General features: G+C 41.5%; 93 protein-coding genes (1 of these 93 running past the window's edge). 48 read left to right on the top strand and 45 right to left on the bottom strand.

Annotated features, from left to right (window positions below):
- Positions 1-138 precede the first annotated feature (138 nt).
- The 5 genes from ACK4HU_RS06975 to ACK4HU_RS06995 form a co-directional block, all read right to left on the bottom strand.
- A complete protein-coding gene (locus ACK4HU_RS06975) occupies positions 139-855 on the bottom strand; it encodes a hypothetical protein (RefSeq protein ID WP_409804743.1) in 717 nt (238 codons plus the stop codon).
- A 146-nt stretch (positions 856-1001) separates the two neighbouring features.
- Positions 1002-1517: a hypothetical protein gene (locus ACK4HU_RS06980; RefSeq protein ID WP_409804746.1), complete on the bottom strand. Its 516-nt coding sequence runs from the start codon at positions 1515-1517 to the stop codon at positions 1002-1004.
- A gap of 169 nt (positions 1518-1686) precedes the next feature.
- Entirely contained in the window at positions 1687-2724 is a 1038-nt protein-coding gene (locus tag ACK4HU_RS06985; protein WP_409804749.1) for a YhcG family protein, read from the bottom strand.
- 188 nt (positions 2725-2912) lie between these two features.
- A complete protein-coding gene (locus ACK4HU_RS06990) occupies positions 2913-4205 on the bottom strand; it encodes a sensor histidine kinase (RefSeq protein WP_409804751.1) in 1293 nt (430 codons plus the stop codon).
- A gap of 49 nt (positions 4206-4254) precedes the next feature.
- Positions 4255-5643: a sigma-54-dependent transcriptional regulator gene (locus ACK4HU_RS06995; RefSeq protein ID WP_409804753.1), complete on the bottom strand. Its 1389-nt coding sequence runs from the start codon at positions 5641-5643 to the stop codon at positions 4255-4257.
- A 464-nt stretch (positions 5644-6107) separates the two neighbouring features.
- On the opposite strand from ACK4HU_RS06995, the gene ACK4HU_RS07000 reads away from it, so the two are divergent.
- Complete coding sequence (locus ACK4HU_RS07000) at positions 6108-7358, top strand: efflux RND transporter periplasmic adaptor subunit (RefSeq protein WP_409804755.1); 1251 nt, start codon at positions 6108-6110, stop codon at positions 7356-7358.
- A gap of 179 nt (positions 7359-7537) precedes the next feature.
- Positions 7538-8236: an ABC transporter ATP-binding protein gene (locus ACK4HU_RS07005; RefSeq protein WP_409804758.1), complete on the top strand. Its 699-nt coding sequence runs from the start codon at positions 7538-7540 to the stop codon at positions 8234-8236.
- A 48-nt stretch (positions 8237-8284) separates the two neighbouring features.
- Here the strand turns inward: ACK4HU_RS07005 and ACK4HU_RS07010 are convergent, their stop codons facing one another.
- The gene (locus tag ACK4HU_RS07010) at positions 8285-8677 is read right to left on the bottom strand and encodes a four helix bundle protein (protein WP_409804760.1); all 393 of its coding nucleotides are present in this window, start codon (positions 8675-8677) and stop codon (positions 8285-8287) included.
- A 131-nt stretch (positions 8678-8808) separates the two neighbouring features.
- On the opposite strand from ACK4HU_RS07010, the gene ACK4HU_RS07015 reads away from it, so the two are divergent.
- The 6 genes from ACK4HU_RS07015 to ACK4HU_RS07040 all read left to right on the top strand — a co-directional run bounded on the left by ACK4HU_RS07015 (position 8809) and on the right by ACK4HU_RS07040 (position 17673).
- The gene (locus ACK4HU_RS07015; RefSeq protein ID WP_409804763.1) at positions 8809-11169 is read left to right on the top strand and encodes an ABC transporter permease; all 2361 of its coding nucleotides are present in this window, start codon (positions 8809-8811) and stop codon (positions 11167-11169) included.
- A gap of 181 nt (positions 11170-11350) precedes the next feature.
- Positions 11351-12226: an ABC transporter permease gene (locus ACK4HU_RS07020; protein WP_409804765.1), complete on the top strand. Its 876-nt coding sequence runs from the start codon at positions 11351-11353 to the stop codon at positions 12224-12226.
- Entirely contained in the window at positions 12196-13287 is a 1092-nt protein-coding gene (locus ACK4HU_RS07025) for an FtsX-like permease family protein (protein WP_409804766.1), read from the top strand. Before ACK4HU_RS07020 ends, ACK4HU_RS07025 begins: the two co-directional genes overlap by 31 nt.
- Positions 13288-13368: 81 nt before the next feature.
- Positions 13369-13752: an ABC transporter permease gene (locus tag ACK4HU_RS07030; RefSeq protein WP_409804768.1), complete on the top strand. Its 384-nt coding sequence runs from the start codon at positions 13369-13371 to the stop codon at positions 13750-13752.
- Positions 13753-14392: 640 nt separating this feature from the next.
- On the top strand, positions 14393-15085 hold the full coding sequence (locus tag ACK4HU_RS07035; RefSeq protein WP_409804771.1) for a head GIN domain-containing protein: 693 nt from the start codon (positions 14393-14395) through the stop codon (positions 15083-15085).
- 161 nt (positions 15086-15246) lie between these two features.
- A complete protein-coding gene (locus ACK4HU_RS07040) occupies positions 15247-17673 on the top strand; it encodes an ABC transporter permease (RefSeq protein WP_409804773.1) in 2427 nt (808 codons plus the stop codon).
- 473 nt (positions 17674-18146) lie between these two features.
- Here the strand turns inward: ACK4HU_RS07040 and ACK4HU_RS07045 are convergent, their stop codons facing one another.
- On the bottom strand, positions 18147-19133 hold the full coding sequence (locus ACK4HU_RS07045) for a bestrophin family protein (RefSeq protein WP_409804775.1): 987 nt from the start codon (positions 19131-19133) through the stop codon (positions 18147-18149).
- A 760-nt stretch (positions 19134-19893) separates the two neighbouring features.
- On the opposite strand from ACK4HU_RS07045, the gene ACK4HU_RS07050 reads away from it, so the two are divergent.
- From ACK4HU_RS07050 to ACK4HU_RS07070, 5 genes are all read left to right on the top strand, one after another.
- Positions 19894-21225: a cytochrome ubiquinol oxidase subunit I gene (locus ACK4HU_RS07050; protein ID WP_409804777.1), complete on the top strand. Its 1332-nt coding sequence runs from the start codon at positions 19894-19896 to the stop codon at positions 21223-21225.
- Between the two features lie 9 nt (positions 21226-21234).
- Positions 21235-22251 (top strand): cytochrome d ubiquinol oxidase subunit II, encoded by a 1017-nt coding sequence (locus tag ACK4HU_RS07055; protein WP_409804779.1) that lies wholly within the window; start codon positions 21235-21237, stop codon positions 22249-22251.
- 145 nt (positions 22252-22396) lie between these two features.
- The gene (locus ACK4HU_RS07060) at positions 22397-23329 is read left to right on the top strand and encodes a hypothetical protein (protein WP_409804781.1); all 933 of its coding nucleotides are present in this window, start codon (positions 22397-22399) and stop codon (positions 23327-23329) included.
- Positions 23330-23563: 234 nt separating this feature from the next.
- Complete coding sequence (locus tag ACK4HU_RS07065) at positions 23564-24658, top strand: inorganic phosphate transporter (RefSeq protein WP_409804783.1); 1095 nt, start codon at positions 23564-23566, stop codon at positions 24656-24658.
- Between the two features lie 204 nt (positions 24659-24862).
- A complete protein-coding gene (locus tag ACK4HU_RS07070; protein ID WP_409804785.1) occupies positions 24863-25543 on the top strand; it encodes an ERCC4 domain-containing protein in 681 nt (226 codons plus the stop codon).
- A gap of 370 nt (positions 25544-25913) precedes the next feature.
- Here the strand turns inward: ACK4HU_RS07070 and ACK4HU_RS07075 are convergent, their stop codons facing one another.
- Positions 25914-27128 carry an ATP-binding protein gene (locus tag ACK4HU_RS07075; protein WP_409804788.1) on the bottom strand — a complete coding sequence of 405 codons (1215 nt, stop codon included), beginning with the start codon at positions 27126-27128 and terminating at the stop codon, positions 25914-25916.
- Between the two features lie 360 nt (positions 27129-27488).
- The gene (locus ACK4HU_RS07080; RefSeq protein ID WP_409804790.1) at positions 27489-28646 is read right to left on the bottom strand and encodes an FG-GAP and VCBS repeat-containing protein; all 1158 of its coding nucleotides are present in this window, start codon (positions 28644-28646) and stop codon (positions 27489-27491) included.
- A 614-nt stretch (positions 28647-29260) separates the two neighbouring features.
- Here ACK4HU_RS07080 and ACK4HU_RS07085 point away from each other — a divergent pair.
- The 7 genes from ACK4HU_RS07085 to ACK4HU_RS07115 all read left to right on the top strand — a co-directional run bounded on the left by ACK4HU_RS07085 (position 29261) and on the right by ACK4HU_RS07115 (position 43143).
- Positions 29261-31630, top strand: coding sequence for an ABC transporter permease (locus ACK4HU_RS07085; RefSeq protein WP_409804793.1), 2370 nt, complete (start codon positions 29261-29263; stop codon positions 31628-31630).
- A 200-nt stretch (positions 31631-31830) separates the two neighbouring features.
- Positions 31831-34272: an ABC transporter permease gene (locus ACK4HU_RS07090; RefSeq protein ID WP_409804795.1), complete on the top strand. Its 2442-nt coding sequence runs from the start codon at positions 31831-31833 to the stop codon at positions 34270-34272.
- A gap of 300 nt (positions 34273-34572) precedes the next feature.
- Positions 34573-37017: an FtsX-like permease family protein gene (locus ACK4HU_RS07095; RefSeq protein ID WP_409804797.1), complete on the top strand. Its 2445-nt coding sequence runs from the start codon at positions 34573-34575 to the stop codon at positions 37015-37017.
- A 160-nt stretch (positions 37018-37177) separates the two neighbouring features.
- Entirely contained in the window at positions 37178-39568 is a 2391-nt protein-coding gene (locus ACK4HU_RS07100) for an ABC transporter permease (protein WP_409804799.1), read from the top strand.
- A gap of 189 nt (positions 39569-39757) precedes the next feature.
- Entirely contained in the window at positions 39758-39970 is a 213-nt protein-coding gene (locus ACK4HU_RS07105; protein WP_409804801.1) for a hypothetical protein, read from the top strand.
- 6 nt (positions 39971-39976) lie between these two features.
- Positions 39977-40390: a putative toxin-antitoxin system toxin component, PIN family gene (locus tag ACK4HU_RS07110; protein ID WP_409804804.1), complete on the top strand. Its 414-nt coding sequence runs from the start codon at positions 39977-39979 to the stop codon at positions 40388-40390.
- 341 nt (positions 40391-40731) lie between these two features.
- Complete coding sequence (locus tag ACK4HU_RS07115) at positions 40732-43143, top strand: FtsX-like permease family protein (RefSeq protein ID WP_409804806.1); 2412 nt, start codon at positions 40732-40734, stop codon at positions 43141-43143.
- 42 nt (positions 43144-43185) lie between these two features.
- Here ACK4HU_RS07115 and ACK4HU_RS07120 read toward each other — a convergent pair whose 3' ends face one another.
- Positions 43186-44076: a Fic family protein gene (locus tag ACK4HU_RS07120; protein ID WP_409804808.1), complete on the bottom strand. Its 891-nt coding sequence runs from the start codon at positions 44074-44076 to the stop codon at positions 43186-43188.
- A 312-nt stretch (positions 44077-44388) separates the two neighbouring features.
- On the opposite strand from ACK4HU_RS07120, the gene ACK4HU_RS07125 reads away from it, so the two are divergent.
- The 3 genes from ACK4HU_RS07125 to ACK4HU_RS07135 all read left to right on the top strand — a co-directional run bounded on the left by ACK4HU_RS07125 (position 44389) and on the right by ACK4HU_RS07135 (position 47753).
- On the top strand, positions 44389-45048 hold the full coding sequence (locus tag ACK4HU_RS07125; RefSeq protein ID WP_409804811.1) for a DUF1080 domain-containing protein: 660 nt from the start codon (positions 44389-44391) through the stop codon (positions 45046-45048).
- Between the two features lie 163 nt (positions 45049-45211).
- Entirely contained in the window at positions 45212-46561 is a 1350-nt protein-coding gene (locus tag ACK4HU_RS07130) for a Gfo/Idh/MocA family protein (protein WP_409804813.1), read from the top strand.
- Between the two features lie 346 nt (positions 46562-46907).
- On the top strand, positions 46908-47753 hold the full coding sequence (locus ACK4HU_RS07135) for a transglutaminase-like domain-containing protein (RefSeq protein WP_409804816.1): 846 nt from the start codon (positions 46908-46910) through the stop codon (positions 47751-47753).
- Here ACK4HU_RS07135 and ACK4HU_RS07140 read toward each other — a convergent pair.
- Together ACK4HU_RS07140 and ACK4HU_RS07145 are read right to left on the bottom strand one after the other, a co-directional pair.
- Positions 47747-48325 (bottom strand): redoxin domain-containing protein, encoded by a 579-nt coding sequence (locus ACK4HU_RS07140; RefSeq protein WP_409804818.1) that lies wholly within the window; start codon positions 48323-48325, stop codon positions 47747-47749. The two genes, ACK4HU_RS07135 and ACK4HU_RS07140, sit on opposite strands and share 7 nt — an antisense overlap.
- Positions 48326-48329: 4 nt before the next feature.
- Positions 48330-48959 carry a 4'-phosphopantetheinyl transferase family protein gene (locus tag ACK4HU_RS07145; protein WP_409804821.1) on the bottom strand — a complete coding sequence of 210 codons (630 nt, stop codon included), beginning with the start codon at positions 48957-48959 and terminating at the stop codon, positions 48330-48332.
- 36 nt (positions 48960-48995) lie between these two features.
- On the opposite strand from ACK4HU_RS07145, the gene ACK4HU_RS07150 reads away from it, so the two are divergent.
- From ACK4HU_RS07150 to ACK4HU_RS07165, 4 genes are read left to right on the top strand one after another with little or no spacing between them, the layout of a single operon-like run.
- Positions 48996-49916 carry a WD40 repeat domain-containing protein gene (locus ACK4HU_RS07150; RefSeq protein ID WP_409804822.1) on the top strand — a complete coding sequence of 307 codons (921 nt, stop codon included), beginning with the start codon at positions 48996-48998 and terminating at the stop codon, positions 49914-49916.
- A complete protein-coding gene (locus tag ACK4HU_RS07155) occupies positions 49913-51031 on the top strand; it encodes a DivIVA domain-containing protein (protein WP_409804825.1) in 1119 nt (372 codons plus the stop codon). Before ACK4HU_RS07150 ends, ACK4HU_RS07155 begins: the two co-directional genes overlap by 4 nt.
- The gene (gene folB / locus ACK4HU_RS07160; protein WP_409804827.1) at positions 51031-51396 is read left to right on the top strand and encodes a dihydroneopterin aldolase; all 366 of its coding nucleotides are present in this window, start codon (positions 51031-51033) and stop codon (positions 51394-51396) included. The genes ACK4HU_RS07155 and folB overlap by 1 nt, the downstream gene beginning before the upstream one ends.
- 9 nt (positions 51397-51405) lie before the next feature.
- Positions 51406-51861 carry a DUF4268 domain-containing protein gene (locus tag ACK4HU_RS07165; protein WP_409804830.1) on the top strand — a complete coding sequence of 152 codons (456 nt, stop codon included), beginning with the start codon at positions 51406-51408 and terminating at the stop codon, positions 51859-51861.
- A gap of 216 nt (positions 51862-52077) precedes the next feature.
- Here the strand turns inward: ACK4HU_RS07165 and ACK4HU_RS07170 are convergent, their stop codons facing one another.
- On the bottom strand, positions 52078-52572 hold the full coding sequence (locus tag ACK4HU_RS07170) for a DUF6265 family protein (protein ID WP_409804832.1): 495 nt from the start codon (positions 52570-52572) through the stop codon (positions 52078-52080).
- A gap of 34 nt (positions 52573-52606) precedes the next feature.
- On the bottom strand, positions 52607-52921 hold the full coding sequence (locus ACK4HU_RS07175) for a HesB/IscA family protein (RefSeq protein ID WP_409804835.1): 315 nt from the start codon (positions 52919-52921) through the stop codon (positions 52607-52609).
- A gap of 112 nt (positions 52922-53033) precedes the next feature.
- Here ACK4HU_RS07175 and ACK4HU_RS07180 point away from each other — a divergent pair, with 112 nt between their 5' ends.
- The 6 genes from ACK4HU_RS07180 to ACK4HU_RS07205 all read left to right on the top strand — a co-directional run bounded on the left by ACK4HU_RS07180 (position 53034) and on the right by ACK4HU_RS07205 (position 57344).
- Positions 53034-53555: a hypothetical protein gene (locus ACK4HU_RS07180; protein WP_409804837.1), complete on the top strand. Its 522-nt coding sequence runs from the start codon at positions 53034-53036 to the stop codon at positions 53553-53555.
- Positions 53556-53564: 9 nt separating this feature from the next.
- Positions 53565-53978: a YkvA family protein gene (locus tag ACK4HU_RS07185; RefSeq protein ID WP_409804840.1), complete on the top strand. Its 414-nt coding sequence runs from the start codon at positions 53565-53567 to the stop codon at positions 53976-53978.
- Between the two features lie 36 nt (positions 53979-54014).
- Positions 54015-54638, top strand: a complete 624-nt coding sequence (locus ACK4HU_RS07190) for a thioredoxin family protein (protein WP_409804842.1) — start codon at positions 54015-54017, stop codon at positions 54636-54638.
- Positions 54635-55354, top strand: a complete 720-nt coding sequence (locus ACK4HU_RS07195; protein ID WP_409804844.1) for an oxidoreductase — start codon at positions 54635-54637, stop codon at positions 55352-55354. The genes ACK4HU_RS07190 and ACK4HU_RS07195 overlap by 4 nt, the downstream gene beginning before the upstream one ends.
- Positions 55351-55803: a D-aminoacyl-tRNA deacylase gene (dtd, locus tag ACK4HU_RS07200; RefSeq protein ID WP_409804846.1), complete on the top strand. Its 453-nt coding sequence runs from the start codon at positions 55351-55353 to the stop codon at positions 55801-55803. Before ACK4HU_RS07195 ends, dtd begins: the two co-directional genes overlap by 4 nt.
- Before the next feature lie 62 nt (positions 55804-55865).
- On the top strand, positions 55866-57344 hold the full coding sequence (locus tag ACK4HU_RS07205; RefSeq protein WP_409804849.1) for a sulfatase: 1479 nt from the start codon (positions 55866-55868) through the stop codon (positions 57342-57344).
- 24 nt (positions 57345-57368) lie between these two features.
- Here ACK4HU_RS07205 and ACK4HU_RS07210 read toward each other — a convergent pair whose 3' ends face one another.
- The 3 genes from ACK4HU_RS07210 to mce all read right to left on the bottom strand — a co-directional run bounded on the left by ACK4HU_RS07210 (position 57369) and on the right by mce (position 59631).
- On the bottom strand, positions 57369-57713 hold the full coding sequence (locus ACK4HU_RS07210) for a type II toxin-antitoxin system HicB family antitoxin (protein ID WP_409804851.1): 345 nt from the start codon (positions 57711-57713) through the stop codon (positions 57369-57371).
- Positions 57714-57880: 167 nt separating this feature from the next.
- Positions 57881-58909, bottom strand: a complete 1029-nt coding sequence (thiL, locus tag ACK4HU_RS07215; protein WP_409804854.1) for a thiamine-phosphate kinase — start codon at positions 58907-58909, stop codon at positions 57881-57883.
- A gap of 323 nt (positions 58910-59232) precedes the next feature.
- On the bottom strand, positions 59233-59631 hold the full coding sequence (mce, locus tag ACK4HU_RS07220) for a methylmalonyl-CoA epimerase (RefSeq protein ID WP_409805054.1): 399 nt from the start codon (positions 59629-59631) through the stop codon (positions 59233-59235).
- Between the two features lie 92 nt (positions 59632-59723).
- Here mce and ACK4HU_RS07225 point away from each other — a divergent pair, with 92 nt between their 5' ends.
- The 3 genes from ACK4HU_RS07225 to ACK4HU_RS07235 all read left to right on the top strand — a co-directional run bounded on the left by ACK4HU_RS07225 (position 59724) and on the right by ACK4HU_RS07235 (position 62199).
- On the top strand, positions 59724-60050 hold the full coding sequence (locus ACK4HU_RS07225; RefSeq protein WP_092734041.1) for a HesB/IscA family protein: 327 nt from the start codon (positions 59724-59726) through the stop codon (positions 60048-60050).
- A 344-nt stretch (positions 60051-60394) separates the two neighbouring features.
- Positions 60395-61489, top strand: a complete 1095-nt coding sequence (gene gcvT / locus ACK4HU_RS07230) for a glycine cleavage system aminomethyltransferase GcvT (protein WP_409804856.1) — start codon at positions 60395-60397, stop codon at positions 61487-61489.
- A gap of 2 nt (positions 61490-61491) precedes the next feature.
- Positions 61492-62199 carry a 2-phosphosulfolactate phosphatase gene (locus ACK4HU_RS07235; protein ID WP_409804858.1) on the top strand — a complete coding sequence of 236 codons (708 nt, stop codon included), beginning with the start codon at positions 61492-61494 and terminating at the stop codon, positions 62197-62199.
- A gap of 837 nt (positions 62200-63036) precedes the next feature.
- Here the strand turns inward: ACK4HU_RS07235 and ACK4HU_RS07240 are convergent.
- On the bottom strand, positions 63037-64128 hold the full coding sequence (locus ACK4HU_RS07240; RefSeq protein ID WP_409804860.1) for a BamA/TamA family outer membrane protein: 1092 nt from the start codon (positions 64126-64128) through the stop codon (positions 63037-63039).
- Between the two features lie 168 nt (positions 64129-64296).
- On the opposite strand from ACK4HU_RS07240, the gene ACK4HU_RS07245 reads away from it, so the two are divergent.
- A complete protein-coding gene (locus tag ACK4HU_RS07245) occupies positions 64297-64533 on the top strand; it encodes a YdcH family protein (protein WP_409804863.1) in 237 nt (78 codons plus the stop codon).
- A 100-nt stretch (positions 64534-64633) separates the two neighbouring features.
- On the opposite strand, the gene ACK4HU_RS07250 is transcribed toward ACK4HU_RS07245, so the two are convergent.
- Both ACK4HU_RS07250 and ACK4HU_RS07255 read right to left on the bottom strand, forming a co-directional pair.
- Positions 64634-65392 (bottom strand): SDR family NAD(P)-dependent oxidoreductase, encoded by a 759-nt coding sequence (locus tag ACK4HU_RS07250; RefSeq protein ID WP_409804865.1) that lies wholly within the window; start codon positions 65390-65392, stop codon positions 64634-64636.
- A 9-nt stretch (positions 65393-65401) separates the two neighbouring features.
- Positions 65402-65740: a nucleotide pyrophosphohydrolase gene (locus tag ACK4HU_RS07255; RefSeq protein ID WP_409804868.1), complete on the bottom strand. Its 339-nt coding sequence runs from the start codon at positions 65738-65740 to the stop codon at positions 65402-65404.
- 40 nt (positions 65741-65780) lie between these two features.
- On the opposite strand from ACK4HU_RS07255, the gene ACK4HU_RS07260 reads away from it, so the two are divergent.
- The gene (locus ACK4HU_RS07260) at positions 65781-66155 is read left to right on the top strand and encodes an iron chaperone (protein ID WP_409804870.1); all 375 of its coding nucleotides are present in this window, start codon (positions 65781-65783) and stop codon (positions 66153-66155) included.
- Here the strand turns inward: ACK4HU_RS07260 and ACK4HU_RS07265 are convergent.
- Positions 66152-67420, bottom strand: coding sequence for an aminotransferase class V-fold PLP-dependent enzyme (locus tag ACK4HU_RS07265; protein ID WP_409804873.1), 1269 nt, complete (start codon positions 67418-67420; stop codon positions 66152-66154). The two genes, ACK4HU_RS07260 and ACK4HU_RS07265, sit on opposite strands and share 4 nt — an antisense overlap.
- Before the next feature lie 130 nt (positions 67421-67550).
- Here ACK4HU_RS07265 and ACK4HU_RS07270 point away from each other — a divergent pair, with 130 nt between their 5' ends.
- On the top strand, positions 67551-69140 hold the full coding sequence (locus ACK4HU_RS07270; protein WP_409804875.1) for a sulfatase: 1590 nt from the start codon (positions 67551-67553) through the stop codon (positions 69138-69140).
- Between the two features lie 4 nt (positions 69141-69144).
- Here ACK4HU_RS07270 and ACK4HU_RS07275 read toward each other — a convergent pair whose 3' ends face one another.
- The 4 genes from ACK4HU_RS07275 to rlmD form a co-directional block, all read right to left on the bottom strand.
- Positions 69145-71172 carry a site-specific recombinase gene (locus tag ACK4HU_RS07275; protein ID WP_409804878.1) on the bottom strand — a complete coding sequence of 676 codons (2028 nt, stop codon included), beginning with the start codon at positions 71170-71172 and terminating at the stop codon, positions 69145-69147.
- 138 nt (positions 71173-71310) lie between these two features.
- Entirely contained in the window at positions 71311-72789 is a 1479-nt protein-coding gene (locus tag ACK4HU_RS07280; protein ID WP_409804880.1) for an ATP-binding cassette domain-containing protein, read from the bottom strand.
- Positions 72790-72952: 163 nt separating this feature from the next.
- Entirely contained in the window at positions 72953-73330 is a 378-nt protein-coding gene (locus tag ACK4HU_RS07285) for a hypothetical protein (protein ID WP_409804883.1), read from the bottom strand.
- Positions 73327-74733 carry a 23S rRNA (uracil(1939)-C(5))-methyltransferase RlmD gene (gene rlmD, locus ACK4HU_RS07290; RefSeq protein WP_409804885.1) on the bottom strand — a complete coding sequence of 469 codons (1407 nt, stop codon included), beginning with the start codon at positions 74731-74733 and terminating at the stop codon, positions 73327-73329. Before rlmD ends, ACK4HU_RS07285 begins: the two co-directional genes overlap by 4 nt.
- A gap of 127 nt (positions 74734-74860) precedes the next feature.
- On the opposite strand from rlmD, the gene tnpA reads away from it, so the two are divergent.
- The 5 genes from tnpA (at position 74861) to ACK4HU_RS07315 (ending at position 82650) form a co-directional block, all read left to right on the top strand.
- On the top strand, positions 74861-75328 hold the full coding sequence (gene tnpA / locus ACK4HU_RS07295; RefSeq protein WP_409804888.1) for an IS200/IS605 family transposase: 468 nt from the start codon (positions 74861-74863) through the stop codon (positions 75326-75328).
- Positions 75329-75736: 408 nt separating this feature from the next.
- Positions 75737-76549, top strand: coding sequence for an SDR family oxidoreductase (locus ACK4HU_RS07300; RefSeq protein WP_409804890.1), 813 nt, complete (start codon positions 75737-75739; stop codon positions 76547-76549).
- On the top strand, positions 76550-80464 hold the full coding sequence (locus ACK4HU_RS07305; RefSeq protein WP_409804892.1) for an AAA domain-containing protein: 3915 nt from the start codon (positions 76550-76552) through the stop codon (positions 80462-80464).
- 552 nt (positions 80465-81016) lie between these two features.
- Positions 81017-81358 (top strand): helix-turn-helix domain-containing protein, encoded by a 342-nt coding sequence (locus ACK4HU_RS07310; RefSeq protein ID WP_409804893.1) that lies wholly within the window; start codon positions 81017-81019, stop codon positions 81356-81358.
- Positions 81352-82650: a type II toxin-antitoxin system HipA family toxin gene (locus ACK4HU_RS07315; protein ID WP_409804895.1), complete on the top strand. Its 1299-nt coding sequence runs from the start codon at positions 81352-81354 to the stop codon at positions 82648-82650. The genes ACK4HU_RS07310 and ACK4HU_RS07315 overlap by 7 nt, the downstream gene beginning before the upstream one ends.
- A gap of 45 nt (positions 82651-82695) precedes the next feature.
- Here the strand turns inward: ACK4HU_RS07315 and ACK4HU_RS07320 are convergent, their stop codons facing one another.
- Together ACK4HU_RS07320 and ACK4HU_RS07325 are read right to left on the bottom strand one after the other, a co-directional pair.
- Complete coding sequence (locus tag ACK4HU_RS07320; RefSeq protein WP_409804898.1) at positions 82696-83817, bottom strand: AAA family ATPase; 1122 nt, start codon at positions 83815-83817, stop codon at positions 82696-82698.
- Between the two features lie 84 nt (positions 83818-83901).
- Complete coding sequence (locus ACK4HU_RS07325; RefSeq protein WP_409804900.1) at positions 83902-84672, bottom strand: YdcF family protein; 771 nt, start codon at positions 84670-84672, stop codon at positions 83902-83904.
- A 171-nt stretch (positions 84673-84843) separates the two neighbouring features.
- Here ACK4HU_RS07325 and ACK4HU_RS07330 point away from each other — a divergent pair, with 171 nt between their 5' ends.
- Positions 84844-87789 carry an FAD-binding and (Fe-S)-binding domain-containing protein gene (locus ACK4HU_RS07330; RefSeq protein WP_409804903.1) on the top strand — a complete coding sequence of 982 codons (2946 nt, stop codon included), beginning with the start codon at positions 84844-84846 and terminating at the stop codon, positions 87787-87789.
- An 83-nt stretch (positions 87790-87872) separates the two neighbouring features.
- Here the strand turns inward: ACK4HU_RS07330 and ACK4HU_RS07335 are convergent, their stop codons facing one another.
- The 5 genes from ACK4HU_RS07335 to ACK4HU_RS07355 all read right to left on the bottom strand — a co-directional run bounded on the left by ACK4HU_RS07335 (position 87873) and on the right by ACK4HU_RS07355 (position 94588).
- Entirely contained in the window at positions 87873-88178 is a 306-nt protein-coding gene (locus tag ACK4HU_RS07335; protein ID WP_409804905.1) for a type II toxin-antitoxin system VapC family toxin, read from the bottom strand.
- Positions 88162-88434, bottom strand: coding sequence for a DUF6364 family protein (locus ACK4HU_RS07340; RefSeq protein ID WP_409804908.1), 273 nt, complete (start codon positions 88432-88434; stop codon positions 88162-88164). The genes ACK4HU_RS07335 and ACK4HU_RS07340 overlap by 17 nt, the downstream gene beginning before the upstream one ends.
- 399 nt (positions 88435-88833) lie before the next feature.
- A complete protein-coding gene (priA, locus tag ACK4HU_RS07345; RefSeq protein ID WP_409804910.1) occupies positions 88834-91353 on the bottom strand; it encodes a primosomal protein N' in 2520 nt (839 codons plus the stop codon).
- A gap of 4 nt (positions 91354-91357) precedes the next feature.
- Positions 91358-93382 (bottom strand): thioredoxin domain-containing protein, encoded by a 2025-nt coding sequence (locus ACK4HU_RS07350; RefSeq protein ID WP_409804913.1) that lies wholly within the window; start codon positions 93380-93382, stop codon positions 91358-91360.
- 234 nt (positions 93383-93616) lie between these two features.
- Positions 93617-94588: a GSCFA domain-containing protein gene (locus tag ACK4HU_RS07355; RefSeq protein WP_409804915.1), complete on the bottom strand. Its 972-nt coding sequence runs from the start codon at positions 94586-94588 to the stop codon at positions 93617-93619.
- Between the two features lie 457 nt (positions 94589-95045).
- Here ACK4HU_RS07355 and ACK4HU_RS07360 point away from each other — a divergent pair, with 457 nt between their 5' ends.
- Together ACK4HU_RS07360 and ACK4HU_RS07365 are read left to right on the top strand one after the other, a co-directional pair.
- A complete protein-coding gene (locus ACK4HU_RS07360) occupies positions 95046-95534 on the top strand; it encodes an RNA polymerase sigma factor (RefSeq protein ID WP_409804918.1) in 489 nt (162 codons plus the stop codon).
- A gap of 12 nt (positions 95535-95546) precedes the next feature.
- Positions 95547-96140, top strand: coding sequence for a hypothetical protein (locus ACK4HU_RS07365; protein WP_409804921.1), 594 nt, complete (start codon positions 95547-95549; stop codon positions 96138-96140).
- A 35-nt stretch (positions 96141-96175) separates the two neighbouring features.
- On the opposite strand, the gene ACK4HU_RS07370 is transcribed toward ACK4HU_RS07365, so the two are convergent.
- From ACK4HU_RS07370 to ACK4HU_RS07395, 6 genes are all read right to left on the bottom strand, one after another.
- Positions 96176-96607, bottom strand: coding sequence for a DUF1801 domain-containing protein (locus ACK4HU_RS07370; RefSeq protein ID WP_409804923.1), 432 nt, complete (start codon positions 96605-96607; stop codon positions 96176-96178).
- Between the two features lie 2 nt (positions 96608-96609).
- Positions 96610-96999, bottom strand: coding sequence for a VOC family protein (locus ACK4HU_RS07375; RefSeq protein WP_409804926.1), 390 nt, complete (start codon positions 96997-96999; stop codon positions 96610-96612).
- 366 nt (positions 97000-97365) lie between these two features.
- Positions 97366-99444, bottom strand: a complete 2079-nt coding sequence (locus ACK4HU_RS07380) for a S9 family peptidase (protein ID WP_409804928.1) — start codon at positions 99442-99444, stop codon at positions 97366-97368.
- The gene (locus ACK4HU_RS07385; RefSeq protein ID WP_409804930.1) at positions 99441-100472 is read right to left on the bottom strand and encodes a YhcG family protein; all 1032 of its coding nucleotides are present in this window, start codon (positions 100470-100472) and stop codon (positions 99441-99443) included. Before ACK4HU_RS07385 ends, ACK4HU_RS07380 begins: the two co-directional genes overlap by 4 nt.
- Positions 100459-101766, bottom strand: coding sequence for a D-alanyl-D-alanine carboxypeptidase (locus ACK4HU_RS07390; RefSeq protein WP_409804933.1), 1308 nt, complete (start codon positions 101764-101766; stop codon positions 100459-100461). Before ACK4HU_RS07390 ends, ACK4HU_RS07385 begins: the two co-directional genes overlap by 14 nt.
- Before the next feature lie 236 nt (positions 101767-102002).
- On the bottom strand, positions 102003-104216 hold the full coding sequence (locus ACK4HU_RS07395; protein WP_409804935.1) for a sodium-translocating pyrophosphatase: 2214 nt from the start codon (positions 104214-104216) through the stop codon (positions 102003-102005).
- A 225-nt stretch (positions 104217-104441) separates the two neighbouring features.
- Here ACK4HU_RS07395 and ACK4HU_RS07400 point away from each other — a divergent pair, with 225 nt between their 5' ends.
- Positions 104442-104726 (top strand): hypothetical protein, encoded by a 285-nt coding sequence (locus ACK4HU_RS07400; RefSeq protein ID WP_409804937.1) that lies wholly within the window; start codon positions 104442-104444, stop codon positions 104724-104726.
- 9 nt (positions 104727-104735) lie between these two features.
- Here ACK4HU_RS07400 and ACK4HU_RS07405 read toward each other — a convergent pair whose 3' ends face one another.
- From ACK4HU_RS07405 to ACK4HU_RS07435, 7 genes are all read right to left on the bottom strand, one after another.
- The gene (locus ACK4HU_RS07405; protein WP_409804939.1) at positions 104736-107381 is read right to left on the bottom strand and encodes a hypothetical protein; all 2646 of its coding nucleotides are present in this window, start codon (positions 107379-107381) and stop codon (positions 104736-104738) included.
- A gap of 58 nt (positions 107382-107439) precedes the next feature.
- On the bottom strand, positions 107440-108270 hold the full coding sequence (locus tag ACK4HU_RS07410; RefSeq protein WP_409804942.1) for a hypothetical protein: 831 nt from the start codon (positions 108268-108270) through the stop codon (positions 107440-107442).
- A 50-nt stretch (positions 108271-108320) separates the two neighbouring features.
- Complete coding sequence (locus ACK4HU_RS07415; RefSeq protein ID WP_409804943.1) at positions 108321-108854, bottom strand: DUF4402 domain-containing protein; 534 nt, start codon at positions 108852-108854, stop codon at positions 108321-108323.
- 167 nt (positions 108855-109021) lie between these two features.
- On the bottom strand, positions 109022-109486 hold the full coding sequence (locus tag ACK4HU_RS07420) for a hypothetical protein (RefSeq protein ID WP_409804945.1): 465 nt from the start codon (positions 109484-109486) through the stop codon (positions 109022-109024).
- Positions 109461-110096: a hypothetical protein gene (locus tag ACK4HU_RS07425; RefSeq protein ID WP_409804947.1), complete on the bottom strand. Its 636-nt coding sequence runs from the start codon at positions 110094-110096 to the stop codon at positions 109461-109463. The genes ACK4HU_RS07420 and ACK4HU_RS07425 overlap by 26 nt, the downstream gene beginning before the upstream one ends.
- A complete protein-coding gene (locus ACK4HU_RS07430) occupies positions 110096-110614 on the bottom strand; it encodes a hypothetical protein (protein WP_409804949.1) in 519 nt (172 codons plus the stop codon). Before ACK4HU_RS07430 ends, ACK4HU_RS07425 begins: the two co-directional genes overlap by 1 nt.
- On the bottom strand, positions 110614-115343 hold the 3' portion of the coding sequence (locus tag ACK4HU_RS07435; protein ID WP_409804952.1) for a T9SS type A sorting domain-containing protein. 4186 nt of this gene lie beyond the right edge of the window; 4730 of the gene's 8916 nt are visible here — the last part of the coding sequence; its start codon lies beyond the right edge, outside the window; its stop codon occupies positions 110614-110616. The genes ACK4HU_RS07430 and ACK4HU_RS07435 overlap by 1 nt, the downstream gene beginning before the upstream one ends.

A 115343-nucleotide genomic window follows, 5' to 3' on the forward strand; every position in this document is an offset into this window, starting at 1 on the left:
CCCCTCCCAATAAAACAAAACTAACGGACACCGAGCGAAGTCGAGGTGAAACTAAATAGAATTTGGCTACTGGCAGATTTGCGTATATCCATATTAATTATTCCTAATAATACAGTCTCAAATCAAAAATTTTGAGCATTACCAAACTAACAGTCCTAGGTGAAGCGAGAGTATTCCGGTTTGGGTTCGATCTGTTTGGTAGGTTATGAAACCCTTATTATCAACCTTAATCGATCTACGCTTGACATAATTTATTCTATCTCCATACTGATACATCAATCTTAGATAAAATGATCCCTGACCAGTTCCTGCTCGGTCATTGAACTTTCGATTATAAAACCCTAATCCGACACCATAACCGAGACTTTCAGAATCTGTTGAGAGAAGTGATTCGAGGTCTTCTTGATTAAGGATGGTGTCGAGCAAAGAATTATCGACTTGAGTGTTGGTATTGAGCGCTTTCATTCCTACAAAGCCATCCAAAAAAGGAACGAACCCTTCCTCTTTTTCAACCAAAAAAACACGAATGATTGGCCCTACATTGTAATAATTAAAAGTAGTTTTCAACTGAGGCAAAAAAGAAGTGGCAGGTGTTTTATCCGTTCCCAAATTCATGTAATTCCCCTCAATCCCTATAAATACGGGACTGTAAACACCACCTTTTTTGGGATTAAGGAGAAAATTCATTCCACCGCCCCAACCTGTACCGCCCAAAGAGTTGTTGACAGTTTCTCGGAATTCCCCCATCGGTAGGCCAATATTTCCGTATATTCCAAATTGAAATTTGTTCGAACTCTGTCCAGAAGCTAAGTTTAGGATTGAGAAAAGAGCGATCAGGAAAATTGAAGTCTTCATATTTCAAATTTCCCCAAAAAAATCTTTTTCAATAATTTTCAGCGAATCTGTTTCCGCAAGATATACCAAAGCAGGATTTTTTTTTCACTGGAAATCAATAAATCAAAACACAGTTTAAGACTTCTTGCTTAATGACTCTCAAAAATCTATTTAATCAAGTTTGAGAAGAATGCTTTCAATTGTTTGGCTTCTTCATCATCCACTTTTTTGTCTTCCAAAACAGAAGCTATTAGTGTGAACATTTCATCAAAAGGAGCGGAGGATTTTAAGTGTTCATTTTTTTCAAGCCATTGGTTGAGTTTGTAGATTTCGTAGGTATTGACATCACCACTTGCGAGAATTCCTTTGAAGATTCCGTTTAGAAAATACAAATTTGGTGCACTGCTTGTGTCAGCACCATTTTCTTCTAAGAATTTGTTAAGAATATCTTTTAATTCTTCTATCTCCTCAGTATTCACTTTTCCATCATCAATGATTGGTTTGATTTGGCTGTGAAGGTTTTGAAATGATTCCAACTCGCAAAGTGGTTCATTTTCCCAACACCAACTTTTCAGGGCTTCGTATTCATTTTTGGTAATTACTCCATCGAGTGAAATGCCGTAAATTAAACCAGCCAGTTGAAAAGCTGCATTCTTAATTTCTTGATTTTTTGGGTTGTCCATTGCTGTTTTTTTTAAGAATTTACAACCATTCTATTAAAAAATGTACTTGGCATACATTATTTTGTTGTTAAATATGATGAGTTGTAGAAAAAAAGGGATGAACTACTTGAAATTAATAGTAAATAGTTTTTCATCGAAAAGTTAATTCGGCTGGATTTCAACTCTTTGATTATCTCTGATTTTCTTCTTTCAGTTCGTTTAATACCAAAGTTTGCAAAGCTTCTTTAGGTAACAATAATTGATACTCGGCTACCCCAATCGGCTTATTAATATCTTGAAGCGCAATTTCCACATCCAAGTGGTCTTTGTCAGCACAGAGAATAATGCCAATGGATGGATTTTCGTTTTCACCTTTCTCTAAGCGATCGAGCAAGGAAAGGTAGAGGTTCATTTTGCCGACATACTCAGCTTTAAAGTTTCCAATTTTTAACTCTATGGCGACAAGTGCGCGCAGCCCTCTGTGAAAAAAAAGTAAATCCACAAAGTATTCTTTGTGGTTGTACTCCAGCCTATACTGGTTCCCGATAAAACTAAAACCTTTACCTAACTCTAAAATAAATGTTCTGATTTTTTCAATCAGCCTATTCTCCAGATCCAATTCTCTGATGGGTTCTGTAATTCCCAAAAAACCTAAATTGTAAGAACTCTTAAACACTTCATTTGCATATCCAGCATGAATCTCAGGTAGGGTATGGTCAAAATTGTTTGTCTTTATTTGTTTTTGAGATTGATTAAAGCTGTTCAATTTGATCGCATTGAGCAACAAATCCCTTGACCAACCTTTGACTAGGGTTTCCTGTGCATAAAATTCTACTTCCTCATTTTGGATTACTTTATTGAGCAGTAATAAATTGTGACCCCAAGGCAAAACTGCGACAGCTTGTCGCAGTTTTGAGTCTGACTGGTAATACCTCTCATAAAAACGTTTCATGTCCCATAAATTCCGTGGAGACAAACCCATATCTGGAAATTCATTTTTCAAATCAATAGACAATTGTTTCACGACACCACTTCCGTAGCCTTCATCAAGATGTTTTTCAAAAAGCAACTTTCCCAGGTTCCAATAAATGGAATTTCGGGTGGTGTTAACCTGTTTTGCAATCGTAGTCCGTGCGATACGGATTTCCTCCAAAGCCTGCTTAAGGATTTCACTGTAGGCTACCTCAGGAATATTCAAAGGGCTCAAATTATCTTTTTCCTTACTCATTGGAATTAAAATTAAAAAAATACAATTATGACTTAGCATAATAAAGAACCAGAAAGGAGAATCGTGTCATAGGTAATGCCGCCCAGAAACCACCCTTATATGGTGTTGTCATCAGTAGCGGGATAGAAAATTATTTAATCCGGATTGGGAAAAATGGAAAGAGCGGTTGGAGCGAATGATGGCTTAACCTACTTAAAACTCATCGTAAATACCGTCTTTTCTCCCGGCACTGAGATTACTGAAAGACTTCCCCGATGTAAATTCATAATCTGCCGTGAAATGGCCAATCCAATACCAGAACCTGTCTTTTTGGTGGTATAGAAGGGAATAAAGATCCGTTCCAAAGCCTCGGGTATGATACCAGCCCCGTGATCTTCTACTTGGATCAAAGTCCCCATATCTCCTTGACCAATTGCTCTAAGGATAATGGATCGATCAGCCTGATTGGTAACCGACTCAGATGCATTTTTAACCAAATTGATCAAAATCATACTGATCTGATCTGAGTCGCAAAGTACCTCAAGTTCACTTGGAATTAATTCGGTGTTGACATCGATTTGATTGGATTTAAGCTCCTCCTTCATCAGTCCTATGACATTTTCGAAAAGCATTTTTACCTCAATCAATTCTTTTTTGGGTTCCGGAATATTCGTGTAATCCCGATAGGCATTTACAAAAGTTACCAGACCTTTGCTGCGGTTGGCGATTGTATCCAAACCTTCCTGAATATCCTGGAAACCGTCTTTTTTGATCAAAAACCCTTCTAGCTGCACGTAGCTGTCCTCATCAAGAATTGTCCTAAGCGATTCGACCAAACTCGAAATAGGTGTGATCGAATTCATGATTTCGTGACGGAGAACTTTAGTCAAGTTTTGCCAGGCTTCCAGCTCGTTAGATTGAAGTTCGGCATTGATGTTTTGTAGGGAAAGCAGTGTCCAACTTTGTCCGCCCATTTTTAGAGATGCCGACTGTACGATAAGATGAAGTCCGTTATTTACTTTGAATGAAATGCGCTGACCAGGCTTCATCTCAGTTACTTCTTTCAAAAGTTTGGGTGAAAGTTTACCCAGATCTTTGATGTCCCTGAATTGTGGTATTTGGAGCAGATGTTTCGCTGCATTGTTGATGATTCCGATTTTACCGAGAGAGTTGAAAGAAATGATTCCGGTATTGATATGCTGAATGATGACCTGAAGGAAAAGCATCTGTTCCTCCTTTTCAGCGCGGGTTTGCTTAAACACCTCCATGACTTCATTAAAAGCCATATTCACTTCGCGAAAGGAGCCACCCATTTTGCTATCTGAAGTGAAGGAAGAGGAAAAGTCAGTAAAGCGAATGGAGTCTAAAAAGCGGGCAAGTTTGTGATTGATCGAGTTGACATAATAGATCATCTCGCCAGTCAAAATGGTGACGATCAATACCAAAATCCCTGGCGCAAGCCATAACTCCTGAGTATAGTAGAGCCAAACAGCTAAAAACATGCAAATCGTAATCAGAATTATTCTGACGCTAATTCCAATCGAAAACCGCTTATAAACCATATTTCTCCAGTCTTCTATAAAGCGAGGACCTTGTTAACCCTAATTCATCGGCAGCGCGAGTGATGTGACCGTTGTGTTTTTGGAGCGCTTTGCGGATTAGGATTCGTTCCACATCCTCTATATTGAGATGTTCCAAACTTACAGATTCTTCTTTTTGATCGGGCTGAGCCATTTTTTGCAAAAACAAATCTTCAGGTTGCAGGACATTGTGGTTACTCATGATCACAGCCCGCTCAATGCTATGCTGAAGTTCACGGATGTTTCCAGGCCAGTGATACTTTGACATGCGTTTGATCAAAGGCTCGGAGGCTTTTCGGATGTCTTTGTTGTATTTTTTTGAATAAAAAGAAATGAAATGATCCGCCAAAACAGGAATATCTTCTATTCGCTCACGAAGAGGAGGGAGTTGAATTTCGATCGTATTGATCCGATAGAGCAAATCCTGACGGAATCCATTGTCATAGACCATGTCATGAATGGGCATATTGGTCGCCGAAATCAACCTAATATTGACATCGACCGGGCGATTGGCACCAACTCGGGTTACTTGGCGATTTTGAAGCACAGCCAAAAGTTTGGACTGGAGTGGCATGGTAAGGTTTCCGATTTCATCCAAGAAAAGCGTCCCTTTGTGCGCCTGTTCAAACCTACCGGCCCGATCTTCTTTAGCATCGGTGAAGGATCCTTTTTTGTGACCAAAAAGCTCTGATTCAAATAGTGTAGCGGTAATCGACCCTAAGTCCACCCCAACGAACGCCTCTCGATTTCTTCTGGAGTGTCTGTGAATCGCCCGAGCGATCAATTCCTTCCCTGTTCCATTTTCCCCTAAAATCAACACATTCGCATCTGTGGCAGCAACCCGTTCGATGGTTTCAAACACCTTTTGCATCGCTGGACTTTGACCGATGATGTCCTTGAATTTATTATCAAGGTCCTGCTGAAGCGTGTTTTTTTGATCTGTCAGTAAATTGACTTCCAGTTTTTTCTGACGGAGGTTGAGTGCAGAATTTAATGTGGCTAGCAATCGTTCATTCTCCCAAGGTTTAAGCACAAAATCGGTAGCTCCCTCTTTGATGGCTTTCACTGCAAGATTTACATCCCCATAAGCAGTGATCAAAACGACTACAGCAGAAGGGTCTAACTCCAAAATACGATCCAGCCAATAGAATCCCTCCTGACCTGAACTCACGTCCTTAGTGAAATTCATGTCAAGTAAAATCACATCATAGTTTTCATTATGTGTCAAAATCGGAAGCAGATCAGGATTTGTCTCGGTGTCGACCTGAGCGAAATGACGCTTGAGAAAAATCTTAGCTGCTTTGAGTAGGTCTTCGTTGTCATCTACGATGAGAATCTTACCAAATCGTTGGTCGTTCATAGGATAAGAGAGTTATATCTTAAAGGGGAAGGTGGAGTTAAAGTCATATTTCAGTGTTATTTAATGCTGTGTCAAGCGTATAATCAGCTGCTCGCGAAAATCTATTCAATGCGGCGAATTGTCTGTGAACACTGCTCACTGATTTCCCGACGCTGAGACTGAATACTGGAAACTGCTTACTGCCTTCCTGTTCCAAAAGTTTGCCGATTTTTTTCCCAGGTTAAATTGAATTGAAAAGTGCCATTTTCGGACGATTTTGGCCGTTTTTGAGATTAATAATTGAAAAAAAAAGTTACGAACAAAAATTCGACTTTGATCCACTTTTGTGCGGTGGCGGACGAAATTGTTCGAGACTCGAAATTTGCATTTTCTGCAAATCTTGATTTTGAGTGCCCAAGGGCTATTTTTTGCATGGCACATCATTTGGCATAAAGGGAGCAAGCCATGTAGGGCATTTTCACACAATGGATAGAAAAATAGAAAAGAAAACCTGGACCCCCCGAAAAATCGCAGCCATACTAGGTGGTGCAGTTTTATTGGGAGGAATTATTTATCAAATTGGATTTGCCGACCACCGCTCCACCATGAAGGTGGACAAAGAAAGGCTTAGCATCGCTACGGTTTCAAAAGGTGAATTCACTGACTACATTCTCGTCTCAGGTCAGATCGAACCGGCGCGAACAGTATTTCTCGATGCAATAGAAGGAGGGATGGTCAATCAGGTCATTCGCGAGTCAGGATCTTTGCTGAAAAAAGGTGACACTATTCTCGTGCTCACTAACTCCAATCTTCAACTCGATGTCATGCAGCGGGAAACGATGCTCTATGAGCAAATCAACAATCTGCGTCAAACACGGCTTTTGCTTGATCAAAATGACTTGAATCAACAAGGACAACTCGCTGAAATCGATTATCAGATCAGTTTGCTGAAGCCTCAATACGAGCGTTTCAAAGAACTTCATGATAAAAAGCTAGTGTCTCAACGAGAATTTGAAGAAGTAAAAGAGCAATACGAATACAATGTAAAGCGCAAAAAGCTCACTTACACTTCGTATCGAAATGATTCCATCGCCCGATCCATTCAATTAAATCAGTTAAGGCTCTCTGAAAGCAGGATGAATGCTTCGCTCAATGGAGTTGGTAATATCCTCGACAATTTGGTCATCACAGCTCCAATTGCCGGACAATTAGCTACCCCTCAGCAGTTGGAAATCGGACAAGCAATCAGCCCAGGTCAACGTTATGGTCAGATTGATATACTTGATGAATTCAAAGTAAGAGTACCGATTGATGAGCTTTACCTTCCGAGAATCGGACAAGGATTAAGAGGGAAGTTTACGCTTAGCGGAAAAGATTACGAACTGGAGATTTCCAAAATCTATCCGACCATCACCAATGGTCGATTTGAAGTAGACATGGTATTCACCGGAGAAAATCCGGCAGGTATCCGACGTGGTCAAAGTGTACGAATCCGATTGGAGCTAGGCCAAAGCGAGCAAAGCTTGTTGCTACCTACAGGCGGATTCTTCAAGGATACTGGTGGAAATTGGGTCTTTGTGCTCAATTCAACCGGAAATGCAGAGAAAAGAAATATCAGATTAGGAAGAAAAAATCCTGAGTTCTATGAAGTGCTTGAAGGACTCGTCGAAGGTGAAAGGGTAATTGTCAGTGGGTATGAGAACTTCGGGAATAATGAGGTGCTGGAGCTTAGGTAATTTCGGACGTGGGATTTCGGATTTCGGATTTTTGAAATCTGAACTTTTATATTCCAAACTATTAAGCTGAAATAATTAATAAATTGAATATCAATTAAATAATAAAAATATATCAACAAAGTGGATCAAGACTTTGGGCTATAAAAATCCGAAATCTGAGATCTGAAATCCGAAATCCAATGGTCAACGTAATCAAAACCGTAAACCTTCGAAAGCTATATGCTACCGAGGAAGTGGAAACTACCGCACTGGATAGTATCCAAATTGAAATCAAAAAAGGCGAATTCGTCGCCATCATGGGCCCTTCGGGATGTGGTAAATCGACACTCCTGAATATCATTGGTCTGCTGGATAATCCGGATGGTGGAGAATATTACTTTCTGGAAAATGAGGTAGCCAAGTTTTCTGAGCGTCAGCGTTCTGCCTTGAGAAAAGGAAATATCGGTTTCGTATTCCAGTCCTTCAACTTGATCGATGAATTGACTGTGTTCGAAAACGTAGAGCTTCCACTACTTTATTTGAAAGTTCCTTCTGAAGAGCGAAAGAAAAAAGTGGAAGAAGTCCTAACCCGCATGAACATCATGCACCGTAGAAATCACTTCCCTCAGCAGCTTTCCGGTGGTCAGCAGCAGCGTGTGGCTATTGCCCGTGCGATTGTGGCCAAGCCATCTGTGATCCTTGCCGATGAACCAACAGGTAACTTGGACTCAACAAATGGTGAAGAAGTAATGCGCCTTTTGGAAGAACTCAACAATGAAGGAACTACCATCGTGATGGTAACGCACTCCCCACACGATGCCAACTATGCACACCGAATCATCAATCTATTCGATGGAAAAGTGGTGACGGAGAATATTCGGGAGCAGTTTCATGTGTAGGTGGAGGTAGGAAGTTTGGAGGCAGGGAAGTTAAGCAAAAGGAGAAATCTAAGTCCTTGGTTTTTTGGGCGATGGAGCTTTTTTAACAGCTAGAGTCGCCCTAAAAGCTCCCATACTATTCATCAGGTTAAATGCTTGAGTGTAGAATGTTGAAAATTCTGATTCCGCGAGATATTTTCTTCTTTTTGCCTTGTGTAGACAAGTAACTACCTCAGCCAAGGATCTTAAAGAGTATCCAATAAACTTGCGAAATTCCTTGTTTGATTGGCCTGTAGATCCCTCGGCGATATTTAATGCTATGGAGTCTGCAGCCCTCCTGATTTGAGATATCAGATTGTACTTTTCATCAATAGGAAAATTCCCTGATACCTCGAAAATCAATTCGCCAAAATCCATCGCAGCGTGCCAAATCCTAAGTTTTTCAAATTTGAAACTTTCCATATTTAAATTGATTTAAGTTGATGTAAGTAACTAAAATACAATTATTTAGGTGAATTGAAAAGAAATCGCCATACTTCCTAACATCCAACTTCCAATCCTCCATACTTCCGTACTTCCTAACTCCCTACCCCATGCTCCGCCACTATTTCCTCCTCGCAATTCGGAATTTTCAGAAGTTTAAGTCCATTTTTGTTATCAACCTTTTGGGGTTGTCCTTGGGTTTGACGACGGTGATTTTGATCTCCATGTGGGTCAAAGATGAGTTGAGCATCAACCGGTATCATGAAAATTCGGATCGGATCTATGTCGTGATGACTAATCATGATAATTCAGGTGGAATAGTGACTATCAGAGAAACTCCTGCAGAAATGGCCGAAGCCATGAAAGCAGAATTGCCTCAAGTGGAATTAGCGGCGGGTGTTTCTCCTTTTATAAAAGGAATGGTCTTCGATTCGGAAACAGAAAAATTTGAGGCCGAAGGATTATTTGTTGATCAAGCCTACTTGGATATGTTTAGCCATAAGTTTATTGTGGGTAATCAATCCAAAGCGCTTACAGGAATCAATTCAGTTGCCTTGTCTGAAACGATGGCTAATGCTCTTTTTGGAGCACCTCAAAATGCCATTGGAAAATCTTTGAAATGGCAGGTGTTCAATTTTGGCTATGAGGTGGAAGTTACTGGAGTGTATGAGGATTTTGGACAATTGGATGTGGAAAAGCCCCAATTTTTACTTGCCTATCCCTTTTTCAAACAAATGCTTGGGGATGGTGCTCATTGGGATAATTACAATACAACGGCATATCTGCTGCTTCGAGATGGAACTGATGAGGCCACATTCAATGCTCAGATTGCCAACTTCATCAAGGATAGAGCAGAAGGATCTAACGTTACGCCTTTTATTCAACTTTATGCGGATACCTACCTTCATGGCACATACGAAAATGGAAAAGTAGTAGGGGGGAGGATTAATTATGTGTGGATTTTTTCAGGCATTGCACTATTCATCTTGATAATTGCTTGCATCAATTTCATGAATCTAACCACCGTCAGATCTATGGCGAGATCTAAAGAAATTGGTGTGAAAAAATCAATGGGAGCCACCCGTATTAGCATTTTTTATCAGTTCATAGTTGAGTCGCTTTTGATCACTTTTTTGGCCTTAGTGATCGCAATTATTACTGTAAACCTCTTGCAACCCATCTTCAATGAAGTTACCTCAAAGCAACTTCAATTAGCTTTTGGGTTAAATGAAATCTTTATTCTGGCGGGGATTTGGGTAGTTACTAGTTTGCTGGCAGGGATTTATCCATCTATCTACCTATCCAGATTTAAGCCTGTCCAGATTATGACTATCAATCTGAAAGGTAGTGTAGGAGAGCTTTTGGCAAGAAAGGGATTGGTTGTTTTTCAGTTTGCAATATCACTGCTTTTGATTGTGGGTGTAGTGGTCATAGGCAAGCAGATGAATTTTATTCAAAATCAAAATTTAGGATATGATCAGTCCCATTTATTGCGAATACCATCCGAAACAATTCCGGAATCCCAATTGAATACTGTTCTACAACAAATCAAAGCTGTACCGGGGGTTGAGAATGCATCGAGCCTCACACATCCGCTCGTAGGGCTTGCAAATTCAACCATTGGACTTACATGGGAAGGTAAGAATACTGAAGAGCAGATCAAGTTTGAGAATATTTCTGTGAACATGAATTTGATTGAGACGATGGATTTTGAATTGGTCGCAGGAAGATCTTTTTCACCTGAATTTGGAGAAGAAAGCAGCAAAATCATTTTGAATGAAGCCGCTATAAAAACAATAGGATTTGAAGATCCTGTTGGTCAGATTATGAATCTTTGGGGCAACGACATGGAAGTGATAGGGGTGGTGAAAGACTTCCATTTCGAGTCGCTGAAAGAAAAAGTAAAACCCGCATTTATAAAATATGACCCAGGTTTTGCCCAAAATATCCTGGTTAGGATCGAAGCAGATAATCAAAAAGAAACCATAACAGGAGTTGAAGAGGTATTTCGGTCTGTTCTTGGACAGAAGCCTCAGGTTACATTCATGGATGAGGCCTATCAAACCCTCTATATCCAAGAGCAGCGAGTTTCAATTCTTTCTGAATATTTCGGTGTGATCGCCATCTTTCTGTCCTGTCTCGGGTTATTTGGCTTGGCAGCTTTCACTGCTGAAAGCCGAAAGAAGGAGATCGGAGTCCGCAAAGTCCTTGGGGCATCCATGACAGGAATTCTTGCACTAATCACGCAAGACTTTGTGAAGTTGGTAGGAGTATCTGTTCTTATCTCCCTGCCTTTGGCCTGGTACTTCGCCAATTCTTGGCTCGAAACCTATGCCATGCAAACTGAACTGAGCTGGTGGGTCTTTGCAGGTTCCGGACTGCTTTTGATCTTTATCGCTGTACTTACTGTGGGTTTTCTAGCCTTCAAAGCTGCTTCTTCCAATCCTGTAAATTCGCTTAGAAGCGAGTAAGAAAAGTATCAAGACATAAGTATCAAGTATTAAGACGCTAGAAACTAGAGACAAGAGACCAGAATCAAGACCCAATAAAACCACTTACAACTTACTAAACACTAATTACAACTTCCAAGCCTCCAACCTCCTAACTTCCCAACCTCCATACCTCCAAACCTCCATACCTCCAAACCTCCCCATGTTCCTAAACTACCTTAGAATTTCATTCCGTAGTCTGCTGAAACGCAGGCTGTTTTCCTTGGTTAATCTCCTGGGCTTGGTTTTGGGTTTGGTGACTTTCCTAGTTCTGTTTGCTTATGTTACGACAGAGTGGAGCTACAATGAGTTTCACACTCGCAAAGATGACTTATATCGAATCGTAGTCACTGAGGGAAATGGCGTATTTGAAACCTATTTGCCACCAGGATATGCTTCAATTATCGAAAATAACTTTGACCAGGTAGAATCTGTCAATCGATTTGCCGAGGGGATTGCAGGAGGTTTGGTTGCTGTTCCTGAAACTGATTTGGCTTTCACGGAGGAGAATATCAATTTCGTGGAGGGAAGTTTTTTCCAGTCTTTTTCTTTTGGAAAAAGTCGAGGATCTGCTGATTTAAAGAATCCCAATTCAGCAGTAATCACTGGACAGATAGCTCAGAAGCTTTTTGGAACGCAGGATCCACTTGGGAAGGTGTTCACATTGAGCAATCAGTTTGCAAAAGCTCAATTGACTGTAACAGGTGTTATCGAGTCCATTCCCGATCGATCAGATCTTCGAGGAGAGGTCTTTGTTTCTATTCATACCTTGGAAAATCCTGAATACCGTCAGGGCAATGACTGGGCAGATCCCAACGGTCTGGAATCTGGATTTGTCAACATGTTTTTGTTGACCAAAAGCGGAGTTTCTTCCAGTGCCCTAGCTGAGCAATTGACATCATTTATCCGCAAAAATCCCGGTTCTGAAAAATCGGAAATTCTTCTTCAACCACTCGAAGATATTCACCTAGGCACCAGTATCAGTGATCCACTACCAAGTTTTCAGAAATGGGATCGGTTCTGGTTTTTTTGGCAATAGCTATTCTGATTTTGGGGATTGCCTATGTGAACTATCTGAATTTGTCCTCAGCCGCCATTCTGACCCGCATCAAGGAAGTAAAAATGCGAAAAGTGTTGGGTGCCCAATCTTGGCAACTTGCGCAACAATTCATGACTGAGACACTGGTTTTACTTTCGGGAGCAGCATTTATTTCTGGACTTTTGATCTATTTGTTTAGCCCTGTTTTGAGCCGGATTTTTGGTCAGCCTATTTGGATTGAATCACTGATTCTGCCCGAAGTGATTTTGTTGGTTTGTGGGATTATGTTGACCTGTGCATTCATTTCTGGAACATACGTGGTTGTGCTTTCCGGTAGTTTTGATAAGAAATCCAAATTGAAATTTAAGCCTGATTCACAAGTGCTACGGAAGTCCCTTGTGGTTTTTCAATTTGTGATTTCGGTGGGGATAATCATTTGCACTTTGGTCATCAAAGACCAACTTTCATTCATGCAAAACCAAAACTTGGGAATGAATGTGAACCAAAAAGTAGCCATCGCAGGGCCAAACGATGCAGGTGAAAACCGAAGATCCAAAATGAATGCATTTAAGGAATCACTCCGTTCCCAGTCCTTCGTGCAGGAGCTTGCAGGTTCCAACAATATTCCTGGAATTGGCTATAATTTCTCCGCAGGAGGAATTACTCCCCTCGTACCAAGACCTGAGGATGAAAACTACAATTACTCGATGTTGATCATCGACGAGCAGTTTTTTCCAGTTTATGACATTGAACTAATTGCGGGGAGAAATTTCAATATGGAGGAAACTATTGCCAGTTGGAACGTAATCAATAAAGTTATTCTGAATGAAAAAGCTGCCCGACAGCTTGGATTTGAGAATCCAGAATCTGCCGCAGTCCTAAGTATACTTTGGGGCAAACCATTTGAAATTGTTGGGGTCGTAAAAGATTATCACCACATGTCTCTAAGGGAAGAGATTAAGCCTATGATTTTCCTTGCTAGTCAGGCAGATGGTTTTTTCATACTCACCATGGAGTCCTCCAATATGAAAGCCAATCTTGCCAGTATTCAGGTAATCTAAAAGGAGATTTTTCCAGGAAATCCATTTAACTATTCTTTTGCTGACGAGGTTTTTGAACGGCAATATCAGCAAGAATCGCAGTTGAGTCTCGCCTTCAGTATTGCAGGGATTTTGGCAATTTTGATTTCTTGCTTGGGACTTTTTGCGCTAGCTGCCTATGAAGTTCAGCAACGAACCAAGGAAATTGGGATACGAAAAGTTTTGGGAGCCAGCAGCGAGAGTCTCATCAAATTGGTAAGTGCAGATTTTCTGATTTTGGTGATGTTGGGTATTGTGATCGCTGTTCCGATATCCTGGTATTTGATGAATAGCTGGCAGGAAGGATTCCCATATCGATCAGGATTATCGCTGAGTACCTTTCTGCTCGCTGGAATTTTGAGTTTGGTGATTGCTCTGCTTACAGTGGGAGTTCAGGCGGTTCGGGCAGCGTGGGCCAATCCTGTGGAGGCGATTAAGACCGAATAAGCAAGACGCTAGACACAAGATATTAGAACCAAGACACAAGAACCAAGATATAAGACACGAGACAGAAAAAATTCAAGTACAACAAAAGCTACTCCCAACCCCCTAACTTCCTAACTTCCACAAAAGAGAAGACTTATTAGAACACTCTCAAAATTTGTTACTCAGGTATATCTAACCATTAAGAAAATTATGGTCATTGAGGGCTATAAATCAATCCTTTGTTTTTGACTTTTAGTAAGTTTCCTCATCCATGAATCGAAAAGAAGCTGGTGTCTCAAATCTTAATTTTCCTAATTCCCTAAATGGTTAAAAAACGATTGAAGTAAGCCTATTTAGGTCACTAAAAATAAAGTATGAGCCTTGGTTGATAAGATCTTTAGTTCTTTTTCAGACGTCTTTTTTTTCCAACTTTCACTTTTTCTTAAGCAACCTTTTTCAAAAAGTCTGCATCCAAGGAATAGAATTCAAAGTGTTGGGAGAATCTATTTAAACCTCATTACGTTCGCTGACGGTCAAAAATGCTTTTACCCGGACAATACAAAAAACTAAAATTCCCCTCTGGAGTGCGTAATCAGGTACTTTAACCTTGGCACAATCTCTGGCATCTAACTGAATTGAAAACTAACACAATCCAAAAACTATGAAAACTTCAAAAATTTCCGCCTTCGTATTTGCCCTGCTTCTAGTTGGCTATTCTGCTTTTGCCCAAAATTCTCAAGTCCGAACTCCCGGTACTTTTACTAAAATTGAAAACAACGGCAGCTGGGATGTGGAAATCAACAAAGGGTCTAAAGACGAGATCAGACTGGAATCCTCCGGGTTTGATTTAAATAAAGTAATTACCGAAGTAAATGGAAGAAAACTTACCATCAAACTTGAAAAAGGAAACTACAAAAATGTAAATATCAAAGTATATGTCACTATCCGAGAACTGGAATCCATCGGAAACGGGGGTTCAGGCGACATGATCCTCAATTCTGACTTTGGCGCAAATTCCTTCACAATTGGACTTGCAGGTTCAGGTGATATAATCACTCAAAACATAAATGCGAGAAAGCTTACTGTTGGTATGAGCGGCTCCGGAAAAGTAATTATCGAAAGTGGCCAAGCAGCTGAAGCAAGTATTGGTCAATCAGGTTCCGGTGATCTTCAAGCGATCAATTTCACAGCTGAGGCAGTTAAAATCGGGAAATCCGGGTCAGTTGATACCTCAATCTCTGTAATTGAATCCTTGACTGTTGGATCTTCAGGTTCCGGAAATGTTTACTACAGAGGAAATCCAGAGAAGAAGAGTATCGGAGTTTCGGGTTCTTCGAAGGTAATCAAGCAGTAAATTGAAGTATCAAGTATCTAGATGTAAGTAGCAAGAAAATTAGAGACAAGAACTAAGAACCTAGAGCCAAGAGCCAAGAACTGAAAATCAAGAACAAGAAAAAGGAAAGATTGATCTTAATTTTTCAATCTTCCAATATTTTAATCTTTCAATTAAAAAACATGTTCAAAAACTACTTCAAAATCGTCTTCCGGAATGCCAAAAAGCATCCGATGTATGTGCTGATCAATTTGATCGGACTTGCGATCGGCATGGCAGTGAGTATTGTGATTTTGCTGTACGTGCAGTTCGAACTGAGCTATGATAAATACCATCCAGATGCAGATCGGATTTACCGAGTTTCTCGCGCTTGGTTCAATCAGGACGGTGAGGAAAGCCTTCACTTGGGTCATTTGGCGCCACCTTTTGGCCCGCTGATTCAGTCCGATTTCCCTGAGGATGTTGCCGTTTCTGCACGATTATTCAATTTTGATGCGCTGATCAAGTCCGGCACCAACGCGATGGTTGAAGAGCGGTTTTTCTTTGCCGATCCGGAGACTTTTGATCTTTTTTCCTGGAAAACAATCGAAGGTGAAGGTCAAAATGCACTGAATGAAGCAGATGGAATCATCATGACCGAAAGTACTGCAAAGCGTTATTTCGGAAATGAATCTGCTGTAGGAAAAGAATTGCGGGCTGAATTAGCAGGGCAGGAATTCACCTTTCAAGTACGTGGAGTGATGGAAGATATGCCGGAAAACTCCCATTTCCATGTTGATTTTCTCGGTTCGGTGATTCCCGTAGTGCAGTTTTACGGCGGTCAGGAAGCATTTATGTCCAACTATGGTTCGAACAATTTTTCCACTTTCATCAAACTTGCAGAAGGCGTAGATGGAAAAGCATTCGAAGCCAAACTTCCGGCGATGATCGACCGACATATGGGCGAGAACCAAGCAGGAATTCCCATGTCTAAAGGTACTAAGCTTAATCTTTGGCCCATTTCAGATGTTCACCTTCATTCCAATTTGGCTTCAGAAATCGAACCTAATGGAAATATTGACTATGTATTTGTCTATCTCGCGGTAGCTTTGTTTATCCTGATAATTGCATGTATCAATTTCATGAACTTGTCAACCGCCAGATCTTCTTTGCGATCAATGGAAGTGGGACTTCGCAAAGTGATGGGCGCTGATAAAGTGATTTTGATCCGTCAGTTTATGGGCGAATCCTTCGTGATGACACTGTTTTCCATGATTTTGGCGATTATTCTGGTTTATCTGTTTTTGCCGACTTTTTCGAATTTCACAGAAAAATCCCTCACCCTAAATTTCTTCCAGAATCCGGAATATCTCTTGGGAATTTTTGGATTGATGGCTTTTGTGGGGCTAATTTCTGGTAGTTATCCTGCCTTGTTTCTATCAGGTTTTATGCCTGCAAAAGTGCTGAAAGGTGCCTTCAAAGCTGGCAAAGGACACGAGAATTTCCGATCTCTTTTAGTAGTTGGGCAATTTGCGATTTCGGTGATCTTGATCGTCGCTGTCTTGGTGGTAGTCAGACAGTTGGATTATATGCAGAACAAAGATTTGGGCTTCCAAAAGGAAGATATCCTTATCCTTCCTACGAGTGCTCAGATCAATGAAAACTATCTGATTCTCAAAGATCGGCTTGAAATTCATCCCGGTATCAAAGAAGTAAGTTTGTCCAGTAGAGTTCCTTCGGGAAGATTGCTGGATTCACAAGGCACAACGGCTGAAGTCAATGGTGAATTGACTCAGCTGAATGTGAGAATTGCAGATATCCATGTTGCACATAATTTCCTTAGCACTTATGGGATACCGCTTGAGGCGGGAAGGGATTTTGATTTTCTCCGTGCAAGTGATTCCACCGAAGCTTTTATCCTAAATGAAGCGGCAATTCGAGCTGTGGGTTGGTCAAATCCAGAGGAAGCCATCGGAAAGCAGTTTCTTTATGGAAATCGAAGAGGTTTTGTCACTGGGGTGATGAAGGATTTCCACTTCGAAAGCCTTCATCAACCGATTGTTCCTATTGTGTTTATGATTTCACAGGATAGAAATAATCAGGTTAGTATCAAGATCGATGCTGCACAACGAGAAGAAGTCTTGACATACTTAGAGGGAGAATGGACCCAACTACGTCCCGATTACCCTTTCGAGCCGCTTTTCGTCGATGAGGGATTCAATCGCCAATATGAAGCCGAAGCAAAAGTAAAAACAGTATTCACCTTCTTCTCGGTCTTGGCGATTTTGATTTCCATTCTTGGGTTGTTAGGCTTGGTCACATTTGCAACAGAACAACGAACTCGGGAAATTGGAATTCGAAAGGTGATGGGAGCAGAGACAGGAAATATTATGGTATTGCTTGGCAAAGATTTCCTGAAGCTTGTGGTTATCGGTTTTCTTATTGCCATACCTGTTTCCTGGTTTGGAATGAGCAGTTGGCTGGAGGATTTTGCTTATAAAACCGGAATCTCTTGGACCATTTTTGGTTGGGCAGGATTGATTGCAGGAATTATCGCTGCAGCAACTGTGGCCTCACAAACGCTCAAAGCCGCTTGGTCAAATCCGGTGAAGAGTATTAAAAGTGAGTAAAAAGTATGAAGTATCAAATATCAAAATTTAGAAACAAGATTTTAGAAACAAGAGGCTAGAGAAATATGGTAGAAATACAATAGAAATAGGCTCCCTGCGGTCGAGAAATAGAGTCAACATCTCAGCGACAAAGGGAAAGGATTTCAGTAGCAAAGTTTTAACTTGAAATAAGGTGGAAATACAATAGAGATAGGCTTCCTTCGGTCGCGAGATATGCTACACGAAATATGAGCTGCTTGATACGCTACGCGAGATACACTCCCTTCAGTTGTGAAATATTTGCGGAGAGCTGAAAGAGAATGAATCTCCAAAACCTTGGCTTCTCTAAAGAGACAAGGCTACCGTCCTCACAAATACCCTCATTATTTCATCCGTCGCAGGCGGACATATTTCAACAATATTTCAATCGTATTTCCAATTTTTAAACCTGACTTCAACGTCGTAAATCGTACATCGTAAATCAAAAATCCAGCTCACATCAAAAACCCATTCTCCACCGGATAGGGCTCTGGAATGTCTTTTTCCTCCAGCATTTCAAGCAGATCAATTTCAATCACACGAGTGATGGAAGAAATTGGCACATCGTTGTATGCTCCTTCGAAAGGATTTTCAGAGTAATCCCCAATCCGATCCACCAAAAAGAAAATCCAAATAATTATCGTAGAAAACGGCACTGTTAGCCAGTAATGAAGCATGGAGGATTGTGTGAAAATATCCAGCAAACCAAATGGAATCAGTGCACAAAAGATGTAATTGATAAACAAACCGGTGGAGGCATATTGCCTAGGAAAAGGGAAATTCTTAATCCGCTCAGACATGCCTTGGCTGTCCATAAGTTTGGAGATCAATTGCTGAAGCCAAACATGCTTGTACTCTGTGATACCTCCACTTTCTTCCAGTTTTTTCAATTCCAAACTTTGAGTCTTCAAGAGATGAAAAGGGATATTGGTGTAGGTTTTTAAGTTATCTATTTGATCAGAGGTAAGGTATTTTTCCAATTCCGGAAAGACCCCCTTCAGTCCTTCTTCTCGATAGTAAGGGGTAAAAACCAAGTTCTCTACTTTCGCCCCATGCTCCCAGGATTTCATCTTTCGCATAGCGTGCTTCAGCGCCAGAACCCAGGCTATATGACGATAGACAAATTCTTTTTTCCACTCAAATGAAACATCTGACTTGGGAAGGCTCAAAACGCCAATCGCAATGGATCTACTGTCGTTGATGATCGCCCCCCAGATTTTCCGGGCTTCCCAAGCGCGATCGTAGGAGCTGTTGTTTTTGAAACCCAAATAAAAAGCTACCGCTATACCGATGACTGAGATGGGTTGCCAGGGAAGAGAAAAAGGAATGTCGGTTATTTCATAGAGAACGATGATAGCTAAAGAATAAAAAAACGCGTTGATTAATGGTTTTTTAGACCAGCGGATCGTGCTCCAGATATGATAGTGCCTGTTGACGTACATGGATGGTGGTTTAGGTTTAACCCGGACTATGCATTAGCAATTCTATTACAGGCTTTAATTGCTTTAAAATCAGACACTGCTTTGCTATTTTCAACTTCACCATAGCGGTGCTATGCTTCAGTCTCCAAATAGCCTGATTTTTTTGCAATTAAACCCTTCATTACGAATCCTAATGAATAGTCCGGGTTTAAAATATCAAAAAGTTATCCTTATAATCCAATTCGAAAACTTGAAATTGTTCTACTTCTTTAGATCAATTCAAAATTTATGAACATACGGAATCCTGCGAGTAAGCTAATTTTCTTTAGTTAAGGGGTCGGAAGCCTGCCTGGCGGTAGGCAGGACCAGAGACCGAAGACCGAAGTATCCAAAACCAATCGTTACTCAGGATTTTTACTGATTATTTTAATCTGCTGGAAAAGTTGCGTTAATGCACATTAAAATATGCTTTCCTCCAATCATTGAAGCTTTCTGAAAACACTCATTTTTATTCAAGAAATTAAACCTGATTTGATGAACTATTCCCACTTCTTAATCGTCAGTCAAAAGAAATCAATATTGAATTCTCGGAATCATTTATTTTAGATTACGATTAGGCGCTTCTTTAGCCAGTAGATGAAAATCAAAAATGGAAAAAGGCCTCAAATCAAAATTATGGCCCTCTTCGGTCTCCCGTCTCCCGTCTTCCAGCAGGATTTCAAGAGATATTTCTTTTAGTAATAGAATAGCATATAATTAAATTTAACTCAGCTGTTATTCAATGGATGATCTTTTTGCTGCCCGCTCCCAAATGGCCCTTTCCATGGGATTTCATATCATTTTTGCATGCATTGGGATGGTAATGCCCTTTTTCATGGCTACCTCTCATTACAAATACCTAAAAACCAAAGACCCACTTTACAAAGAACTGACAAAAGCTTGGAGCAGAGGAGTTGCGATTTTCTTCGTAACAGGAGCTGTTTCTGGTACCATGCTGTCCTTTGAGTTGGGATTGCTTTGGCCGGAGTTTATGCTTCATGCAGGACCAATTTTCGGGATGCCTTTTTCCTTGGAAGGCACCGCATTTTTCATTGAGGCGATCTTCCTGGGCTTCTTCCTTTATGGTTGGGGCAAATTCAATCCTTGGTTTCACTGGTGGACCGGAGTCATTGTTGGCATCAGCGGTTTGGCTTCGGGTATTTTGGTAGTTGCTGCAAATGGATGGATGAACAGTCCGACAGGATTTGATTTTGTCAATGGAGAGTACCTGAATATTGATCCCATCGCAGCTATGTTTAACGATGCATGGCTTACACAAGCGCTGCATATGACTTTGGCGGCATTTGTTTCCACTGGATTTGCGGTGGCTGGAATTCATGCCTATTTATTAATGAAGGGCAAAAACTTGGAATTTCACCGAAAGGCATTCACTATCGCCATTGTTTTCGGTGCGGTGGCTGCTATCCTTCAACCTATTTCCGGAGATATTTCTGCAAAAGATATTGCTGTGAGGCAACCCTCAAAACTCGCTGCGATGGAAGCGCATTTTGAAACTTCCAAGCGAGCTCCATTAATCATCGGAGGAATCCCTAATGTTGAAAAGAAAGAAGTAAACTATGCTATCGAAATCCCCGGAGCCCTAAGTTTCTTGGCACATGGGGATTTCAATGCGGAAGTGATTGGGCTAGACCAAATTCCGGAAGAACATCATCCTCCGGTGATGGTCACGCATTTTGCATTTCAGATTATGGTGGGATTAGGAATGCTGTTGGTTGGTTTGAGTTTGCTTTATTTTTTCTCTTTGTGGAAAAAGAAAAGCTGGCAATTCAAGCGTTGGTTCCTTTGGCTATTTGTCATTGCCACTCCATTGGGATTTATCGCCTTGGAAGCGGGATGGACCGTGACAGAAGTGGGACGTCAGCCATGGATCATCTATGAAATAATGCTTACCAAAGATGCTGTGTCGCCAATTCCTGGAATTGTCTATTCATTAATTGTATTCACGGCGATTTTCATTTCTCTTGCGGCTATTGTGACATTCCTTCTCTATAGGCAAATCAAGGTTTTGCCAAAGACTTTGGAAAAGTACGCTCAGGAATCTATCGAAACTTAATCTCAACCTATGCTGTACGTGGTCATTATTTTTCTTTGTCTAGCGCTTTTGCTCTATGTGATTCTTGGAGGAGCGGATTTTGGCGCTGGGATCGTAGAAATGTTCACACCTGCTTCTTCCCGTGAGCAACTTCGGGATACGACCTACAAAACCATTGGACCGATCTGGGAAGCAAATCACATGTGGCTGATTATTGCCATTGTGATTCTGTTTGTCGGTTTTCCGCCGATTTACACCACACTTTCCGTTCATTTGCACATCCCTCTTGCGCTGATGCTAATTGGAATTATAGGAAGAGGAACTGCTTTTATATTTCGACATTATGATGCCTATGAGGATGAAATGCAGAAAGTTTATAACCTCATTTTCACCTATTCAAGCTTAATTACTCCTTTCTTTTTGGGGCTAATTTTTGGAGCTGCAGTAGGAGGTCAGATTGATACCGAAGCGGCAACTTTTTATGATGGATACATCAAGCCATGGTTGAATTTTTTCAGCATCTCTGTAGGGCTTTTCACTGTAGCGATATGTGGACTGTTAGCTTCAGTCTTTTTGATAGGTGAATCAAAAAATTCTACCATACGATTAATTGTGGTTCGAAAAGCCAAGCAGTTTATAATTGCTTCTGTGTTGACAGGAGGAATAGTATTCCTAGCTTCTATTACGGATGAGGTTCCACTTATAGGTTTGTTGCTGAAGGAAATAATAACCATTGGAATGTTGATCCTGGCTACTCTGGCTATGATTTACCTTTGGATTTCTTTGAAAAATGGAAATCAGGTTTTGGTTAGGCTGCTCAGTGGTTTTGTTGTCAGTGCTATTCTTTTGGCTTTTGGATATCATTATTTTCCTGATTTGGTGATCATCAAATCCGGAGAAAATCTGTCGTTTTATAATTCTTCTGCAACAGGGAAACCAATCGAAACCCTAGCCTGGGCATTGTTGATTGGGAGCGTTTTTATTTTACCCTCACTTTTTTACCTATTGTATAGTTTTCAGAAAAATAAGGTGACAACGCAACATTAAAATGCCCGTCAGCGAACAAAGATGTCCGTGTTGAAAAAAGTGAAAAGGTAGAAATATCTACTCAATCGGCTTTATGACAGGTTTTTAACTGGCATAATTATGGAAACACTAAAATAAGAATACTCCATACTTCAAAAATCTCTCTATGAAAATCTTTAAAAAATCCCTTGCCTTAGCATTCCTTGCAATGCTTATTTTTCAAGTCACCGCCTTTGCTTCAATTGAACTGGCAAATCCATATCTCACCAAAGAATTTACGCTAAATGGTGCGGGAAATCTCAACGTTGAAACATCCGGATCTTCTGTAGCAGTCACAGGGACTAGCGGCAATAAAGTAATCGTCGATATGTATGTGAAGCTCAACGGACGAGAAGTCGGAAAGGAAGATTCAGAAGTGGAAAGAGAATTGGATAATTACAACATCAACATCAACCAATCCGGAAATACTGTTTCAGTGATTGTGAAAAGGAAAAACAACAGTAGCCGAAGTAAATTGAACCTCTCCTTTAAGGTACAGGTACCGAGGGAAATGTCATCCAAATTCCAGTCCAGCGGTGGCTCGATTTCAATTGATGGAATTAATGGAACTCATACTGTCGCTACAAGTGGTGGAAGCATTCAAGTTGTCAACAGCAGCGGACAGGTGAAGACCAGCAGTTCAGGAGGCTCATTCCGAGTGGAAAACTTCAAAGGAAATGTCGATGTGCAGACCAGTGGTGGTTCTATAAAAATCAATAAGCTGGTTGGCGATTTGATGGTAGGTTCGTCGGGTGGAAGTGTGACCCTTGAAGATATCCGTGGAGGTATCAATGCAAGTACAAGCGGCGGATCGATCCGTGCCCAACTTACCAATTTGGAAAAAGGACTAAGCCTAAAAAGCAGTGGAGGAAGTATTACTGCTGTAGTGTCGGCTGGACAAGGACTTAATCTTGACTTGAGCGGCGGAAGAGTGAATACCTCACTCAACAATTTCAGTGGAGAAATGAAGAAAGACCGAATCCTTGGAAAAGTTAACGGCGGTGGAATCCCGGTAACCATGCAGAGCTCTGGTGGAAGTATCAGTTTGGAGTTTAATTGAAGTATCTAGTATCAATACGTTAGTATCAAGATTTGAGAGGCAAGAAACAAGAAGCAAGACCCAAGGCACAAGAAGTTAGATTTGGATTGTAGTTACTAGAGACAACTATGGAACATCCTGACTTCCTGACTTCCAACTTCCAAACTTCCAACTCCCCAACTTCCTATGCCGGGGTTAGTGTCTTTTATGATTCTTCATTAAATCTTTCGAGGTACTAATTCTCGTATTTGCGGAATGATTTGGATAGTCTTGATTTCTGCAGTTGCTTTTTTTAGTTACAGCAACGGGGCAAATGATAATTTTAAAGGATTCGCTACCCTTTATGGAAGTGGGATGTTGTCGTACAAAAGGGCAATCACTTGGGCTACCATCACCACTTTTCTTGGTTCGATAGCGGCCATCATTTTGGCCGTGAGTTTGGTTAGAAGCTTCTCTGGGCGGGGATTGGTCGCTGATGCGCTTGTGAATGATCCGGTTTTTGCTCTTTCTGTGGCTTTGGGCGCAGCTATCACAGTGATAGCAGCAACCAAAGTCGGAATGCCTGTTTCCAGTACGCATGCCATGGTGGGAGCATTGGTTGGGACAGGGATGGTGGTCTCACGAGGAAACGTCGAGTTTTCCAAATTGGCTACGGGGTTTCTTCTTCCTTTGATTTTGACTCCGATTTGTTCTTCCTTTTTGTCTTTTATTTTTGTGCGATTTCAGCTCAAATCTACTCCTACCAATTGCGATTGTATTTGTCTGCCCGAGACAGAATTACTTGTTCAATCGACTCAAAACATCCAAGTTGTAGAAATGCCGACTGTAATTTTTGACAAAATGGAGAATTGCGAGCAAATCCCCCAGCAGGCTACACTACGCTTTGATCGAGCAAAACTGGAAGATTACCTTCACTTATTCAGTGCCGGATTGGTGAGCTTTGCCCGAGGGTTGAATGATACACCCAAGATTGTTGCCCTATTAATTTTGATTCCGTTTTTGAATATTCAAGTTGGGATGATCTTGGTAGCTGTGGTGATGGCGATAGGAGGTTTGATCAATGCCCGGAAAATCGCTGAGACCATGAGTCATAAAATGACAACTATGACCAGTCGTCAGGGGCTTTCTGCAAATTTGATTACCAGCGGGTTGGTAATAGGTGCATCAGTATTTGGCTTACCAGCTTCCACCACACAGGTTTCTGTGGGTTCACTTGCAGGAATGGGTTGGGCCAATGGAACTGCTAATTTTCAGGTCTTTCGTCAGATTCTTTTTGCCTGGGTTTTGACTTTACCTTTGGGAGCAGCACTTGCTATTGCTGCCAATTATTTGATGAGTTGGGTCTTTTAAGCCTGCATTAGGGGGAAGTACTTGGAATCCGTTTCTATGAGTAGGAGTGTGGCTATAGCCTTTACTTAAGATTCATCGTCAAAAACCTCGCAGCATTATGTTTTCTTTCCAATCCTTATATTTCAATTGCCCAAATATTTGGATTGAAGTCGGATGATGTCAATTGATATCTGGTAAATTTGAAGGGGTTATCATTTTTTATATATGTCCAATTTGCTCAAGTCCTCCTATTATTTCCCCTTACAGGTCACTATCGATGACCGTGAACCCGATTCTTTGGAAAAAGAGTTTAGGGACTTGGGAAATATGATTATTCGCCGAAAACGTCTGGCAGTAGAGGACTATCTTTTTGATAATGATTTTTTGGTTGAGCGAAAGTCCATTCCTGATTTTTGTCTTTCAATAAAAGACGGACGATTGTTTAAGCAGGCAGGGAAGCTAATAAATAGCCGTATTCCAGCATGTCTTATTTTGGAAGGAAAGAACAGGGAATTCAAGAAGGCAGATTTTTCTTCAAAAGCAATTCAGGGGATATTGCTTTCCATGTCTTTAGCTTTTAGACTTCCGATCTTACGGACGAAAGACACACATGAATCGGTGCAGGTCATGCTCCAAAGTTTTAAGCAACTTACTCGCGACAAACTGGAGGGGCAGCGCTTTTATCCCAGGTCTTTTTTTTCAAGAGCAAAAAAAGATCCTCTTCTGGCACAGAAAATCCATATTCTAGAAGGTTTTCCCGGAATTGGGGCAGATAAGGCAGCAAGGTTACTGATGAAATTCGGAAATCTTGAGTCGGTGTTTACAGCCCATCCTGATGATTTATTGAATGTCCCTGGATTTGGTAAAGAGACTGTTGATGGAATTTTTGAAATTCTAAAAAAATGAGTGCTTGAATGAAAAAGTCATGCTTTAAATCAATTTATAAATCACATAAGTAGACACTCATGAAGTCAGAAACTCTTTGCCAACGTCAGTGTCACTGACGTTTTCCAAAGGTCTGACTTTGAAAAATTTTCCCGTTGATAATTTCGAGGAGAGATAATGTTGGGTTTTTGACCTATATCTGAAAAAAAATGTTGTGCACGTTCAGGTCAGTGACACTGACCTGGGCGGAGATTACCAATCAGATTTTAGTTTTGCTATGGTGATGAATGAAATTATATCTAAAAAATATGGATAAGTTAATGCAGTGAAAAACAAGAGATGATAAGCAATTTAGTCCATTAAAAAAGAATTTAACAAGTACAAAATTTGTTCAAAGAAACTCCATTTTTAAAAAATCACGCAAAGGCATTTGTTGGATACCCTTGAAGGTATTGAGTGGTTTGATCATGTCCATTGTTATCACGTATTTGGGATAGTTGTCGGCGACAGTCATTAGGTTTCCGAACTCCCTTTGTATGGTTACCTCATCAAAAAGCGCATAACAAACCTGTACATATAAGCGCTCTCCGTTCTTTTCACCGATAAAGTCTATTTCTTTATCTTGAAACTTTCCTACAAATACCCGAAACCCGTTTCGCAGCAATTGCATGTAAACAGCATTCTCCATGAGTTTGCCTATATCGCTTCGGTAATTAAAACTCCGGATACTGTTACATAGGCCTAAGTCTTCGAAGTAATACTTTTCTCCGATTTCAAAAATTTTCAGACCATTGATATCAGCTCTTGCCACCTTATGGATAAAATAGGAATTGGTTAAGGCCTTTAGATAGTTGATAACGGTTTGGGTAGGTATGTTGACCCGTTGGGACTTTAGGTATTTGCTAATATTTTGGGCTGAAAACACGCTTCCGGTATTGTCGGCAAGGTAGGCTACCAAATTTTCCAATAGAGAAACATTCCGTATTCCTTCCCTGCTGACGACATCCCTGAGTAGAATAGAAGAATATACGTTTTTCAGATATTCGAATACAAGTCCTGGATTGAGTCCAATATGATGCTGATATGGCATCCCGCCGACGGTCAGGTACAGTTCGAGATTTTCGATCTTGTCTTCCAATTGATTAAAAGTAAGAAACTCTACGTAACTGAGGCTATGGATTGGAAATTCGATATACCGCCCAGCCATGAGGGTGGCAAGTTCACCAGATAATATGTTGGCATTGCTCCCTGAACAATATATATCACAGGATTGCTCATTCAATAAACTTCTAAGACAGCGTTGAAAATCCATGATTTCCTGCACTTCGTCAATAAATAGATAGTTGGGTTTTCCTTGAATCAATTTCAGTTTTACATAATGGTCAAGGTCGCTATGGTTGATGATTTCTGAGAATTTCTCCAATTCCTTGTCAATGTAGATGACGTTTGCTTCAGGTCGATTTTCTTTAATATGTTTGATAATCATTTTAAGCATATAGCTTTTTCCCACCCGTCTTTGACCCGTTAATATCTTGATGATATGCTTGTCGATAAAAGGTTTAATCCTTCCAAGATATTGATCTCTTCTGATGATTTTTTCTTCCATTATACTTGATGAGTTTACCAAAAATAGTATTTTCTTCAATTATAATTGAAGAAAAAGTGAAACCAGTTCAATATCTTTAGCCAACGTCAGTGTCTCTTCACTGACGTTTTTAAACCAAAGCAAAAACCCTGACTCTGACCTCAGGTTTGATTTTGAAATATTTTCCCGTTGATAATTTACAGGAGAGATTGTGTTGGGTTTTTGATCTATATCAGAAAAAGATTTCGAATCACGTTCAGGTCATTGAAGACACTGATCTGAACGGAAAGAAGCCTTTTGAGAAAGCCTCGGGCGGAATTTTGATGTTCTCCTCCGATCAGCTTCGCCGCAAGTGCACAGGCGTGGCAGTTCTTTCAGCATTTAATTCTTATTCCAATAAATCTTCAAATTCTTGGTCGATCTGCCGGAGGCTATTAGATCCAATTTGCCATCTCCATCCAGATCTGCGGCTTGTAAATCTTCGCAGGCCATTCCGTTTTTGTCAATCCAGATTTCCTCAAACTCTGAAAAGGAGCCATTTTTTGGAATAAAAAGCTTAACTCCAAATTCTCCGGCATCATTTGGCAATCGCCAACCCACAGCGATTTGATCGAAACCCAAACTCAAAAAATCCCCAACTGCGAGTGCGTGCCCGTCTTTGAGTTGAGAATGTAAAACAGTTCTTTTGAGATTTTGAGAATTCAAATCATCGTCGAAACCCTCATAAGCAACCAGTGTTGTGCCGTGCATGGGTTCAATTGTAGCTAAAAAGAGAGTTTGGTTCAAACCGCTTGCAAGTCGGAGTTCACCAACACTTGGATTGCTGGGGAGGTTGATTTTCTCTTTCTTCCAATTTGACTTGGATCTATCCAAAATATTGACTCCTTCTTTTCCGCCCAAAAGAATAACTTGATCTGTTTCAAATCCAACAACATCCAAATTGTGCGTGAGATGCATGCTATCATCGATGGTTTCGATTTTCCAGTCTCCTGACGGGTCAGCTGGATATTCGTAAGCCATCACTTTTACTCCTTCGCCTTCTCCATTTGCATTTCCCCGACCATGTAATGGAACTACGATCAATTGAGCAGAATTCCCAATGATTGCCCAACGCATTCGGTGGGTAGTCGGTTCATGATGAAGTTGCTTAGGAGTCCAAAGCTGAGTTGGGTCTTCAGGTCTATTCAAGTAGAAAACTGCGCCTGACTTTTCTGTATCTGAAGTTTCTCCGGGATTCCATTGAGCTCCTACAGCGACTTCCACCTTTCCGTCTCCATCAATATCTGCGGCAGCTATGCAGACATTGTCAGATTGAGTAAGATTTTTGGCTAGTATAAATTTCTTCCAATCTCCGTTTCTGTACCAGACAAAGGCCTTTTTATCAGCCAAAAGAATATCCGGCTTACCATCCCCGTCCACATCACCAATAGCAACTCCATACCCAATGGCTACTTCGGAGTCTAGGATCTGTTCTTCAAAAACTGGAGCTTTTGCTGTCTGAAAGGCGAAGACTAGAAAAATAATCGGGCTATAAAACATGGCTTTTCGGGAAGGTCCAGTTTAAATTGAAATTATAATGAATATACGGAATCCTGTTAGTAAGTGAATTTTCCTTGGTTAAGGAATTGGAAGACTCCACCACGGCGGACAGGAGGAGACCGAAGACCGAAGCTTTCAAAATCAATCATTACTTAGGATTTTTGCGGCCTTATTTTTAATTACTACCAAAGCTGTTTTTATGCATAAAATCTTTTTTTGGGCCAAAGGGAAGTTTGAGAATATGTACAGGTCTTTTGCCTCTGCAAGTTTATTCTTTCCCTTTTTTGATTGATTTCAATCACAAATCATACTTTCTGAACATAAAGTAATCAGGAGGTTATACTATTTGATAAAAAATTTATCATAAAGTAATACTATCTGTATTGAGTTTTATCATTAAGTCATTTTCTGATTGAGGCCTGACTCATTCTTAATGTTTTTGGCCGCCAATTGTGTCTTCCAAAGTATTTACTCTATTTAGGGTTTTGCCCGTCATCGGACAATTTTGTTCGAAAATTCGACCTAGAATCCAAAAAATCGCTTTATAATGCCTTTCATCTTAGTTCTTCATTGGCACTAAACTCGCAATTTTAAATAAAATCAATTTAACCACTATGCTTCGACACAATCTTCTCCTGATCTTCCGGAATTTCAAAAAGTTTGAAAGTACTTTTTATATCAATCTGATTGGTCTTACCACCGGACTTGCAAGTGCGCTTTTGATTTTTCTATGGGTGAGTGATGAATTGGGTTTTGATCAATTTCATGAGAAGAATGGGCGACTTTTTCAGGTGATGGTAAACAGGCAATCAGGAACAGGAATTCAGACAGAAGATATGACACCTGCATTTCTAGCGGAAGCTTTGGCTGAGGAAATGCCCGAAGTGGAAATGGCTGTTACAACTGCCTCCTTACAGGGATTTGACGACATTAAGCTTTCTATTGCTTATGAAGATGTGACCCTAAAAGAAATGGGAAAGTTTGTAGGTAAGGATTTTTTCAACATGTTTTCTTATGAGTTGATTCAAGGAGATGCTGAGCAGATCTTGGCCGATAAAAACTCCATTGTGCTATCGGAAACAACTGCACTGAAGTTATTTAAATCACTTGAGAATGTTGTTGGAAAAATAGTAACATTAAAAGTTAAAGATGAAGGATATGTGGTATCCGGAGTATTTAAAGATTTGCCAGCAAATTCTTCCTATCAATTTGATTTTTTGATTTCATGGGATGCATATAAAGAGTATCTACAGCCCCACTGGTATGATTGGGATGAGACATTATACCGAACGTATATCTTATTGTCGGAAGGTTCCGATCCTCAACTTTTTAATGAAAAAATCACTGATTTTATTAAAACAAAGTATAAAGACTCTCCGGATCAAATATTCATAAGACCCTATTCATCCGGGTACCTGCATGGGAAATATGAAAACGGCGTTCAGGCAGGTGGTCGCATTGAGTATGTGAAATTGTTTTCAGCAATTGCGATCTTCATTTTGATCATTGCCTCCATTAACTTCATGAACCTCTCCACGGCCAAAGCTTTTAGCCGGGCAAAAGAGGTAGGTATCAAGAAATCTATGGGGGCAGGAAGAAGAATATTGATTCTACAATATTTGACAGAATCATTTTTGCTTACGCTTTTGGCGCTACTTCTGTCAATAGCGTTAGTTCTGACCCTGCTGCCCCAGTTTAATCTACTGACCGGAAAAAGTCTTTCTTTGGTTTTTGACTTAAGAATGTGCCTGGCTATAACAGTAGTTGTGGCTTTTACCGGACTTTTATCCGGAAGCTATCCTGCACTTTATCTTTCGGGATTTAACCCTTCTCTTGTAATGAAAGGGAAATTTCAAACCGGAAAGAATGAGATTTCTGTTCGCAAAGGATTGGTTGTGTTTCAATTTTGCTTATCTGTGATTTTTATAGTATCTGTATTGGTTGTGTACAAACAAATCGATTTGATCCAATCAAAAAATTTAGGATATAACAAAGACAATGTGATTTACTTTGATACAGAAGGTTTTACCGGGGCTGAACAGGATTTAGCGTTTCTTTCAGAAGTGCGTAATATTTCCGGGGTGTCTCATGCTTCAGGTACATCAGATATTATAGTTAATCCCAGTGCTATTATGACCGGAATTAGCTGGCCCGGCAAAAATCCAGAAGAAGTTTATGTATTCAACGGTGTCGGTGTCATGGAAGGCATGATTGAGCTGCTTGGGATTGAAATAAAAGAAGGTCGCTCATTTTCTTACGATTTTCAATCGGACATTGATCAAATAATTATCAATGAAGCTGCTTTGGAAATTATGGGGTTGAAAGATCCGATAGGAGAGGTGATTGATTTTTACGGCGATGCTGAAATAGTAGGTGTCGTTAAAAATTTTCACTTCAAATCACTTTATGAGGAAGTGAAGCCTTTTGTTTTTTTATTAGAGCGTGGTGCTATGCAATTTATGGTGAAACTAAAGGCCGGAAATGAGCAGGAGAACCTGTCAAAGATAGAAGAGTCTTTTAAAAAATTTAATCCTGGATATAACTTCAATTATAAATATCTGGATCAGGATTATCAAGCACTCTATGCTTCCGAACAGCGTATTGCGGTGCTTTCAAGATATTTTGCCGGTATTGCGGTCATTATTTCATGTCTGGGATTATTTGGACTCGCAGCTTTTACCGCCGAAAAAAGGACAAAGGAAATAGGAATTCGCAAGGTGTTAGGTTCCAGTGAATGGAAAATCATCAAGCTTTTGTCTGCTGACTTTGCCAAAATGGTATCTGTTGCCATTGTTATTGCATTACCCTTGAGTTATTATATAACATCGAATTGGCTGGATAATTTCGCCTATAAAATAGACTTGCAATGGTGGTATTTTGTTGGGGCAGGGGCATTGACTATGCTGATTGCCCTGCTGACGGTGAGTTTTCAGTCGATAAAGGCCGCACTGGCAAATCCTGTAAATTCTTTGAAGTCAGAGTAAAAGAAGTTTTTAGGATCGAGTAGATCATAACAAAGAACGACCGAGAGCGAACAAAAATGTTCGGAGAATAGAATTGAAAAATTAAGGAAAGGCCTAAAACAATTGTTTTTTGGCCTTTTTTCATGGCATAAAAGTGGAAATCTTTAATTAGTTCTTTTATTGAATATCGATCAGTTGAACAAAGCCAATCTTCAAACCTTATGTGGAAAAACTACCTAAAAATCGCCTACCGAACCCTGTGGAGAAATAAAGTTTTCAGCGTTATTAATATCGTTGGATTGGCTTGCGCCATGTCGGCCTGTCTACTCATTATACACTATGTGAACTTTGAGCTGAGTTATGATAATTTCCGGAAGTCAAACGTGTATCGAATAGCGGACTATGCTTTTTTGAATGGTGAAATGGTCGGAAAACGGGCCCAGACGCCTCCTGCATTGGCCCCGGCATTTCAAAGGGAGATTCCGGAAGTAATTAAATCCGCCCGATTGGTTCATACAGCCCCACTTATGTCGGATCCCGTCATGCAGGTAGGTGACCGGAGTTTTCATGAAGGCAAAGTTTATTATGCAGATGTGGCATTCCTTGACATGTTCTCTTATAAAATGGTTCAGGGAAATCGGGATCAGGCACTTACCCAACCCAGCAATGTGGTAATTTCTAAGGAAATGTCGGAAAAATATTTTCCCGGACAGGATGGCTTAGGGAAAGAGCTTACCTTTTATATGGGTGACCGGGGGAATACACAGTTAAACATTAGCGGAATTTTTGAAAATATCCCCGATAATTCCCATGTGCATACCGATTTTATCATCTCCTTCAATTCCATTCCATGGAACCTGGATGAAAACTGGGATTGGGGCAATTTCTACAATTATGTAGAATTAGCTCCACAAAGCGATTTGTCAGTGGTAGAAGGGAAATTTTTGGACGTACTGGAAAAATATCTGGGAGAAAGTTTAGCCGAATGGCGCAACTCAGGTTACACCTCCACACTAGAACTACAGCCTATTCAAGATATTCACCTAGACTCCCATCTGGAGGCTGAAGCAGAACCAAACGGCAGTCGAAAGATGGTTTGGTTCCTGACCCTTATCGCTATTTTTATTTTGGTTATCGCATGGATCAATTACGTGAACCTAACCACTGCCAAATCTGTGGAGCAGGCCAAAGAAATCGGTATTAGAAAAGTGGTGGGATCCAGTAAACGTCAACTGATCGCACAATTTATGACAGGCTCTTTTATGGTCAACGGGTTAGCCGTTATTTTGGCTATTGCGCTTTCGCATCTCCTAATGCCTGTTTTCCAATCCCTGACGAAGGTAGCGTTTTCTTCAACTCCCTCCGCTGGAATGATCATTGGCGTAGGAGCACTGTTTTTGACAGGAACTTTATTATCCGGCCTTTACCCGGCGTATGTAATGTCTTCTTTTCAACCTTTGCAAATGATTAAGGGGCACTTTAAAAACCCGAGTCAGGGTGTCCCCATTAGAAAAGTTTTGATTGTATTTCAATTTGCAGCTTCTATTGCCCTCATTGCGGGGACCTTGGGTGTACGGCAGCAGCTTGGATTTATGCAAGAGCAGGATAAGGGACTCGATATGGACCAAACGCTTATCGTAAAAGGCCCAGGAATTAAGGATTCAACCTATCAACAACACTTAGTCTACTTCAAAAATGAAGTGAACAAGCTTCCCCAAGTACAAGAAGTAAGTGTTTCCTCGAATATTCCAGGCAAGGAACTGAGTTGGGCAAGGCAGTTTTACCAGCCTGCACGGCCGGAGAGCGGTAAAGGCATAAATATCATCGCTATTGACGAAGATTTTTTTCAATTATACGGTGTGGATTTTCTTGCCGGCCGTAATTTTTCCCCGGAGGTAACTTCTGATCGTGGTAATCTGATCATAAACGAAACGGCAGCACGCCAGCTGGGTTTTAAAAATGCCGAAGATGCCATCCAAAAGACAATCATTTGGCATGAATCTGACGAAGACACGCATGCCAAAACGATTATCGGAGTGATTAGGAACTTTAATCAGGAATCGCTCCATAAGGAAGTGGGGCCGCTGGTGTTTGCCTTAAAGGAATACCTCAATGCGCCATGGGCGGGCGAATATTATTCTCTGAAAATAAGTACCGGCGACTATACCACAGCTTTGAGCCAAATAAAAACCAAGTGGGAGCAAGCCTTTCCCAATAGCCCCTTTGAATACTTTTTTCTCGACGATTATTTCAATAGTCAATACCTTTCTGAGCAAAAATTCGCAAGGATTTTTAGCCTTTTTGCTGGGCTGGCCATCTTTATCGCATGTATGGGACTCTTCGGTCTTACCTCTTACATGACCTTGCAACGAACCAAAGAGATCGGTATACGCAAAGTGCTGGGAGCGTCTATCTTAAATATCGTAGCCTTACTTTCAAAAGACTTTTTCCTGCTCATCGCTTCAGCCAGTATAATTATAGTTCCGATTATTTACTATATCATGAAAAACTGGCTGCAAAATTATGCCTATCAGATGGAAATTCACTGGTGGCTATTGGGCCTTCCTATCCTATTGGTAGGGCTTTTGGCATTGCTTACTGTTAGTCTTCAAACGATAAAAACGGCATTGGCAAATCCAGTAAAATCTTTGAAGTCTGAATAAAAGAAGTATTTAGAATCCAGGGATCTGAACCAAAAATCGACCGAATGCGAACAAAAATGTTCGGAGAATTTCACTGAAAAACAAATAAGGGCCCAATGAAATCCGATTAGGGCCTTTTTGAATGGCACAAAAGTGGGAAATAAGATGCAGAGATAAGAACCAAGAAGAATTTGTAAGAAGTAATTAGTTAGTCGTGACTAGTAAGTACAATTGCAAAACTGCGACTTCCCACTCACCATTTACAACTCACTATTTACCATTTTCAAACCACCAACTTCCAAACTTCCCAAATCAACCATTATGTTCAAAAACTACTTCAAAATCGCCATAAGGAACTTGACCAAGAACAAACTTCACACAGGAATCAACTTGATTGGTTTGACTTTGGGATTGGGTGTAAGCATCCTGATTTTCTTTTTTGTGCAGTTTGAATTGAGTTTTGATGATTTCCATCAGGAAAGCGAACTGATCTATCGTATTCAGCGCCATGAAATGATCGATGGGGAAATGAGTGATTCCTACTCTGTCCCAATAATTACTGCGCCTACTTTCATAGATGAATTTCCTCAAATCACACATGTCACCCGCGTGATTGGTGGATCTGCCCAAGCCTATTTGGATGAGTCAACTACTCAAAACCAAAGGTACTTGATGGTTGGACCTGATTTCTTGAAAATATTTGATTTTGAGTTGATTCAGGGGGATAAAGAGCAAGTGTTGACTGACAAATTTGGTGCGGTTATCACAGAAGAAGTAGCACAAAAGTACTTTGCAGAGGCCAATCCTATCGGAAAAAGTATCCGAATGCGAATGGGCGATAATTTTGAGGAGTACCAAGTAGTAGGCTTGTTGAAAAACCCACCTGCAAACTCCAGTATTCGGTTTGAAATGCTCTTGAATGATCAAAACATGGATTTTTCGATTGGAAAGGAAATGCAAAATTCATGGTTCAATATATTTGGAGAGACCTATGTGAAAGTAACTCGACCGGATGCCAAATTTGAAATCGAATCCGGGATTGACCCCATGTTGAAGAAGGCTTTAGGTGGAAAATATGTCAAAGGTGATTACTCGTTTTCTCTGCACCCCATCTCCAAAATGCATATTTCGGATAATCCAAAAAATGGGATGATAGAGTCAACAAGGCCCGATTTACTTTGGATCCTAGCTGGAATTGCATTTTTGATTCTACTGATAGCATGTATCAATTTCACCACTATGGCCATCGGTAGATCCACCACGAGAGCCAAGGAAGTGGGTGTACGCAAGACCATGGGGGCGGAATTCAGCCAGTTGGTTTTCCAATTCTTGACTGAGGCTTTCCTGATCACTATCACCGCTGCATTTTTTGGTTTGCTTCTCGCAGAAGTTCTCTTACCAACTTTCAATGATCTCTTTGAAAAGGAACTGAAGTTGGTTTATGGACCTATTCAAATTGGAATTTTGATAAGTTTGATTCTATTGATTACTGCACTAGCAGGAGCATATCCCGCATTTTTCATGTCTAGTCTTCGTCCGATCAAAGTACTAAAAGGAAATCTTTCTGTACGATTTGGTAAGCAAGCCCTAAGAAAGGGACTTGTAGCATTTCAGTTCTTTATATCTTTTTTGTTGATAGCAACTACCTTGATCATGGTGAACCAAATGAATGTCATTCGGGAATTTGATCTTGGATTTGACCAGGAAATGGTGGTCTTGGTGGATGTTCCAGAAGTACCAAGTACGAGTTTTATAAAATCAATTTCTGAAGGGTTTCAGCAGGCAGAGAAGTTTAGACAAGCGCTGACAGGCCGGACAGAAGTAAGTTCCGCAGCACTTACGATTTCCATTTATGGAGATAATGCATTTTGGAACGCTGGATTTCCGCTGGAGGATGGAAAGCAATTCAATTTCCGGGTCAACTTCGTCGGAGGCGATTACATCAAGACTCTAGGGCTCGAAATAGTGGAAGGACGAGATTTTCTTGTTGAGCCGGGAGCTGACAGTAGCGCCGTTCTGATCAATGAGAAATTTACCCAAGCAATGAATTGGACCGATGCCACGGCTCAAATGCTACCCGGGACAGATTTTATACCTCATCAAATTGTGGGTGTGGTGAAAGATTTTCACCATTCTTCGCTCTATCAAGAAATCGAACCTGTGATGCTGGCTAAAAGCCCTATGACGGTATTTAGTGGAATTAATAATCTGAGCATTAGTTCGTCCACAAATCCAAAAGTGATGGTAAAGGGTACAGGGACTGATTTTGAAGCTTTCCGAACCATGTTGGAGCAGGAGTGGGGTAAGGTTTTTCCATCTGAGGCTTTTAGTTTCAGTTTTATGGATGAAGCAGTGGAAGCTCAGTATCGAGCCGATGAACGTCTCGGGAAAATGGTCTTTTTGGCAGCGGGAATTGCGATCCTAATTGCAGCTATGGGCTTGCTGGCAATGGCGGCTTTGAGCATCGCCGGCCGAACCAAAGAAATTGGAATTCGCAAAGTACTTGGCACTTCAAGCTTGAGTATTTCCTGGATGTTCAACAAGGAGTTTCTGATCATTACACTGGCAGGAGTGCTGATTGCTTTGCCTTTAAGCTGGTATCTGATGCAAGATTGGATTGCTCAATTTGCTGTCCGAGAATGGCCTTCTTGGTTGAGTTTCCTTGTTTTGGCACTAGCGGGGATTGGATTTACACTGGCTATCGTCTCGGCTCAAGCATTCCGAGCAACTCAGATGAATCCTGTGAATACGCTGAAAGACGAATGATAGTAGCTAGTATCTAGATTTAAGTATCAAGACTAATATGCATGAGAAAAGAAGAATTACGATTTACGAAATACGATTTACGAGGGCTTAATTAGAGTTTTGGCTCTTGAACAAAGGAAACCTTACAACTTTCCAACCATAATCTTTTAATTTAAAAATCATGCTAAAAAACTACCTGAAAATTGCCTGGAGAAATGTCTTACAAAAAAAGCTTTTTTCGGGGATTAATATTGTAGGCCTGGCCGTGGGGATTCTGACTACACTATTTATTTTTCTGTATGTAGCGGATGAGTTGGGGTATGATAAATTTCACACCAAAGCAGAAAATACCTACAGGATTCGCCATAACTACTTTATGGCGGATCAGGATTATGATTGGCATGAAACAGCTGTGCCTTTGGCCGAAAAAATGCGTGAACAATTTCCCGAAGTGAAGTATCTGACAAGTACGACAGCACCATTTAATTATTCTTTCCGGCATAAGGAAACCATCGTGGATGAGATTAGAACCCTTCATGCTGATGAGGAGTTTTTTAATGTTTTTGATTTTAACCTTTTGGCGGGAAATCCCCAAACAGCACTGTCTGAGCCCCACTCAATTATAATCTCCGAAAATACTGTCCCTCAATTATTTGAGGGTCAAGAGGTATTAGGCCAAACTCTTATTTTGGATAGGGAAGAATATACGGTTACCGGTGTATTGGAAACCCCCGTGGAAAAATCTCATCTGCAGTTTGATGCTATCATTTCCATTCATGGACTGATTAATAACGGATACAGTAAAGAAACTTGGTTGCCTGCTGGTATAGTGAATTATGTGGTTCTAAAAGAAGGTTCTGAAATCGAGTCGGTTAAATTAAAATTTAAACAAATTGAAGAAGAGTTTCTATGGCCCCAGCTGAATAAAAATTTAGGTTCTTCGATTTCTAAACTTAAAAACAATAGAGCTCAATATGGCTATTATCTTGAGCCTATTCTGGACATTCATTTGGTAAGAAATGGAAACTTGAAATACATCCAACTATTTTCAACGACAGGTTTCTTAATCCTTTTCTTGGTCATCATCAATTTTATCAACCTATTTATTTCAAGTTCAAATAGCCGATTAAAAGAAGTAGGTATTCGTAAAACAATGGGTGCAGGAAAAAATGAGCTCGCAAAGCAGTTCTTTTTAGAGGCTACGTTGCTTTGTAGCATTGCTTTTACTTTGGCGCTAGGCGCGGTACCATTAGTGATAGGTCCGTTCAATAGTTTTGTAAGCACAGAGTTAAGCTTAGCTGAATTCGGCAATCCTTATTATAGCTTTGGGCTTTTGGGTTTATTGATAACAATTACAGTTTTTTCATCTGCCTATCCTGCTTTTTACTTAGGTTCTGTCAAAACGATTAAGGCTGTAAAAGGCATTGGTAGTGTCAAACAAGACCATAGTAAAAGCGGTATCCAAAAGCCTTTTATTGTTTTTCAATATGCTGTTAGCATAAGTTTAGTGATATGCTTTATCACCCTTTTCGAGCAATTGGCTTATATGCGGGAGAAGAACCCCGGCTTTGCCAAAGAAAACGTCGTAGTGATGCCGGGGGCTTATTCTTTTGAGGGAAATCGTGAGGTTTTCAAAGAAAAACTCACGGCACTTTCAGCCGTGCAAGCTGCATCATTTTCTTATGCAGTTCCTGGAAGTACCTTCGATGCTTTGAGCCTCTTCAGAAAAGAAGGAGAGGATAAGGATTTTCAATTTTACTGGATGAATGCGGATTATGATTTCCTTGATACATACGATATAGAAATATTAGAAGGAAGGGGGTTTTCTGAAGCCTTTCCAACCGATACTGCTGCGGTGTTATTGAATGAAGTTGCAGCGGCTCAACTAGGGAAAGATGGACTCATTGATAGCTACCTCACAAATCATTTTGGAGAGAAAATCAAAGTGATAGGAGTGATTGGGAATTTTAATTTCGAGCATTTCAAAAATGAGGTTAAACCTCTGGCAATAGCTCTCTCCAGAACTGATTCATACGAACTTTTTGTCTCTGTAAAATTGAATTCAGGCAATCCCCAACAAGCACTTAAGGAAATAGAATCCTATTGGACTGAGTTGAATAGCGGAGCATCTTTCAGGTATTCATTTATAGATGAGCGCTTGAATAGCCTTTATCAAACTGAAGAGCAGGCAGGAAAGATCATAGGTCTGTTTACTGTTTTGGCTGTAATAATCTGCAGCTTAGGGTTGTTCGGATTGATTACTTTTTCTGCAGCTAAGCGCACAAAGGAAGTTGGGATCAGGAAAGTGCTGGGTGCCTCCGTATGGGAAATCAGTTATTTACTTTCCAAGGAATTTATGTTGTTGGTTTTAATTGCCTTTAGCGTAACAGTTCCCATTACTTACATGGCACTGGAAAGCTGGCTTCAGCAGTTTTCAAACAGAATAGAAATAGGAACGGGTACAATTTTAATTTCGGGCATAATCATTTTTCTGATCTCTGGTTTGATTCTGAGCATTCAAATCATTAAAACCGCTTTGATGAATCCGGTGGATAGTTTGAAAAATGAGTGATTTTTTAGAAACATGAAGCAAGAAGTGGAAGGTATGACGTTTTAAATGCCTAAAAACATTGATCCAGTTTTTGGGATTTGAAAGATGGAAGTAGAAGGATTAGCGTATCGTTTTTGAATCCAAGGATCTTTATCTGTCCTTTTCTATAAATTAGCGTTTGAAAAATTTCGAAAATTAAATTGAGTCGTTATGTCAAACCCTCTTAATGAGACCCAATTGGAAATCCTGAAGCTGTTCAGCCACGAACAATCAGAGGAAGATTTGCAAGAAATCAAATCATTGCTTGTGACCTACCTTTCTGAAAAAGTTGTAAGGGAAGCGGACAAAGCTTTTGAAGAAAGGAATTATACCCAGGCAGTTTTTAATAAATGGAAAAAAGAACATTTTCGTAAACAGGGATAACCCATCATGGTGATCGTATTGGATTGCAATATTTTAGTAATGAGTCTTACTTCCAAGTCTCCTTATCACAGAATTTTTCAATCTCTGGTCCTTGGAAAATTCGACTTAGCAATCAACGAAGAAATTTTACTAGAATATGAAGAAATTATCCAATTAAAATATGGAACCCGAACAGCCGCCAGTTTAATCGCTTTGTTGAAAGAACTTCCAAATGTGCGTTTCACAAATACTTATTACAGATGGAATTTAATAGAAGCTGATCCAGAAGATAATAAATATGTTGATTGTGCTATAAATTCTGGGGCGTCTTTTCTTGTTACCGAAGACAAACATTTTTCAATTTTAGCATCCATACCGTTTCCAAAACTTTCTGTTCTGTCCATAAATGGATTTTTGAAAATGGTTGACACAGAAATGTAAAATAGGAGAAATCTAATTTTTCACAACTTCGTCCGTTCACGAACGTTTTTGTCCGCAAATCCACTTCTCGAGTGGAAATAACATGTTTTAAATTGCTGAATAGACAATTTTTCGTTGGCACATAACTAGTAATAAGACGGTAGTAAGGAAAAACTAACTTTGAACCAAATAAACCTTATTCCCTCAAAGATTAGTCGATTCAATTAAAGATGTTAGAAACTAGAAACAAGAACAAGAGCCAAGAGATTTCGAATACCAATAACTGATAACTAATAACCTCCAAACCTCCAACTTCCCAACCTCCAACTTCCCAACTTCCAACTTCCAAACCTCCCAACCCCATGCTCAAAAACTACTTCACAATCGCCTGGAGGAATTTGACTCGAAATAGACTCCGAACTGCCATTCATATCCTTGGTCTTTCGCTGGGGATTTCGATCTGCTTTTTGATCTTCAATGTGGTCTGGCATGCCAATAGTTTTGACCGCTTTCACCCGGATCGAGAACAGATTTTTCGGATAAATACCTTGACAGAATATGAAAGGGGTGAAAGCTATCCCAACTCAGGGACGCCGGGCCCTCTTGGAGAAGTGATTGATGCAGAAGTTTCCGGAATTATTGTAAAAGGAAGGCTCAACACACTTTATCAGACTTTGGTGATAGTTACGGAGGGAAATCGAATAATTGGAAGAACAGATAAAGCCACCTTTGCCGATCCTGGATTTTTTCAAATTTTCCCAAGAAAATGGTTGGCAGGAAATCCTAACTCGGCTCTTCTGGAGCCAAATTCTGTGGTAATTACTGAAAGTAATTTGGAAAGGTATTTTCCGGGAGTTCAAGCTATTGATGCCTTAGGTAAGGAGCTTATCTGGATTGATAGAGACACGATCCGTACGCAAGTGACTGGCATTGTAGAGGACTATACTGAAAACACAGATCTTATTTTCAAGGACTTCATATCCTATTCAACTATTCAAACCGAGGATCAAAAAGAATGGTATGGCCTTCATAGTTGGGGAAATGTGAATTCCAGTTCGCAGCTTTTTATCAAGGCCGAACCTCTGATTGATGTTGAAAAACTAAGTGAGTCACTCTCGGAATTGGCTGAAAAACATTACGATGCAAATGAGTTAAACAAGACAAGTTTCTCAGCGGAGCCCTTGGCAGAAATCCATTTTGGGCAGAATTATGCAGATACTTCAGTCTCTAAAGTTTTCCTCAATGGGCTGATATACATCGGTCTGATTATTTTGGCTTTGGCTACGCTAAATTTTGTGAATCTGGAAACAGCCCAAGCGATAGGTCGGGCCAAGGAAGTTGGAATTAGAAAAACGCTAGGGGGAAGGCGTAAGGAACTGGTCTTTCAATTTTTAACAGAAACTTATCTCCTCGTAATCATTGCAACTGGGGTAGGATTAGTATTGGTAGAATTTCTGCGTACCCTTTTTATTTCGTATTTGCCAGACGGGTTTTCAATGGATTTCTTATCCTTTCAAAATGTCGTTTTCTATCTGATCTTTCCGCTGATTTTAGCCCTTATTTCAGGGATTTATCCGTCGATGGTACTTTCAGGATATGATCCTCAGCGAGCGTTGAAAGGTGAGAAATCGGCGCATCGAGGTTTTTCACTTGGAGTTTTTCTTCGAAAAAATCTGACTATTATCCAGTTTACCTCTTCTATTGCTTTTATCATTTTGGTTTTGGTGCTCAATTATCAAATCAGATTTGTGTCGAGCCAACCTTTGGGTTTTGATAAAAGTGCCATCTTATATTCAGACCTGCCTTTCATGTCCGATCCTGATAAGATGGTTCAGCTTCGGGATCGACTCAATCAAAATTCCATTGTGAAAAGTTCAAGTCTGAGCGGTAGTTTGGTTTCTTCCACAAGCCTTTGGACATCGGATTCTTACATTCCGGTGGATACTACTGAGAAGCAAGTTTATGTGCAAGTGATGAATGTAGATTCAGCTTTTGTTGGTGTGAATGGTATCCCGCTTTTGGCTGGGAAAAGCCAACTATCACAAGCTGATGAAATTTTGGTGAATAGAAATTTTCTGAAAGAGGCAGGTATTTCGGAGCCAATGGAAGCGTTGAATCTCGCGATAAGATTCAGCGGAGGACAAAAGAAGATCATTGGCGTTTTTGATAATTTTCATTCCCGAACACTAAGAGAGGAAATAAGGCCGATGATTATGACGACTAATCAGACCTATTTTCAATCGGTCACGGTCAAGCTGGAATCTGGTCAAAATCTTGCCGCTGCAAAGCAGGAACTTGAGTCCCTTTACAAAAGCATTTACCCTTTTGAAACTGCTGAATTCAAGTTTTTGGATGAGCAAATTGCTCAATTTTATGAAGAAGATCTGCGGATTAGAAATGTGCTGGGAGCGGCCTGTATTCTTGCTATTTTGATTTCAGCAATGGGATTATTTGGACTTTCCTCTTTCACTATTGCCCAGCGTACGAAGGAAATCAGTATCAGAAAAGTCCTTGGAGCGTCTATGACCCAGATTCTGGGGCTGATCTCCAAAGAGTATGTGCTCTTAGTTGGGATTTCTTTTCTATTGGCTATTTTCCCGGCGTATTACTTTCTAAGAGATTGGCTCAATGAATTCACCTACCGAGTGGATATGCCATATATGTTGTACGGTGTTGCCGGTTTAGGTGTGATGGTTCTATGCCTGTTGATTGTTGGACTGCATTCTTATACTGCCGCCCAAACAAATCCTGCTAAAGTGTTGAAGGATGAATAGGTAATAAAGTTTGAAATTAGAAATGAGAAAGCTGAAAGAGCGTCAAAAATCTATTTTGAAGTATCTGAGGATGACTTTATAGTTGTCTTGAGCAGTAAGGCAAGTGTCGGTTAAATATTCATTTATCTTACCCCATTCTTGTAAACCTCTGTAATAAAAAAGTTTGATATCGTCTCCTATAATGAAGGGGACGATATCATTTGCTAAGCATTCCTTGAACATAATCAGCCTTCCAACACGACCATTTCCGTCTTGGAATGGATGGATAAGCTCAAATTCATGGTGAAAACCAAGAATGTCTTCTAAAGTTTTGGTTTCCTTGACATGGTAGTTCTGAAGTAATGTTTTCATTTTGTTTGAAACTTCTTCAGGTGGAGTGGTTTCATTTCCTCCAATTTCATTTGGTAGCTTTTTGTAAGCGCCAACATTAAACCATTCTTTCGCACTGTCTGAAGTTCCTGATTTTAGTAAAAAATGTAATTCCTTAATCAATGATTCTGTCAGTTTCGACTTTGCTTTGTCTATGATAAGGTCAATACAGCGAAAATGGTTGGTCGTTTCTATGATATCGTCCACGTTTATGCTTTCTTGAAAAGCACCAATTGTGTTGGTTTCAAAAATATACCGGGTTTGCTCTTGACTGAGTTGACTCCCTTCGATTCTGTTGGAGTTATAGGTCAGATCGATTTGTGTTCGATGATAGATCCCTCCTTTTAGCTTCATCGCTTTTTGCTCCTTGAGATGATGGAGAAGGAGGTTTTTGCCAATTAAATTCTTTTTTTCCTTACGGGAAATTTGAGCATCCTCTGGAATATTCCATGTCTTTCCTGTTAGAAAGGCCCCCGGTATCATTCCCTGAGCGCAGTAGTTTCGTACAGTCCTTTCGGGGATTCCCCATTTCCCTGCAAACTTAGCAACTGATAAGAACTCCATTATTCCTTTTAATTCTTGCCGATATCGGCAAAAATAGCCAAAAAAAGAAGAGGTTTGTTTTTATTTCTTGCCGATAGATGTTCAAAGTATAGCATCCATCACATTTGCTCATATTAATTTACCTCCTTAACTAATTGAATCATGAACAATTTGCCAGTTCAACAATCTTCAATTCATCGATTAACCAGTTGAACGAATCAACAATACCCAAATCTCCACCCATACAACCCACAAGGATTTTAAAACAAAAAACTGCAAAAAGTCAATTTGTCCAATAGATTTGTATAACACTCATTCTAAACTCAGTAGGAAATGACACTTCAGTTTTGGCAAAAGTTGATTTTACTCTTCCTTGTTTTTTTGCCTTGTTTATATTCCTTTGCGCAGGAGGCTGATCAAGGATTTACCCCGCTTTTCAACGGAAAAAATCTGGATGGTTGGGTAGGTAATAAAACTTCCTATCAAGTCAAAGAAGGAATCATTGTCATTGAACCTAATGGGGGAGGAGGAGGAAATCTTTTCACCGAAAAAGAATACGGAAACTTTATCCTTCGCTTTGAATTTCAACTCACTCCAGGCGCAAACAATGGTCTTGGAATTCATGCTCCCTTGGAAGGCGATGCAGCCTATGTTGGTAAGGAGATCCAAATTTTAGATAGTGAAGCCAGTAAATACGCTAAGCTTGAACCTTACCAATTTCATGGTTCAGTCTACGGAGTGATGCCTGCAAAACGAGGATTTTTAAAGCCAGTTGGAGAATGGAACCAACAGGAAGTAATTGTCCAACATCCAAAAATAAAAGTCATTCTCAACGGCGAAACCATCTTGGAAGGTGATTACGCGGAAGCGAGTAGAAATGGAACTTTGGATGGAAAAGATCATCCGGGACTAAAAAGAAGTAGCGGCCATATAGGTTTTCTTGGCCATGGTGACGTGGTCAGATTTCGAAATATTAACATTAAAGAATTATAGTTATAGCTGGATGCTTCGACTTCGCTCAGCACAAGCGACCGAAGACGGGAGACAGAAGTTGCCCTTTTGCTAGTGTTGGACCAACCAACTATGCACATTCTTATTTGACCAGTTTTAAAAAGGTATAAAAATTTTAAACCCCCAAAATTATCCCAAGATCCTAATGAACAAGAATTTTCAAATTATTGATCGGAGAGACTTTATCAAGAAAAGTAGTCTTGGAGTTTTAGGCCTTACACTAGCTCCGTCACTTTTAGCACAAGCAAAAGCTAATGGTCGACTTAGAACCGCCCATATCGGATTGGGAGGAATGGGAATGGAAGATCTCCGTGCCATTGCCTCTCATGAATTAGTCGATGTAGTGGCACTTTGCGATGTAGACAGCAATGCTCTCAGCAATGCAACTGCTCTCTATCCCGATGCCAAAACCTATGCGGATTATCGACTGCTTCTCCGAGAAATGGAGGGTCAAATCGATGCCGTAATCGTATCCACTCCGGATCATACCCACGCCCCGGCCTCCCTTATGGCCATGGAAATGAACAAACCTGTGTACTGCCAAAAGCCATTGACCCACCATGTGACCGAAGCGCGGGCCATGCGGAAAATGGCTGCTGAAAAGAATCTGGTGACCCAGATGGGGATTCAGGTTCACTCATTCTATGATTACAAACTGGCAACCTTGCTCATTCAGTCAGGAATCATCGGAAAAGTACACACTGTCCGTGCATGGTCTCCCAAAAACTGGGGATTCGATGGCTCAAGCCCTCAAGGAAGTGATCCGATTCCGGTAAATTTGAATTGGAACCTATGGTTAGGAACGGCTAAAAAGCGAAAATATAAGGAGGGCGTTTACCATCCCGGGAATTGGAGAAAGCTGCTCGATTACGGATGCGGAACTTTAGGCGATATGGGCGTCCATATCTTTGACACACCATACAATGCACTTCAACTTGATGTGCCAAGGACGATCGTAAACAATTGCCGCAAGCCTACGGGATTCGGTTTTCCTGAAAACAATGTGGTGACTTACGAATTTCCTTCAACTCCTTTCACTGCTGAAACCCTGAAGTGGGTGTGGTATGATGGACCCGGAGCGCCGGTAAATCATGAAGACCTAAAACTTCCAAACGGAGACCAATTGCCTGACCAAGGAGCAATGTTTATGGGTGAAAAAGGAAGATTGTTATTGCCACATTTCCAGCAGCTTCCCCGCCTGATTGTGGATGGAAAGTATCAGGAATTTGATGTTGAGCCATTCAAACTTGGCGCTCCAGTAAAAGACTATGCAGGCGAAAGCAAAAAGCACTACCATCAATTTGTCGATGCTTGCCTTGGCAAAGATGAATGCAGTACACCATTTGAGTATTCAGCTCGATTGACAGAGACGATCCTGTTGGGTGTTATTGCTGGACGTTTCCCTAATCAAACCCTGAACTGGGACAATGAAAAAGCACTATTTGCCGAGAAAAAAGCCAATAAGTATTTAGGAGGAAAGTATCGGAAGTTTTGATTTGAAGTAGCAAGTAGCAAGATTTTAGTATCAAGAAAAGAGGCGAGAGGCAAGAAGCGAGAATCGAGAAGAAGGAAGCGATTATACAAACAACCCTGAAAGGGTTAAACTTTGAATTACCCCGTGTGAAACGCGGGGAATTGAAGATATTAAATCAGGGACGACAACCCTGAAAGGGTTGAACAATTTCGGTTAATTTGTAAATATTGTGTCAAGTAAAATCAGCACGCGACAGAGATTTTAGATACAAGACTCAAATAGTTAGATATAATAACTGGAGACTTCTTGATGCCCTTTGGTTTTCTTTTACCTTGATTTTAGTAAATTGAATAAGCCTAGAAATTTTATGAGTGAACTGACTCCCGCACAATTAGACGCTTTGGTTTCATTACTTGATGATCCCGATATGGAAGTAAAAAACCACGTCAGGGATAAAATCACGTCATTAGGTGCGGAGATTATTCCTTTTCTGGAACAAAAGTGGGAAAAGAGTTTCAATCCCGAAGTCCAAAAGGAGATCGAAGAACTGGTTCACGATCTTCAATTTTCTCTGGTCAAAAGCAGATTTGCGGAATGGCGAGATACAGAAGATCGGGACTTGCTGACTGGGCTTTGGATTTTGAATACTTATCAATATCCTGATTTGGATTTCGAAAAGCTGAATGCAGATATGCATCAGATTTATTTTGAGGTTTGGACTTCTTTCAAAAGTGATCTTCAGCCATACGATCAGGTTAAGATAATCAACAATGTGCTGTTCAATACCCTAAGATTTTCTGCCAATACCAAGAATTTTCATTCCCCTGCCAATAGCATGTTGGCTTCAGTTTTGGATTCAAAAAAGGGGAATCCCATCAGCCTTTGCGCTATTTATCTATTGGTTGCCAAAAAACTCGGATTGCCTATTTACGGAGTGAATTTGCCTAATCTTTTTGTTTTGACTTATAAGTCCGCCGACATTACTTTTTATATCAATGCCTTTAATAAAGGGTTGACTTTTAGCAGGAAGGATATTTTGAATTATTTGGAGCACCTCAAGATCGAACCAAAAGATTACTTTTTCGAACCTTGTGCCCACTTAGACATTATCCTTCGATCCCTGAGAAATCTCGGTAATGCTTTTGAAAAATTAGGCGAGGCAAATAAAGTCGAAGAGGTCAAAGAAATGATCGCTATTCTTGAAAATCAATAAGTTCGAATATTGCAACCTACTGCTCGAACTTGAGGGGGTGAAGGACTTTCGCCTCTCATAATATGGTTTAAAGCGCGTTCCAAATGCCGCTCACTGACAGCAGATTCAGATTGTGGATTATTGTCGATTGCCCCACGATAAGTGATTTGTAGTCCATTGGGTCCTGGGGTTAGTACGATTACTTCCGGGATTTTAGTGATGCCAAAAACCTTTGTCCAGGCTTGCCCTGCATCGATGAGGTAGGACATATTCATTCCGCTTTGATCTATATACTCTCGAAGCACAGTCTGCTCCGACTCTGAGATTCCAACTTCCGGATTGATCAACAAAAACCCAACTCCTTGATTCTGAAAGGTAGTTTTGAGTGCTTTGATTCGAGACTCATATAATTTAGCAAAGGGGCAATTTAAACTATGAAATATCATAACTAGTGCCTTTCCACTTGTCATGGACCCGAGATTCATTGTTTTGCCCGTGACAGCATCAGTTGCAGTAAGCTCGTTGAGATTTTGCGCTTTAGCGCTCCATATCAATCCTAGACTTAATAGTATTACAAGTGAGGTTTTTACCATTTTTTTACCAAATCGTGTAGGTTAAAATTACATTTTCAAATTTCCTTACATCGACCGTATAATGATGGTCTGCAAAGTCCGTTCCCCTTATTTTTCCTTTGATTTTTTGTGCATCTATTCTAAAAGGTTCCAAGAGAATATTTTCCCGAAAAGAAACCCCTCTTTTTCCTTGGCACTTGAATATGGATTCTTTGGCAGACCAGGCCATAGTATAATGGATGGGGTCTTTTTCCAAGAAATTCAACTCTTCAGGATCAAGAAATCGAAAACCAATTTTCAATATTTTTTCTCTGATTAAATCCATGTCGATTCCTACGGGCAGCTCTCGGTGGAAAATTGCCGCAGCAAATCCCGGCGTGTGAGACAGCGATACGTAGCCTTGCCCATTCATGGCTTGGGATTTTCCATGCTCATCTTTATAAAAGCCCGGATAGGGAACATCTAAAGCCTTCAAGGCATCATATATGGCAAGCCGGGCGATAGCCCATTCTTTCTTTTTGTCAGAATGGGAGATATTGGCTAAAGAAAGTTTTTCGCGGAAACTCAGAAAATCTAAGGTTTGATCCTCATGAGACTCGATAATCTTCACAGCAAGGGCTGATGAGGAATCAATTTTTTCTATTTTTGTTTGCATAGGCCAAAAGGGCGCCGCTGAGTGATTGTCCAATATATGTCAAAAATCCAAGTAAATAAATTACACACACTGACTGGTCACAATGACTGCATCTATGCGCTGACAGAGGGCAGTGATCCGAGATTTTTTTATACCGGAGCCGGAGATGGCATGGTAGTGGAATGGGACCTTGATCTTCCAAAGGATGGAAAGCTGATCGCCAAGTTACCGCATTCAATCTATGCCTTGGCAGTAGATCGCGAGCGAAACCTCCTCATTATCGGACATAACTTTGAAGGGATTCATGTCATCGATCTAAATGAAAACAAAGAAATCTGGAATTTAAAACTGACAGATCAAGCTATTTTCGATATTAAAGTTTTCGGCAATGAGGTTTTGATAGGAACAGGAGATGGGATACTGGTCGTTGTCGACATCGAAGAGCGTAGTGTTAAAAAGCATATTAAACTGAGTTCGAAAAGTATCCGAGTGATGTCTATTGCTCCTGAAAAAAGACAATTGGCTTTAGGTTTGAGTGATCATTCCATAAAAATTTTGGATTTAGCCAACAACTATCAGCCGATTTCCAATTTAGTCGGTCATACCAATTCAGTTTTTGCTTTGAACTATTCCCCCAATGAAAAAATTCTTGTCTCCGCCGGAAGAGATGCGCACATGAAATTCTGGGAATCGAATAATTACACCCTGTCTGAAAATATCGTGGCACATATGTATGCCATTAATTATTTATCTTTCAAAGAAGACGGTAGGTACCTCGTGTCCTGCTCTATGGATAAATCCATCAAAGTGTGGGACGCAGTAAACTATAAACTCATGAAGGTCATCGACAAAGCAAGGAATGCAGGTCATGGTACATCTATAAATAAAGTCCTTTGGAGCACTTATTCAGGTCATGTCATCTCTATTTCTGATGATCGCACCATATCTATTTGGCAAATTGAAGAAGAAAATTTATGAAAATATCCCCTACAGCCATCAGGCAAAAAGCATTTGAGACGGCCTTCAGAGGCTTTGACAAAAAGGAAGTAGCCATGTTTCTCGAAGAGATGAGCGTGACTATGGAGCAGATCAATCAAGAAAATCTGGACCTGCGAAGTAAACTTCAACAAGTCGAATCCGAAGCCAAAAGACTTAAAGATGTGGAAGATTCACTTTTTCGGATGCTGAAGACTGCGGAAGATACGGGGGCCAGTATGATTACTGAAGCGACGGAAGCCAGAGATCAAATTTTATCCGAAACCCATTCAAATGCGGAAGCAACGACCCTACGGGCAAATCAGTATGCCGAAAAGACGATTTCCGAAGCAAAACAATATGCGGAAAAAACTAAAAGTGAGGTAGATAAATACGCTGAAAACGTCACCAAAGAGGCAAACCAAATTTTTCAAAAAGCTCAGAAACAAGCAGAGGACCAAGCAAAAATTATTACTTCTGCTGCGGAAGCAAAAGCTAAGGAAACCATCAAGGAAATCCGAGAAAGCATGCAGAGTCTGGTAAGGAGTTACGATGGTCTACTTGATCAGCGTGAGGCTTTAGTGAAAAGTTTAAAGCGCCTTTCGCAGGATGCTTTGAATCAGATTGATCTTTCGGATGCACACTTTTTCCGGATCGATGGCAAAGCCTATCAGCGTGCAATTGACGAACTGAGCCGATCCAGTCATTTTTCGGTGGCAAATATTGCGGTCCTTGCCACCCAAGCTGAAATGCCTGCCAATGCAGAGCCGGAAGAGCAGTTTGAAGAGGATATGTCTACCGCAACTCTTGACGAAGAAACTATGGAAACTGTCGAGGCCATGCAGCATGAATTGGAGGAGCAAGGAGAAATTCCAGTGGAGGAACCGGTTGATGATGTGATGGAAATGGAGGAAGAACCGATTGAAGAAGACGAGGAGCCAATTGTAGATGAAGCGCTTCCCGTTGTTGAAGATGAAGTGATGGAGGAGGAAATCGAAGAGGAAGAAGCTGCGAAAGCCGAAATACCAGATGATCCGAGACCAACTAATAAAAATGAAGATTCTGAACCTGAGGATTTGAAGAAGTCCTCAGGGTCATTTTTTGATCAATTTGACTGATGGGGAAAGTAGCACTGGAAGGAATTGAATTTCATGCCTATCATGGGGCTTATCCAGAAGAGTCTATTTTGGGAAATAGATTTACACTGGACTTGGAATTGGACACTGATTTTAAAGAAGCAATGTTACATGATAGTCTAAAAGATACAGTGGACTACGCCAAATTGTATCAGCTCATTAAAGCTCGGATGGACGTGAAAGTTAAGTTGCTGGAACATCTAGGGCATCGCATTGTTTCGGATATTTTGGTAGTTTATCCCAAAGTAAAATCTGTTCGTCTCACTTTGAAAAAACATCATCCCGCACTTGGGGGAATCGTACAGTATTCTGCGGTGACGGTTTGTTTCCCGGAGGATTTTGCTTAAAAATTTCCCATGTACAGTCGATCAGAAGCCTCTAGAATCCGGGCTGAATTTTGGATTACGTTTGGTCAATACATGAAGCCCGTACCCAATGCTGAAGGCCTCAGAATCAACTGGCCAAATTACCGTACAGGTGTTAAAAACATCTATTTCCGAATGAAGGCTGAGCAAGACTTTGCTTCAATCGGGATAGAAATCGGGCACAAAGACGAGGAACTTCAGGAGTTGTATTTCATGCAATTCAAAGAATTGAAAAACCTTCTCAAAAACAGCCTAGGTGAAGAGTGGGATTGGAAATTGCATTCCACAAATGAAGTAGGTCAGCCGGTCTCCAAAATCGAAAAAGTGCTTCCGGGAGTCAATGTAATGGAGGAGTCCGATTGGCCAAAAATTATCACCTTTTTGAAACCTAGAATTATCGCATTGGATGAATTTTGGGATAATGTGAAGCCGAGTTTTGAGGATTGAAAAATTTCCCGTTTCTCTTTTTACGCATACTTGGTATCAGGTTTATTACCACAAAAAGTTATGCGATACATTATCAAATCAGGATCAATGGGGACCCAAAATTGAAAGTCAAGTAACAGTTGCTAAATTGATTGGAGAATAGCTGGGTAATCAAGGGAGAAGGATTTTTACATCCTCTTTTCAAAAAGCATTTATGGTAAATACCTTACGAAAACTTTAAAATGTCTTTTTGGTAAATGTAAACTCAGCAACCGTCTTTTCCCCATTTTCAGTCAAGTCCAATTGGTAGATCATCTCATCTCCAACTCGTTCGATGGTCAAACCGACAAACCAAACTTTATTTCTGGATAATTCTATAAGTCTAAACGTCGTCCATTCCTCTTTTTCTTCCCAGCCCGAGAGATTTGGATTGAAATGCTTGAGCTTCATCGATATGCTTTCACCATCCTGTATTAGGTTCATGAATTCGGAAAAAACAAGCTTACCATCATCCCAAAAACGAAACGTACCAATCATTTGACCATCCACTGCCGGCATCCAAACTTCCTCACATTCACCGCCTAAACCAGTTCCGGTCCAATAGCCAACCATCCAACTGAGATCTTTGACGTTTCCTTTTCCAGGGAGTTGGTCGGCTTCGAGTTGTCGGACTTGTGCAGCTAAGAGCTGACTAAATGTCAGAAAAACAGTGAGGATAAATAATGCCTTCATAGATATACGATTGGGTGTCCGAAAGTACAAAAAATCAGATATCATGCCGTTTCGGTATGTCAGGGTTGATGAAAGTAAAGCCTCGAGCCTCATCTCCATCGAAAAAGTCGATCTGCATTCCCATCAGAAACATGTAGTGTTTTTTCTCAATCAAAATCCGGATTCCATCGATCTCAAACTGCTGATCTTCAGCTTTTGGTCGATCAAAACCCAACGCATAAGACATTCCTCCACAGCCACCACCTTTGACTCCAACCCGCAGGAAATAATCTTCGGGAATATTTTTGGTAGCCATGATGTGTTTGATTTCAGCCTCGGCCTTGTCTGTGATGGAAATGGGAATCAGCATGGGGAGAAAATCAATTATTTAGGAATTTGGTTCGAGAATAAGTCCAAAATTATGGATTCGGCCGATTTTTTGACTGATTAGAATTACAGATATTCGAATGCAAAATATAACGATGGATTATTTACTCGATTTGCTGAAAATCATTTTGCCGGCAGGCATTGTCCTCTATGGAATGTATCTCGTGGTGGTTTCTTTTCTTTCCAAGGAAAGAGAAAAACTACTTATCGACCTGAAAACTCAGAATACACAAGTCGTTTTGCCAATCAGACTGCAGGCCGCTGAGCGGCTTTGCCTATTGCTGGAGCGGATTACTCCCAATAATTTGGTGAGACGCTCCAACCCCAATCAGTTTTCTGCAGCCGAACTTCATCCTCAGCTCCTTGCTGATGTAAGAGAAGAATTCAATCATAATTTAAGTCAGCAAGTCTACTTCTCTGAGGAAACTTGGGAAGCTGTCCGACGTGCGGTAGAAGATGTTGTCACGCTTTTGAATCTCAGTAGGCAGTCACTTCATGCTGACGCCAGTGGCATGGATTTGGCAAAATCAATTTTCGCCAATTCACTCGAGCAAAAAAACGATGCAATCACCTATGCGCTTCGACAAGTGAAATCAGAAATTCAACTTCATTTTTAATATACGATAATGACAACCTTTACCAGCAAGAAAACAGCAATAGTGAAAAAAGCCAAAGCGCTTTTCGGTAAGCAGGTGGACATGATCGTGCGCCAAGAGCAGAAAGTTGTTGAGCTTGTTAAAAATGTCGGAGAAAAACTTTCCAATCTGGCGCATAATCCCAAGGTCAAAAAGTTGACTGCGCCAATTCAGGTTTTTATTCGGATGATTAAAGCACACGTTACGGGGCACCATGAATTGGAATATAGTACCCTTGGATTGATTGTTTTGGCGATGGTATATTTTATTTCACCAATTGATCTGATCCCCGATTTCTTGGGAGTTTTTGGTTTCGTAGATGATTTGTCCGTAGTCTTGGCCGTGTATGCTAAATTAAAAGATGAAGTCGATCAATTTTTGGAGTGGGAGCGAACTCAAGTCTGAAATTCCCTGTTTTGCCCCAAAATTAATTAAGATATTATGGAGCAAAGTATAGGATCCATCTCTAAGGATTTGATTAGACATGCTATGACTTATCAAACCTATCGAGAACTGATCGATAGCTTACTTTTGGAAAATAAAACCACCGGCCAAACACATACTGAGTTTTATTTGGAATATACCCGGATGAACGTGCAGCGAATGAACCGCTGGGACAAAAGAGCCAAAGTTTCAGATGAAGTGGTAGCAACCATTCAAGCTATTCAAGAGCCTCAAATCTGGTTGGTATTAACAGAGGCTTGGTGTGGTGATGCGGCACAGAATATCCCATATTTTGTCAAACTCGCAACAATCAATCCATTGATACAGATTCGGTTTATCCTTCGCGATGAGCATCCCGAGGTTATGGATGAATACCTCACTTCAGGTTCGCGATCTATTCCAAAAGTGATTGGCATGACAGCGGATCTTACTTGTGAACTGTTTACATGGGGGCCAAGACCAAGTTCAGCACATGAGTTGGTAATGAATTATAAGAAAGATTCCCAAGGATTAACCTTTAAGGAGTTTTCGGAAAGTTTGCACCTTTGGTACGCCAGAAATAAAAACCAAGAGTTGGAATCAGAGCTATTACCTTTAATTCAATCAACTTTGATCATATGAACATCGCGTTAATTTCTGGTACTTCAGGACTTGTCGGCATGCAGCTACTTCACCAGCTTTTGCAAGGCCAATCCTATGATTATGTATTGAGTGTGGGGAGAAGGAAACTTTCGCTCAAGCACGGGAAGTTGATTCAGATCGATGGAGACCTTTCTAAAATTAATGCCTGGCAATGGGAAGAATTGGTAAAAGCCCAATCATTAGGAGGGGAATACAATATTTTGCTTGACGCCATTTCGGAAAAATCAGCTGAAATCCACGCATACTCAAGTTTGGGTACGACCATAAAAGTTGCCGGTTCGAAGGAAAAGTTTTACGCAATTGATCACGATTTGGTAATCGGCTTTGCCCATTGGGCAAAAAAGATAGGAGCCTCAAAATTCTTGTATGTTTCTGCTTTAGGTGCAGATTCGACTTCTTCGGTTTTTTATAATAAAGTAAAAGGAGAAACGGAAAATGATCTCAAATCCATCCAATTCGGGTACTTGGGCTTGTTCCGACCTTCGCTTTTGCTTGGAAATAGAAGCGAATTCCGAATGGGTGAGTTAGTGGCTTCCGTTTTGATGAAGCCTTTGGTTTGGCTGAAAGTTGCAAAAAACATCCGTCCCATCTATGATTACCAAGTGGCTAAAGCTATGGTGAAAAAAGCTTTGGCATCAAGTTCAGAAGCTGTGGAGATTGTCCTTTCGGGGCAAATGCAAGACTTAAGCAAATGATTGTCGTCATCCAGCGTGTTTCCGAATCATCAGTCAAAATCGATAGCAAAATTAAAGCCCAAATCGGTTTGGGTTTAATGATTTTATTGGGAATCGAGGAAGCCGATAATCAAGAAGACATCGAATGGCTGTGCAAGAAGATCATCAATCTCAGGATTTTTCCTGACGAAAATGGAGTGATGAATCGCAGCGTATCGGAAGTAGGAGGGGAGATTCTGCTGATTTCTCAATTCACACTTCATGCAAGGACAAAAAAGGGAAATCGTCCTTCCTATATCAAAGCTGCTAAACCTGATTTTGCCATTCCGATGTATGAGAAGATGATTCAGGCACTGCAATCCGAATTAGGCAGGCCGATCGGTACAGGAGAATTTGGTGCAGATATGAAAGTGAGTTTGGTCAATGACGGGCCGGTGACGATTGTTATGGATTCGAAAAACAGAGTTTAGACTTGAGATAGTGCAGGATAGTTGGGCAAGGCTTCCGCTCTAATTTCAAAGAAAAGACCGCCATGTTCAGTACTTACCTATATGTTCTCGCCTTTTTATTTTTTGGAGGAAAAACAGATTCCTCAGATTTTCAAAATGGACCTGATCAGCCTCAATTGGCCAAGCCCAACCTAGTTTTTATCCTTGCCGATCAGTGGAGAGCACAGGAAATGGGCTATGCTGGTAATTCCCAAATCAAAACTCCCAATCTGGATAAGTTTGCTCAAGAGAGTTTGATTTTTGAACATACAGTCGCCACTTTACCGGTTTGCGCTCCTTGGAGGGCTAGTTTCCTTACTGGCCAATACCCTTTGACTCACGGGATTTTTTATAATGACAAGCCGCTTCCCAATGAAGCTTTAACCTTGGGGGAGATCTATAAAAGTGAAGGCTACCAAACAGGATATATCGGAAAATGGCATCTGAATGGACATCAGCGCGGTGAGGATCCATTTAGTGGAAGAGGAAAACCAATTCCGGTAGATCGGAGGCAGGGATTTGATTATTGGAAAGTGAGAGAGGTGAGTCACGACTACAACAACAGCTTTTACTTTGATGAAAATGATCAGCGCCAGGTATGGCCTGGTTATGATGTATTCCCTCAAACTGACAGTGCGATTAGTTTCATGGCAAAAAACAAAGAGAAACCATTCGCATTGATTCTGTCTTATGGGCCGCCACATGACCCTTATTTTTCTGCTCCCGCGGAGTTTAAGGCGCTTTACGATGCCGAGAGCCTAGTCTTAAGACCGAATGTGCCAATTGAATTTCAGGATAGTGCCAGAAATGTTTTGGCTGGTTATTATGCCCATGCCTCAGCCATCGATCATGCCTTTGGTAAACTGCTCCAGGCTTTAGAGGACTTGGGGCTCAAGGAAAACACAATACTAGTTTTCACATCTGAGCATGGAGATATGTTGATGTCAAAGGGCGTATTAAAAAAGCAAAGACCATGGGATGAGTCAATTCTGGTTCCTATGCTGATGCGCTACCCAGCTGGATTGGGAAAGCAGTCCCGAATTATCCAAAACCCAATAGGTACACCGGATTTACTCCCTACTTTTTTGGGATTGAGTGGGATAAAAATCCCCAGCCAAGTGGAGGGGGAAGATTTTTCGAAAGACTTAATCCAAGGAAAAGATATTGAAAATGAGGCTTCTCTAATCCTGCTTCCTGTTCCTTTTCACGAATGGCAATTTTCTAACGGAGGAAGAGAATATCGGGGAATCAGAACTAAAAGATACACCTATGTCAGAGACCTCATGGGTCCTTGGCTCCTATATGATAATGAGCTTGATCCCTATCAACTTAATAATCTGATTGAAAAAAAAGAATTTGAGGCGCTTCAGACGTCAATGGAAAAACTACTGACCGCTAAATTGAAAGATCGTAAAGATGAATTTATGCCAGCCGATTACTACATGTACCAATGGAATTACCTCTACGATCGGACCGATAGCATTAGACCATTGGACTACTTAATAAGAAACAGACTCCCATGAATCAATATTATTCTTATAAAAAAATCATTCAGGTTCATTTACCATAAATTCTTCCAAGGCTTTCTCCAAATATTGATTTAGTGAATAACCTTGTTTCAGTGCTTTTCTAGCCGCTTTTTTATGAAGCTCAGGTTTGATCCGAACATTGAATGAGCCTTTGTAAGACTTTTCGGGCTTCTTTCCGATTTCGATGCAGGTTTCGATATAATCTTCCACAGCTTCTTCGAAAGCTGATTTTAAATCTGCCACCGTGCCTCCTTCAAAAGTCACTAAGTCATCAATTCCTTCGATTTTCCCATGGAAAACTTCATCTTCGGATGAGAATGACACAGATCCAATGAAGTTTTTGTGTTCAAGTGTGTTTTTCATGACAAATCGAATTTTTGCAAGTTAGAATTTGGCTAAAGCCTGATTGAAATTATAAAATTTTAGGAATGGGCTAAAGCCACATTCCTATTTATTGAACGGAATTTTACTTCCAGCCAATCTTACTTCTTGTTTCTTGAATCTAATATCTTAAGTCTAATATCTTGCATCTAGAAATGCTTCCAGCCTTGGGCTTTCAACTGAACCGCTGTCCCACTTTTGGTCACGAGGTATTTTCCTTCTTCTGCTTTAGTTATGTGACCGATAAAGTGAATGTCAGAGTGCTTTTCTAGCTTCTCAAAATCTTTTTGATCAATCGTGAATAGCAATTCATAGTCCTCTCCACCATTCAGTACGCATGTAATCGGATCTAAATTCAGTTCCACTGCTGTGTCAAAAGTCTGCTTGTCGATCGGAAGTTTGTCTTCATAAATCGTCGCCCCAACTCCTGATCCTTTGCAGATATGAAAAATCTCTGAAGCCAATCCATCCGAAATGTCCATCATGCTAGTGGGTACTATTTCCAATTCCCGCATTTCATGGATGATGTCCATTCGGGCATCCGGTCTAAGTTGACGACCAGTGACTACTGTGTATTTCTCCAAATCGGGCTTCATTTCCGGATTTGCAAGGTACACTTGCTTCTCTCGCTCCAGGATTTGCAATCCAACTAAAGCCGAACCCAAATCACCGGTGACGCAAAGAATATCATTTACTTTGGCTCCTGTTCTGTAGGTGATCTGCTCTTTCTGAGCTTCGCCGATTGCAGTGACCGAGATTACTAAACCGCCCCTTGAAGCCGTTGTGTCTCCACCAACCAAATCCACTCCATAATGCTCACAAGCGGCATTGATTCCTTCATATAAGGCATCTACAGCTTCCACTGAGAAGCGATTGGACAGCGCGATACTTACGGTGATTTGCTTCGGAATAGCATTCATTGCAGCCACATCGGAGATATTGACTGCCACAGCCTTGAAACCAACATGCGTCAACGGAGCATAAGAAAGGTCGAAATGAACTCCTTCAAGCAGCAGATCAGTTGTCACCACTTTCACATGATCTCCAGCTTCGATTACTGCTGCATCGTCTCCGATTCCTTTGAGAGTTCCTGGATTTTTGATTATTACTGTTGAATTCAAATGATCAATCAGGCCAAACTCACCCAATTCACTGATTTCTGTTCTTTTTTCTGACATTATTAGATTTACGAATTTTGATTTACGATTTACGAGGCATTTTTATTATTTCCCGCAGACCTGACTGCCGTCAGGCAAGTTTAACGCAGAAAAAGACACGGATTTTCGCAGATTTAGTACTCTTCCTTTAGCCGATCTGGAAAGACTGTGACTGAACACTGCTAACTGATCACTACCGCTCATTAAGACTTCTGACTTCAGCTTTCAGACTTTCTGCCAACTGCGACTGCCTACTTTTTTCAGCCTACCTCCGGCAGGTAAACTTTTTGACTTCAGCTTTCTGACTTTCGATTTGCCAACTGAATACTGCGACTGGCAATTGCTTACTGACTCTGGCATAACTCCACCAACACACCATTCGTGCTGCGAGGGTGCAAAAATACCACAATTTTATTGTCAGCGCCTTGTTTCGGGGTTTCATTCAGGATTTCAAAACCAGCTTCTTTCAATCTTTTGACTTCTGCATGGATATCTTCCACATCAAATGCGATATGATGCACCCCCTCTGATTTTTTCTCCAAATACTTTGCAATCGGACTGTCTGGCCGGCTCGCTTGAAGCAATTCAACCTTGGTCTCGCCCACCTGGAAAAAACTGGTTTCTACCCCTTCACCTTCCACAGATTCCGTCTTGTAATTCTCTTTTCCCAAAAGTCGAGTAAAGAGCTTATTCGATTTTTCTAAATCTGCGACAGCTATTCCGATATGTTCAATTTTCCTCATCATCTATTTTGTATCTTTGTTGCGAATCTTTTTTTTAGTGGATGTGTTTACGATACATTCCAAAGCATTATCAAAAGTAAAAGTATAAAGATATGATCATCGTTTCTGACAAAGCCAAAGAGAGAATTCTCGAACTTCGAAAAGAGGAAGGCCGAACTGAGAATGAAAATATACGAGTTTCTGTCAAAGGTGGAGGTTGCTCCGGTTTGATGTACGACCTTGGTTTTGATGCCACTGTGGTGGATTCTGACCATGTTTTTGAAGATAAAGGTGTGAAAATCCTTGTCGACAGAAAAAGTCTACTTTACCTCGCAGGTACAGTTCTCGAATTCTCAGACGGATTAAATGGCAAAGGATTTCAGTTTGTAAATCCAAATGCAAGCCGAACCTGTGGATGCGGGGAAAGCTTCTCCGTTTAAAATAAACTGTTCAAAGTACTAATGAAGGTAGCCACAGAGCTGCCTTTTTTTTTTCTTTAAATGACACTCTAAAATTTCGCAAGAATTGAATTTCACCTCGACTCCGCTCGGTGTCCGTTAGTTTTGTTTTTAGGGGGGGAAGGAATATGCGGCTGCGCCGCATATTCTTTCCCCCCCTTCATAAACTTCAAATCCGGTGGCCGAGCGAAGTCGAGGCCATTATGTTGTACTGGCAAAGAATCGGGTAATCAAATCCTTTTCTTCATCAATCAAAGAAACAAAAATTCCCTTTACCTAAATTCCTGTCAATCCTTACCTTTGCCCACGATAAAAAACACCCAAATATGGAAGAGCAAATTAAATACGTCCCCCTCAATGACCTGCACATTGCCCTTGGTGGCAAAATGGTGCCTTTTGCCGGTTTCAATATGCCCGTGCGCTACAGTTCCGACAATGAAGAACACCTTTGCGTGCGAAATGGAGTAGGGGTTTTTGATGTGTCTCACATGGGTGAATTCCTAGTGGAAGGACCTGAAGCACTTAATTTGATCCAAAAAGTTACTTCTAATGACGCTTCCAAGTTGGTGATTGGACAGGCACAATATTCCTGCTTTCCAAATGAAACCGGCGGAATCGTGGATGACCTGATCGTCTACAAGCTCGAAGAAGAAAAATACATGTTGGTGGTCAATGCTTCCAATATTGACAAGGATTGGGCTTGGGTCAACAAGTTCAATACAATGGGAGCGAAGCTGACCAATATCTCAGATGATCATTCACTTTTTGCGGTGCAAGGCCCAAAGGCCATCGAAGCCGTTCAGTCTTTGACTCCAGTTAATCTATCAGAGGTAAAGTTTTACCATTTTACGGTAGGTGAATTTGCAGGGGTTAAGGACGTGATCATTTCCGGAACGGGCTACACCGGAGCTGGAGGATTTGAGATTTATGTGAAAAATGAAGATGCCGAGCATGTGTGGAAGGCCATATTTGAAGCAGGAAAAGATTTCGACATCAAGCCGATTGGTTTGGGTGTGCGAGATACCTTAAGAATGGAAATGGGCTATTGCCTTTACGGAAACGACATCACCGATACCACTTCACCGATCGAAGCTGGACTCGGTTGGATCACCAAATTCACCAAGGACTTTACCAATTCTGAAGCAATCAAAAAGCAGAAAGAAGAAGGTGTCTCTCGCAAATTGGTTGGATTTATCATGCAGGAAAGAGGAATTCCAAGAGGTCATTATCCAATCGTGGATTCTTCAGGTGAAGTAATCGGCGAAGTAACCTCCGGAACTCAGTCTCCAAGTATGGGCGTGGGAATCGGAATGGGTTATGTGAAAACAGAATTTAGCAAGCCTGGAACTGAGATTTTTATCCAAGTCAGGAATAAAAACCTGAAAGCACAAGTTGAAAAACTTCCGCTCCTGAAAGCTTAAGCATGAGAAAAGTTAAAGTTTGCTTCAGTCCAGAGTTAATTCATCTATTCGATCTTGAAGGCAAAATCGTGGTCGTGGTCGATATTTTTCGCGCCACTTCCACAATGGTTGCTGCGCTTGCAAATGGAGTGGAAGAAATCCTTCCGTTCGCAGATTTGGAAGCTTGTCGACTGATGAAAGAAGAAGGATACCTGATAGGAGGCGAACGGAATGGGCTGACAGCACCTGGTTTTGAAATGGGGAATTCTCCTGTCGCTTACCTCTCTGGCGAGTATTCAGGCCGTAAACTCGCTATGACGACAACAAATGGAACTCAGGCGATAGAAAAGTCCAAAAGAGCAGCTGAAATCTTGATCGGAGCATTTCCAAATTTACAAGCCACAGTTTCCTACATCCAAGCTCAGGACAAAGACGTCCTCATTCACTGTGCTGGCTGGAAAGGACATTTCAACTTGGAAGATTCGCTTTACGCAGGAGCTTTAGTCCAGTCCTTGGAATCCACACATGAGGCAAATGAGGATGGAGCTTTGGCAATGAAATCTCTTTATTTAAAAGAAGGCCACAACTTGAAACGTTATTTATCCCAAGCTTCTCATGCTAAGCGGCTACAAAATCACGGAATTGAGCGGGATATTGACTTTTGTCTGACACTGGATTTGTATGAAATTGTGGTGAGGTTGGATGAGAGAGGGTTTTTGGTGAAAGTTTAGTAGTCTCTTTGTTCTAACTTTCTCACTTCAGTTTTCTTACTTTTTATCTAAAAGGCTTCGAAGACTGTCACACTGAGTCTTAAATATTCTATGAACATACAAAAAGGCAATGACAAGGTTTTTTAAGATAAAAGCCTATAAAATCCGAGTGGAGGTTTGAATTTTATTTGGGTAGACAAAACATTGATCGGAAGGGCGCGGTGGGAGGATTTGCCAGCGAGCCAGCGTTCGGCCTAGTGCGCCTGCCTGCCGGCAGGCAGGGTGGGAGCTTTGGCAAATCTTGACCTTTTGGTTCTTTTGGGTCAAGCCAAAAGAACGAAGAAAAAAAATAGCCTAACCTGAATCCAGAACCATAATTAAATGATTAATGTCTAATGATTTACAGACTCCAAATCAGAATTAAATTCTATATTATTATCTTTCATGTGTTTATAATTTTTTCTTTATGGCCACATGGAATCTCGCATGGTTTATAATCATCCCTCTGTGTGTCGCTTTGGGTCATGCTTGATTTCATAAAATTAAATACAATCTGTCATCGATAGCGGAATCGAAGTGTCAGCCTGACAAAATTGCCAACTGCGACTGCCTACTTATTTTCAGCTTTCTCACTTCAGCTTTCTCACTTCAGCTTTCTGACTTTTATCTGTAAGGCTTCGACTCCGCTACCAATGACAGAGTATGTATTATTTGGTAAATTGTTGAAAAACCAAATAATCATTCGATATGTCATCTCCATTTTGTTAATCCAAGGTTATTCAGACTCAGCCTGACAAAACTGCCAACTGTGACTGCCTACTTCTTTTTTCAGCTTTCTCACTTCAGCTTTCTGACTTTCTAAAATGCTTCCCCAAACGTGAAATAAAACTGCATACCCTCATTTGGTGAATGAGCCAAATCCAATCGGAGATTAAGCTTTTTGGCTTTTGAAAGCCGAAATCTTCCACCCGCTCCATAGGCTATTTTAGTCCCATCAATTATGGAATTAAGATCGGAAAATACATTTCCGACGCCAGCAAAACCAACCAAACCCCAGCGGTTACCAATGGTTTTCCGGATTTCGGACTGGAAAAATGCCACATTGCTATTCCGGTATTTTCCTTCAAAAAGTCCTCTAAGCGAGCGATTTCCTCCCAATAGAGGCAAGGCAAAAAATGGTGTTTCTCCGGTTGTAATTTTTGTGGCAATTTGGTTTGCCCAAACCACGCTTTGCGAAAGCGATCTATAATTTCTAAGATCTCCACCGATCTCCCAATAAGGATAATCTCCTCCCAATGGCTTTCCAAATCGAAGGAGATATGTCTCAGAAAACCAGCCAGAACCTGGATAGATCGGGTTGTCTCTTGAGTCAACAATAAAGGAAGGGCCCAAACCAACATTCCATCCGCCTTCTTTACCGATGAATTCTTCAGTTGCAAGTTTTCCCGCAGGATCAAAGCTGGAAAAGCTAAATTGATCGAGTACGGTTTTTACGCCCAAGTAGCTCGATGGAGCTATTTGCTTTGCGTAGTCAAACCGAAGTCTAGGGAATTTGGCAGAATAGGTTTCCAAATCCGATTCCCTGACATCATTTCCAATTCCATAGAAAAAGTAAACGTAATCGAACCAGCCCACCTCGCCAGAGAAAAGGTTTTTGTTTTGATCTGTAAAGATTCTCCAGTTGGCATAGCTTAGGAATTGCTTTCTCAAGGAATAGGCGACGCCAAAAACCGCTTGACTTTCGTAGGTATCTACAGAATCTCCCAAACTAAAATTTGTGGCTCCACCCACACCAAATACCCAACGAGTCTCAGGGGTATAATAAACTAAGGGAAGTATAAATATTGCTCTCTCTTGTATCCCGCTGGAATCCTGTTGAGCAAGTGCTGGGTTGAAAACCTTAAGGAAAATGAAAAAAAGTAAAATTGAGTACGTAGTGTTTTTAGACATATTCAAATGTACGAGTCAAGTACCCTTTACTGATTTAGCCCCAAAGCTATTATTTGGTTTAATACGGAATTTTCTTTAAAGACTTTAATCCTAAACTAAACTGACGGATGTCATAATTTATTCATTGGCAAGAGCTGACCTTGTAGCTAGATAAAACCCATCATAATCATGTTTAGAAAGCATCCCTTAACTGAAGAATTCCCAGAATTTGCAGAGAAAATCCATTCACTAAAAGTAGAAAATGTTCACTTCAAAAAACTTTTCGATGAATATGATGAAGTAGATCATGAAATCTACAAAATTGAGTCAGACGCAGAACCTGCCTCAGACGAAACCGCCAATCAAATGAGAATAAACCGACTTAGACTGAAGGATGAGATCTACCACATGCTGAAAGATAGTTAAGTTGCCATGGCACCCAAAGATCTGAAACAGATGCCCGAGAGAAATTTTGGGCATTTTTTTCATTTTCAACTACTCTGAATTGTTTATCGGTTCAATGGATTTATCTAATTGAAATACCTCCATCTATCGTGAATGCCGATCCGGTAATCCAGGATGCTTCATCTGACACCAGAAACAACGCCAAAGAAGCAATATCCTCAGGTTTTCCAAGTCTTTTCATTAGGGTGTTGTTGGCAGTTTGCTGGACAATGGTGCTTGGGTTTTGAAATGCCTCAGCAGAATCCCAAATCATGGGCGTATCGACGGGTCCGGGACAGATGGAGTTGACTCGAATTTCTGGCCCATAATCCAATGCCATTTCCTTCACAAGTGCAACCAAAGCGGCTTTGCTTGCGCAGTATGCTGCGTGATTAGGAAAAGACTTAAATGCTGCAATGGAACTGTTAACCAGAATCACTCCTTTGCCAGTTTTTTTCATTGCAGGAATCGCAAAGCGACTCAGATAAAATACAGAATTCAAATTCGTCGACAGTGTATAATCCCATTCATCCAGCGAAATATCAGTCACCGAACCAATTCCCAAGTTTCCCGCATTGGTGACGATAATATCCAGTTTGCCAAAGTTTCGGATTGCCTCCTCTACCAATTGCTCATTGGCTTGGGGCTTGGAGATGTCACCTGCGACAAAAACAGCTTTTTTTCCCGTCAAATTGAGTTCTTTTTCAAGAGCAAGACCTTTTTCGGGATCCCTTCCACTTAGAATTACTTTCGCTCCTTCACGTACAAAAGCCTCCGCCATGGCCATTCCCATACCACTTGTCGCTCCTGTAACGATGATGGATTTATCATCTAACTTCATTTGCTTGATTTATTTTAGTTTTTCATTATCCCGATGACGATTGATATCCCGGATGTTTTTCTTTTCGAAGTTCTTCTTCATGGCTTCAGTCAAATCCACCCCGGTTTGGTTGGCAAGGCAGATCAATACCCAAAGCACATCCGCCATTTCATCTCCCAAGTCTTTTCCTTTGTCAGATTCTTTGAAAGACTGTTCGCCATAGGTTCTGGACATGATTCGAGCTAGTTCGCCTACTTCTTCCATCAAAATGGTCATGTTGGTGAGTTCGTTGAAGTATCTCACGCCGACGGTCTTGATCCATTGATCGACTTGGGCTTGAGCTTGAGCGATTGTAATGTCTTTTTCCATAAATTCAGATCTTATTTCCAAATATAGAACCCAAGCTCCAATGAACCCTAAACCCAGTAGCATTGAGGAGTACTTCTCTTGGTTTTCTTCTGATATTCAAGCCAAACTCAAGCAAATTCGACAAACCCTGATGGAAGCTTTACCAGACGCAAAGGAAGTCATCAGCTATCACATGCCGGCATTTAAGACCTCGGAAGTCTTGGTTTACTATGCTGCCGCAAAAAATCATTTGGGCTATTACCCCACTAATACCGGTGTGGAGGAATTCAAAAAGGAATTAGCTCCTTATGTTACTTCCAAAGGCGCAATTCAATTTCCTTATGACCGAGAATTGCCTTTAGAGCTTATTTCACAGATTGCCCAATTTCGAGCTGAGGAAGCAAAATTTCGTGCGGAGAATAAGAAAAAACGTTAAGCAAGAATTTGATCAAGGGCACCAAGGAAATTATCCAATTCTGCTTTAGAATTATAAATGTGAGTGGATATACGCACTGCATTTACTTTTCCCTCATGGACTAATCGCACCCGAAAACCAGCTTTTCCCAGTTCAGCTCCGCAGGCATTAAAATCCATGTTTTTTGGTCTGAATGAGATTATAGCGATTCGAGACTCCTTCTCCAACGGTGTAAGAATCTCAAGTTTTGAAGCAAGCCCAGAAAGCCCCTCAAAAAGATATTGATTTAGCTCCCGCACTCTTGACTCGATTTTTCCTTTTCCGATTTCACTGTGAAAATCAGCTGCTGCGAGCATGCCAACTGCCAAGGTTTTGCTTTGCGTACCATAGTCAAATCTTCTTGCGGAAGGAACATAACCCTTGAATTCGGGTGGATTAACGGTCATATCCCAACCGATATCCGAGTGTCCTCCGATCATCACAGCCTTTAACTTTTCCAAGGCATCTTCCCTGACAAAAAGGAAGGCAGTTCCGCTTGGGCCACACATCCACTTGTGAAAGCAACCTGCATAAAAATCACATCCCAAATCATATAAATTCAAGTCGAAACTACCCGCGCCATGAGCTCCATCGATTGCTGTCAGGATTCCATTTTTGCGAGCTAGTTCACAGATTTCTTTGATGGGGAAAACCAACCCTGTGGTACAAGTCACATGAGGGATTGCAATGACTTTTGTTCTTGGGTTAATTAACTTTTGAATCTCATTCAAGTTTTCTTCTCCGGTAGTTTTGGGCTCGAAAGTGCGAAGTACGATTCCGTCCAATTTGGCCCGATTGAGCCAGGGAAGGGCATTTCCTGCATGTTCATGAGTGGTGAGAATCACCTCATCTCCAGCTTGTAATGGCACGCCCCAAGCCATGATGTTGATTCCCTCAGTAGTATTATGAGTGATGGAAAATTCAGTGGCTTTTATTCCAAAAAATTCTGCCAAGTTGCTTCGTTCTTGATCTGAATTCCCATATTCCCCGGTGGTATTGATGTGAAGATTGCTTTTTTCCATAGCCTTAAGAACAGGAAAAGGAGCAGGCCCAAATGTGCCGTTATTCAGATATACCCGATCTGTGCTTAAGGGAAACTGGGTTCGAATTTGTTCCCAAAAATCTTCCGATTCCAGCGAATGATTGATTTCAAATGGCTCAGAAGCATAAGTCGCCTGAATCCCCAAAAGACTCGGAATAGCTATTCCAGCAGAAATTTTTTGAATAAAATTGCGCCTACTTTTCATTTTACCGGATATTACAAAGATGATATTCTGAGCTAGTGAACTCAAGTCAAAAAGTACACTAGAATGCTTAATAATCAAACCCATACAAGTAAACCTTGTAAAAGATTAAGCGCTATTAGTTCGTCTATAGATGAATTTTGGAATTGGGAATAAAACTGGCTTTATTCAAGATAAACTTCCTGAACTGCAAATGCGACTTTACATCCGATGCTTATTAGTTTTAGTGTTTGGTCTTTTTGAATCACCAGGGTTTGGTCAAACGTACATTGCTGCCGATTCTCCGTCTTCTCTCCCAAATGTGATTTTGCTTTTAGGTGACGATCACGGTTGGGATGAAACGGCATACAATGGGCATCCTTTTTTAAAGACTCCAGTGCTTGATGAAATGGCCGCAACAGGCCTCAAGATGAACAGATTCTATGCGGCTTCTCCGATATGTTCACCAACTCGAGGGAGCATTATCACTGGACGACACCCCAATCGATATGGCACTTTTACACCTGGATTTTCCATCCGTCCCGAGGAAATAAGCATTGCACAACTAATGAAAAATGCAGGTTATGTTACTGCCCATTTTGGAAAGTGGCACCTTGGCCCTGTCAAGGCCGAATCTCCCACGAATCCCGGAGCGATGGGATTTGATGAGTGGCTTTCCCATGACAATTTTTTCGAAATGAATCCAGTGCTATCTAGAAACGGGGGATCACCTGAAGAATTCAAGGGAGAAGGGTCTGAAGTTATTGTCAAAGAAGCATTGGACTTTATCCAAAAAGCCAAAGAAGCAGGCAAACCATTTTTCGTGGTGATTTGGTATGGTTCGCCACATGAACCCTATAGCGGACTACCCCAAGACTTGGCCTTATATGATAAATTGCCGGAGGATTTTGGAAATAAATCAGTTCGATTGACTTCCAATGAAACCGGAATGCCTGTGGATCGACTCCAGCGAGATGTATTGCGAGAGCGATTTGCGGAAATCACGGCCATGGATCGCACGATTGGATGGGTCAGGGATTTTTTGAAAAGTGAGAAATTAAAAAAAAATACGCTCTTGTGGTATTTTGGTGATAACGGAACTCCTCAAGAAGGGAATGCGACGGTGCCATTTCGTGAAGAAAAAGGCAGCATCTATGAAGGAGGTATCCGAGTCGCAAGTGTGCTCGAATGGCCTGCCAAAATCCCCAATTCGATGGTAACAGATGTAAATATGGTGTCATCGGATATTTTCCCAACGCTTTGCGCAATGGTGGGTCAGAAATTGCCGGAAAGACCAATTGATGGAATCAATCTTTTACCTTTTTTTGAGGAAAAGATGGATGCTCGTCCCGAGTCAATAAAATTCTGGAATGGAGGGCCAAGAAATGAAAAAAAGACTGCACCAAAACCATACATTGAGCTAAAACTTCAGGCAGGAACTACTCCACTTGCAAAATTACAGGATGGAGTGGCCACACGAAATTTCAAAAATTTCCATCACCCTGATATTCAGCCTCAAGATTTCAAAGGCCCGAGGGCAATCCTGGACAATCAATTTAAATTGGTACTTCATGACAAGCCAAATGGAGAAATTCTGAGGGAACTATTTAATGTAATTTCAGATCCATCGGAAAAACACAACCTGATTTCAACCTACCCAGAATTAGCAAGTGACTTAGAGATGGCTTTAAAAGAATGGCAACTATCTGTTCTACAAAGCCTAATGGGGGAGGATTACGACTGATTTTTCAATCTTCTTTTTCAGCAGCAATTTCCTGATCTTCATTAGTTTTTAAGATTTTCGGTGGAAAAAAGAAATGGGAGGGTTTTAGTGCAAACCAATTGATAAGAATTCGTAACAGCTCATTTCGCTGGTTAAAATTGACCCCACGCGATTTAGTAGCTACAAAAATCGCCAGTGAAAAGCTGACCAGAAAATTCATCAATCCGATACATACAATCCCAAAAATTGTAAGTGCAATCTCGTTTTGGGATAATTGGTCGCCAACAGAAACGAAGGCCAAACCGAAATTTCCGGATGCAAAAGTGATGTGCCTGATATCTAAAGGTAATCCAAGGATAATTCCGACGGTTCCCATTGTTCCCAAGAATATTCCCAGGAAGAAATTCCCAGCCAGATTTCCCAGATTGAATTCCAAATACGAACTGAAATTTTCTGTTCTTTTTTTGCCTAAGTATTTATTTAAAAAATTGTGATTTATAATCCGCTGTGGAATCTTGTTGTAGATGCTTTTATTATCATAATATCCCGAAATCAATCCTGACAAGAACAAGAATACCCCTGCAATCCCTGCATGAAATACCGCATAACTGGTGAATGGATCTAATTCTTTAATGAGCATCATAGCCTTCTCCGGCTCTGCGATTTGCCCTCCTGTACTATAATTGTAAATCCATGCTATCAGAAATGCAACAGGAAAAGCAATCATAACATTCCCCACAAAGGCGATAAACTGTGAACGAGATAGCTTTACAATGACCTCAGCGAGATTTTCCAAAGCCTCGGATTTTGTCTTGGCTTTTTCATCCAAAGCGGAGGCAAGCTTTGAAGCCGTCATAGCCGGCTGCTTGGTCGCAAGTGTGGAGTGGGAGACGTGAATTCCGATAAACCCCAGCGAATAATTCATGCTGTAAAGGAAGGCCTCCCCAAACAGCGGAAGTCTTAAATAGTATATGAGAACCTTAATAATGGAGAGGAATCCTACGATCAAACCTCCCCCCATGGAAGAATAGAGCATTTTCTTCCATTCCTTTGTGGTATTGGCGATGTAATGTTCACCGGTCTTTCCGGCGTGTTCGGTTACCTGAAAGGCGATAGAGCGAATGTTGATTTCAAAGTGTTCCCGTAATGAATCTTTTTTGTTTTCGGCTCTAACAAGTGTTTTGAACAATTCAATTTCTACCTGGAAAGGTGCTTTTTCTGTAGAATTCACGATCAAACTTAGAAGGGTTCTCAGTCGCTCGATGTTTTGATTTAATCGTGTCAGCAGGTAAGTCAGGTGCAAGTCAGCTCCAAATTTGCTTTTGTTTTTCTGGATGCTTTCACTGAATTCCGAGCATTGATTCAGCATGACTAATATATGCTTGTAATCGGCATTTTGATCAGATCGATCAAAATCTTCACTATTCTGTGCCTGACTGAGATATCCGAAAATTTCCCTGTTTTGCACCATAAATGGTGAGTCAAACTCTTGCAATTCAGGGAGTTTTAAAAGAATATCCTGTTCAATACCTGAAGAACCGACACGCTGCGACAAAACGATGATGCTATTGATCAATTGGCCAAATACCTGATTGGAATGATCCAAATCATCCACTTCCTGAAGTCCCAATACTTCAAAAAGTGCAACCCAATCTTCACTTGGTATTTTGGTTACCCACTCATGATCCCAAGACTGATGAAAAATCTCATTGAATGTAGCGGAGTGGTCTGTGTCCTGATAGGCTCTGGGTAAAAATTTTGAATTTAATCGGACGGTTGCCTCTGAGAAAAAACCCCTATTGGTCAAAATACCAGAATTGGTCAAAAGCGGTACGAGATGACGGGAATTGATGAAATGCTTGAAATACAATTTTACCGCTTCCTTTTCCCACTCATGTTTTTGAAGAAATTGAATGAAGTTTTGAAGATTTTTTCCGGCCTGATCGAGGTCTTTCTTCGGAGGTCTAATTTCATTTATAAACAAAATCATTCCTTCAGGTGAGGAGAGGTTTTCGTTGTCTTTAATTTTTTGGATGATATCTAAAAATTTCATTTCTACTTTGGGTAATCTACTAATTGATTAATAAAAAACATGAAATATCCTTCCTCAGCCTATGTCAAACCCACCTAACTCAAAATGAATTCCTTCCAGGATAAGTCTGGAACTAAATTAAAATTAAGCAGCTATTAATCAGGAGCCTAAATCAAATGTTTTATCCACCGATTCAGGAATATCTTCGGTGTAATGACTTACATAAATAAGGCTGACATGGCAAAGCTCGCATATTTTACCAATTGTTTCTTTAAAAATCTCACGCTGTTGTTCATCCATTCCTTGCGAAGCTTCGTCTAAAATCAGGAGTGTTGGGCATTTGATCAAGGCTCTTGCAAGTAAAGCCCAGCGTTGTTGCTCCAGAGGAATGCGCTGAATCGGCAGGTCTGCGAAAACCTCTAATTGGAAAAGGCTAAGCCAATCTTGAGTCTTTGACTCTTGTTCAAGTGTTGTCTTTTTGAACAAACCCATGGTGTCAAAAAAACCGGAGAGAATGACTTTTCTTACCGTTTGGTTGGCTGGGAAAAATCGAACCAACTCCGGCGCAACGAATCCAATTGGTTTTTTCAGTTCCCAAATGCTTTCACCTGTTCCTCTTTTCCTTCCAAAAAGCCAAAAATCCTGTGAGTAGGCCTGAGGATTTTCACCGATCAAAAGACTAATCAAAGTTGACTTTCCCGATCCATTTTTACCTCGTAGCAGCCATTGCTCTCCTGATTCCACCTTCCAGTTGATTTGGTTCAGAATTGTCTTTTCCCCATATCGAATACTCACATCTTTCAGTTCAATCACTGTCTCGGAAAATAGAGAAATTGGACTGATGAGTTTTTCCAAAAGAGAAAGATCCCAAGGTAAACTTGCCTTTTCTTTTTGGACGATTGGATAGCCCTCTCTTGTCCATTTTTCAGAGATTCCTCCATCGCCAAGTTTTGCGATATGAGTAATTCCATCTGGAATTTCATGAGAGGAAGTTGTAATCAAGACGTGAATACCGTTCTGAATTATTGCCTTCAAAAAATCCCCAAAAGCCGACCGGCTTTCCTGATCAAGCCCGGTCATAGGTTGATCCATCAGATAAATTTTGGGTTGGGAAAGAAGACCCAAAGCTAGACTTATGCGACGTGTTTCTCCGTTGGAAAGCTTGAGGATTGATTCATCCAAAAGAGGAGTTAGTCGAAGTAATTCGGAGACATTTTCCAAGTTCCAATTTCCTGAAACAGTTCTCGAATTTTCGATCAAATACTCCCGAACTGTAGCGGCTTCATCCGACTCGGAACTGTTGAATCGCTGCTGAAAGTAAAAGTTCTGCAGATTGGATTTATTTCGAAATCGATACTGCTGCGAGACGTAAGCCATCAAATCCCGAAAGCTGTTGATACTTCCTTCCTCATTTTTTTTGGAGGTATAGGATTCGGAAAACGGTCTCGAAATTCTTCCTTCCGGAAGGTGAGTCCTGCCTAGCAGCGTTTCTAAAAATGCGGTAAGTTCCCGACCCGAATCTCCGATAATCGCCCAATGCTGCCCTTCTTCCCAAGTGAAATTGAGGTGTTGAAAAGTTACTTTTCCGAGGTGGTGGACTTGTGCATTTTCAACTTGAAGGAGAATCTTAGAAGTCAAGGAGTTAGGGTTTAAGTGGTTTTCTTAAATGTAAGCTTTTGCGCTGATTTTGAAAATGATAAGAATTCACGTTAGATATGGCTGTAAGTTACTATACTTTACTGACTGAAAGCCAGTAATTAAAAAGGCTTTACCTTAATGATAGGTAAAGCCTATTTTTGAATTAATCATTTGGATATGGGATATACACAAAAGAAGTAAACGCCCCATCCATCACGAAAAGACAACAGAATTCGTCGGGGTCTTTGTAGGCTTTTTTGAAGTCGTCCAAGGCCTCCTCAGCGATCAAAGTCCGTTGGACAAACTCATCGACGTAGGTGACGAAGTAATTCCAATCCAGGTCTTTTTCGGCCTTGCCGATGAAGATTTTCCCGATGGGCTGCATGTCTTTGGCAATGGGGAAAATCGGAAAATCAGAGAATCCTCGTGTACGGATTTGGTAGGAAGCTTCCTTTAGCACGTCTGAGATTTTTACAAAATCGCTGGTAATCGTACCCAAATACTTTCCGCTTAGTTCGGGATCGTTGAAGTCTGAAATCATTTTTTTAGTGTTAAAAGTACCACATTTTCCACATGATAAGTTTGGGGAAACATATCCACTGGCTGGACTTTTTCGACCTGATATTTTTCACCAAGTAGCGCCAAATCTCGAGCTTGGGTCGCAGGGTTGCAGGAGACATAAACGATCTTGGGTGCTTCAAGTCTGAGCAGCATTTCCACCACTTTTTCATCCATTCCTGCGCGAGGCGGATCGGTGATGATGACATCCGGTGCGGCGTGATTAGAGATGAATTCCTCATTCAGAATGTCCTTCATATCACCGGCATAAAAGAGCGTATTGTCAATTCCGTTCAGTTGGGAATTGAGTTTCGCATCCTCAATTGCAGCTTCGACATATTCCACACCGATGACTTGTTTTGCTTTTTTAGCGACGAAATTAGCGATAGTTCCAGTACCGGTATACAGGTCATACACGACTTCATCGCCTTGCAGATCGGCAAACTCACGGGCAACTTTATACAACTCGTAGGCCTGCTCCGAGTTGGTTTGGTAGAATGATTTGGGACCAATTCTGAATTTTAGCCCTTCCATTTCTTCCTCGATGTAGGGAAGGCCGCTGAAAGTAACCAATTCCAGATCGTTGTAAGTTTCGTTTCCTTTGGTGTTGATGACGTAAATCAAGGCCGTGATTTCAGGAAACTTTGCTTTCAAAAACTCCATCACCAGATTAATTGAACCTGGGTCATTTTCCCCAAACTGCACAATAACCATCGTTTGATTGGTTGTTGTAGTTCGGATAATCAAATTGCGGAGTAGCCCAGCATTCCCACGGATATCATAAAAGCTCAACTGATTTTTCAGCGCAAAATCTCTGAGTTCGTTTCTGATTTCATTCGAGAGTCCACCTTGCAAATAGCAATGTTCGACATCGATGATTTTGTCAAACATTTTTGGAATATGGAATCCCAAAGCACTGCGATCAAATTCTGCTTCGGATCTGATTTCCTCGAGAGTAAGCCATTTTTTATTGGAAAAAGTGAAATCGAGTTTGTTGCGATAGTATTGAGTTTTGGTAGAACCCAAGATTGGCATCACCTCAGGAATCGGCACTTTTGCGATCCGCTGAAACTGATCCACCACTTGTTGACGCTTGTAGTCTTTCTGTAAGTCGTAGTGAATATGTTGCCATTTGCAACCTCCACAGGTACCAAAATGCGAGCAAAACGGTTCGATTCTGTCTTTAGAAAATTCATGGAAATGAACCACTTCTCCCTCCATAAATGAGCTTTTCCCCTTTGTGATTCGAACATCGACCACATCTCCTGGAGCGACACCGGACACAAAAACAACCTTTCCCTCATGATGGCCAACACATTTCCCTTCGGATGCGATTCGCTCGATCTGTAGGTTGGTAATGACCTTATTTTTCATTTTTCGCGACATGGCCGCAAAATTAGGGAAAAAGGCGGAGAAGATCTTTCGGCTTTTTAAAACAGAGAAAGCCTTCTTTATAGTTTCTCTTTCCTCAATATTGTTTTTCAATTAAATTCATTCAAACCTTTTAAATCCCATGGGAAATACCTACCACCAAGTCTATGTACAAATCATTTTCGCAGTAAAGGGGCGGCAGAGTTTTTTGAAAAAGGAGTTCAGAGAAGACTTTTTTAAAGTAATGGCATCGATGATTCAGAATCAAGGTCATAAATCTATCATAGTAAATGGAGTAGCTGATCACGTACATTGTTTAGTTGGTTTGAATCCTGACAAAAAGATTTCAGACCTCGTCAAAGATTTGAAAACAGATTCAAATCATTTTCTAAAGGACAAAAACTGGGTTCTAGGAAAATTTGACTGGCAAAATGGTTATGGAGTTTTTTCCTATTCAAGGTCTCAGCTCGACAGGGTTTATCAATACATTTTAAATCAAGAAGAGCATCATCGGAAAAAATCCTTTCGAGAAGAATACATCAGCTTTTTGAAAAAATTTGAAATCGAATATAAAGACGAATACTTATTTGAATTTTATGAGGATGAATGATCATCGGCTTCTCTGATGGAGTAAAAAACCACTCCCAGCAGCGGTGCGTTTTTCTTGTAATCCTCTTAAAACGCTTCTCTGAAGCTCACACTCATCTGGTAATCCATGTTATTTCAATCAAATCGCCTCTCTGAGGCTAATTTTTAACAGATTTCAATTTTAAAACAGCTTAACGATTACAAAATTGGCCTATAAATTTGACTTTTGATTTTAGCACCAGCGGTGCGTTTTTCTTGTAGATAATCAATTCTAGTGAAAGTTGACCAGAGCCCCAGCGGGGCGATTTGATTACAAGTATTCTTGGCGAGTTTTTAATTCGATGCTATTTATTTGGAATACGATGAGAATACCTTCCTTAAATCTTTCCTTTTCCTTCGATTCCTTATCTTTACAATCGAAAGTATACCCATGAAGCTCAAAGACAAAGTCGTCATAATCACAGGTGCAACTTCCGGTATTGGTGAAGCTTGTGCGCTCACCTTTGGAAAAGAAGGAGCAAAAATCGTAATCACCGGACGCAACCAAGAAAAGCTTGACCAGAGTTCAAAACAATTAAAGAGCATAGGAATCGAGGTTTTGGCTGTTCTGGCTGATGCAGGATCCGAAGCTGACAATAGAAGAATGGCCGATGAAGCGATCAAAGCTTTCGGTAGAATCGACATTTTGATCAATAACGCCGGGATTTCTATGCGGGCGCTTTTTCAGGATTTGGACTTGGAAGTTTTCCGAAAGGTCATGGATACCAATTTTTGGGGCACGGTCTACGCTACCAAATTTTGCCTTCCAGAAATTCTTAAATCCAAGGGTTCGATAATCGGAATTTCCTCAATCAATGGCTTCAGAGGCACTCCTGCAAGGACTGCATATACAGCGAGTAAGTTTGCAATGAACGGTTTTTTTGAATCGCTACGGACAGAAGTGATGAATCAGGGTGTTCACATAATGGTTGCAGCACCGGGTTTTACAGCTTCAAATATCCGGAATAATGCGCTTACGGCACATGGTGAAGCACAAGGAGCATCTCCTCGGGACGAGGGAAAAATGATGACCGCTGAGGAAGTAGCTGAAGAAATTTTGAAGGCTACCATGAAGCGCAAAAGAGATCTTGTACTGACTACCCAAGGCAAACTTGCGGTATTTTTTAACAAATGGGCACCAAAATTCATGGATGGAGTGGTTTACCGAGAGATGGCCAAAGAAAAGGATTCACCTTTAAAATAAATGGCTGAATCGATCTTCCAGAATTACATCAATCGGCTGACTGACCTTTCGTCCAAAAACAGGTCAATGTATTTGCCAAAAGTGGATGGGGTGGGAAAGGTCGAATTGAGGGAACTGGATTTTCTCAACAATGAACCGGCATTTGAAATTCTTCGAAAGATCATTCAGGGAAAAAAACGGATTCAGTTAATTCCGGAAGCCGACCCTCGAATGGGAGAGACTAATCAGCTTTCCAAAAATCTATCCCGACTCGCATTTCGAGATCAATTGACTCAGGAGGAAACGGGCGACCAAAGCTTGTTTTTGGCTTGGCCTTTTGTAGAGGGAAAATTGATTAATGGTCAAATTCTTCGAGCTCCAATTTTGCTTCTTCCAGTACAGTTGAAGCGGGAAAAAGATTTCTGGTGGCTGATTATAGCTGATTTTTGGCAATGGAATCCCGCGTTTCTTTTGGCTTATCGACATGCCTATCAAAAGGAAATTGACGAAGAAAAGCTTCAGGAAGACCTTGGGAATCTCTCCGAGGATCCTACGGAATTCCGTACTCAGCTTAATCAGATTTTAGCAGATAACTTCCAGATTCAGTTAAGTTCTTCACTCTTTGAGGATCAATTTGCTCCTTTTCCTTCTTCTCAAATCAGCCTCGATCAAGATCGTTTTCAAGACGGAAGGATCAGTCTTAAAACCTATGCCATTCTTGGCCAATTTGCCCAGAGCGGTAATTTCCTTTTCCGGGAATATGTGGAATTGAAAACATCGCATGATTCAGAATCATTGGAGGATTTGTTTGAGCGCTATTTTGCGAAAGGAGAGACACAACCTATTCCACGAGAGGAACAGCTATTCCCGATCTTTCCTTTGGATGCTTCACAAGAAAATGCACTTCTAAAGGTTAGGCAAGGCAAAAGTCTAGTGGTGGAAGGTCCTCCTGGAACCGGAAAATCTCAATTGATCGCAAATTTGGTCTCAGACTTTATCGCACGAGGAAAAAAAGTGCTGGTTGTCTCCCAAAAACGTGCTGCTCTGGATGTGGTTTTTGATCGAATGGATAAAGCTGACTTTGGAGATTTTTTGGCTTTGGTCCATGATTATCGAGCGGATCATCGAATTCTCTTTGAGAAAATCAAGAAGCAGATTGAATTCATAGAAAACTATCAAGAGCAAAACCGGGGAATCGATTCCATCCAGCTTGAGCGGGAGATTTCGAAGCATTCCGGGACGATTGCTCGATTATCGGAAAAGTTTGAATCACTTCGAACAGAACTTTACCAGGACCAGTACGCAGGAATTCCGATAAAAGCACTCTACCTAAGTGCGAATTTGGAAAGTCCAGCAATCCATGATTCCAATCTTTTGCTCAAGTTGAATTACCAGCAATCACTTGATTTTGAAAAGGAGTTCAAGATTTTTCAAGCGTATAATCAAAAATACAAGCAGACTTTTTGGGGAGAACGACTTTCTTTTACAGAGGTGAAACCAGCAGATTTTGCGAAGGTTAGTCAAAGTTTGAAGGAGGCGGAGAGCTTTCGAATGACCATTCCAGCTGATTTCGATAAAGAAAATTGGATAGATTTTTCAAGTTCAATTCTGAATTCATCTGAGGCAAATCTTAAAATATTAAAGCTTAAGGAAGCCATAAATCTGATCCCAAATGCTGAAGTTTTTTATCCCTTGATTTTTCATTCTAAGGAAATTAAAAAACTGAATCAGATTCAAAAATGGATTGAAAATGCTGAACATGAGCTTTCAGAACTGAAATTGGCACTTTTTTCAGAAAAGTCGAAGCTTGAACTTTTAATAAAGGAATTGGAAATTCTACTTCCCAAATCGAAATCGTATTTCGGTAAAATTAGTGTCGCATGGAGTAGAATGAAGTTCCATATGAGTTTTCAGACATTGGCTGAGAATGGTTTGAGATTCAACTTTGATTTACTTGCTCAAATTGAAAAGGAGGCTAAGACAAGGATTCGGCTTCAAAATGAATATCATGATTTGACAACTGTTCAAGGCTTCTCATGGGATCAATTTTCCAGAGAAAATCTTTCCTATCAACTGGTGTTGATTAAGCAAGTATTGGATTTGGAAAATAGCTGGAAGGACTTGAAAGAAGTTAATGAATTGACTGACTGGTCGACTTTGAATTTCAATTCGTTCCAGTCTCAGCTGATTAAAATCGCAAGCTGGAGCAATGATTTCGAGCGATCAGCCCAAAGTTGGAAGCATTGGTTGAGTCAATCTCAGATCATCGAAATTCTTAAAAATGGGCTGACTCAGCTTTCACTAGACAACGAATTGACTTTAAATCAGACCTTTTCTGAACTGACGGCTTTTGATCGATTTCTTGATGAATGGTGGAGTGAGAAAAGGGAATTAGCCTCAAAAATCGACAGTCAATTCCCGGACTATAAAGCCGATGATAAACTCACTGCATTTCGAAATGGCTGGAATCTAGCTTGGATTGGGGAATTGGAGCGAAGAAATCCCGTGCTTTCTGAGCTAGGAAGTCTGAAGCTTTCGGAGGAAATGACGGAGCTCAAAACCTCTATTCTAGAAAAGCGCAAGATTGCAAGGCATGTGGCATTGCTTCGACTTCGGGAGCAAGTTTGTGTTCCATTAGAATTCAATCGACTTGGCAATCGCCTGACGTATCGGGAACTTTTGCATCAGGTGAGCAAAAAGCGACAGCGCTGGTCAGTTCGTAAACTGGCGGGAGAATTGAGTTCGGAGGTTTTTCGGCTTTTGCCTTGTTGGCTGGCAAGTCCGGAGACGGTTTCGGCCTTGTTTCCATTGATGCAGAATTTTGATTTGGTGATTTTTGACGAGGCGTCTCAATGTCCCGTGGAGCGGGGTTTGCCGGCTATGCTTCGAGGTAAGCAGGTGGTAGTTGCCGGAGATTCCAAGCAACTTAGGCCCTCAGATTTCTATCAGGTGAAGTGGGAATCTGAGGAAGAGGGGATGGAATATGAAGCTGAATCACTGTTGGAGTTGGCAGGACATTTCTTTGAGAAAATTCAACTCAAAGGTCATTACCGCTCGGCGGATCCTGGGTTGATTCACTTTTCCAATTCACATTTTTACAATAATAAACTGGAGACTTTGCCTGATTATCTGACGATCAAAGCTGGAAAGACTCCATTTTCCTGGCAAAAAGTAGAAGGAATCTGGGAAAGCCAGATGAATAAAACCGAAGCTGATGCAGTGGTGGAAAAAGTAAAAACCATCCAAGAAAATGATCCATCAGATTCCATTGGGATTGTGACTGGGAATTACTTTCAGATGGAATTGATCCGCGAAAAGCTCTGGAAATCTGGAATTCAATCAGATAAGGTCAAAGTTCGGAATATCGAAAATGTCCAAGGAGACGAGTTTGATCAGGTGATTCTTTCTTTGGGCTATGCTGCCAACCGGGAGGGAAAGCTGATTACCAACTTTGGCTTGCTGGGTAAATCCGGCGCAGAGAATCGGCTGAACGTAGCGATCACGCGGGCTCGAAAAATGATGCATGTAATCAGTTCGATCGAACCGGAGGATTTCCGTCCCGGACTGTTGAATAATCCTGGTTTGGCTTTGCTTCGTGAGTTTTTGACTTGGGTTAAAGCTCAAAGTCTGACAAGGGAAGTTCCGTCGCCCGAAGTAGCTGTTGCTGGATTTGAAATTGATTGGAGTTTAAAAAACCGACTTTTAGCAGAAGATAATCGCTATTCCAGACAGATTCCTTCAGCGGTGATGGATTTGGTTTGGACTGTTCGAGATGGTGAACAAACTGCGATTCTGACAGATGATCAACGCTTTTTTAATGCATCCACAGCGAAAGCTGCGATGGCTTATCATCCGATTCTGCTGGAAGAAAAGGGCTGGAACTGGGAGTGGAAGTGGAGCAGGTTTTTTTTAGAGTATCAAGATGTTAGACATTAGTATCAAGATCAGAAGTAAGAGACGAGATACAAGAAGCTAGAGGAGACAATTTTTGATTTTAGAAGTCGGATTTCGGATTTACGACGTTTTTGTAAACAAACAACCCTGAAAGGGTTGAACAATTTCGGTTAATTTGTAAATATTGTGTTAAGTAAAATCAGGACGAGACATATCTAGTAGCAAGTATCAAGACCAGATTTGAGGTACTAAAAACAAGAATTGAGATTTGTAGTATTAGACACATAGAACCATACAATGAAGAATCAGTTTTTTTGAATGATAAAGCATTCATTAATTAGTTTATTTGATTTTAATGAATGATTAATAATTCATTAATTAGTTTATTTGATTTTAATGAATGATTAATAATTCATTAATTTTTTTCATTTTTTGAGATTTTGAAATCAAAGTTTAGCACCTAACCTTGTCTCTTGCCTCTAGTGTCTTGCTTCTAGTATCTAGCGTCTTATATCTTTCAAAATAAATTTCAATAAAGTTTGATTTATCATTCATTAGATTGTATTTTTGATATTAATGAATGAAATATAAGTCATGAATGTAGCCCAGTTATCCGATATGGCCATTCTCCAGATGATCGGAGATTTCATCAAAAAGAAGCGTATGGCCCTCAATAAGACCCAAGATCAGTTGGCTGTGGAGGCGTGTATCAGTAGGTCCACGCTGAGTCTTTTGGAGCGAGGTGAGAAGGTCAATCTCATCACCCTGATTCAGGTTTTGCGGGTTTTGAATGAGTTACAGTTATTGGAGGCATTTGAAGTGAGACAGCAGATTCGTCCGCTCGATTACATTAAGCTTCAAAAGAAATATGAGCGGCAGCGAGTTCGTAATTCAGATTCAGACATAGCCGCTGATAATCCTCCATCTGAATGGTAATCGCAGCTGAAGTTTGGCTTTGGGGTAAGCTTGCCGGTGCGGTATTGTGGGATGAGGCAGAGCAATTGGCTGGATTTGAGTTTGATCCCGGATTTTTGCGCTCGGGATGGGATATTGCACCGATCACTATGCCGCTGAGCCAAGGGAAGAAACTGCATGCTTTCCCGGAGATCCGACGGGGTCGAAATGATGGGTTTGATACATTCCGGGGACTTCCGGGGCTGTTGGCAGATATGCTGCCCGACAAGTATGGAAACCAACTCATTAATGCTTGGCTGGTGCAAAATGGACGGCCAACAGATAGCCTTAACCCCGTGGAGTTGCTTTGCTTTATTGGTAAACGCGGTGTTGGTGCTCTGGAAATTAAGCCTTCATTGCGAAGTGAATCCAATACTGCTACCAATCTGGAGATCGACAGCTTAGTCGGCATCGCTAATAAAATCCTGAATTCGAGAGAAGACTTTCAAACTGATATTTCGAAAGAAGAGGAAGCTGCTTTGGCAGATATCCTAAAGATTGGAACATCGGCAGGAGGTGCTCGAGCTAAGGCTGTGATCGCTTTCAATCCTGAAACCGGAGAAGTCAAAAGTGGTCAGGTAGAGACTCCGTCAGGATTTTCACATTGGTTGATCAAGTTTGACGGAGTGACTGACAGTCAATTCGGGGCTTCGGTAGGTTATGGTCGAGTGGAAATGGCCTATTACCTGATGGCTTTGGAAGCAGGAGTTGAGATGAATGAATGTCGGATTTTGGAAGAAAACGATCGAGCACATTTTATGACCAAGCGTTTTGACCGTACCACCGAAGGAAAAATCCACATGCAGAGTTTGTGCGGATTAAGGCATTTTGACTTCAACCAAGTAGGAATGTTTAGCTACGAGCAAGTCTTTGAGACCATGCGGATGCTGCGTCTCTCTTATCCCGAAGCGGAGCAAATGTTCATTCGGATGGTGTTCAATGTCCTGTCTCGAAACTGTGACGACCACACCAAAAACTTTGCTTTTCTGATGGATAAAAGTGGAAAATGGACGCTTTCACCTGCATATGACATTTGCTATGCGTATCGCCCCGGAAGTCTATGGGTGAGCTCTCAGTCGCTTCAAGTCAATGGAAAAAGAGAAGGAATCACGGACGCTGATTTTTTGGAGGTTGCCAGAAAGATGAATATCAAAAAGCCAGAGGAAAAGTTCGAACAGGTCAAATCCGCTATTCGGAGATGGAGAGAATTTGCTGAGGAGGTGGAAGTCGATGCAAAACTCAGGGATTCGATACAGGCTACGCTCTTGGTTTAGCTGAATTACTTTCGTGTGGAAAAACGATGTGTCGGTTGACTACAATTAAAGAGAAGCTAGCCACCTTGCCAACTGCACGTCATGCACGAAATATGCCCCTTCGTCGTAAATAACCAATTCTTGTTTTTCCAATGCCTTGAGTGCAGTTCGGATTGAGCTTGCTGCACCCAAATCATGTTTTCCAATGAAGTCCTTTGAAAAAGGGTTATTCAGTGGTTCCTCCTTCGCAATTGCTTTGAATACTGTCCATTGTGTGCGTGTGAGGATCTTTTGGAAATTGGCAAATATTCCCTTTTGCTGGTCTAGAATCTGTGAAAATACAGTTTGGATGTCTTCTTCTTTAACTTTTGTATAATTGGCAAATAATTGATTGCAAATTAATTGGATCGTGTAAGTCTGACCTCGGCCCCACGTGTATATCTTTTGTATCAGCTCTTCTGAGATTTCTTTTTTGGCATGTGAAAAATGGTTTTGGATAAATGCTGAATAGACTTTGAGGTCAATCGGACTGAGGTATTCCAGCTGTGCACTTTGGTAAAATGGGCGCTTTGTCTCAGTAAACATAGCTTCCATCATGGATCTATGGCTACCGCTGAAAATGAATCTAACTTCAGGAATCTGCTGTACCCAAGTTCGAAAAACGGCCTCTGCTTGCTGGTTTTCGAACTCTCCGATTTGTTGAAATTCGTCAATTGCAAGAACAATTCGTTTTTTTCTTGTTTTCAAAAAATCTCCCAGCGATCGGAGTGATTCTGAAGCTTTCTCTGGTTGGCGTACAGAAACGGAGATTTCAGGCAATCCAGTGAATGGATTAAAATTCAAGGTAGCACCTAAAGACGCCAGTAGTTTTTGCAAAGTGGAGCCGATTCCAGAGGCGGTTTTCCCATATTTATCATAGACTGCAGATGCAATCGCTTTGATAGCTTCTTCCAGATTTTGAGTTGCTAGAAAGTCAATGTAGATGGTTTCGAATTGATTGGATTCCTCCAGCTCTTCAAATAGCCTTAAAGTAAGGGCTGATTTCCCTAATCTCCTCCAGGCGTACAGTACGATATTTCTATCGTTTTTAATGTGATCAAAAAGGTCTTTCAATTCTTCCTCCCGATCACAGAAGTAAGCTTTTCCTTGATAGGAGTTGATCACAAAGGGGTTAAATGGAGCCTTCATTTGAGATGAATTTACGTGAATTGCGTTGCGTAAAGTACGTTGCGCAAAGTACGCAATTTTAATTATTTTTCAAGACAAAATGTCTCACATATATCCCACTACCTTATACATCGCTATCCCAATCCATTCCTTCACCAGTTTGTGCCAATTGGAGATGGAGTCTGCGTTAGGAAAAATCAATGCGGGAATATCGTATTTCAGGTCATGAGAATAATAATCCGTGGGAAAAGTTTCCGTTTTCAGACCGACTTTTTCAAAGCATCCTTTGGAGCGTGGCATGTGAAAAGCAGAGGTGATCAGTAGAAATTCCTGATCGGTGGGAATGCCCTTTTGCACAAGAAAATCCTTAGTAAACTGGGCGTTTTGAGCGGTGTTTTTACTTTGATCCTCGATCAGAATATCCGATTCTGGCATTCCGGTCATGATCAAAAACCGCTGAAGCAATTCTGCTTCAGACTGAGGATTTACAGGATTTAGCCCTTGACCGCCTGTAATGAGGATTTTCTGGATTTTTCCCATACGGTAGAGTTGCAGAGCGTGAGTGATTCGGTCGGCCCCTTTGTTGAAAAAAGTTCGGTCGGTGGCTGTTTTGCTGAGGTTGGTGACCCCGGTGAGGACGATTCCGATCTCGTGATTTTCGATTTTATCAAATGATTTGAATTCCGGTTCCCAAGCCAATAAAGCCAGATTGGAAAGAAATGGATTGGTAAAAAAAATCAATAGTCCTATTCCAGTCCAAAGGCATCTTTTACCCCATTTTCTGTGAAAGTAGACCGCCCCAAGCAAAATCAATATCATCACAATTGTCAGCGGCATCGCCAAAAAACTCAGAAACTGTGAGAGGTAGAAGAACATGGGATTTGATTTTGGGCAAAGAAAGGGGGGAAAGGGGTAATTTTCAAATTCAATGTGCAATGTTCAATTTTCAAGTGAGTTTTCCTTGATCATTGGGTTTGATCATTGATATTTGAACATTTTAATTTCAATCTGATTTCTCTTATCGGACTCATAAAGCTATTTTTGACCATGCTTTCAGATGACCCAAACCTATTGCCTTTATTGGAGCGTCTTTCTACCCAATTGGATGGAAATCTTCATGTTGATTCCTTGACCAAAACCTTGTACGCCACCGATGCTTCCGTGTATCGGGAGATGCCTTTGGCCGTGGCTTTTCCTAAGTCAGAGGAAGACATTCAGAAACTGATTCATTTTGCTACTGAACATGGCACTTCGCTGATACCACGGACAGCTGGAACTTCCCTTGCGGGTCAATGTGTGGGAAATGGCATTGTGGTGGACGTTTCTAAGCATTTCACCCAAATCCTTGAATTTAATAAGGATGAGCGTTGGGTCAGAGTGCAGCCTGGAGTGGTTCGCGATGAATTGAATCGCTTCCTGAAGCCACACGGATTATTTTTCAGCCCGATCACTTCAACCGCCAACCGGGCGATGATTGGTGGAATGGTCGGGAATAATTCTTCGGGCACCACTTCCATAGTCTATGGTGTAACTCGGGATAAAGTGATTTCTCTAAACACGATTCTCAGTGATGGAAATAAAGTGGTTTTTGGAGAAATATCCCAAGACGAATTTGATAGAAAGTGTGGTCAACGAGATCTTGAAGGACAGCTGTATCGCCAAGCATTTGACGAACTTAACAATCCTGAAAATCGAGCCGAAATTCATGCTCAATTCCCAAAAAAGTCAATTCATCGCCGAAATACAGGCTATGCCGTGGATGAACTTCTGAAAGCGGAGCTTTTTGAAGGAACCGAAAAATTCAATTTCTGTAAGCTCTTGGCAGGGTCGGAGGGAACTTTAGCCTTTACCACTGAAATCAAAATCAGCCTTGACCCGCTTCCTGATCCGGTGGAAATAGTGGTTGCGGCGCATTTTATCAGTATTCATGAAAGCATGAAATCCGCCCAAGTTGCCATGAGGCATCCTGCGACTGCGGTGGAGTTGATGGATAAAATCATCCTCGACTGCACCAAGGAAAGCATCGAATATTCTAAAAACCGATACTTCGTCGAAGGTGATCCGGAAGCGATTCTCATGATCGAATTCCGAGGTAAAACTTTGGAACAAGCCATGGCAAAAGGCGAGGCCCTTGTGGCTGATCTGAAATTAGGAGGTTATGGCTACGCTTATCCGATCATCGAACCTGAGCGAGTTGCCTCTGCGTGGTCACTTCGAGCTGCTGGTTTGGGTCTGCTGGGAAACATTGCGGGTGATCCTAAAGCAGTGGCCTGCATTGAGGACACCGCTGTGGATATTGAGGACTTGGCAGATTATATTGATGAAGTGGATGCCATGATGGAAGGCTTCAACCAAAAGCCCGTTCATTATGCACATGCAGGTGCTGGGGAGATTCACCTTCGCCCGATTTTGAATTTGAAGAAAGCGGAGGATGTGGAGGAGTTTTATCAGATTTCTCTCGCTTCGGCAAAGCTTGTAAAGAAATATCAAGGTTCACTTTCTGGGGAACATGGAGATGGGCGTGTTCGTGCTGCTTTCATTCCTCTAATGGTTGGTGAGAAAAATTACGAGCTTTTTCGTCGAATCAAATACACTTGGGATCCTAAAAACATTTTCAATCCGGGCAAAATCGTGGATGCCGCTCCGATGAACAAGTTTTTGCGCTATGAGTCAGAAGTGAAAACTCCAGAGCATAAAACTGTTTTTGACTTTTCTGCTGCAGGGGGAATTCTTCGATTGGCCGAAAAGTGCAATGGTTCAGGTGATTGCCGCAAACTTCCGGGTTCAGAGGGCACAATGTGCCCTTCCTTCATGGCGACGAGAAATGAGCGGGATACTACCCGAGGCCGAGCTAATACACTTCGGGAGTTTTTGACCTTGGACAACAAAGAAAACGCCTTTGATCATCCGGAAATCAAGGAAGCCTTGGATCTCTGCCTAAGTTGTAAAGGCTGTACTGCCGAGTGTCCATCCAACGTGGACATGTCCAGTATGAAAGCTGAGTTTCTTTACCAATACCAAAAAACGAATGGAGTTCCGCTTCGATCAAAGGCTTTTGCCTATATCAATGAACTGAATGAGTTGGGGTCGATCGTTCCTGGGATTGCTAATTTTTTTCTTGGAAATTCCTTCACAGGCGGTCTGATGAAATCTTTTCTCAAAGTCGCTCCTCAGCGGAATCTGCCAGAAATCAGCTCAACAAGTTTGAGGAAATGGTATAAAAAGAATTATGCGAGTTTGGCAGGTCCGGAGAAAACGATCAAGTCGGTTTATTTCTTTGTGGATGAATTCACTAATCACAACGATACTCAAATCGGAATCAAAGCAATTTCTCTCCTAAAAAAACTAGGCTACGAAGTCAAAATCCTGGATCACGAAGAAAGTGGTCGATCTTCACTTTCCAAGGGATTGTTGGAGAAAGCCAAAAAGCATGCAGATGCTAATGTGAGGATTTTCGACAAACTCATCGATGGAAATACACCGCTGATTGGTTTGGAACCCTCGGCTATTTTGAGTTTCCGCGATGAATATCCTCGGATTGTGAGTGCGGACTTGGTAGAAGCTGCGAAGAAACTCAAGTTTCACGTCAAGTTGATTGATGAATTTCTAGGTCAGGAAGTGGCAGCTGGGAATATCAAAGCGGAATCATTCACCACGCAACCTCAAAAAATTAAACTTCACGGACATTGCCATCAGAAGGCCTTGTCATCGCTGAATTGGACACAGAAGCTTCTTTCACTTCCGGTAAATTATTCTGTTGAAACTATTCCCAGTGGATGCTGTGGGATGGCGGGAAGTTTTGGATATGAAAAAGAGCATTACGAAGTTTCCCAGCAAATAGGTGAGTTGGTGCTATTTCCGGCTGTGAGAAATGCAGAGGCTGAAACCATTATTGCTGCGCCAGGGACATCTTGTAGGCATCAGATTGCAGATGGCACTGGCCGAAAAGCCAAGCATCCGGTGGAGATTTTGTGGGAGGCGTTAATCCTTTGAGTGCGCCGCGGCGTACTCGAAGGTTTTCATTAGCTGTTATCCTGCTTCTCCTGAAGCAGGATTTTTTACGTATTGGGATATTTTTAAATGAAATAATGAATTGCATCTTCGATATCCTCAAAATCGGATTCGATTGCTCTTAATACGTTATTTTTTGAACCATCTAGAATTTGAAATCGCTTACAAATAACTCCCACAATTTCTTTGGTTACTTGCGTTCCTTTGGCTTGTTGAAGGTAATAGGAGCAAGTTTGGATCACAGACAAAGTGATAAATCCATTGATTTTGCCCTCATCTAAGTTTTGAAAAGTTGTATTTATAATATCTTGCTTTGGACTTCTTTCCAGAAAAAAATCAAGAATTACATTCACATCAAAGAAGATCTTCATAACCCCACTTTTTTGCTTTAGCTCTATAATACTCATCTTTCCAGTCCATTCCTTCAGGAAATTCAATTTTTGACTTAGGCAAGGACTTCATGTATTCGACTAAGGTCATACCATTTGGAAGGGTAGCTGGAGGTTTAATCAAAGTCTCAAAATGCTCCTGAACCAAATTTGAAACACTGGTTTCTCGCTCCTCTGCATATAATTTAATTTTCTCGAGAAGATTTTCTTCGATTGTGATGTTTAGCTTCTTTTTCATTATATGCGCATGAATATCCAATTATTCGTATAAATTCAGAAATATAATAATTAAGTGGTTGATTGTCTTTGTTTTCTGCTACTCCTGAAATTTGAATTTCATGGGGCTTTAGCCATATTATTTCGTTCTCAAGGATTGCAATTTTGAAGCTCTAAGGCTGCCGGTTTGTGGAGACCTGCCTCCGGACAGTCAGGCACAAACCGGGGCGGAATACATGTTTTCGGATTAAAAATTCTATGAACCGACCTCGCGATTGCAAATCCTGAGGAGCAGAGTTCAGCAATTCAACACCTAAATTTATCAGTTCAAGATTACAACGAAGTCCTTTTGAACCTTGAACAATTCAACCTCTAAACAATTCAACAGTTGGTTATTTAACCAATTAACCAATTCAACTTTCTACGAGGGATCCACATCCACAATCCACCTCACCGATCGAAACTCAGGTCGGGAATGAAGATCCTCTAAAATTTTTGCAAGGCTGTCCTTGAAAACAGTTTGGGTATTTCCGCTTCGATCCAGTTTGATCAGGCTTTCAAATTGAAATTGATTCTTGATTCGTGCAATGATCCCTTTCTCTGGTCCTAGCACAATCTTTTTCACTGCAATATTCGCCATCTCACGATGCAGGGCATGCGCGGCTTTTTCGGAGACTTTGAAGTCAGAATGCCTTGTAGTGATTTTCATTAATTTTACATAAGGCGGATAGTAAAATTTCTTGCGGTCAAACATTTCCTGACGGAAAAATTCGAAGTAATCGCCCTTTATCACTTTTTCATATAAATCATTGTCAGGATTCCTACTTTGAATGATCACCTGACCTTGCACCTCTCTTCTCCCCGCACGACCTGCAACTTGAGTGATTTGCTGGTACGCTCGCTCGCCGGATCGGAAATCGGGGAAATTCAAAATCCGATCTCCATCCCAAATCCCCACCACGGTCACTTTCCCAAAATCCAGGCCCTTGGTGATCATCTGTGTGCCAACCAAAATATCGATTTGGCCCGCTCCAAACTCATCCAAAAGCCGCTGATAACCATATTTATTTCGGGTCGTGTCGAGATCCATCCTTCCCATTCGAGCTTCTGGGAAAAGCAAACTCAGCGATTCCTCGATCCGCTCGGTTCCCATTCCCATGGTAGTCAATTGCGTACTTCCGCAAGCAGGGCAGGATTGAGGTACTTTTTCCTTGTATCCACAATAGTGGCAGCGCATTTCCTCGGCAAACTGATGATAAGTCAAACTCACATCGCATTGCACGCATTGTCCTGTCCAACCACAATCCTCACACTGAATGTAAGGGGAGTAGCCACGACGATTTTGGAAGATTAAAACTTGCTCTTGCTTGTCCAAAGCTGCTTGGATTTTTTCCCGCATCATGCGGGTGGAGTCCAGTTTGAGCAAGTTTTTCTTTCGATCCGCAGCTAAATCTGCTAAGTGATATTGAGGCATCGTGGCATATCCAAAGCGATGGGTAATTTCCACATAGCCGTATTTGCCTTGATTGGCATTGAAAAAGGATTCGAATGAGGGTGTCGCCGAACCTAAAAGCGTTTTCGCTTGATGAAAATAGGCCAGCATCGTCGCAGCATCTCGGGCATGGAATCTCGGTGCGGGATCAAATTGCTTGTAACTCGGTTCGTGTTCCTCATCGATGATAATCATCCCTAGGCTGTCGAATGGTAAGAAAATCGAGGAACGTACGCCAACCACAAAAGAAAATCTTCCACTCAGAACGCCATTCCAAACCTCAACCCGTTCGTTGTCGGAATACTTGGAATGATACACACCCATTTGGGAGCCAAAGACTTTTTTCAGTCGGCTGACGATTTGAGTGGTGAGTGCGATTTCGGGTAGAAGCAAAAGCACCTGAGAACCGCTGTCCATCACTTCACGAATGAGTTGGATGTAGATTTCGGTCTTGCCACTTCCCGTCACGCCATGCAACAGAACTGTTTGCTTGCTTTCATAATGTGTTTTGATCTCGTCGAAAGCTGCCTGCTGTGTGGTCGAAAGTTGAGCAGGCTCTTTCTCAGGTTCTTCCTCAGGTAGCCGATTTACTACGACTTTGAAGGATTCGAAAATCCCGTTTTTGATCAGTGTTTTGAGCGAACTTTCAGAATCCCCTTCTTCCAGTAATGTGGCTTTATCTACTCCTTTTTCATTCAGCTGAGGTTTTTGAAAAACAGGAATGTCCCGCAAGTATTTCAGAAGAATGGATTCCTGCTTGGGTTTGCCCTGAACTCCTGCAAAAACTGCTTCCAAGGCGGTTTTATTAGAGGCAATTTCGCCTGTTAACCGAATTCGGGTTTCAACTTTTGGTGTGTATTTTTCCAAAACTTTCTCATACACCAAAATTGCTTCTTTGGCAACAAGACTTTTTAGGATCGGGTGAATGGTCTTTACTCCAAGGATCTTTTCGCAGTCTTCGTAGCTGATTTCCTCGGTTTTCTCCAAAGCTTCCAAGATCTTTTCCTCACGAAAATCCAAGGGATACTTACTTTCCTCCCTGTCAAAATTCGGGTTGAGTTGAATCTTACTCTCACTCGAAAGTCGCAACCCCGAAGGAACCGCCGCATGCATCACCTCACCGATGTGGCAGCAATAATACTCAGCCATCCACACCCAAAACCGGATTTGAAGCGGGTTGACGCTGGGTTCGATTTCCAATACATCCAATATAGGCTTGGACTCATAAGCCTGTGGAGGTTTGTTGTGAACCTTGCCAATAATTCCAGTCAGGACTTTTTTCTTTCCAAACTGCACCATTACCCTCGAACCGATCTGAATCTGAGATTTCAGATTTGTGGGGATTTTGTAAGTAAACATTCGCGGGATCGGGACGGGCAGGATGATATCTGCGAAATTATTCCCGCTGTCTTTTCCTAAAAATTCATGATCTCCAAACAGACTTTCCACCAAATCAGGCTAAATATGGTAATTGAGATTCTGCTTCTTCTAAAGTACTCACAGGCTTTTGGCAGGCGTGATCGAAGCAAACATAAATTAAAGCATTTCCGCTGGAATCGGGAGTTTTGCCCTGTAGAATTGGGGCAGTTTGTGTCAAAGTTTCTGACCAGCCGACAATTAGATTCGGGAAATAGGACGATTGAATTTCTTTGGCTTTCAGTTCTGCGCCTTTTCCCACTATTCCGATTTCGGCAGTCGGCACCAAGCTTTCCAAATAGAAATGTGCCCAATTGCAAAGGAAACCGGGTTCTTTAATGATTAAGTCCTTCATGCCACCAAGCATTTTTGAGGCTATTTCCGCATATTTTTCTTGGTAAGTAAAAAGTGAAAGTCGATGAAGGTTTCTGGCCATGATCGAGTTGGACGCAGGAATTACATTGTCAAAAAGTTCCTTTTTGTTGGCAATGAGTTTTTCAGCTTTTGGATTATTGAAAAAGAAGAAACCATCACTTTCATCGTAAAATTCTGTGATGCAGAAATCCGTCAATTGCTGTGCAAAGTCCAGCCACTCAGACTTTCCACTTGCCTCAAAGCCCATTAAACTCACCCGAATCACAGCCGCATAATCTTCCAGAAATGCAGGAGTATAGGCTTGACCATTTTTGTAAGCACGATGTAAAACACCACCTACCATCATCTTTTCTTTGATGTAGTCCAAGTTTTTCATGGCTAGGTCAAGCATTCGCTTTTCTCCGGTTGCATAAAAAGCCTGGATTAATCCTGCACTCATCAGTCCGTTCCAGCCGGCCAAAACTTTGTCGTCTTTCCCTGGATAGATTCGTTGGTTTCTGACTTCAAGAAGTTGAGCCTTGACTTGATTAAGCTTTTCCAAAAGCGCTTTTTCAGTCATTCCAAACTCGTCTGCAACTTCTTCATAATTCTGAGTTTGGAACAGAATATTGACTTCTTCTTCCCAATTACCATTGGGTTTGAGGTTGTAAAGTTTGCTCAACCAAGGGATTTCATTTGGGATTATTTCCGCCAATTCTTTATAAGTCCAAGTGTAGAATTTCCCCTCTACACCTTCGCTGTCCGCATCTTGGGCAGAGTGAAATCCACCTTCTTCCTGTAGCATTTCTGCTTCCAGCCAATTGACCGTTTCGGTTACTTTTTCAAAGAAGAAAGGATCTCTACTTACCTGAAAGGCTTTTGCAAAGAGTTCGAGCAATTGCCCATTGTCATAAAGCATCTTTTCAAAGTGCGGTGCAAACCATTCTCCGTCGACTGAATACCTTGCAAATCCACCTCGGAGTTGATCGTAAATTCCGCCCATTCCGATTTTTCGTAGAGTGAAAAAGACTTTTTCCTTCAAATCCTCATTCTTACTCAGCAAGGCATAATCCAACAAAAAATCCCAGATCGCAGGCATCGGGAATTTTGGAATTCGATTCATTCCGCCCCATTCCGGATCAAACTGAGCACTGAGTTTGGCTACGATTTCCACCAAATCATCCGCATCCAAATCTGCATTTCCAGCTGAAATACCGTATTTCTCGGTTTCTTTTCGGTTTAGACTTCTACCGAATCCCTCCGCACTTTCAGCCAGTTGATCTGAATGATGCACGTAAGCATCAGCAATATTGGAAAGAAGTTGCTTCCATTTCAGATTCGGGAAATAGGTTCCTCCGTAAAACGGTTTTTGATTTGGCATCAAGAAGACATTCAGCGGCCATCCTCCCTGCAATCCCATCGCCTGTACTGCATCCATGTAAATATTGTCAATATCCGGACGCTCTTCACGATCGATCTTGATGCAAACAAAGTGCTCATTCATCAGATCAGCAGTGACTTGATCTTCGAAACTTTCCCGCTCCATCACATGACACCAATGGCAGGCCGAGTAGCCAATGGAGACAATAATGGGTTTGTTTTCAGTTTCCGCTTTTCCCAAAGCTTCCGGCCCCCATGGAAACCAGTCAACGGGATTGTGCGCGTGCTGAAGGAGGTAGGGGGATTGGGAATGGAGGAGGCGATTCATGGGATTGAAAAATTGGAAGATTGCAAAATTGAAAGGTTACCCTCCAAGGGTTTCGAATCCCTTGGAGGCTTAGGGAAATTTGTGAGATGCTGTGGAATAACTTCTGTTTGTCACATTGAGCAGCTTGCCCGCCGTAGTGGGAAGTCGAAATACGATTTTATTCATTATAATCGGCCTTCGACTCCTGTCATCCTGAGCGGAGTCGAAAGATCAGGCTGACACCATCAGTCCTTTTTAATACAGCATCTGCTTAGTTAACTCTATTTCCTTTGAAAAATCAAATTCCCCGTTCAATCGTTCCAGTTTGGCCAGTAAGTTTTGAAGGAATTTCTGATGGGAAGTGCTTTCCGGATTGAAAGGTCGATGGGCAAGTTCAAGCTGGACTTTTTGAATTTCGGCGACCTTGGATTGAGTTTCTGAGGAAAAAACTGCACTTTTCCACTTTTCCCAAATGTAGTTTTCTGCCTCCTCGGTTGGATGAATTCTATCGGTTTTATAAAAACGATAATCCCTCAATTCATCCATCATAATCTCATAGGCTGGAAAATAGCTCACAGATTCCATTCGCCGCTCCAAATTGGCGCAAAGAACGCGAAGTATGCTTTTACTCAATTGATTCTCCGGGATTCCGTCTTTGATGTGACGAACTGGACTGAGGGTAAGGATGATTTTTAAGTTCGGATAGACTCGGGAGAAATTATCCAATACACTCCAAAGACCCATTTCCATTTCTTGCAATGATGAAAGAGATTTCTTGAATAGTTTTTGGGGCTGCTTGTGGCAATTGGCAACTCTCCCAAAAGACTCGTGCTCATATATCCAAGCTGTACCTAAAGTCAAAATAAGGTGGGTTCCAGATTCGAGGTATGTTTTGGTAAGTTTTAGCCTTTTATCGTAGGTTTCTTTTAAATCCTCGGGAGTCTTTCCAATCACATCTGAATGCGTGGAATAATGAAGAAAAAGCCCATCCATTTCCAGAATTCCTTCTTCATCCAAGGGATCATTAAAAAGCGCATGATCCAACAAATCAGATAGATTCAATGGATGGAAAATCGTCCCGAATGGATTGACAAGCACATCGAATTTGGCGTCGAGCATCTTTTGACCAATCGTCTGAGCAAAACAGGAACCCATGCTCAGGATTTTAGAATTGTGAGCGATTGGATGGGCAGAAGTCGGGATTTCGAAGGGTATAAACCAGTTCATGGGTTGAAGTTAAGGATTCCCAAAAGTTGATTCGGGATTATTTTCTTAAAGTTCCCACAGACCTGACTGCCGTCAGGCAAGTTTTACACAGAAAAGGAAACAGACCTGCCTACCGGAGGTAGGTTTTCACAGATTTTTTATATCGATTTTAAGCTATCTTTTCTAGGGATGTAAATTTGTATGTGTGATCATCAGATTCTTTGTCAGTAGATAAATTCAACCAACGGAAACAGACTCAAATTCTAATTTCAGGACCTCTTCGCTTGCACGGTGTGGCGTGGTCGCCTGTGCTGAGCGTAGTCGAAGCATCTGTCTCCGGTCCTCCAGCCAATTTATAGAGATATTTGCACATAGAAAGATTAGCATTTATCCAAATTTTCCCTGCTTTTTTAAATAAAGTTTGAATCGAGTGTGATTTTTTAAGCGAAGCAAAGACTAATTGATCAAAAGCTAATTCATGAACCGCGAGGACGAATTCATTCATCTCATTCAGCAAAACCAAGGTTTGATCTACAAGATCACAACGATCTATACTCGCGACCGGGAAGAGCAGAAGGATTTGTATCAAGAGATCGTCTATCAGACTTGGAAGTCTTTTGATCAGTTCAAAAAAGCCTCCAAACCGAGCACTTGGCTCTACCGGGTTGGAATGAATACGGCGATCACGAGTCTAAATCGATCAAAGAAAAGGGTGGCTGCAGTGCCCTTGGACGGATTGGATTTGGATTTTGCCGATGAGTTGGATTCGGGAATGGAAGAGCGGCTCAAATCGCTTTATTCTGAAATCCGGAAGTTGGGACTGCTGGATCGAGGGATTGTTTTCCTTTTTCTCGAAGGAAAAAGCCACGAGGAAATCTCCGAAATCGTCGGAATCAGCGGCAGCAATGTCGGGACGCGTCTCTCACGAATCAAAGAAAAGCTCAGAAAGGGAGTTCAAACCTACTAAATCAACAACACAATGGAACTCGAAGAAATGAAATCCATCTGGGAAGATCTCAGTGGAAAAGTAGAAAATCAGGAAAAAATCAAAAAAGAAGAACTTATGAAAATGACTAAGAAAAACTATCAAAACCGCTTATTCAGTATCTATTTTCCAGAAATACTGGGCAGTGTGATTTGCTTTGGATATGCTGGATATTTCATTTTCCAGATTGGAAAACTCGAGCTACCAATCAATCAAGTGCTCGCAGTGTTCAATACGGTGATGATGATCACTTTGCCAACTATCAGTTTGTGGACTTTGGCCCGACTGAATAGTCTGAAAATCACGGATGAAAGTCCATCGCTGTTGGTTGAAAAATTCAAAAAGGAAAAGGCCTTTTTCTGGAAATTTCAGCAATTCAATTTGATGCTTTCAGGGTTGTTTGTGGTGAGCATTTTACCACCATTGGCAGAATTGTTGGGCAAAAAGGATTTGATTCTAGAGCCCATTTTCTGGATGGTCTATGTCCCATTGGGTCTATTAAGTGTTTATATTTTCGGAAGGATTACCATTAGAAAATATTATAAATCACTTCAGGAAGCTCAGCATCTGATTGAGGGGATTGCTTGAGTCAGACCTGCCAGGTTTTCAAAACCTGGCAGGTCTTAGACTTTTTTAAGTGGATATTTTTCCTTCATGAAATCATAAGATTTTTTAATTATTTCCCTTAGCACGGGTTCGTTGAGGTCAGAAAGTTTATTTGCATAGATGCAGGCCACACTTTTCTTGAATTTGCCTAATTGGGTCAGTAAAATTTCAGAAGTCGGATCGGAACAATCCATCAGATAGAGTGAAATGGCCGCTTTTCTTGGCGAAAACCCAACTATTGGGGCGTCTCCTTCATGACCGGAGTTGTATTTGTAATGGTATCTACCGAAACCGATGATTGAAGGCCCCCACATCACCGCTTTTTCTCCGGTGATCTCTTCCATTATTTTTTTAAGTGCAAACGCATCTTCCCGCTTTTTGGGAGATTCGACAGCTTGGATAAACTCATTTACAGAAATCTCGGTCGCTTTGGTTTTGTTTTCTGCCATGGTTAAATCTCGTAAAGTTCTATCGGTAAATCATCCGGATCAGCGAAAAAAGTGAAGCGCTTTTCGGTGTACTCATCCATACGAATTGGTTCGGGACTTATTCCAGATTTGATCAAAAATGCGATGGATTCCTCAATGTTTTCCACTGCGAAAGCAAGATGCCTCAATCCACAAGCTTCGGGTCTTGAAACTCGCTTTGGCGGATTGGAAAAGGAGAAAAGCTCGATCAAATATCCATCATTCAGTCCCAAATCCAATTTATAAGACTCCCGATCAGCCCGGTAAACTTCCTGAATAATGGTAAATCCAAGCACTTCAGTATAGAACTTTTTGGATCGCTCATAATCCGAGCAGATAATCGCGATATGGTGTAGGGATTGGAGATTGAGCATTTTATAAATTGAAAGAACTTGTCCGCTGTGGCGGATTGGAAAATCGAATGATTCTCTAATATACTTTTCTCTTGACTTCGGGTTACCACCTCAAATTTAATGATGTTATGCTTGAGGATTTTTTTACCACAGAGTTTCACAGAGAAATAGGATTTTCAGGAATTGACCCAATAATGAACCGCAGAACTGGATGGTCTTAGTAGGCTTTTTTGAGAGCACAGAGTTTAAAAGCTTCGCTTTTTAGTTAATAATAATAACAACTTACTTTTCACCACTTACTTTCTTGATTCTCGCTTTTCGGCTCTCACTTCCAAAATCTTGATACTTGCGTCTAGATACTTAATACTTATGTCTTCCGTCTTCCAGCTATTTTTCCATCAAATGCTTTTTCAGAAAATCCGCTGTGGCCTGATGCACCCGAACCATATTGCTCCATTTCATCCAGTGGTGTGTATCTCCGGGGATGAAGATCGACTCATACGATTTGTTCATTTCCTCAAATCTTCGGATCAAATCAGTGGTTTGGCTGATGTTGACATTGCGGTCATCATCTGAATGAATGAAAAGAACTGGTGAAGTCCAAGTGGCCAAATCGGGGATCGGAGAGGATTTCCAGGCGATTTCTTTTGCTTTTTCATAGTCAGGAGCGACCTCATATCCTGCAGGCAAATCGTATCGCCCATCCAGATCATGAACACCATGTATGTCTACTCCAACTTTGAAAAGTTTCGAATCTCGGGCCAAAGCCAAAGCGGTTAAAAATCCACCATAGCTCCCACCATAGATTCCGATTTTTTCTGAATTTACTTGCGAAAGGGAAGCGAGAAATTCTCCGCCAGCTTTGATGTCCTGATATTCTACAGCACCTTGATAATAGCCATTAGCCGGTCGATGAAATTCATAGCCATAGCCGATTCCTAGTCTGTAATTCACTGAAAGAACCACAAAACCGAGTTCTGCCAGATATTGGTTAAGTGCATAGGCATTTGAATAGTAATCCATATAACTCCATCCCAACAGCATCTGTCGCTGTGGTCCGCCATGAACAAATACCACACCGGGCTTTTTGGCTGCGCCGCCTTCTTTTTCGAAAAGTTGACCATAAACTGTCGTGCCGTCGGGTGCAGTGAATTTGACCTGCTTTGGCGTGACCAACTTGGAAACCGGAAAATCAGATGGTAGTGAATTCTCTTGCAAAAGCTGAGTTTTTTCACCCGATTTCACAGCCACCAAGTGAGAACGCTGAGGAGTAGCGGAGAAAAAAGCGACTTTTCTTTGTGAACCAATCGTTACTGGATAAGCTTCAATCCCAGTTCCTGAAGTTTCCCATGTCAACTTTTTTGAATTCAGATCCACAGAACCAATATGCCGGCGATCCATGTCTTCTTTTGCCGGGCCAGAATTGGCTGAGAAGATCACTTTCTTCCGATCCGAACTCATTTTTACCTGCTCAACCATGAAGTTGCCGGGTGTCAAGATTTGAGTTTTTCCGGAAGGAATATCCAAAGAATACAGGTGTTGCCAACCGTCTTCATAGGATTGGAAAATCAATTCAGAATTGCTGGAAAAGTCAAAAAAACCAGATGAATAGGAGCCTCGAAGCGTTTCTGGAGCTTTCCAGAGTTTCTTTCCTTCACCAGTTGCCACATCAGCGATCCAGATTTCCCAAGGAATGTGTCGTGGTTCGAGTAGGGGAAAAGCTGCACCTTCACCTCCTCTAGTTCTGATAAAGGCGATTTTGGTTCCGTCCGGCGACCATTTTGGATTAGAATCCCGATGAAATGATGCTGCCAAAAACTGGATCGGAGTTTTCTCATCCCGATAGATTCCCAAAAGCTGATGTCCACCACGATTTACTGTAAATGCAAGGCTTTTGCCATCTGGGGATAATACTGCGGAGTTGACAGTTCCTTTGATTTGGAATAGTTGTGATGGTTTATCGGATCCAAACAAATCAGCTTTCCAGATTTGTCCACCTTTCAAAAAAGTTAATTGACTGGGAAAGCCTAATGAAATATCATCGCCCTCAGTGATTATTTCTGCCTTTTTTGATTCCAGATTGATTTTCCAGATTTCAACTTTTGGAAGTTGTGGGAGGTTTTTAGCATTGACTTTTGAGGAAGCATTTCCTCCTCCGTGATCTCCACCGCGTACAAAAACCAACCATTTACCATCCGGAGAAAACTGCAGGCTACTGATTTCCTGTCCGTCATCTTCGTTGAATGCGGTGAGTTTTTCAGGACTGAAATCAGGACCTTTTGCCCAATAAATATTCCGTTTCCCCTGCTCATTCATAGCCCACGCGATGGCTTCCTCAGTGGGAGAGGAGCCGAGTTCGGAGGGGAAACTGAACTTCCCTATCTGCTCCATAGTGAAGGATTGAGCTAGGATGGATTGTGCGAGCAGGAGAAAGGAAAGGAGCTGAATTGCGTATCTTTTTATCATGGATTTTCGAAGTCTAATAATTTCTCTAACTCATCGGCCAACTGCTTTTTATCTGGGAGAAAGAGTTGGTATTTACTTACAAATAGCTGATTGCTAATGTTTTCAGTTGCATACTCAACCAAGATTTGGTCTTTATAAGCCCCCAGTACGATTCCAATGGGTGAATTATCTCCTTCGGTATTTTCTTCTTTTCGGAAGTAATTCAGGTAAAGGTTCATTTGCCCCACATCCTGATGATCAATTTCACCCCTCTTCAAATCAATTAAAACAAAGCACTTGAGAATTCTATGGTAAAAAACAAGATCAACAAAAAAGTGTCTACCGCCTAAACTTATTCTGTACTGCCTTCCGATAAAAGCAAACCCTTTACCGAGTTCAAGTAGGAAATCTTGAAGGTTTAAAATCAATTTGGTTTCAAGTTCATTTTCAGAATAGTTTGTTGGATTTGGGATTCCCAGGAACTCAAAAACAAAAGGATCCTTGATGATATCTGATGCAAGTTGGATTTCAGCCCCTTTTTCTGAAAGAGAAAGAATGGTTTGCTTATCCTTGCTGATTGCGATTCGGTGAAAAAGCATGCTTTTCATTTGCCGTTTTAACTCCCTTACGCTCCAGTTTTCCTTTTCACATTGTTTGGTGTAGAATCCTATTTCTAATTCATGATCTGATTTAATTATTTCTACATAGTGGCTCCAACTCAATTGTCCAGACAGTGTCTGGATTTTTGGAAATTTCAGATAAAATTGTCTGATCTGAAATAAATTTGACCTACTGAAACCTTTCCCAAATTCTAACGAAAGATCTCTAGAAAGCCGATCAAGCAACTCTGATCCATACTCGGCTTTGTCTTTTCCATTCTGCTCAAATTCAACAATATGTCTTCCTATTTGCCAATAAGTTTGAACCAGAATTGTATTAATGGCTCGGCCAGCTTTCTCCCTGCCCAAGAGAAGAAGTTCCGAGATTTGGAATTTTAAGCCAGAATAAGAGTTGTTGTCACCTTTGATTTCCATCTTAATACTTGTCATGAATATAATAAAGCACCTTTTCCAACTCCATCTTTAAGTCATTTGACGGAATCGTATAATTATTCATCAGACAGGAGAAATGAAGAATCTTTCCGCTTTTGGTGATCAGATAACCGCTGAGTGAATTAGCCATGCTGAGACTACCTGTTTTGGCGTAGATGTATGGCGCTTGACCGGCGTCGGCTTTGTACCAATTGCGGATAGTGCCAGATTCACCACCTGCCGGGAAATAGGCCTTGATCTTCTCCAGCGGTACTGCTTCTCGTATTTTTCCTAACAGCGCAATGATCGATCTTGGGGTAAACATGTTTCGGGCTGAAAGTCCAGAACCGTCATACCAAATCGGCTCATCGGGAAGGTCTTTCAATAAATTTTCTTTAGCATACTCGATGGCATCGGCGATACTGAGTGTATTTGTGAGTTGATCAGAAACTAACAACAACAGCTGCTCAGCGAGGAAATTGTCGCTGATTTTCATCATTTGGGCATAAATGCTGTCTACCGAATGAGTTTGAAGCTTTTTTGGATCGAGTTTCATATAGGTTTCATTCCTGATCAGCTCAACTCTTTTCCCAATTAATTCGGAAAGCATCACCGTTGTTGATTCAGCAGAAGTGATGAAAGGAATGTCGGTTTCAAATGCTTCGTTGACCTTTTCATTGCTGATTTGGTAGGAAAACAGGTTAGAAAAACGATCTCTTCTAAATTGAAAGCCCTGCCAGTTCTTAGTGTCTTTTCCTGAGAGACTAGTCCTGAATCGCTCGGGAATTACGGTAATGCGCTGTTCATCTTTAGCTTTTTCAAACCGAACCACATTCCCGTACATAGGAAATGCCGACCGCTCAGTGGCATAATAGGCATTGTACCAATCCCAAGACCATCCGGGCCCAAAAGCTGCCACTTGATCGAAATTATTCACCAGATAAAGGTCTTTTTCAGAGTTTTTTAAAAACTCCAGGACCTTTTCATTTTTCAAATCCGGATGCAGAAAACTTGGATCTCCTGTGCCCCAGAAAATCAGAGAATCGCCTCTTTCCAAATAATTCAAGCCATTGACTAATCCATCTCCCAAAATTGAGTAAGCAGTGTAAAAAGTGAAAAGTTTGGTGTTGGAAGCTGGAATGAAATACTTATCAGAATTGATCTCCACCAGCGGTTTTTCTTTGGCTGGGTCAACCAGCATAAAGCCCAAATGGCCTTGGTCAAAGACTTCTGATTTTTTCAGCGAAGAATTGATCTTTTGTACCGTGCAGGAGGAAAGGGCGATTAACAGGCCAAGGAGTATTTTCTTCATAAATAAAAATAAGAATTTCTCGCAGACCTGCCTGCCGAAGGTAGGTTTACACAGAAAAATTCGCTGATTTCCGCAGATTAACATATTTCATAAATAAAATCCTTTTGTTTAATTGGGATTTACACTGTTTTAGACCTGTCAGGTTTTCAAAACCTGACAAGTCTTTTATATCGAAAAATAAAAAAAACCGCCCCTGTAGATCAGAGACGGTTTTGGGTATTAGTTGATTGTATTTATTATTTCGTAATCGTAATAGTCTCAGTTTCTACTTTTTTACCATCGACGATTTTGATTTCCTTCTTAACTTCCTTCTTTACCACATTTTCAGCTATAGGACTGTGAGTTCCTTCCGAAATGTGTGGGGCAATTACCAATGCCACAATAGACATCAATTTGATCAAAATGTTCATGGAAGGTCCTGATGTGTCTTTGAATGGATCACCCACGGTGTCACCTGTTACAGAAGCTTTGTGCGGCTCTGATTTCTTGTAATACATCTCTCCATCGATTTCTACACCTTTCTCGAAAGACTTTTTTGCATTGTCCCAAGCTCCACCTGCATTGGATTGGAAAATTCCCATCAAAACACCTGAAACTGTCACACCTGCAAGCGTTCCACCCAATACCTCAGGGCCAAATGCAAAACCAATAATGATCGGTGTAAGGAGTGCGATTGCACCTGGAGCAATCATTTCTCTGATTGATGCCTTTGTGGAAATCTCCACGCATTTCTCATATTCAGGCTTAGCCTTGTATTCCATGATTCCCGGAATTTCACGGAACTGACGCCTCACTTCATTCACCATGTCCATAGCAGCACGACCTACTGCCGCAATGCAAAGGGAGGAGAAAATAAACGGAATCATCCCGCCTACAAAAAGTCCTGCAAGAACCGGGGCTTTGTAAATGTCGATGGCGTCAATTTTTGCAATTCCAACAAATGCTGCAAACAAAGCCAAAGAAGTCAAAGCTGCAGAAGCAATCGCAAAGCCTTTTCCAGTAGCTGCAGTGGTATTTCCCACTGCATCCAAAATGTCAGTACGTCCACGAACCTCCTCAGGAAGTTGGCTCATCTCTGCGATACCACCCGCATTATCCGCAATAGGACCGAAAGCATCAATCGCTAATTGCATTGCTGTAGTTGCCATCATACCTGCTGCGGCGATTGCTACTCCGTAAAGACCGGCAAACTCATAAGCTCCATAAATACCACCTGCCAAAACAAGAATTGGAAGAACTGTGGATTCCATTCCTACTGCTAAACCACCAATTATGTTAGTGGCGTGTCCAGTTCCTGACTGCTTGATAATTGACAAAACAGGACGTTTTCCCATTGCGGTGTAGTATTCTGTGATGATCGACATCAATGTTCCGACCACTAGACCAAGTATAATCGCATAGAACACGTCCATATTGGTAAACTCATATCCTCTTATTGAGAGCGTCTCTGGAAGCATATACTTCACTACGAAAAAGGATGCAATACCTGTAAATAAGATAGATGACCAGTTGCCCATGTTCAAGGCTTTTTGCACGTCGCCTTTTTCATCTTTGATGGTGACAAAGGCCATTCCCATGATCGAAAACACAATTCCCAAGCCCGCCAAAACCATTGGAAGTAGGATCGGTGCGATACCTCCAAAGTTATCAAGTGACACAATCTCACGACCTAAAACCATGGTAGCAAGGATCGTAGCCACATAAGAACCGAACAAATCGGCACCCATTCCTGCAACGTCACCCACGTTATCACCCACGTTATCGGCGATTGTTGCTGGGTTTCTTACATCATCTTCTGGGATTCCAGCTTCCACTTTTCCTACCAAGTCTGCCCCGACATCAGCCGCTTTGGTATAAATACCACCACCAACACGAGCAAAAAGAGCGATAGATTCAGCGCCAAGTGAAAAGCCTGCCAATACTTCAAGGACTTTTTCCATTTCCAAGCCGTTAACACCTGCTCCAACACTTACAACAAATACTTGATACAATACAATAAACAAGGCCCCGAGTCCTAAAACAGCCAACCCGGCAACTCCAAGTCCCATCACAGATCCGCCTGTGAAAGACACTTTAAGCGCATGCTTCAAGCTAGTTCGTGCGGCTTGTGTAGTTCTGACATTAGCTTTGGTGGCGATTTTCATCCCGATATAGCCTGCAAAAGCAGAAAGGAATGCGCCAATAATGAATGAAATAGCGATGGTAGGGTGGGAGGTCTCAACCAGCATTCCGGACCAGCCTAGTACAATAGCTGCAATGACAGCAAAATAGGAGAGGACTTTCCATTCTGCCCTTAAAAATGCCATTGCCCCATCGGCAATATAGCCGGCAAGTTCCACCATGTTTTTGTCTCCCGTTTCCTGCTTGAGTACCCAGGAAGATTTGATGGCCATCACGATCAGGCCAAGTATCCCGAGGGCCGGGACCATATAAATCAACGCATGTTCCATACTATATATTAATTCGATTTGGGTTTTTGAAAATTAATTGGGCAAATATAGAATTAATCCAATACCTGCCAACTGGAAAGAGAAATAGGAGATTTGTGGAGGTTTGATAAAAAAGCCTCTTTTTTGTACCAGATTGATATCCAGTTAATTGAAAGTTCCCTCTATAAAGGGTGAGAAAATGTTATTTGACATTTTTTCTAAATTCACAGAGAAAAAACAGCAAAAATGGAAAAGCAAGTAGGTAATTTTTTGGGTTTAGATCCTGAAGTGGAAAAATTTGGCCCTGAACTCTTGGCATTGTGGTATGACGGAAAGGGTGATTGGAAACTAGCCCACGATCATGTCGATGGGCTACCTGGAAAAAGCGCAGCTAGAGTTCATGCCTATCTTCACCGCAAAGAAGGAGACCTTTGGAATGCAGATTATTGGTATTCCAAGTCAGGAGAGAGTCGTCCAAACATTAGCCTGAGGGAAGAGTGGGAACAGTTGGTGAAACGATTTCTGGTTTGAAAATCGTTATTATGTAGGTTTTGGTCTTAGGACTAAAGTTATTCCTTCCAAATAATCCCCATCAGCCAAAGCTTTGATTTCAAATTCCAATTCAGCCGGGTTAGAATTTACTTGCATAAATTCCAGCTGGTTCGAATCTACTTTTAACTTGTATTTACCGGGCAAAAGTCCATAAGAGTAAAAGCTTCCATCCGAGAAAGTTCGAATAATTTCTACAGGTTCGGTCTCCCCATTTCTGATTAATTCCAATCTCAATCCGCCTTGTCCTTGCTGTTCTCCATTTTTCTCAAAAAGTACAAAACCATCAATAATCCCTGTCTGGTAAAGTGGAATATCTATCTGTCTAAATCGGTTAGGTTCAGCAACGAATGAAAAGCTTTTCAGCTTTGGAGCTAAATTTGGATTGGGTAAGGCAGCGATATCTACGTCCAATCGATATTTCCAGTAGCTTTGAAGTTGTGAAATTCTCAAGATTCCGTCAGATCCGATCAGGATATTTGCGGAGCGGTCGAGTCGGACCGCTTTTGCTGGAACTACTTCTTCACCTTCATCATAGAATCCGTTTTCGTTTTCATCGACAAACATCCGGACCGTTACTCCTGATCGTGTGATTTGATCACGATTGCTCGGTATCAAAGAGTTTCCCGCAGGATCATAGGCCAAGGATCCGCTGAATCCCTGCTGAAGGGCATACCCGGTGGTCCGCTTGGCATATTGTGTTGAAGTTCTCAATGAGTTGAAATCATACAAGAAACCCACTTGAAACTGGGAAAGATCGCGGATCAATTCTCTGTCGTAACCTAGGGTGAAGCGACCATTTTTGAATAAGGTCTGGGAAAGAAGAAAACTAACTGATTCCGGCTCCTCCAGTAGGGTGGAGTATCTGAATTGTCCCCTGAGGAAAAGCCCCCGAACGTAAACAGGGATACTCGGTGTGCGAGGTAAGGTGTAGGTCAAAGAGCTCGTTAATAGCCCAAACTGATTTTGTGTCTGGTTTTCCAGATCATTTGCCAATCTCCTTGCACCACCTCGATAATTTAATCGGAGAATCACCCGGCTGATTTGGGTATTGAAGTCAAACTGATAATTGTTTACACCAAGTCCAGAGTCAAACCAGATCCGCTCTCCCGTCACCCGAAAGCCGGAGAATTTTCCAAGGAGTTTAAATGGGTAAAAAACGTTCACATTACCATCGCGTGTCTGACCTCTGAAATTTAAGGCAGAGTTTGGATTGTATTCAGTGAATTGGGCATTGATACTGGTGTTGTCTGAATAGAATACACTCGCATTTGCACGATAGTAGCGATCCGGCAAGGCATCGATATTAAGCAAGTATTGTTGAAAAAGCCGGGCAGAAAGACCAAAAACAGGATAGATGTTTTTCTCACCAAATATTTCACCCTGATCTGCACCAGCCCGTACCGTCAAAGCATTGGTAATACCGTAAGCAATATCTGCATGGGTTACCAAGCTGGTGCCTAAACTGTCAAATGTGAATTGTGGCAATCCTGCCTGAAAATTATACCCAACAAATCCTTTGGGTAAAAAGCTAAACGGAACCTGAATCTGTCGGTCTTGTATGATGACTTCTCCCTGTGGAGTATAAATTCTGATGCTGAGTCGAACTGTTCCAAAATTTACAGGTGCATTAAATCGATAAAAACCAACTTCATCGGCGCGTGTAAAATCCACCAATTGCCCCCCGATCAGGAGCTCCACTTCCGAATCGGGAACCGTCGTGCCGTCAATGACAAACACATCGAGTTCGAAGCGTGGAATAACGGGATTATTGGTCAAAGAAACTCCGACCAAATTGGCGGCATTGTTGAAACTTGTCGTACTCACCTGTCCGGCGGAGATACTGGCTAGTCCGACGTTCTTTTCAGGAGTCATCCCTCCCGGAAGCACATATCTCCAGCGAACACCCGATAAGCTACTGAGTAGGTTGCCATTGTTGAAGTTACTATTGTAGCTCCCTTGAAGATCACCTCCCAAAAATTCCAATCCGGCATTGAAGGACATGCCCAGATTTCTTCCGACATCTGATGCAGTATAGTTGATATTGTAATCCAAGACACCCAAGCTGAGTGCTGTTCGTTCCCGATCATAAATAAGGGGCGCATCGGTACTTCCTGCGCTGTTTCTTTGCTGCAATTGTCTTCGGATAGTTTCTCGCTTCTGTCGTTCTTCGATCGGGAGCGTGAAATCTGATTTCATGCTTACGCTGAGCGCATAGGTGTTGATGGTAAAGGTGATTCCAAAAATTTGTTTGAAGTAGTCCGGGTGAAGAAAAAGATCCAAGTCCCCAATGTAATATTTATCCGCTTGTAAGGGTTCGGGTTTCCCTTTGATGATGAGTTGATTGGTAACAGGGTCAACTGACCAAGTATCGTTTTTTGTTGGATAAATGCCTTTCAGGCCTTTTCCACTATCAGTTCTTTCTGTAGAGATGTAGAGTAAGCTGAGGACTTCCCCTAAAGGTAAGTACGCTACATCACCAAAAAATACGCCGTTGATGTACACATTTCCCACGGCAGGGTAGTTAAAATTGAGCAATACTTCTCCATCCGGTTCTTGCTGCGCAAAAACAGGTTTAAGAATTCCGGTAAGGAATACCAACAGAATTCCGAATTGAAGAAACCTAGGTGATTTCAACAGCTTTTAGAGATTTGCCTTCAGGGTGATTAGGAAAGGTTTTCGATCATCTCTTAGCTTATTGGATCGTAAGCATCACCGTCTGAGTCACCGCAGGTGCCTGAACCAAATCCGAAGATGGGATATCCGATCGACGGGTCTCATATCTGAGCGTGATTTCATAGGTTCCTGCTGGAAGATTCTCCGGGAGCTTCATTTCCACAGCCCGCTTTCCGGAGAAATACATGGCAACGGTCTGCTGCTGTTCAGCTATCACTTCCTTTGCACCGTTTCGCATGGTAGCAGTCACACTTCCCAAATACGGAGAATTGCCAGATACCCTAAAATCCGGTGTGATGCGGACGTTTCCATCTTTGACCTCAGTCGAAGTCTGTCCAAATTCAAGCCCTGTTGAAGTCCCACCAACTTTCTGGAAGGCAGCAATCACCTGATCAAACTTAAAGTTGACTTGGGTAGACACTCCTTCTGTTGCCGTTTGCTCTACGTCTGCGGTTTGAGCATTGGAAGTGATTTTTACGCGGGTGAAATAAGTGCCTGCTGCCAATGATCGGTCAGGTTTTGCCTGAAGTCTCACTGTTTGCTGCTGCTGAGGGGCAAGGATGAAAGTTCGGGGAAATGCCCGAAGTCGGTCACCCATACCAAACTGTTTCTCCATTAGACTGTCCCCATAGACCATGGTCAGATTGCCCACTTCGTCATTTCCGGGATAGCCAAACAGAAAACTCACGTTGATCTCCTGAGGTGTGTCTCCTGGGTTGGTTATAAACAGGGAACCCACTCCGTTCTGGTCAATAAAAACTGTGGTGGGAGCGATGGAAACCTGCGCCAAAGCCGAAAAGGAAACAAGGCAAGGGAGAAGTGCTAGAATTACTAGTATTCGATGTCTCATAAGACTAAAGTAAGTTAAGCCGGCAGATTTCCCTGCCGGCTTTGTTGAAATTAATTGTATTCAACACTAATGTTGAATGTACCTTCATAGACTCCAGTTGCTTGACTTGATAAGGCTGGGATAGTTCCTCCAACCCATAAGAAATAAACTCCTGAAGCCAAAGTAACAGTATTGCCGGATGTAACTGTGCCTGCAGTTGCCTGTTCCGTGTCTACAGCAGCACCCACTACTTGCGGAGTCATTATCATGGTGGCAGTTCCAACAATTGATTCGGTCAAAGTAACTGTTGCATCATAGGATACCGTAACTGGGACATTTGCACCTTCGAGATCAAATTTCGCAACCTTGGTTATTGAACCTGTGTTTGCATTACTTATTCCATTTGCATCCAGAATTATTTGGTCTGGAGTAGAAGCAGAAAGATTTCCGAATGCAATTTCATTGAGAGTTCCATCCAAAGAAATGGTCAAGTCGGCCAGAACTGAAGCTGATGCAGGAGCAATTGCTGTTTTTTGCGCATTCGCAGCAAAGCCTAAACCTGCTGCGAGGCCTAGGGTAAGGATTGATTTTAAGATTGTTTTCATTTGTTTGTTTGTTTGTTTGTTTGTTTGTTTGTTTTTTGATAAAAAGTAATTGTTGTTTTAATACTGTTTTTTTTCATTTGCTTAGGCGATCCTGGATGCCCTCGGCGGTTTAGTTTATTTGTTTTTCATTGGCTTTTTTCAAGATTTTGAAGGTTTTTGATTTATTTTTAAGGGTATTCAATTTTGATAGTAATTCCGTTAATGAATGGTAGACCTAGCCAGGCCTGAATATGTGTCGGTCGTGGGTCCATATGTCGGATAAGATTGGGATGAGTACTCATTCTTAATTCCTGAACTGTGGAATCAAGGTTCGAAGCTTTTTCAAAGTCAGCAGTCCCATCGTTGAGGAAATTTGCTTCGGGACTTGGGAGAATCTCCCGATCTGGAAAGTCTATATCAAGAAGGAAGGTCAGATTTTCCTGAGATTCGATACCTACCCAGACTTTAGCTTTGCTGTTTTCCCACGTTCCCCCTTCGATGGTTTTTAGGACCCCTGCATAAAATTGGATCCCGGCAGGTAATTCTAGCCGGACAGCTACAAACTGAGCCTGTACTGACTCTGAGACCAGCATCAAAAGTGGAATTAGGGCGATATTTAATATCCGATTAATCATTGCTAGTGAAGTAGACATTGATCGTGATGTCACCCAGATACTGACCGGCATTTACAGCGCCGATAGGTCCCAGCTCTCCGGTAATAAATAGATAGGCCGTTGATTTCGACCGTGTCTCACCTCCGGAAATCGGTGTGGGAGGTGGTCCAGGTGCTCCTCCTGTTCTTCGGTTTACCGGGAACGTAACATTGTAAAATCCAATTGGAAGCTGAATTGCTGAAGCCTTGGCGGCTGCATCATTTCCGGCCTCCATATTATTGTAAGCAATACCGATTCGAAAAGGGATTTGCTCTTCAGGAACTGTTCCCGTGCCGTCCAAACTAAGGAAAGTCGGGGCATCCACTTCCACTGTCAGGTCAAATCCTATTGGTGCTTTGATTTCGAAGGCAACTGCTTGAGCATCAGCCAGATTAATGGTTATAGCAGAGCTATTGGCGGAGATGTTTGCTTGTTTTTGATTGAAGTTCAGATTCGGATTTGCCATAACCGAGGTTATAGTGATATCATCACTACCTGTCCAGGTACTAAAATTTATCCGCTGTGCAAGGCTGCTTTCAGCACCAAGCATAGCCACCAAAAGAACCAGGAGGCTAGAAAATCCAAAGCGATATGAAATAATTGTTCGCATCAGATATATTCCAATTCGATGATAAATTCAGATAAATACAGTCCGGGTCCAGCCTGGGAAAGATCCAGATTGGCACCTAGCCAAAGGAAAAGTACACCTACCTCACTGAGCATTACATTGCCCTCGCCCACCTGTAGCGGAGTACTCTGAAACTGGGTATCTTCGAACGCCTCACTCACAAAATATTCGGCGTAGACCGTTCCGAATCCTTCATTTTGTTCTTTCAAGACCTCGTTCTGGAGAAAAGTGATTCGAACTTTTGCATTTGGATTTCCGATGATTTTGAACATACCAGCAAATCCACTTGTGGTGGGATCAACTATTATTTTATTATCAATGATCGTTGGGCTGATCAGATCCAGATTTCGGATAGTCAGCATTTGCAGGTTATCGGTGACTGTAGCTGTTGCACGGACATTAAGGGTGGCCCTACGGGTATCCACCACCTCTTGGGCCAAAGTACTTCCAGTACATATTCCGGTTAAAAAAAGAAGCAGGATATAAAAGGATTTCATCATCAGTGTTTCAATAGTTTTTGAGTGAATTGTCCGTTGGTGGTGCTTAGGCGAATGACATACATTCCGCTTGGTAAATCGATGGATGAAGGAATCCAATCCAGTTCCTGAATTCCCGCTTTATATTCTTCAGCCGGGAAGCTTCCGACTTCCTGACCCAAAAGGTTGTAAATGCTGACTGTGGCTTTTTCTGACACTGGCAGATAGAATCTTATTTTGGTCTCATACTTAAATGGATTTGGAATAGGAGCAAACAGCTTGGGGAATTCGGGTAAATACTCAATGCGATCGTCCGGGAATGCACCAATGAAAATGGTAAATGGACGTTTCGGTTTGGAACCAGAAGAAGTTCTGGCATTGACTATATTTGGCGTAATTTCTTCCTCTTCCCCTATTTCATAAGGAGTCTCGAAAACTACCGCCTGAGGAACTTGCAGGCCATTCCATGTTTTTCGTGCATTGGATACCGATGCTTTGGGCGCTTCAAAGCTGAAGGTATGCATGCTTTCCTTCCGCATGTCAATCGCTTTTTGGTTGATGTGATCCATCAGCACGATGTCGGAAGTGGCTGGCCATTCTGTGGGGATTTTCCAATCCATTAGATAGGTACCATTGAACGGTTCTCCTTTTTTGGAAGCAGCAAGGTGTAATGGTATCACCCGATCTTCGCTGTTTGGATCGGGTTGGTGATTGATCACGAGCGGGCTTCGGGTTTTTGTAGAACCAAAGGAGTAAAGTAGCAGCCAATCCTCTCCTAAGGATTCGAGCTGGTAAGCGTCTTTGGTGTCAGCGCCGATTTTCCCATCTTCACCAAAAGTGATGAAGGATCGGGCTTCCATACCTTCTCCAGCAACGTTCAATTCCAGCGTAGGAGGGGTGAAGTCTTGTTTTCTTCCAAAGAAAGAAGTGAAAGTCAAGGTTTTTGCATCGTTGCCAGAGAGAATGAGATTTGGGGTTGCAGCATTTGCCTTGACCCAGAAAGCCTGGTAAGGTGCGATTCTACCGCTTCCCAAATCTCCAGAAGTCCCATTCCAAGTCAGGAAAGCATTCGATACCGGATCCCACAAATAGATGGATTGATCAATGTTGGTTTTGGTCCATCCGCTAGCTGAATGGAAATCAATCACCGAGGCGGTAGGATTGGCCAGCATATTAAAGCCTTCATCAGCCTGATTCACTTCGATGAGTGTATTGCTATTTACCTCCTCGAATTGCGTAGTTCTTGCTGTAAAAGTGACCCCAAAGTTGAAAGATCCCGAAGCCAGATTAACTTCTGTTCCGCTGAGGGACATAGTCTTGGGTAATGCATCTGTATAATTTCCGCCGCCGGGCTTGGTATCTCCATTGAAAACATAGAAGTAGTGTCCCCGTCCGGCTGGAGCATTTGAAGATAGATTGGTAGGCTGTCTCCATCCTTGCAGGGTGGTACCTTTATCGGTCTCATCCCACCATAATAAGTTAGGCTGAAGTGTTGGATTGGTGGAACCAGGGAAGCCTTGAGTTTCCAATCCTGAGGTCAGTATATCATAAGTCGTGGTGACCGGAGTCCCGATCATCCTCCATCCTTTGTTTCCTGTAAGCGTTTGTTTGACTTCTAAGGCCGGGTTGGAGGTACTTCGATTGACATAGTTAGCTCCCGGTTCCAAAATCAATTTACCGCTTCCGGTGGTCAAAGATCCCGAGGAAAGGATTTCCATTGCTTTCCCGGTATTGAGTGTCAGCGTATTTGTTCCGCTCAATACAACCGAAGTAGCTATGGGAATAATGTTTTCGGAAACGGTAATGGTTGCATTGAGCGTTTTTGTACCGATGCCGGTAAAGGAAACATTTGTAAAGCTTCCTGCTCCAATAATTGCATTGGGTGTTCCTGTAAAATCAACTGTGCTGGAAGTACCGGAGTTGAAAGTTCCTGAATTACTCCAATCTCCATGGACGGATAGGGTAAAGGTTCCGGTAATTACCAAACTTGCTCCAGATTGGATAGTCAGATTTTTGGCTACTGCTCCATTGGCATTGATGCTAGGTTGGTTGGGTGCGGTGGATGGAATTAGTACATCCGTTGAATTGGTAGGCAAAATACCATTACACCAGTTGGCAGCGGTAAACCAGTCTGTGGAAATTCCGCCTATCCAAAGTCCGTTTGTGCATATTAAGGTGCTGGTAGTCACATTCAGGATTCCCGTTGCCGAAATTCCAAAGTAAGTTGCATTGTTGAAGAAAGCCGAAGAAGCAGTACTACCGTAGCTACCATTCGGTTGACCTGCACCTCCAAGGTTTAAGGTGTTTGTAGTGGAATTGGCGGATCCCAAATTGGCCGAAGTAGTTGCAGCTATGGAAAGATTCCCTGCAATAGTGGTTGCTCCTGCGAAAGTTTTGACACCTGAGGCTCCTCCCAGTATCAAGTTGCCATAGGTGTTAATTGCCACGGTTTGATTGGTTCCTAGGTACTCCACAGTACTGCTGGCATCGATTGTTCGGGTCGTGTAGTTGATTGGAAATGCGGCAATGTCATTTCCTGAAGTGATAAAGGTGGTATTTGGTCCTAAGGTCAAGTTGCCTCCTGCTGAAGATCGATCGATCGAGCTAGCTCCAGCATTTAGTGTTCCACTGAGCAGCGTAAGATTTCCATCCGGAAGGGCAGGAGTGCCACTCAAAGTCAATGTTTGCCCTGCGGTGAGATTGATATTCAGGTCTCGAAGTCCGGTATTTCCCAATTCGGGACCTGAAGTTTTTGAATTTCCAAAATAGCTGACATCATAAGCTCCGGTGCCTTGAAGAATACCTGTCACTGAACCAGCATTTCTCAGAATCTCAGATCCTGTTAGCATGCTTAAGTTTGCCCCTGCTGCTAAGTTTCCGGAAGTTAAAGTCAGGGTGCTTTCTATGGATCCTGCCGAATTCATTGTTAATCCCGCTGAATTTGTCAAAATAAAATTATTGAAGGCATTGGGTTGAGAACCTGTGATAGTCTGAGCTACTGTTCCATTGAAAGAAACGGTGCCAGTGCCAGATGAGAAATCCCCATTGTTTGTCCAGTTTCCCGCCAAAGAATGGAGTTGATCTCCTGCGTCAAAATTATTGGAAATCAATAAGTTTCCTGAAATGGTTAAATTTCCTGAGGCAGACTTTGTGCCTGCGCCTGTGAAGGAAATATTGGCAAAGTTTCCGCCTGAAATTGATCCATCTTCGACTCCTGCAAAAGTTACTGTACTAGTTGTACCAGGAATAAATGTTCCGTTGTTTTCCCAATTTCCGCCCACAGTAAGCGTAAATGCCCCGCTTATTTGAACAGTGGCACCAGTTTCTATCACCAAATTTTGAACTATTGCTCCGTTTGCACTAATGAGCGGTTGGAAAGGTGTTGTAGATGGAATAAACACGTCTGTCGTGAGAGTTGGCACCTTATTGCCACACCAGTTGCCTGGAGTAAACCAATTCGTGGAAACTGTTCCTTGCCAAGTTCCCTCGTCACAGATGGCCGTATTTATGGTGACATTGAGTAAACCAGTATCCGTTGTACCAAAGAATTGTGGCCTTTTAAATGTAGCCGAAGAGGCAGTACTTCCGAATGAACCAGCAGGCTGATCAATTCCCCCAAGAGTGAGGGAGTTTGCAGTACGATTGGTTGTCCATAATCTTGCAATAGCTGTTCCTCTAATCGTAAGATTTCCGAGAATATTTTGACTCCCTGTAAAAGTTTTGTCTCCTCCGCCTCTAAGTTCGAGGTTGAAGAAGGTAACGGCTGGAATACTTTGAGAACCAGGACCGCTGAAGACCACTGAAGATGTGCCGGCAGCTAAAGTTCCACTTCCGGATTTGGAAAAGTCGCCTGAAGCAATTTCAATTAGTCCCTCTGTACCCGGTGCCAAAGTAGTGGTGCCTGAATTATTTTGGACACTTAGATTTTGATATATTCCACTGACAACTTTCTGCCCACCGTTTAAATTGTTATATGAGACTGAAAAACTCCAGGAACGACCTGAAGTAAGAGGGCTTGCAGAGATGCTTTGAGTGGAGAGTGTACCTGATCCTGTAGTGGTCAAATTTCCTGATAGCTGAAAAGTTGCCATGTTCAGTGTGACATTGGTAGGAATATTCAGATTTCCTCGGACAGTAAAATTATTTCCAGCCGTCAGAATCTGATTCGCATTCAGGCTTACAGTGACGCTGTTTAATCCTCCACCACTCAGTTCGCTCCCCGTTGTTTTACTTGTTCCCTGATAGCTTACACTGTATATATTGGCACCTTGGATAGTACCAGTCATTGCTCCGGTACCTCTAATTATAGCTGAATTAACGTTCATAGTCAGGTTTGATCCTGCCGTTATGTTTCCTGCTGTGAGCGACAAGGTGCCCCCAATTGAAATAGGAGCGCTCAATCCTAAACTTGTTGAATTGGTTGAAATAAGATTAAAGAAGCTACTTGTGCTCGATCCGGAGATAGTCTGAGTGGCGGTTCCACCGAAAACTACAGTACCTGTTGCTGGAACAAATGTTCCGTTGTTAATAAAGTTCCCGTTAAGGGTCAGGGTCTGTGTTTCTGAAATACCTAATGATGCTCCTGATTCAATGTTGAGATTTCTAGCGATAGCCCCATTAGCATTAATCACAGGCTTAAATGGAGCATTTGCTGGAATAAGCACATCAGTCGTGGCGGTTGGAACGATTCCATTACACCAGTTGGAAGTGGTAAACCAATCTGTGGAAGTACCACCAATCCAGAATCCGTTCA

This window comes from Algoriphagus sp. (assembly GCF_046296635.1).
Classification (GTDB): domain Bacteria; phylum Bacteroidota; class Bacteroidia; order Cytophagales; family Cyclobacteriaceae; genus Algoriphagus.

What these genes read in the sequence shown, in the direction of transcription:
- ACK4HU_RS07400 (WP_409804937.1), top strand. Translation starts at nt 104,442, where the DNA reads ATGGAAAAGCAAGTAGGTAATTTTTTGGGTTTAGATCCTGAAGTGGAA.
- ACK4HU_RS07205 (WP_409804849.1), top strand. Translation starts at nt 55,866, where the DNA reads ATGTTCAGTACTTACCTATATGTTCTCGCCTTTTTATTTTTTGGAGGA.
- ACK4HU_RS07075 (WP_409804788.1), bottom strand. Translation starts at nt 27,128, where the DNA reads ATGGAAGAAAAAATCATCAGAAGAGATCAATATCTTGGAAGGATTAAA.
- folB (WP_409804827.1), top strand. Translation starts at nt 51,031, where the DNA reads ATGGGGAAAGTAGCACTGGAAGGAATTGAATTTCATGCCTATCATGGG.
- ACK4HU_RS07000 (WP_409804755.1), top strand. Translation starts at nt 6,108, where the DNA reads ATGGATAGAAAAATAGAAAAGAAAACCTGGACCCCCCGAAAAATCGCA.
- dtd (WP_409804846.1), top strand. Translation starts at nt 55,351, where the DNA reads ATGATTGTCGTCATCCAGCGTGTTTCCGAATCATCAGTCAAAATCGAT.
- ACK4HU_RS07275 (WP_409804878.1), bottom strand. Translation starts at nt 71,172, where the DNA reads ATGAAATTTTTAGATATCATCCAAAAAATTAAAGACAACGAAAACCTC.
- ACK4HU_RS07080 (WP_409804790.1), bottom strand. Translation starts at nt 28,646, where the DNA reads ATGTTTTATAGCCCGATTATTTTTCTAGTCTTCGCCTTTCAGACAGCA.
- ACK4HU_RS07425 (WP_409804947.1), bottom strand. Translation starts at nt 110,096, where the DNA reads ATGCGAACAATTATTTCATATCGCTTTGGATTTTCTAGCCTCCTGGTT.
- ACK4HU_RS07070 (WP_409804785.1), top strand. Translation starts at nt 24,863, where the DNA reads ATGTCCAATTTGCTCAAGTCCTCCTATTATTTCCCCTTACAGGTCACT.
- ACK4HU_RS07355 (WP_409804915.1), bottom strand. Translation starts at nt 94,588, where the DNA reads ATGAACTGGTTTATACCCTTCGAAATCCCGACTTCTGCCCATCCAATC.
- ACK4HU_RS07170 (WP_409804832.1), bottom strand. Translation starts at nt 52,572, where the DNA reads ATGAAGGCATTATTTATCCTCACTGTTTTTCTGACATTTAGTCAGCTC.
- ACK4HU_RS07395 (WP_409804935.1), bottom strand. Translation starts at nt 104,216, where the DNA reads ATGGAACATGCGTTGATTTATATGGTCCCGGCCCTCGGGATACTTGGC.
- ACK4HU_RS07370 (WP_409804923.1), bottom strand. Translation starts at nt 96,607, where the DNA reads ATGGCAGAAAACAAAACCAAAGCGACCGAGATTTCTGTAAATGAGTTT.
- ACK4HU_RS07185 (WP_409804840.1), top strand. Translation starts at nt 53,565, where the DNA reads ATGACAACCTTTACCAGCAAGAAAACAGCAATAGTGAAAAAAGCCAAA.
- ACK4HU_RS07045 (WP_409804775.1), bottom strand. Translation starts at nt 19,133, where the DNA reads ATGTACGTCAACAGGCACTATCATATCTGGAGCACGATCCGCTGGTCT.
- ACK4HU_RS07360 (WP_409804918.1), top strand. Translation starts at nt 95,046, where the DNA reads ATGAACCGCGAGGACGAATTCATTCATCTCATTCAGCAAAACCAAGGT.
- ACK4HU_RS07235 (WP_409804858.1), top strand. Translation starts at nt 61,492, where the DNA reads ATGAGAAAAGTTAAAGTTTGCTTCAGTCCAGAGTTAATTCATCTATTC.
- ACK4HU_RS07145 (WP_409804821.1), bottom strand. Translation starts at nt 48,959, where the DNA reads ATGCAAACAAAAATAGAAAAAATTGATTCCTCATCAGCCCTTGCTGTG.
- ACK4HU_RS07350 (WP_409804913.1), bottom strand. Translation starts at nt 93,382, where the DNA reads ATGAATCGCCTCCTCCATTCCCAATCCCCCTACCTCCTTCAGCACGCG.
- ACK4HU_RS07260 (WP_409804870.1), top strand. Translation starts at nt 65,781, where the DNA reads ATGAACCCTAAACCCAGTAGCATTGAGGAGTACTTCTCTTGGTTTTCT.
- ACK4HU_RS06985 (WP_409804749.1), bottom strand. Translation starts at nt 2,724, where the DNA reads ATGAGTAAGGAAAAAGATAATTTGAGCCCTTTGAATATTCCTGAGGTA.
- ACK4HU_RS07115 (WP_409804806.1), top strand. Translation starts at nt 40,732, where the DNA reads ATGCTCAAAAACTACTTCACAATCGCCTGGAGGAATTTGACTCGAAAT.
- ACK4HU_RS07140 (WP_409804818.1), bottom strand. Translation starts at nt 48,325, where the DNA reads ATGGTAAAAACCTCACTTGTAATACTATTAAGTCTAGGATTGATATGG.
- ACK4HU_RS07190 (WP_409804842.1), top strand. Translation starts at nt 54,015, where the DNA reads ATGGAGCAAAGTATAGGATCCATCTCTAAGGATTTGATTAGACATGCT.
- ACK4HU_RS07225 (WP_092734041.1), top strand. Translation starts at nt 59,724, where the DNA reads ATGATCATCGTTTCTGACAAAGCCAAAGAGAGAATTCTCGAACTTCGA.
- ACK4HU_RS07175 (WP_409804835.1), bottom strand. Translation starts at nt 52,921, where the DNA reads ATGCTGATTCCCATTTCCATCACAGACAAGGCCGAGGCTGAAATCAAA.
- ACK4HU_RS06980 (WP_409804746.1), bottom strand. Translation starts at nt 1,517, where the DNA reads ATGGACAACCCAAAAAATCAAGAAATTAAGAATGCAGCTTTTCAACTG.
- ACK4HU_RS07110 (WP_409804804.1), top strand. Translation starts at nt 39,977, where the DNA reads ATGGTGATCGTATTGGATTGCAATATTTTAGTAATGAGTCTTACTTCC.
- ACK4HU_RS07420 (WP_409804945.1), bottom strand. Translation starts at nt 109,486, where the DNA reads ATGTCTACTTCACTAGCAATGATTAATCGGATATTAAATATCGCCCTA.
- ACK4HU_RS07035 (WP_409804771.1), top strand. Translation starts at nt 14,393, where the DNA reads ATGAAAACTTCAAAAATTTCCGCCTTCGTATTTGCCCTGCTTCTAGTT.
- ACK4HU_RS07085 (WP_409804793.1), top strand. Translation starts at nt 29,261, where the DNA reads ATGCTTCGACACAATCTTCTCCTGATCTTCCGGAATTTCAAAAAGTTT.
- thiL (WP_409804854.1), bottom strand. Translation starts at nt 58,909, where the DNA reads ATGTCAGAAAAAAGAACAGAAATCAGTGAATTGGGTGAGTTTGGCCTG.
- ACK4HU_RS06990 (WP_409804751.1), bottom strand. Translation starts at nt 4,205, where the DNA reads ATGTTTTTAGCTGTTTGGCTCTACTATACTCAGGAGTTATGGCTTGCG.
- ACK4HU_RS07095 (WP_409804797.1), top strand. Translation starts at nt 34,573, where the DNA reads ATGTTCAAAAACTACTTCAAAATCGCCATAAGGAACTTGACCAAGAAC.
- ACK4HU_RS07385 (WP_409804930.1), bottom strand. Translation starts at nt 100,472, where the DNA reads ATGACAAGTATTAAGATGGAAATCAAAGGTGACAACAACTCTTATTCT.
- ACK4HU_RS07130 (WP_409804813.1), top strand. Translation starts at nt 45,212, where the DNA reads ATGAACAAGAATTTTCAAATTATTGATCGGAGAGACTTTATCAAGAAA.
- ACK4HU_RS07340 (WP_409804908.1), bottom strand. Translation starts at nt 88,434, where the DNA reads ATGAAAAAGAAGCTAAACATCACAATCGAAGAAAATCTTCTCGAGAAA.
- ACK4HU_RS07250 (WP_409804865.1), bottom strand. Translation starts at nt 65,392, where the DNA reads ATGAAGTTAGATGATAAATCCATCATCGTTACAGGAGCGACAAGTGGT.
- tnpA (WP_409804888.1), top strand. Translation starts at nt 74,861, where the DNA reads ATGGGAAATACCTACCACCAAGTCTATGTACAAATCATTTTCGCAGTA.
- ACK4HU_RS07410 (WP_409804942.1), bottom strand. Translation starts at nt 108,270, where the DNA reads ATGAGACATCGAATACTAGTAATTCTAGCACTTCTCCCTTGCCTTGTT.
- ACK4HU_RS07100 (WP_409804799.1), top strand. Translation starts at nt 37,178, where the DNA reads ATGCTAAAAAACTACCTGAAAATTGCCTGGAGAAATGTCTTACAAAAA.
- ACK4HU_RS07390 (WP_409804933.1), bottom strand. Translation starts at nt 101,766, where the DNA reads ATGAAGAAAATACTCCTTGGCCTGTTAATCGCCCTTTCCTCCTGCACG.
- gcvT (WP_409804856.1), top strand. Translation starts at nt 60,395, where the DNA reads ATGGAAGAGCAAATTAAATACGTCCCCCTCAATGACCTGCACATTGCC.
- ACK4HU_RS07135 (WP_409804816.1), top strand. Translation starts at nt 46,908, where the DNA reads ATGAGTGAACTGACTCCCGCACAATTAGACGCTTTGGTTTCATTACTT.
- ACK4HU_RS07320 (WP_409804898.1), bottom strand. Translation starts at nt 83,817, where the DNA reads ATGAAGGCTCCATTTAACCCCTTTGTGATCAACTCCTATCAAGGAAAA.
- ACK4HU_RS07010 (WP_409804760.1), bottom strand. Translation starts at nt 8,677, where the DNA reads ATGGAAAGTTTCAAATTTGAAAAACTTAGGATTTGGCACGCTGCGATG.
- ACK4HU_RS07375 (WP_409804926.1), bottom strand. Translation starts at nt 96,999, where the DNA reads ATGCTCAATCTCCAATCCCTACACCATATCGCGATTATCTGCTCGGAT.
- ACK4HU_RS07180 (WP_409804837.1), top strand. Translation starts at nt 53,034, where the DNA reads ATGGATTATTTACTCGATTTGCTGAAAATCATTTTGCCGGCAGGCATT.
- ACK4HU_RS07305 (WP_409804892.1), top strand. Translation starts at nt 76,550, where the DNA reads ATGGCTGAATCGATCTTCCAGAATTACATCAATCGGCTGACTGACCTT.
- ACK4HU_RS07125 (WP_409804811.1), top strand. Translation starts at nt 44,389, where the DNA reads ATGACACTTCAGTTTTGGCAAAAGTTGATTTTACTCTTCCTTGTTTTT.
- ACK4HU_RS07365 (WP_409804921.1), top strand. Translation starts at nt 95,547, where the DNA reads ATGGAACTCGAAGAAATGAAATCCATCTGGGAAGATCTCAGTGGAAAA.
- ACK4HU_RS07310 (WP_409804893.1), top strand. Translation starts at nt 81,017, where the DNA reads ATGAATGTAGCCCAGTTATCCGATATGGCCATTCTCCAGATGATCGGA.
- ACK4HU_RS07300 (WP_409804890.1), top strand. Translation starts at nt 75,737, where the DNA reads ATGAAGCTCAAAGACAAAGTCGTCATAATCACAGGTGCAACTTCCGGT.
- ACK4HU_RS07040 (WP_409804773.1), top strand. Translation starts at nt 15,247, where the DNA reads ATGTTCAAAAACTACTTCAAAATCGTCTTCCGGAATGCCAAAAAGCAT.
- ACK4HU_RS06975 (WP_409804743.1), bottom strand. Translation starts at nt 855, where the DNA reads ATGAAGACTTCAATTTTCCTGATCGCTCTTTTCTCAATCCTAAACTTA.
- ACK4HU_RS07210 (WP_409804851.1), bottom strand. Translation starts at nt 57,713, where the DNA reads ATGAAAAACACACTTGAACACAAAAACTTCATTGGATCTGTGTCATTC.
- ACK4HU_RS07050 (WP_409804777.1), top strand. Translation starts at nt 19,894, where the DNA reads ATGGATGATCTTTTTGCTGCCCGCTCCCAAATGGCCCTTTCCATGGGA.
- ACK4HU_RS07240 (WP_409804860.1), bottom strand. Translation starts at nt 64,128, where the DNA reads ATGTCTAAAAACACTACGTACTCAATTTTACTTTTTTTCATTTTCCTT.
- ACK4HU_RS07265 (WP_409804873.1), bottom strand. Translation starts at nt 67,420, where the DNA reads ATGAAAAGTAGGCGCAATTTTATTCAAAAAATTTCTGCTGGAATAGCT.
- mce (WP_409805054.1), bottom strand. Translation starts at nt 59,631, where the DNA reads ATGAGGAAAATTGAACATATCGGAATAGCTGTCGCAGATTTAGAAAAA.
- ACK4HU_RS07055 (WP_409804779.1), top strand. Translation starts at nt 21,235, where the DNA reads ATGCTGTACGTGGTCATTATTTTTCTTTGTCTAGCGCTTTTGCTCTAT.
- ACK4HU_RS07025 (WP_409804766.1), top strand. Translation starts at nt 12,196, where the DNA reads ATGGGATCGGTTCTGGTTTTTTTGGCAATAGCTATTCTGATTTTGGGG.
- ACK4HU_RS07285 (WP_409804883.1), bottom strand. Translation starts at nt 73,330, where the DNA reads ATGATTTCAGACTTCAACGATCCCGAACTAAGCGGAAAGTATTTGGGT.
- ACK4HU_RS07165 (WP_409804830.1), top strand. Translation starts at nt 51,406, where the DNA reads ATGTACAGTCGATCAGAAGCCTCTAGAATCCGGGCTGAATTTTGGATT.
- ACK4HU_RS07060 (WP_409804781.1), top strand. Translation starts at nt 22,397, where the DNA reads ATGAAAATCTTTAAAAAATCCCTTGCCTTAGCATTCCTTGCAATGCTT.
- ACK4HU_RS07330 (WP_409804903.1), top strand. Translation starts at nt 84,844, where the DNA reads ATGCTTTCAGATGACCCAAACCTATTGCCTTTATTGGAGCGTCTTTCT.
- ACK4HU_RS07105 (WP_409804801.1), top strand. Translation starts at nt 39,758, where the DNA reads ATGTCAAACCCTCTTAATGAGACCCAATTGGAAATCCTGAAGCTGTTC.
- ACK4HU_RS07015 (WP_409804763.1), top strand. Translation starts at nt 8,809, where the DNA reads ATGCTCCGCCACTATTTCCTCCTCGCAATTCGGAATTTTCAGAAGTTT.
- ACK4HU_RS07270 (WP_409804875.1), top strand. Translation starts at nt 67,551, where the DNA reads ATGAATTTTGGAATTGGGAATAAAACTGGCTTTATTCAAGATAAACTT.
- ACK4HU_RS07195 (WP_409804844.1), top strand. Translation starts at nt 54,635, where the DNA reads ATGAACATCGCGTTAATTTCTGGTACTTCAGGACTTGTCGGCATGCAG.
- ACK4HU_RS07005 (WP_409804758.1), top strand. Translation starts at nt 7,538, where the DNA reads ATGGTCAACGTAATCAAAACCGTAAACCTTCGAAAGCTATATGCTACC.
- ACK4HU_RS07065 (WP_409804783.1), top strand. Translation starts at nt 23,564, where the DNA reads ATGATTTGGATAGTCTTGATTTCTGCAGTTGCTTTTTTTAGTTACAGC.
- ACK4HU_RS07150 (WP_409804822.1), top strand. Translation starts at nt 48,996, where the DNA reads ATGTCAAAAATCCAAGTAAATAAATTACACACACTGACTGGTCACAAT.
- ACK4HU_RS07020 (WP_409804765.1), top strand. Translation starts at nt 11,351, where the DNA reads ATGTTCCTAAACTACCTTAGAATTTCATTCCGTAGTCTGCTGAAACGC.
- ACK4HU_RS07255 (WP_409804868.1), bottom strand. Translation starts at nt 65,740, where the DNA reads ATGGAAAAAGACATTACAATCGCTCAAGCTCAAGCCCAAGTCGATCAA.
- ACK4HU_RS07245 (WP_409804863.1), top strand. Translation starts at nt 64,297, where the DNA reads ATGTTTAGAAAGCATCCCTTAACTGAAGAATTCCCAGAATTTGCAGAG.
- ACK4HU_RS07155 (WP_409804825.1), top strand. Translation starts at nt 49,913, where the DNA reads ATGAAAATATCCCCTACAGCCATCAGGCAAAAAGCATTTGAGACGGCC.
- ACK4HU_RS07090 (WP_409804795.1), top strand. Translation starts at nt 31,831, where the DNA reads ATGTGGAAAAACTACCTAAAAATCGCCTACCGAACCCTGTGGAGAAAT.
- ACK4HU_RS07430 (WP_409804949.1), bottom strand. Translation starts at nt 110,614, where the DNA reads ATGATGAAATCCTTTTATATCCTGCTTCTTTTTTTAACCGGAATATGT.
- ACK4HU_RS07335 (WP_409804905.1), bottom strand. Translation starts at nt 88,178, where the DNA reads ATGAAGATCTTCTTTGATGTGAATGTAATTCTTGATTTTTTTCTGGAA.
- ACK4HU_RS07415 (WP_409804943.1), bottom strand. Translation starts at nt 108,854, where the DNA reads ATGAAAACAATCTTAAAATCAATCCTTACCCTAGGCCTCGCAGCAGGT.
- ACK4HU_RS07315 (WP_409804895.1), top strand. Translation starts at nt 81,352, where the DNA reads ATGGTAATCGCAGCTGAAGTTTGGCTTTGGGGTAAGCTTGCCGGTGCG.
- ACK4HU_RS07120 (WP_409804808.1), bottom strand. Translation starts at nt 44,076, where the DNA reads ATGGAGTTCTTATCAGTTGCTAAGTTTGCAGGGAAATGGGGAATCCCC.
- ACK4HU_RS07325 (WP_409804900.1), bottom strand. Translation starts at nt 84,672, where the DNA reads ATGTTCTTCTACCTCTCACAGTTTCTGAGTTTTTTGGCGATGCCGCTG.
- ACK4HU_RS07380 (WP_409804928.1), bottom strand. Translation starts at nt 99,444, where the DNA reads ATGATAAAAAGATACGCAATTCAGCTCCTTTCCTTTCTCCTGCTCGCA.
- rlmD (WP_409804885.1), bottom strand. Translation starts at nt 74,733, where the DNA reads ATGTCGCGAAAAATGAAAAATAAGGTCATTACCAACCTACAGATCGAG.
- ACK4HU_RS06995 (WP_409804753.1), bottom strand. Translation starts at nt 5,643, where the DNA reads ATGAACGACCAACGATTTGGTAAGATTCTCATCGTAGATGACAACGAA.